This is a genomic window from Chryseobacterium endalhagicum, assembly GCF_016745235.1.
GTDB classification, from domain to species: Bacteria; Bacteroidota; Bacteroidia; order Flavobacteriales; family Weeksellaceae; genus Chryseobacterium; species Chryseobacterium endalhagicum.
Map to the genome: position 1 here is coordinate 1 of NZ_JAELVM010000003.1, position 115,343 is coordinate 115,343.

Below are 115,343 nucleotides of genomic sequence, written 5' to 3' on the forward strand. Positions count from 1 at the left end.
TCCTTTAAAATTAAGGTAAACAAAGGCGTTTCACTTATTTACGAAATACAAAGATTTAAAATGCACAACGAGTAACTGCTTAATCAAATTTTACAGTAAATATTTAATATTAATTACTGAAAAAACAAAATGGATTCTTGAATAATCAGTACGGACGGATAAGATATTTTGTTTTACTTTTTAAATGAAATGCCTTTGTTTATCTTATTATAAGATTTTATTCTAAAAACTTTGTTTAGCCTTGCGATTATTAAACACAAGGAAAGACAAAGAAATGATTTTAATTCCTTTAAAATTAAGGTAAACAAAGGCGTTTCACTTATTTACGAAATACAAGGGTTTAAAATAAACAACGAGTAATTGCTACATCAAATTTTACAGTAAATGTTTAATATTAGCGTCCAGCAGTAACTTCCAGCTTCCCTCTTCCTTCTTCCATCCTCTGCTCTTATTTCATCAATGTTTTAAACCACAGATAAATATCCATATCATTTGGAATATTGAGCTTTTTCCGGAGACGGTATTTTTTCGTCTGAACGGTTCTTACTGAGGTGAAAGTATATTCCGCAATATCTTTGGTGGAGAAATTCAGGTACAGGTAAGCACAGAAACGGATTTCCGAGCTTTTAAAGTTTTCTATTTCAAGGAGCTTTTCGGAAAAGCCGGGACAGTAATCATTAAATCTGGTGAGAAATTCGGGGTTATTTTCTTTGGCCAGCATAATGACCTGCTCAAAAAGATCGTTGTCCTGTCCTGCAATGATCTCAGGAGAAACACTGATGTTTTCTGTTTTTTCTTTTTTAAAGTAAAAGAAGTACAGAGCAATACAGATGATAGCCACCAAAAGACCTGCACAGATATAAATTAAAGTACTTCTTTCCTCTTTTTTGTTCGCTTCATCCCCGGCCTTCCTTTTATCGAGAATATCCTTTTGTACTTTATTCTGGGCTTCATTAAATTGTTTCACCGTCAGTAATTCCCTGGAATAGTATGCCGCACTGTCCTTCTCACCCATTTTTTCATAAAGGCTGATCAGATCTGTGATCACTGCTTCCCGATTGTTTTGGCTTTTGTAATGGTACACGGATATATTTTTGCAGATAAGCAGGTGATGCTGTGCTTTTTTGTAATCTCCGGCCTGCATATAATACTTTCCGGCATATAAGGAAGTAATATATTGAATCCCTTTCTCCTGGATATCTTTTGTCTCACGCAGGGCTTCTTCAATATAGATTTTGGCAGAATCCATCTTTCCGGCTTCAAGATACATGCCTGCGAGATAAGCAATAGGTTTATAGCTGTTGCTTATTTTATTCATGTTTTTTCTGATATCGGGATCCTGCTTTTCTCTGAATTCTTTTGCTTTCAGATAAGCATTTTTATAGGCTTTTAATGCTTTTTTCTTATCATTCATCTCATTATAGATTCCGGCATACTGCCAGTCCAGGAGATATTCAAAATAAGGGTTGTCTTTTATCCTGCCTCTTGCCTCATCCAGCATTTTAAGGGAGGTCACTCTTTCTCCTAATTTCTGATACAAAAGGGAACGGATGGTGTAAAAATAAAAGACCGCTTCAAGATCGGTATCGGAAGTGATAAGATTTTTCTTTTCAACAAGGTCTGTATAATAAAATGCCTTTTTAATATCATTGTTCTTGTTGTAAATATTGGCTATTTTAAGATACCCGAATGTTTCACAGTTGTTGTACCCGGACTGATGGCAAATGGAAATAATACTGTCAATTTTTTTAATTTCCCGGTCGCCCGCTGTAGTAAATTCTACATCAAAAATGACGTTTTTATAATTTTCTTCGGTAAGTTTCTGCGAAAAGGAATACGATAGAAAAAAGAGAAATAAACACGAAAATAATATTTTAGCCATACTGTTTTTTTAGTACTCCTCAATCTGCGATGCAGGGCTGCTCCTTGCGGTATAATATAGGTACGCATTAGATACTACTCTTTACTTATCAGTGTTTTAAATGGATTCCGGAAAGAAAATAATGGTTACCTTCGGGAAAGTTTTTTTAAACAAACACTACCTCAGCAATTCAGAAATCAAGTTTTTTTTATGACTGCAAATATATTTCAATATTCATTATAATTCACTAATCATTATATTATTTTTATATAAATAACTATTCTTATCATTTAAAAAAATTACTTTATGGCAAAAAACTACTTCTTATTTTACCCGAATTGTTCATTACCCGTTTTCAGGATCTGAAACTTATCTTTTCCTTTGAAAATGATCAACCCTTTATATTTCATACCTGTTATTTTATAATCCTGTAGTCCTGTTTTTATGGGCTACAGGTTTTAACGTATCAAAAAAAATTTAATCCTCATGACCACTATATTTACCCGAATTCTACTTCTTTTTCTGATCAATTTTTCTGTTTTGCTTTTTTCTCAGACTGATCAGGTTTTATTTATCGGCAACAGCATGACCTATTTCAATGATATGCCTGTCCTTTTCAAAGACCTGGCGGCTTCAAAAGGAAAAACTGTTGAAGTGACCTCCCATACCGTAGGAGGCGCAGGATTTGTGAATCACGTCAACGACAATGCATTGTATCAGACTATCCGCGCTAAAAATTACAAATATGTGGTGATGCAGCCCGGAACCGGTGAATCTGCCGGCCATACTCATGCTGTTTCTCTAACCGCTGAAAGAGGCCGTAAACTGAGAGATTCCATCCGGAAATACAGTCCATGTTCCAAAATATTCCTGTACGAGATTCCGTATGGTGTTCCTTCTCAAACGGAATACAATACCTATTTCAATTTTCAGAAAATCATTAAGGATTCTATCACGAAGATGTCGAATCTTATGCATGTAGAGATGATCCCTGCCGGAGAATCTGCAAGAGCACATTATACTGCAACCCAGGATCTTGCGCTGCATGGTTCCTATAATGATGTTCATCCCGGCCCTCAGGGAAGTTATCTTGTGGCAGCCTCCGTATATGCGGCACTTTTTCAGGACAGAATTTTCCCTTCCACATTCTACAGCGGGATGACACAAAACAAAGCAGAATATTACCAGCAGCTGGCAGACGGGACATTTTTCATGAACCCTGCGCAATGGAATTCGAATGTTTTTCATCTGCATGCCGGTTTCAGTGTAAGCGGCGGTGCACAGAACATCTCTTTCTCCAATCTTTCAACCAACTATGACACCGTGTTATGGAATTTTGGAGACGGAACAACCTCAACTTCTGTGAATCCCACACATCTTTATGCTGCGGCAGGAACCTACACGGTATCGCTTACGGTAACCAGAAATTCATGTTCTGAAACGGTTACAAAGACGATTAACAGTAATCAGCTGGCAGTTTCTGAGTATGCTATAAGAAGTTTCCAGTTTTATCCTAATCCGGTTTCTGATACAGGTTTCCTGAAAGCCGGAAAAATCATAAAAGCAGTTGAAATTTACAGTATTGATGGCAGAAAAATTCAGGCCTTACCTTTCTCAAAAGCATACGATGCTAAAATTGATTTCACGACCTATTCCAAAGGAGTTTATATGGTGAATGTACAGTTTGAAGACGGCAGTTTTGAAAACCTGAAAATAGTAAAAGAATAAACCTGAAGTATCCGTTCAGTTTACAGAATCAAAAGACTTTGCATAGCCAAAGTCTTTTTTATTTAACCTGAGTTTGATATAAGACATTTTCTGCAATAGGGTCAGGAAGTTTGAAGCAGGAAGATGGAGGTTATTGAAGTCAAAAGGAAGAAATGCCGGGGTTTTATTATTTTTCAATCCGCTTCAACAAATTTAAAGACAGCTGTTGAATATTTTGTCTGGTAGTAACTTCCAGCCTCCCGCTTCCTGCTTCCAGCCTTTTAGTCTTATTTTTTATCCTGAATTCAGGTTTATTTAAATTAATTAGTATTTTTATTCTATTCAAAAAAAGGCCTCATAGTTCAATGGATAGAATAAAAGTTTCCTAAACTTTAGATCCAGGTTCGATCCCTGGTGGGGCTACCAAACAGATAATTCATAAGAAAAGATACCGATCATCTTAAGAGATTATTTGTATCCCATTCATTAAAAAAGGAAGCTTCTCTCTGATATTACAAAAATTTTTTTTTCCATTTTGCTATTGTGTTCCGACTCACTTTAAAATGACTTGCCAATTGACTATTGTTGAATTGTTTCTTTTTCTGATAATCCAAAATTTCCAGAATATCGGATTTGTTATAGGACCGGTGTTTCCGGTTTTCAGATTCTGTTTCTTTGTCAGGGATTCCAAAGATTTTTTTGTTCAGTTCAATAATATCGATAGCGGACAGGTATTGCTTTTCTAACAAATTTCTGCATTCTTCTTTCTTTTGAGGAAACTTATTTTGCAGAATATCCGTGTAAATGGCATGGTAATTAATAATTGATTTTCCCATAGTATTTTCTGATTTTTATTTTACAAGTCATATCATCTTTGAAGCGTACAAGCAAAAACGTTTTCGACATCGTTTCAAATACTCACTGATCAAATGTTCAGGTTTTTGTATTTTTTTATCCATTTGTATAATGTTGTTTTAGGAATTCTGTATCGTTCCATTACCTGCATTTTTGTCATTTTTCCTGTTTCTATCTGTTCTAATATAAAATTGATAACTTCTTTGGTGTAGATATTTTTTCGAAATTGAGGCAGTATTGTCTTTTTATCTACCCGTATTTCCTTTACTGATGATGAAGCGTACAGTATCAGATGCTGAGTGTAAAGCCTGAAGAAATCATATTCCAAAAGCTTGCTCCATTTCAGCAGGATATCGGTAGGAAGACTTTCTTTGAGATACATTTCACAGATTTCCTGATCTGTATCCTGAAAAAATTTACGGATGCGGGATAGCTCTATTTTACTTTCTGAAACCCGTTTTTCAATCATCTGCCCTATGTGAATATTTTTGAAGTTCATTTGTGTGTTTTTTGCATTTTCAATAACCTGCGTGTATCTTTAATACACGCAGACTAATCATCATTTATAAATTTAGAACCGTTTTATGGTTTTCTGTTCTGTTAAAAAGAGCCAGCCTTTTCATTCCGGCTTTGTGAGTGTTTATCATCATTCCGAGCGCGGGTTTCGAGATTTCATCTGTGCTTTTCACCTGTGGTAAAACCCTTGATTTATCTGGAGATTCCAGAATAAGAACACATTCTAAGGAAGCTGCATTTGCATAGATTGTATCCAAATCTCAACCCCAGTACTTTAATTATTTTCTTTCAGATATCCGGTAATTGTCATTCCGCCTATTCCCCAGCTGGCATTATTGGCAACTGTGGGTGAAGCTGAAAACATATTAAAACGGGCCTGAAGTTCTAAACTTTCGGTAAAGCCATTTAGTTTGTAAGTAATCAGCATGTCTGCATTGGTATTGTTAACAATAGTTTCTGAGAACTTTCCTGTTGCTGTTATGATGCTATATGACGTAGACGGATTGGTGGGTGAATCATCTGTTACGGCAATAAATTTTCTTGATCCAAGCGCCTGTTCTACATTATTTTTGTAGATAATAATCCCATAATACCCGGTTCCTTTTCCGCTGGGTGTACCTACCGGTACATTATAATCCAGTAATATGGTTGCGGTAGAATTGGGAGGAACGGTAATGGTTTTGGAAATTCCCAAATCTATATTTTTTTGTATTGCCATGGTTAATGGAGCATTTACCGGTGCAGTGGCAAATATGGTTTCAAGAAAGTACATGGAATAATCACTGGTCTGTGTAGCAAGTCCTACCCAAACGGTACCGTTAAAATAATAATAGCCACTTTGTTTTACATAAATTGTTTGTCCTGATCCTGATGGATCGGGCGTAGTCACATACACAATAGCGCCTTGTTGTGCAGCTGTATAGGTTTTAGCCTTAAGCTGCGCCCCTGTAATACGCGGAGGGATAATACCATCCATATCTACCGTTGAACCCGGTTTTCCGGTCACATCTAATGTTGCCTGAGGGGTTTTGGTTCCAATACCCGTATTGGACTGTGCGTAAAGTTGTGAATATCCCGAGAATATAATCATTAAAAAAGGTAAATACAAACGTCCTGCTGTACTCCTATTTCTTGTCATTTTTTGCATATCTATGTTTAGATTAAAAGTTATTGTTATTGCAGCGTTATATTTTTTATATCGCTTAAAATTGAGTGTATGTATGTTTTTTGGGGGAGAAATCTGTTTAATTATCCAAATCAAGATAGACTGCCACGTCCATGACACTTCCCCCAACAATATTTTCCAATGACATTGAATTAAAAGTAATACTTCCTCTTATTTTTTCTGTAAACGCGGTGGCAGAATACGTTATAACTAACGGGGAATTTGCAGTGTTTACAACGGTTTCTGCAAATTTACCTACTCCACTAAAGAAAGTAGATTGTCCAAAATAAACTCCATTTATGAAAGTATACCTTCTTGATCCTGCAGTCATTTCCACATCATTTTTTTTGAAATTTATCCCAATAAAACCACGGAAAATTGCCGCTCTGGACATGATAGGAATATTGTAGTTTACCAGTATTTTTGCTGTCGTTTTAGGCGGAATAATAACTGTTTTTTTTAAACCCAGATCTATATTATTAATATTTCCATTCTGGTTGGAAGAGGTTACAGCTATCTGATTTAGATTAATCACTGATTCTGCAGAATACAAAATAAAATCAGAAGCAGCGCCGTAAGACAGTTTTCTTGAGATCTTTTTCCATATTGTTCCATTAAATATATAATGCCCCATTGCAGTTACCATTATGGTTTGCCCTGATGGAGCAGAATCTGGAGCGGTAACAAAAACGATGGCGCCTCTTTGTGCAGAAGTATAGGTTTTGGACCTGAGCTGCGCGCCCGTAATACGTGGAGGTATCATACCGTCCATGGCGGTGGCAAGTCCCGGGTTTCCGGTAATATCTAATGTTGCCTGAGGACTTTTGGTACCCACACCCGTTGCCTGCGCATAGTTTTTGGCACTGCCCAGTACTAGGACAGCCAGTAAGCCCTTCAACCCAATTCTTTTTATCGTTTTGATGCTTTTTTCCTCGAAAATTTCAATTTGTCCCATCTTTTAATGTTTTTTTAGATGATCAACCAGATTTTCTAATTTCTGAATGCGCTCAAGCAGTTCCTGATTTCCTTTTTTTAATTCTTTTACCTCATTATTTTTTAATTCAATCTGTTTTTGCTGATTGATGACGTGCAGGTAAAGCTCTTCTACTTTTTCAAGTGTTTGCACGGACAGTTCGGAAAGATTAAAAACAAAGTCTCCGTTTTCGTTTTTATTCAGGTTTTTAATGCCGGTTACTCCCGGAAGGTGTTTGTGTTCGCTGATGAATTGTTCTACTTCATGCAAGGACTTAAAAGAATAATCTTTTTTTAATTCTGAAAAGCCATTCATATATTCTTCGAACACATAATCAGGATATAAGGAGTTGGCTGTTGTAATAGTCCCGTTTACATATAACGCTGCGGTGGCATCAGCACCAGTTAATGCGGTAGTCACTGCTCTGCCTATCGCTACTTTACCTGTTTGGTAAATATTTTGCGTATTGTCTGTTGCAGGGTTGGTTGAATTCTGTATTTTCCATGGTTCAGACGAAGCAGCTAAAACTGATTGATTTAACCATACCGGAGCATTATTTGCCCCAGTAACCAGGACTTGATTGGGACCTGTTGAATTTGCCAGATCAATGGGTAATATAGTTCCGTTTGCTATTTTATTAGTAGTAACGGCTTCATCTTTTATATCAGCTGATACTGCTGTAAGGGTAGCACCAACGCCATTGGTAATAAGCAGATCTGTGGAAGTTAAATTCTTTCCTATTGTTTTTAAGTCATCATCATTTGTCAGGCGCATCCATTTATTGTTAAGCCAGTAATAATAACCCGGAGTTACACTTCCTGCCACTGTATTGGTGTTATAAACCAATAAGCTGTTTACATTACCTTTTGTAATTGTTGTAGCGTCGGTTATTGAATTTAATGCCACTCGGGGAATCAATATCCCTTTATCAGTACCATAAATTTCCAACATTGTTGAAGTATTGGGCTGGGCGATTCCTATACCTACCTGCGAATATGCCGCAACGCTGATAAATAATGAAATTAACCCGAGAATAATGCTGTTTTTTTTCATAAAATGTTTTTAAATATAAATTTTAGAGCCAGGCTTATCATTTGACAGAATAGTTGTCTCTTTATTTCTTTGTGCAAAATTATCCTACCCGTTTTAGATGAGAAATAGTGGAAATCCATCATTTTTCAGGCTTAAAAAAGCGCAGATACTATTTATATTTTATGGCTATTGAATTGTATAAAGTTGTATCGGGAATGATAAAAATTTTTCATTATGCCAGCTGCATGGTAAGCAAAGAATAAATTATAATCCCTTTAAGTAATATATTAGACCAAGATGAAAGAGTATTTTCACAGTAAAAAAACCAGAAATCATAGTTATAAAATTGATTATTTCTAATTTTATATTTAACTTTAGAATTTCAGCCAAGTACTGAATTGATTTAAATAACACAATAATGGAAATACTAAAATCCACCAATCCTTATCAATTTATTGATCCAAAAAGAGCTGTTTTCCCTAAAGAATATGGTATTGACGATCTGCATGTATTTTTCCCTTTTATAGAGAGTATTAATACATTTGCCATAGGTCAGTTTTTCTGGTATATTTCAGATAATAAAGATTCTAAAGTACATATGGTCAGCAATAATGTAGAATCACTTACTCCTTTTACCAAAGAGCAATGGCTTTCGGCTTCAGGCAACTTTTTTATCGATTTATTTCACCCTCATGATCAGCAATATCTGTTAAGAGCATTTGCTTATTCTGCAAGCGTACTTTTAAATACTGACGAAATAAACCGCAATAGTCTGACATTTAATTTCTACGGAAGAATGTTGAATGAAAAAAAGGAATACCGCTGGATCATGCTGACTGCGCCCCATAATCTTATCAACTCTTATAATGAAGTAGAAATGTCATTACTTGTTATTTATGATTTATCCCATTTAAAAATCAGCAGCATGCCTGTGCTTTCCATAATGAATTTCAATAATAAGGAAATTCAATACTTTAAGCATGCTGATCAGCAAATGTTGGAAATACATCCTGAATTACCACAGCTTACCAAGCGCGAAAAAGAAATATTAATATTGATAGCAAAAGGCTATAATACTCCTGAAATTGCTAAAATACTTTTTATATCATACAGCACTGTGGAAAATCACAAAAGCAACCTTAGACGTAAAACAAATACAAAAACGGCAGCAGAACTAATTGCTTTTACGATAAAATATAATCTGATTTTTGTTTAGTAAACATCATCCATTGGGGCTATTTTCATCTGAAAAAAGATTGAACTTTCAACCTTAAGAAGTCAATGAAGTTTTCGGCTTTTAAAACTGCGCTTTAATGCCCAATACAAAATTTCTTTTTGCAGCAGGATTATAATACCGGTTTCCAAAGGCATTGATATCAAAGCCTGATACATAATCCTCATTGTAAAGATTCTGAATCTGCAGATATAGGTTCAGTCTTGTTTTATCAACATCAACCGGAAACCTGAACTGGATATTTCCGATCAGAGATGGATCGGACCAGACAGAATTGGCATCATTTAAAGGGATTTTTGAAGTATAGAAATGAGAATAGTCAACAGACAGCTTTTTGAAAAAAGTAAAATTCACTAAGCTGTTAAGCGTTGTTCCGGGAACTCCAGTCAGATCATTCCCGGAGAAATCATTTTCATTCTGCCGGTAGTTTTGGAATTTAAATTTGTAAAAAGCCCCTGAAAACCGGAATTTTATTTTGCTGAAAAAGTTATTTTTCAAATCAAATTCATTCGTTTCCAGAAGAACTTCCAACCCTTTCTGAACTGTTTCGCCTGCATTGACAAAATATTCCTGTCCGGAGTCATTTTGCCTTCTCACAATGGCATCTTTCATCCGGAAATCAAAATAACTCCCTTCTATAAAAATATAATTTCCGAACTGTTTTCTAATGCCTGCTTCTTTATTCCACCCAAATTCAGGACCCAGGTTACGGTTAAATTCCTGGGTGGACGACCGTATTTCTTCATTGGTGGGAGCAGAATTGCCCTTCCCGATCTTTCCTCTGACTGAAAAACCTTTTGCCAAAACGTAAGTCAGTCCAAAGTTTGGAAGCCATTGGTTTTTAAACACTACTCTGCCGCTCTCTGACTGTGGATAAACCCGATCCCACTGATATGAATTTGAATTAAGACTGATCGAAATATCCGTAAAAAGTTGAGTATTAATATTTAATTTCTGTGACAGAAAATAGAAACCTGAAGTATTTTTTATCCGGTCAAAATTTTGAGGACTGCCTGCATATCCCTTGTTGTTATCATAGTTTTTCACCAATATATCATTGATACCACCCTCAAAGCCAAACCGGTAAGCTAAGGAAATCTTATCCCAGTTTTTCTTATAATTCAAATGGGTCCGTAATGCCAGATTCTTTTCAAAACGGTTCTCAAAATTGGTAATAAACGGATTCTGAAAGTCAACGTATGAACCCTGAACCAAAATAAAATGGGAAAACTCCCGGTTAAAATGATATTCATTTGAAAGTCCTGCTAAAACCATTTTATTGCGGATTCCTGCATTTTGCTCTAGGGCACCAGGCAGCGCAGCAGTTCGCGGCCTTGCCTGTTTTCTATCAGCCTGCATTTGTTCAAAAGTCAATCCGCCGGGTGTCTGATAGTCCAGATCAGTATACATGACCATAGCCGTGAGTAATCCTTTTTCTGAATACTGAAAATGATCTTTGATAAAGACCTGCTTCCGCTGTATTTCAGACTGCTGTCTGTAAGAATCTGTCTGATAATAATTCTGAAAGATTTCCACGAAATGTTTCCCGATCTGTTTTGACACATCAAAACTCTGATTAAAAGTCCCATAACTCCCTATGGAAAGATGGGCAGAAAGGTTTTCCGAATCTTTGGTTTTAAGAAGAACAGTACCACCCGTCACGGCTCCGTAGTCACCGCTTTCCGGTCCTTTATAAATTTCCATCCGGTCGATCAGTTCAGGAGAAATCACATTGAAATAAGTATTTCCCGAAGCATCCGATACAATAAAATCATCCAGATAAACTTTTACATTGCGAACGCCAAAAGGCGATCTCAACGTGCTTCCGCGAAGGGATAGCCTGTAACTTCCGGGAGAGCGCTCTTCCATCCTTACACCTGCTGTCTGATTTATAGATTCCAGCATTCGTTCGGGTGTATTCTGATTGATAAGATTTTCAGAGACCACGGAAACAGATTTTGTGGAAGCAATAAAGTTTGCCGGTTTTTTGTAAGCATCTATCTTAATTTCTGCTATAAAGGTTGCTGAATCTCCCTTTTGAGAAAATAAAACTGAGGAACAACATGCAGAGAGGAAAAGATAGATTTTTTTCATTAAATAACAGCAAGCAAAAATTGTTCTTTTTATTTCTATTTCAGGTTGTTGGATTGATTTTTTTTGAATGCACATTGTAAAGCTTTCTATTTTTATCAAAATTGCAGCTGAAAACAGTGAAAAAATTTCATATAAAAACAAGAATTTCAGAATTTTATACTAGAATTTAAAAAATTAAATTCTCCTCAAACGATTATAAATACAAGGATAGTAACGCATCCTCACATAAAATATCAAACATATGTGAAATAAGTTAGATTATGTTAAATAATTTTCTAAATTAGTAGGACAAACTAAAACCATAAACATCAAATTACAACTATGAAAAATTTGTTCCCCTCAGGAATTGGAAAGTAATTCTGCTTTAATTCCCAAACACTATTCCTTTACAGGATAGCTGTCAATTTACGCAAAAAACCAGTCTCCCATTTAATACCATCCGTCTTCCCATTAATGAGCAGATGATTAGCTTGGGATTAAACGGTCACGAAATTTTTTCCGGATGACTGGTTATACGATCTATCAAAAGGATACAATATAAGTTGAGCTCTTTTTTGCAGAGGCACTCCTCTATTAAGCTGCTTTTAATTTTATTACATCTTTTACAGGCTGTATGTGGCCCGCTTCATCATGTCCGGTCCGGGCCAGTTTTTACAGATACCCTTTTCCCTATGTGAAATTAAAACCATACCCATGAACACACTTGAACTCCTTAATAACCAATTTAAGTATCCTTTCCCAACCTTAAAGAACCCCAATGCAGATCAGCTGCAGGAAATCACCGAAAACCTGTGGATAGACGGAGAATACCTTTGGCTTTATGAAAATAATCCCGATCTGCGGAAAAAGTATAAAAAAACCAAAACAGCTCACATTGCGGCTCAATGGTTTCCTACAGCTCCGGTGGAACGTTTTAAGCCCATCTGCAGATTAATGCTCTGGACTTTATATAATGATGATCTTTATGAAGAAAGTGAACCTCAGGATATTGAATATGTACGGTCGCAGTCCATTGCCATACTGAATGGTGAAATCAGTGCTGCGGAATCAACTATACCTTTAGGAGCCATGCTGAACTCGTTAAGACAGGAACTGCTTCAATTTATTCCCGAGGAATCTGTTTTCCGTTTCAGCCAGATGATCAACAGATATTTTATCGGGCTGGAAACGGAACTGAAGTATAAGAAAAATAAAACCTATCCAACCATTACGGAATGCATTGCTTTAAGGGAAGATTCTATCTGCCTGTATCCTTTTCTTCAGCTTACGGAAGTGGAAACCGGCGTTGTCCTGCCTCCGGAAATCCATGAACATCCTGTAATCTGCCGTCTTCAGGCGCTGGCCTGTCATCTGGTCACTTATTTCAATGAAGTACAGTCGGTTGCGAAAGATGAAGCCACAGGAAGTATTTACTACAATATCGTGAAAGTAATTCAGAACGAGCATCAGATTTCTCTGGAAGAAGCATGTCTTGAGGATTTGCGTCTGCATAATGAAGACCTGAAAGAATTCGTAGCACTACAGGCCTCACTCCCCGATTTCGGGATCTGGCAGGAAGCGGTTGTCAACTGGGTACACTACATGAGTATGGTCCTCAGCGGCTGGAAAAATATTTCTACAAAGCTGGCGCGCTACAATGCTATGGAATTTCCCAATGCTGCTGAGCTCCGGGAAAAACTGAATCAAATATAAAAGGATTTATCACTACAAAAAACTTAAATATTAAACCATATGAGACCAGAAGACTATCATTCAAAAGATTATCTGCCGCTCGGCCATTATCCCTGGCCTGACCTTATCAACCCACATGCTGAACAGATGGGAAAAGATATGGATGGCTGGATTGATAACGACTACACATTCCTGACTGAAAAACAGCGCACCATCTATAAGAAAATGAGACTGCATATGTGTACAGCGCGTATGTGGCCAGATCTGACTTATGAACAGAGCATTCCCTGCAACAGATTTATGCTCCAGTATGTTGCGCTTGATGATCAGGTGGAAAATTCGTCGCTGGAGGAAATCCAGCAGTTACGGATTCGCTGTGTGGATATTCTCAAAGGGGCTGAACCCAGAGCGGATGAAAATGCACTTTATCAGCATATGGCCCTGATCCGGGATGAATTCCGTGCTTTGATGCCGGACATGTGGGTTGAACGTTTTATCTATTATTTCTATCAATCTTTCAGATATGGAATTGAATTGGAATATCCTTATAAAATAGCACAGCGTCCGCCTTCCCTTACCCTTTTCAAAACGATCCGTGAGTATTCTGTTCTGATGCGCCCTTATCTGATCTTTGGGGAAATTGAATCGGGCCTGGTGCTTCCTGAACCTATTTTTGAGCATATTGTCGTACAGAAAATGATTTCCCATATGACCCTGGTTGTTGCGTGGCAAAATGATATTCATTCTCTGCCAAAAGAAATGGCAAAGGGAACTGAAGTTTTTAACCTGGTTTTTGTATTGCAGCAGGAATATAATCTTTCGCTGGAGGATGCGTGTTCGCAGGCATTCCGGATCCATAATGAAGAACTGGCCAAGCTACTCGCCCTGCATGCTGAATACCGGGAATTCGGCGAATATCAGGAGCATGTAGACCGATTCGTATATTATGCAGGAGTGGGACTTCAGGGCGTGAATTCTTTTTATCTGGAAACCGAAAGGTACCGGCACGGAGGTGTTGGTTTTGCCTGGCCGGAAATGAATAAATAATATATGAATTCAAGAGTCTGATTATGAATTTAAAAAATGTTTCTTTTTGACAATATTTATGACCCTATGGAATAGTCATTGTTCAATTGATTTTATTAAATCCTGATTTCCTGGAAAAATTTAGTCTATTTGTTTAAATTTACCATCCTATTATAATCAGATTGATAAAAAAATCAGAACATGGAATTTTCACCCTTCAACAATGTCATTAAGCTGTGTCTTCAGGGAATGAGCCTGGAAGAAAACAACAAGCCGGACGAGGCAGCCGGGCTGTTTATGCAGGCCTGGGAAGAAGCAACAAATGATCACGAAAAATTTCTTGCTGCCCATTATGTTTCCCGGCACCAAAAAACGGTTTCTGAAAAATTAAAATGGCTCGAAACCGCTTTGGAAAATGCCTTGAAGATCAATGATGATACTGTAAAGAGTGCCCTGCCTTCTCTGTATGCCAACATCGCCCAATGCTATGAAGATTCTGGTAATGCGGAAAAGGCAAAAGAAAATTCTGAATTGGCATTAGAGTTAAAGAACAACCCTTCAGATAAAGGGCCTTTTTATCATGGTACGAAAGCAGATCTGCAGGTTGGCGATGTACTTACGGCGGGCGGAAATTCCAATTATAAGTCTGAATTCAAAATGAATCATATTTATTTTACGGCGCTGGTGAATGGTGCCGGACTTGCCGCTGCACTGGCAAAAGGCGATGGAAAGGAGCGTGTATATATTGTAGAGCCAACAGGAAATTATGAAAATGATCCTAATCTGACCGATAAAAAATTCCCGGGTAACCCTACCCGATCCTACCGCTCCGAATCCCCTTTAAAAATCATTGGGGAAGCAGCAGAATGGGTTCGTCCAGGAACGGAAGAGCTTCAGAAATTCCGTGAAAAGCTGGAGGATTCTAAAGGAGAAATTATAAATTAGTTAAATCATTAAATCCGGTTAAAGTTTTAAGATAAATTTAGGGGAATTATGATCAACGATTATAAGAAATACGATCTGTTTGGAAAGCCATTGATACAAAAGCTTGCGCTTACCTCACCATTCAGGTATGATTTTCCTGTTGCCGAGCAGGCCTGTTTTCTGTATGTTTTACAAGGTGAATTCCGATATAAAGCGGATAACGTGGAGGAAAATATTCCTGCGAACTATTCTTTATTTCTGAACTGCATTACCGCGGGAAAGCAGATCCATCATGCCCATTCTGACAGTACATGTGAGATCGTCATCGTTACTTTCTATCCGGATATTCTGAAGAAAATTTATGACCGGGAGCTGCCTGTATTGCTTCAGCCCCCTAAAAATACCATTTCAAACCAGTCCAATGAAAAAATAAACAACGATTTTCTCATTCAAAAGTATATTGAAGGCTTATTGTTTTACTTTGAAAATCCATCTTTGGTGAATGAAGATATCCTGGTTCTGAAATTGAAAGAAATTATCCTGCTGCTGTCCCAAACACAAAATGCGGAAGCGGTACAACTCATCCTGTCGCAGCTTTTTTCTCCTGCTGCTTATACTTTTAAACAGATCATTGAAGCCAATCTTTTTTCCCAGTTAAGCCTTGAACAGCTGGCAGAGCAAAGTCATTTAAGTCTTTCTTCCTTCAAAAGAGAGTTTGCTAAATTATACAATGATACGCCAGCCAATTATATTAAAAATAAAAAGCTGGAAAAAGCCGCCGAACTTTTACTGGTTTCCGACCAGCGGATCACTGAAATTGCCTTCCATTGCGGCTTCAATGACCTTGCTAATTTTACCAGAAGTTTCAGCGATAAATACCGCCGTACTCCCAGAGAATACCGTCAGAAATTAAGAAACAAGTAACGTTTTATACTTATTTAAAGCGATTAAAAGCTACTTCTTTCATGGACGAGAATACCAAATAATTGAACTGATTCACAAAGTTAATCCCTTCTTTCTGTTGCAATTTTGCACTGTTCCTTCAGGAGATTCATATTTCCGCACAGGGAACAACGGATTATTTAACCTAAAAAATTATAATGATGGGATTATCAAGCTTAGGAATTTTTCACACTATTATCGGCATCGCGGCGCTTGCGGGTGCATTGGCAGGTTTTATCAGATATGGTAAAATCAATTTGGGAACTGTATCGGGGAAACTCTATTTTTACGGTACACTTGTAACTTCATTAACATCACTGGGAATCTCAAAGCATGGAGGATTCAATCCGGGGCACGTTTTTTCCCTGTTTATCATTCTTTTGGTCGGCCTGGCCTATTTTCTCTATGCAAGAAAGAAAGGAAACACAAAAGCCCGGTATTTTGAGAACTTTTTGCTGTCTTTCAGCTTTTTTCTGTCGCTGGTGCCTACCGTCAATGAAACATTTACCCGCGTTCCCATAGGACATCCGCTGGCTACAGGGATCAATGATCCGGTTATCGGCCAAACCCTGCTGGTTTTATTTATTCTTTTTATCGCAGGCTCTGTTTTTCAATTCATCAGCCAGAAGAGAGTGAAAAGTGAAGAGTGAAAATTTGAAAATATGACGGATCGTTGAATTTAACAGTCGGGGATCAACTGATTAAAAGATCTCTTTTACTTATTTCTATGGCTTTTTCACTTACAGGGTGAAAGCAGACATCTACTAGATATTCATAAACACTTATGAAGTTTTTATTGATTGCTGTGGTTATTATAAGCTACATTTAAATCACCAACAAGTGCAGAATCACCTGTACAGTATTAATAATAATCAAATAAAAGAAAGTTATGAAAAATCTAGTAATTATTTTAGGAGTAGCATTGACGACCAGCTTCACTACTTCTTCAAAAAGTGTCAACTTAAATACTGAAATTACAGCCCCAACTGTAAAACCGCTAATAGATTATACCTATTACAAAGTAACCCGTAAAACAGGTGTAGCTCCCCGTAATGCGGCGGAAGCAGATGAGTTGGCAGGTATGCCGGCTACTGCATACTTAGGGACCAGCGCCTGCCGTTCATGGTGGCTCAACAAACCTGTGGTAGCCGGACCGGGAGCTGTTACCTGGTCTTATTATTATTCTGCCAATGGAACCGTTACTACTTCAAGTATGTATTTTCTGATCGCCTGTCCTTTTTAAGACTCTCTTTAACTAAAAAATAAAGTATGAAAAGCTTAAAAAAACTAAACAGAAAAGAACTCAGAACAGTGCTTGGAGGGCATACCTGTGTTCCCTTCTATCCTCATCATGTGGTTTGGAACGGAACTCATGCATGTTGTTCTGTAGTTCCGGCGGGAGGAAATCCTTGTCCGTATATTCACAATTGTCTTGTTTCCGTAAACACCTGTGAATCGGGAGGTCCATTCTAATAAAGAATATCTTACATAAAAAATCCGGAGGTTCATGATCTGATGAATTTCCGGATTATTTTTTTAATTTGAAATGGTTCAGGTATTTTCCTTCCTGTCATGATCAGCGTCTACATGAAGTTCAATATTGATGGTAGTTCCTTCTCCTATGGCAGATACAATTTCCATACTTCCTTTCAGATATTCCACCCTGTTTTTAATATTGGTGAAACCTATCCCGGGACTCTGATCGAGAAGAGAAACATCAAATCCTTTTCCGTCATCTTCCACTGTAATGTAAAATATATTTTGGTTCTGGCTGCACTGGAGCATAATATTCGAGGGGTGTCCATGCCGTATTGCATTGGCAAGCAGTTCCTGAACGATCCGGTAAATGTGCATCTGAGTCGCATCGGGAATAGTCTTCGTAATATCAATGGACTGGAAATCTATGATTGTTTCATCACTCTGCAGCAATTCGCAGAGATCCCTTAAAGAGGTTTCCAGCCCGATCTTCAGGAGACTTTCAGGCATCATATTCCTTGCTATACGTCTCAATTCAACCACTGATTCATCAAGTCTGCTGATCACAGTCGTCAGGTTATGATATTCTGTTTTCTGCTGCTGGGTAAGGTTCATTTTGATTCCGGCAAGCATTCCGCCCAGACCGTCGTGGAGGTCGCGCCCGATACGCTGACGTTCACGCTCTTCTGCGTCAAGCATTTCCTGTACAAGCTTCAGATGGTGCTGGTGCTCGATTTCATTCAGATGCTGCTGGTGGTTGATCTCTTTCTGTACGGATAGTTTTTTTGCACTTTTATAATAGAATGCTAAAAAAAAGAGCCCGGTCAGCAATGCTGCTCCTGTAATTCCCAAAATCCAGCTTGTCAGTTTCTGATTTTTATTTTTAAGTTCCTGCTGCTTTTTGCCCGCCTGAAGCTGTACAATGGTTTTTTCTTTTTCAGAATTTTTGAATTTGGCTTCTATTGCTAAAATATCTTTGTCCAGCTGAGCCTGATACAGACTGTCTGAAAAACTGATGTATTTTTTCTGCCATTCATAGGCTTCATCATTTTTGTTTAATGCATGAGAAATACGGGCCATCTGCTCATAGACTTCTTTCCGGCTATCAAAATTAGCCATGTATTCTGCATTATTTACAAGTCTGTGCAGGATCTTTTCCGCCGGTTTATATTGCTTTGCCTTGAAAAGAATTTCAAACTGGTTTCTGAGCAAATTATTTTCCAGATAGGTATCCTGAATCTCTTTTGCATATTTTATTCCCTTTTCACAATTCAGAAAAGCGGTTTCATACTGCCCCTTTTTTTCAAAATAACTTCCGGCTGCTTTATAATAATCCGCATAATCTGCCGGGTTTGGGTTTTTATCAAGTATTTTTACCGCCTCATCCAGTCTTGTTTTGGCTTCAGGCAGCTGATCATTCATTACAAATGCATCCGCAGAATAAATATAAGCCCTGAGGAGGGTATTTCTTTTGGAAGAAAGGCTGCTTTTCATCAGGATGACTTTCGAGAAATATTCTTCTGCCTTTTCCAGCTGATTGGCGTTCATAAGGAGAATTCCTACCTGTGAATAGAACATGGCCAAAGATTCTTTCTTCCCGTTTTTCTTTGTATAAGGAATTACTTTGTTTACAATGATATCAAGGGCCTTTTTTTCGTCATTGGCATTTTGGGCACTGATGGCTTCACTGTACCAGGATTTTGCCAGTACGTTATAAACATCCTTCGTATGGTATATGGAAAGTAAAGAATCTGCTTTTTGAAGGGCTTTCCTCGCTTTAACAGGATCATGATCCAGATAGACATCAATAACAGAGCTGTAATATATCCCCAGTAAAAAACGGTTATTTTTAAAGTAGGACCTTCCCTGCACGAGGTATTTCTCAGCTTTTTTAAAATCTTTTAAAGACCAGTAATGCGCCAGATGGAAAGAAACTCTTGCTTTTACACTGTCGTTCCTGCTGGTTTTCAGAATTGTATAAAGGCTGTCATGAAGAGCTTTCTGATCAAAGAATTCCTGAGCTTTAACCGGATGTACAGCTGCTGACATTATAGCAAGAAAACCAATAATTCTTAACGATAATACAGTGGCCCGTTGTATAAGTTTGGGTATCATTTTCTTATCAGTTTATAGAGTGTGAAGATAGAGATAATTAAAACGGAAGAGCCCCCGGAAAAACCCGGAGACTCATTTCCTATAAAAAACCACTTACCGAAAGCGTATATGATGAATCTGAAAATTTACTGTCCCCGGAATGAAGTGTTGACCCGTTCATTTCACTCCGGCTCCACAATCATGTTATAGTTTTTGGGCTTTCAGATGTTTAAGCGGCTTTTTTCTATGAAAAGTAAAAAATATGTTATTCTTTTATCAGCTTTTTTGAAACGGTATTTCCATTTTTCAGCTCTCCTTTTAGAATATATACTCCTTTGGGAAGTTTTGAAATGTCAATCTTTTTCATATCCGATGTTTTTAAAACAGATTTTCCGTCTAAAGAAGTAATCATGATATTTTTAATTTCCTCATCCGATTTCAGGTGAATGATATCTGAACCCGGATTGGGATACAAAGAAATATCAGTCTTGCTTTTCGCAGTTTCAGAAGTGGATAATGCTCCCGGAACCAGATAAGAAATTGTTTTGGTGATATTCGTAGTTCCGTTAATGGTAAATGTATTGATTCCAAAAGACAATACCGTTCCCGAAGCCTGGCTGATCCATTGATAGGATTCATTGGTATAAGACATCGGTGGGAGTCCCGGGCTGGTTTGAGTGGCTGTTCTCATTCTTTTTACCCTCAAAACATTGTTGTACGTTCCTGTAGGCGTAATCACGGTGCCATAGCCGTCTGCAAGGAAAGACTGCTGCCCTGCTTCACTGCTATTCATCGTGGCTGAAACCGTATTGAACTGATAGGTTTCATCAAACTGCTGCAGATAGGTGACCGGAAATTTAAAATTAATCAAAGGATCCGTATACGTTATCGTTCCATCTCCCAAAGCCGGACCGAAATAAGTTCCTATCATGGTAGCTTCCGTATCGCTTATAATATTGAAATCATACGTATCGGCAGCAATTGGGTTGGTGATTCTGTTCGCTGTCGGGAATCTGAAGCAGTTGGTCTGCCCGGGACATGCATTGGTATTTGCTGTAATCGGAGTATCTCCAGTGTACGCAGAAAAATCCCAGGTGATATTAGCGCCTGCAGATCCTGCAGTAATGGCTGTAGTTGATACATCTCCGGACCGGAATGTAATGGGGACATTGATCCTGTCCACCCCGGACCGCGTTACCGTAGGCTGGGCATAGGCCATGATTCCTACGGTAAGGGATAAGAGAAAATTAAGCTTTTTCATATTTTATTCAGGTTTGGTGAAGTGATGGTATAGGGAGTGTTTTTTTATTACAAATGTATTCCCAAGCCTGTATTTCATCAATACTTAAAAAAATGTATTTTTTTCTACCTATAATTAGGTATTTCAGAACAGATAGCAAATCATTATTTTGAGAGAGTGCGGTTCAAAACAAAATAACCGGCTGATGATGCCGGGTATGTACTGTCTGTTTATTTTAACCCGAGTTCGGGATAAGGGATCTCCAATTATATAATAGGTCAGGAAGTCTGAAGCCCGAAGAGGGAAGTTATTGAATTCCAAAGGAGAAATACACCATTATTTTATTAATTTTTTAACCTGCTTCAACGAATGTAAAGACAGCTGTTTAATATTATAGTCTACAAGTAACTTCCAGCCTCTATCTTCCAGCTTCCTGCCCCTTTAACCTCAGCTTCTTATCCTGAACTCAGTTTATTTTATCTTAATTGAATGACTGTCTGTAGCTCAAAGGGGTTTTATCCGTTTTCTTTTTAAACAGTTTATTAAAAGACTGCGGATGTTCAAAACCTAAGGCATAGGCTACTTCCGAAACTGAAAAGCTGGTAGCGGTAAGATATTCCTTTGCCTTTTCGATCAGCTTTTCATGAATGTGCTGCTGGGCATTCTGTCCGGTAAGATTCCGGAGCATATCACTCAGGTAATGCGGGGACAGATGAAGTTCAGAAGCAAGGAATTCCACCGTAGGAATACCATTGTTAAGGCTCTGCTGCTGGTTAAAATAATCTTCGAGAACCGTTTCCATTTTGGACAATAAGTCGCTGTTCACCGCTTTTCTGGTGATGAACTGTCTTTTATAAAAACGGTTGCTGTAATTCAGCAGAACTTCGATATAAGAAATAATGACGTCCTGGCTTACCTCATCTATAGCCGTATTCAGCTCATTATTGATCTGATCCAGCAGTCCTGTGATCACTTTTTTTTCCTGATCAGACAGATGCAGGGCTTCATTGGTATCATAGGAAAAGAAACCGAATTTCCTGATGGTTTTCGCTAAAGGATAAGTCCTTAAAAAATCAGGATGTACCAGCAATGTGTACCCGCAGTATTCAGCATCCACATCTGTTGAGAGGATCTGTCCCGGGGAGGTAAACATCATGCCGCCTTCATTAAAATCATAATATCCCTGTCCGTAGCCTATTTTACCGTGCTCGGAATATTTGTACGAAATTTTATAAAAATCCATCAGAAAGCTTCTTTTGATATACTCTTTATTGACAACCATTTTCGTATTGTCTACAAGACTTACCAGCGGGTGAAGCGGTTTGGGAAGCTGCAGCATATGGTGCAGCTCCGATATGGACGAAATTTTCAGCGGTGTATTATCTTTCTTTTCCATGATATAAATGTATTAAAAACATTTCTGTTTTTTTGATGAAGTGATTAAAGTTAAGATTAATAAGGATGGAGGATGGATGATGGGGGCCGGAAGTTACTGTTGGACGCAAATATTAAACAGTTACTTTCAATTTGATGAAGCAAATTTAGGCTTCTATAGCTTCTTACTTGTTGATGTAATTATAAAAAACAGCTGGAACCCACGTCAATTCATCGCAGCCTGAAAGAGAACCTCCATCTTCCCTCTTCCTGCTTCCATCCTCTTCACCTTAATTTTTTTATACCTAACTCCTAGATAAACTGTTTTCCAAACTGTTCTCTGAAAAGCTCATCGCCCTGTTCAAGACGTTGGGCGTATAAAGCTTTTGCATCTTCACCGGCTACGTATCTCAACTGTTTTTTGCCGTCTGTAGCAGCTTCATAAACCACCTCAGCAATCTGCATCGGTTCTGATGCCGCCGCCATCATTCCTTCCATATTCGAAAATAAGGAATTGGTCATGTCTTCATATGCCGGACTTGTGGCAGAGTCCAGGGAACGGCTTACGAAATCGGTTTTAATTCCTCCCGGAGAAACCGTTTTAATATCCACTCCTAATGAGTTCAGCTCGTACGCTAAACTTTCGCTCCAGCCTTCCAGCGCCCATTTTGTCGCATGATAAGTAGATCCCAAAGGAAAAGCAATCAATCCTCCGATGGATGTGGTAGAAATAAACATTCCGCTCTTTTTCTCTCTGAAATATGGGATAAATGCCTGGGTTACACGGATCACGCCCAAAAGATTGGTATCCAGCTGTTTCAGGATCTGTTCATCCGTCAAAGCTTCCAAAGGACCGATAAGTCCATATCCTGCATTATTAAAAACCACATCTATGGAGCTCAGTTCGAGAGCTTTATTAACCGTTGATCTTATCTGCTCCAGATTCGTCACATCCAAAGGAAGCAGGGTGACATTGTCCAAACCGGAAAGTTCTGTATCTGCGTCCGGGTTTCTCATGGTAGCAATTACATTCCATCCTCTGCTTTGAAATAACTGGGCAGCCGCTTTTCCTAAACCTGTTGAAGCGCCTGTTATAAAAATTGTTTTCATTTTTTTCTGTATTTAAATTAACAAGACAAAGGTCAGCAATAGAAAAAAAGCCGGAGTTGCCAAATTGGATGAAGATGTATCCAAAATGGAGCAAGTCGTTTATTGTGTATAATTGATCTGAATTTTCAGTTCCAACTTAAAATTACAGTGCGTGCGAAAGGATTTCAGCAGAACATGAAGAATAGGAAGCCGCCACAGGTCTGAGAAAAAATCATATTTCTGCAGCTCACCCCTTAAAATAATCCTGATCTCTACCGTCCCTGTATTCTTCTACGAATTCTGCTTAAAGACTCCGGCTGGATACCTAAGTAGCTGGCTATATGTTTTTGTGGAAGCAGCTGAAGAATTTTAGGATTTTCTTCCAGTAACTGATGGTATCGCCGCTCAGGGGATAAGCAGAGTAAGCCTTCAATCCTTTTTTTGGCCTGAAGATAAGCGGTTTCCGTAATCTTTCTTCCGAATTCCTGCCAGTACGGATCTTTATGATACAGGCTTTGCAGATGCTCCCTGTCCAGAAGAAACATTTCTGAATCCTCAACGGCTTTGATATTTATTTCAGACTGCCCGCCGGATAAAATACTGTCGTAATCTGTGACCAGACCGTTTTCATGGTAAAAATTAACGTTAATCTCTTTCCCGTTGCTCTGATAATAAAAGCTGCGCATCACTCCGCTCTTCAAAAATCCCAGATAGCGGCAGTATTCTCCTTTCCTCAAAAAGAATGATGCTTTTTTGAACATTACTTTCTTTAAATAACCCCGCAGTTCTGCATAATGTTCTTCATCCACTAAAAATAATGAGCCGTTGGTTAAATATTCTTCAGTGATGCTTTTCATAGGATAAAAGGGATGTTTAGGTTTTATTTTCCGGATATTCAGGACAGCAGAAATGGTATTATGAAGAGTCTTTTTTATACCATCAAGAAGAAGGAAGCCGGTTTTAGCTCCCTTCCGTTGTAAAATATAATTTGTTAAAATGTTGTACCATTGAACTGATTATTAATCACATATATAGTTTTGCTTTTTTAAATAAAATGCCTTTGTTTATCTTTATTAAAACTGTTTTATTTCAAAAAAAGCTTTGTCTAACCTTGCGATTATTAAACACAAAGAAAGACAAGAATTTGTTTTTCACTTATTTCTGAAATACAGGGTATCAAAATGAACAACAGATTTTTGTTAATGAATTACCCTCATCCCAATCCGTATGCTCACCCACTAAAAAAATCCTGACATGATCCGTACCGCTTCCTCCATATTTTTTTCGGATACAGAGCCGAAGCTTACCAGGAAACCTTCCCCTTCATCAAAATTATAATAGTCGGACCCCATCAATACGGGTTTTATGCCTTTGGCAATAATTTCTTCTTTTAAATAGCTGTTATAGCTTTCTCTTAACGGTTCTACCAGCGTAATCCAATAGCTCAGGCCAAGCTCAGGTTTTATAAACGTAATTTTATCTTTAAGGTATTTATTCAGTAGTTCTTCGAAAAAATCTCTTTTGTATTTATAGAATGGGACCGATTTCTTCAGATGTTTGGTATAGGTTCCATCATCAATTAAATTGAAAAAAGCACGCTCCATAATAGGATCACCATTCACATCTATGATATTTTTAAGGGCATTGATTTTTTTTATCATCTCCTGATCTCCTGCCACATACCCGATATTTAAAAAAGGACTTACCGAGGCACTGAAAGAGCCTATATAGATGTAGTTTTTAAGCCTTTCATCACTGCATAATGGCAGCAGCCGGTTTTCACTGTAATTAATATCAATACAGTAATCATATTCTATCACATAAAAATTGAATTTATTGGACAGATCAATCAGGGCACGCCGTCTTGATTCGCTCAGCACTGCTGTGGTCGGAAACTGGGAATTAGGCGTTATAAAAACAGCTTTTATCTTCTTTCCGGCATTGATAAACTTTTGAACCTCGTCAATAATGATTCCTTCCGTATCTATTGACGCGTACAGAACTGTCGCTCCGGCATGTTCAAAGGTATCCCAGGCAGATCTGTATCCCGGATGCTCTACAATAACGCAGTCGCCACTTTCCAGCAGACACTGCGAGATCAGAAAAAAGGCCATTTGCCCGTCCCTGGTAATGCATATATTATTTTCATCGCCTATAATCCTCCGCTGATGATTGAGCATCTGCGACAGAGCCATACGGAGTTTGATGTATCCTGCCGGATCGTTAAAAATATGAATCTTATGCTTTCGGATGCTTTTCATCACCAGTTTATACTCGCGCATAATATCTGCCATAGGTGAGAAACTGATATCCGGAAGTCCCTGGTCAAAAACTATTTTGTTCACAGAAGCTCTCATTCTGCCAAAATCCGGAGAGGGGGTTACTTTCCTGTTTTCAGGCGTATGAGAAGATACAAATGTTCCGGTTCTTGGTTTAGACATCACCCAGCCTTCATATTCCAGCTGGGTATAAGCTTCGATCACTGTATTTCTGTTGACCTTCAGCATATCCGCCAGTTTTCTGGTTCCGGGCAGAACATTTCCCTGCTTCAGTTTACCGGAATGTATTGCATCTATAATGGTTTCAACAATCTGTTTATAAATGGGGAGCTGAAAATATTTTTCTTCAATTTTCAGATTAAGATTCCAGGGTCGTAACATTATTTCTATAGACTGTTTTTATTAAAATCTTTTTTACAATGATCAGTTTATGATAAGAATGCAGCTGTGATGTAATTAAAATAACTTCATGGTCCTTCTTCCTCCTCTTTTTTGGACTAAATTGTAAAAGACGGTAAAGCAATAATCATAATTTTACCAATGTCTACCTGAGCTTTTATTAAATCAATCCAAAAACATATTCTCAAAGAAAAAGAATTTTAAGACCTTCCCACTGGTCCAGTTTTAATATTTATTACAGACCAGTCTATCTTAAACATAAACCAATATCAACTGAATAACGTGTATTTTTCAAAATATTATCTGCTTTCAAAAAAAACAAGAAACTGGACCAGACAAAAATATTGAGAAATTATGATATTCGCTATAATAAATCACTCAATAATGATTAATAATTTATTGCTGTCATTTATACTAATTCATCAAAAATACAGACCAACTTAAAAAGTAAACTTATGAAAAAAATGATCTTTTCAGTACTGGCAGCATCATTGTCACTGATGTCATGTCAAAACACAGAAGAAGCTTTAGAAGCAGCCCCGGACAGCAGAGCGCTGACTGCGGAACAGATGGCTTCAAAATCCAACTTTTTCCCTGCTGTAGGTACGGCAAATGAGCAATACGGAAAAATGGGACCTTATCAGGTAAGTACAGATGCCGTTTTGGGAGATTGCGGGGGCCTCGGTGGTATCGCCATAGACATCCTGCAGTCTATAAATGTACTGGACCAAACTATTCAATGTACCAATAATCTGCCTTATGGAAACGGTTCGCCCATCAGTACCTCGGTATATTACCCATCCAACATCGCTGATTTGGGTAAACTGCCGGTTGTGAACTTTGTTGGCGGTATATTGTCCAATGAAGGAAATTATGCTCAGATGCTGAAATTATGGGCCAGTCATGGCTTTATAGTAGTGGTTTCTTCAGATTTCATCAATACCCTGCCGGAAATGCATCTTCTGGGTGCGTTTAAAGCCTCACAGCTTAATAAGGATACCCAATCTCCATTGTACGGGAAAATTGATATGTCTAAGATGATTTTAGCGGGACATTCCGCAGGAGGAGGAGCTTCAATTTTAACGTCGAGTATTTCCGAGAATAAAATGAAACTGATTGATCCGGACCTGAAAGTAGTGGGATCTCTTCCTATAGAGCCCGGACCTCTTGCGGTAAGCTTTACCGTAAAGGCTCCTACTCTTATCTTAACCGGCAGACTGGATGTTGTGGTAATGCCATGGTATACGAAGATTCATCAAAATGGTATTTTCAATCCATCCCCAGCATGGGCGGCTACCGCTACTACCGCGACCCACTTCAGTCCAACGATGGAAATTTCCAAAAATGAATTTGCCGGAATCAGTGTTGCCTGGTTAAAATACACAGGGTATAATGATGCTGACGCAAAAACTTATTTTGTGGGCCCTAATTATAAATTGAAGGCAGATCCGCAATTCCTGCAAGGGCTTCATCCTTACAGAGTGGTAAGAAACCAGGCGGCAAACAATCTTCAATAAATGGCCAGATCATCTTAAAAAACAACAAATGCTTTATCATAGGAAGGATAAAACAGGCTGATTCTTCCTAAATTTATGAGGCCGTCTCAAAAGTGAGGCGGTCTTTTTTTGTGATTTAGCGCAAAAAAAATAAATTATTTATGTTGTTAAGGCTTAAATCAAAGGTTCTCTGCTTCTGGCAATGACAGCAGTACTCAATTTTATCGGAGATAAAATCTTTGCGCCTTATAACATGTTATTGTCATAAAATTTGCGTCTTTGCGCTATTCCAACTATAAAAATAGAAGTTTTTTGCTTGTTTCTTGTTTTGTTGGGTAATCGCAATGGCGCAAGGGGTTTTATGCTTTGTGAATATTTAAGACGCAAGAAAATCAAAGATTTTCAGCTAGAAAATGTAATCCCCGAATCTTTTTGGATTCGGGGATTATTCTTGGGAAGCTTTTTAAACAGCCTATTTTTTCTTAATAAGAAATTGAAGTAAGAACCTTATGGTCAGCCTTCTTTTCCTTAGATATTGTATTAAAATTTATAAACAATTGAATTGATGTTCATTCCGGCACCAACTGATGCAAACAGAACCACATCTCCTTCTTTTATTTCATGGGAAGAAAGTTCTCCATCCAGAATCATCGTCAGAAGCGTTGGAATGGTAGCCACACTGCTGTTTCCTAATTTCGCAATAACCATCGGCATAATGTTTTCCGGCATAGGAAGATCATACAGCTGATAGAAACGCTTTACAATTGCTTCATCCATTTTTTCGTTGGCCTGGTGGATAATAATTTTGTCAAGCTGATTGATAGAATATCCGCTGGAATCCAGACATTTTTTCATCGCATCCGCTACATTCACAAGGGCAAATTCATAGATTTTTCGCCCGTCCATTTTAATGTATTTCGTATCCGGACAGCAGTCGTTATTGTATGATTTTCCAAAAAACAGAAAATCTTTTTCCGTTAAAGTATAAGACGCTGAGAGATGCGACTGTATACCGCTTTCATCTTCACTGGTTTCCAGAATAGCTGCTCCTGCCCCATCTGCATAGATCATACTGTCTCTGTCATGGATATCTACTACCCTTGAAAGTGTTTCCGCTCCAATGACCAGGCATCTTTTTGCGATCCCTGCCTTAATGAAAGCATTGGCCTGTATCATTCCTTCAATCCAGCCCGGACAGCCGAACAGGACGTCATACGCCACACAGAAATTATTTTTGATTTTTAAAAGGTGTTTTACCCTTGAAGCAAGACTTGGTACGGTGTCCGACTGAACGGTACCAAAACGAACATCACCAAAATTGTGGGCAAATATGATGTAATCCAGTGTTTCAGGATCTATTTTAGAATTTTCTATGGCTTTTTGGGCCGCAATGAGTCCCAAATCTGAGGTTACCTGATGCTCAGATGCATATCTTCTTTCTTCTATACCAGTAATTTCCTTTAGCTTTCTGGCAATAATATCATTCGCTTCCTTTAATGACTCTCCGTTTTTATTAATAAAATGATGCTGGTCAAAAAATAAATTTGTAATTGTTTCCGGCGGAATATAATTGCCGACTCCTATAATCTTGCTTGTCATTAAAAAAAATATATAATTTTCTTAAATTCATTTCGTTTTTTTTATGAATTTAAATCTTGTACAATAATAACGATAAAATATCTATTAATCGTATGATAAATTATAATTGAATCTTAATATTGGTATTCAAAGCATACAACAGCCTTTATGACATCCAGATATATCATGAGTTTTTACTTCACCCATACTCCCTATTTTGCCATCCTTTTTCGTAAATTCGCATGCTTATGGCGGCATATATTCTTGAAAACACCAGTATTCATCTACTTTCCGTGTATGATCTTCTAAAACATACATCCGGCAGTGCGTTTCTGGAGGTCAGAGATTTCCGTGAAATTTTTCCAGTTGCCCTTGAAAATAATATTGGAATTTTCACCAAAAAATCGCCTCTTAAGGATTTTCCGGAAGTTTCGGTAATCCAGATCGGCAGCTCAGTGATCACCAGTTGCAGCTGCGACAGTTCCAAAGACAAGCTTTGTGAGCATCAGACTGAAATTATACACTGTATTTTAGAAGAAAAAAAATTCAGGACCTTTTTTGATCCGTTCCTCCGTAAGAAGCTGTTGATAGCAAAAGCTAAAAATTATGGCTTAGAAAACGAACCGGATCTGGATGTCTATTTCGAACTGGAATATACTGAGGGTAAAATTGAAGTCAGACCAAAGATTAAGGAAATGCTGTCTATGGATGAGGATACTTTTAAACAGCAGCTCATTCCACAACGTTCCTCTGCTATCCATGAACTGGCTTTACAGGATAGTGGAAAAAGAAAAATACTGGTCATTGGAAAGCACCGCTATTACAACCATCTCACCTTTTCACTGATGGAATCTGAAACCACACAGTCAGGAAAGGTTAAAAACCCGGTAAATCCGGTCGATGCCATGCAGCTGATCTGGAAGGCCGAAGAGCCGCAGCACATTAAATTTTACACCGCTGTTTCTGCGTTTCAGAACAATTACAATGAAGATTATAATCCGGCAGAACTGGAAGCGCTGAAGCTCATCGTACAGAATCCGCTTGAACTGGATACTTTTTACCATGACCGTGACCTGTCGGAAACCGTTTCAGCAAAGTCTCTGATTCCGGTAAACCTTGAAGTTTTGAAAGCAGAGATCCAGCTCAGTGTATTTAAAAAGGAACCGTTTTATGAAGTAACGGGTGAACTGGAATTCAATGATATTTCAGTTCCTTTTAAAAATGTAACCATCAGGAATGAATACTTTGTCTACAGCCGGAATACATTCAGTTTTGTAGATGATCCGGATATCCTGAGAGTTATTAAATTTTTCAAAGCGAACAATGAAATCCTGCTCGTTCATTCCTCAAAATACGAAGCATTTATGCTGAATGTCCTCTCTTCGATTGAGGAACGCATTCACATCAATTACAGCTACATACAACCTGCAACGCCAGTACAGCTTGAAGAGAAGGATTCCCGGAATGAACGGATCATTTATCTACGCCAGCAGGGAAATTATATCGCCTTAACTCCGGTCATGAAGTATGGTCAGCCGGAAGTCGCGGTCTACTCCAGAAAGCAGCTTTTTGGAACAGATCAGAACGGAAATGTATTTAAAATTAACAGGAGCGATGCTGAAGAAGCCCGTTTTACTTCGCTCATTATGAAACAGCATCCGGATTTTGAAGCGCAGATGGACGGATATGATTATTTTTACCTTCATAAAGATAAATTTCTGGAAGATAACTGGTTCCTTCATGCTTTTGAGGTTTGGAGAAATGAGGGTGTGACCATTCTCGGGTTCAATGAGCTGAAAAACACTAAGATCAATTCATACAAGGCAAAGATCAACATTCAGATTACCAGCGGACTGGATTGGTTCAATGCTAAACTGAAGGTAAGTTTCGGGCAGAAAGATGCTGCCCTGAAACAGCTCCACCGGGCGATCCGCAACAGAAGTAAATTTGTCCTGCTTGATGACGGTACAACAGGCCTTCTTCCTGAGGAATGGATTGATAAAATGCAGGAATTTTTCCGGATCGGGGAAATAGATGCTGAAGATCTTAAGATTCCAAAGATTAATTTCACTGAAATATCTTCCCTGTTTGAGAAGGATATTCTAAATCAGGAAGTACAGGAAGAGCTTTCTACTTATTCAATTCAATTTTCATCGGTTAAAAATATTCCTCAGATTAATATTCCTGAAGGATTAAATGCTGTTCTGAGAGATTATCAGCATGACGGACTGAACTGGCTGAACTTTCTGGACAGCTTCAATTTCGGAGGATGTCTTGCGGATGATATGGGGCTTGGAAAAACACTTCAGGTGATTGCATTCATCCTTTCTCAGCGGGAAAAACGCGGGCACACGACCAATCTGGTGGTGGTTCCTACTTCCCTGATTTTCAACTGGCAGGAGGAAATTGCAAAGTTCGCTCCTTCGGTAAAAGTAATGGTTCATTATGGAGCGGACCGATTAAAAGCTACAGAACATTTTGCTGATTATGAAGTGATTCTTACCAGCTACGGAATGCTGCTTTCGGATATCCGTTTCCTGAAAAATTTCTGCTTTAATTATGTTTTTCTTGATGAATCCCAAACGATTAAGAATCCGAATTCGGAAAGGTATAAAGCGGCAAGACTACTGCAGTCGAGAAACAGGATCGTTCTTACCGGAACTCCTATTGAAAACAATACGTTTGACCTGTACAGCCAGCTTTCTTTTGCATGTCCGGGACTTTTGGGAAGCAAGCAGTATTTTAAAGACATTTATGCGGTTCCGATTGATAAATTCGAGTATGGAAAACGTGCTCAGGAACTTCAGCAGAAGATCAAGCCTTTCATTCTCCGCAGAACAAAGAAGCAGGTTGCCAAAGAACTTCCTGAAAAAACAGAAATGGTGATTTACTGTGAAATGAATGCTGAGCAGCGTAAAATCTATGATGCTTATGAAAAAGAGCTCCGCGAATTTATAGCAGCCAATGACGATGATGATCTGAACAAAAACAGTATGCATGTTCTGACCGGGCTCACAAGGCTCAGACAGATCTGTAATTCCCCGCTGCTGTTAAAAGAAGGCTATTCCGGTGAGCATGCGGTGAAGATAGATATATTAATGGAACAGATCCAGAGTAAATCTAAAGATCATAAGATTCTAGTATTCTCACAATTTGTAGAGATGCTGGATTTACTTAAAGCTGAACTTGAAGATCAAAACATTCCGTTTGAATACCTTACGGGACAGACTAAAAACAGGACTAAAGCTGTTAATAATTTCCAGGAAAATGAAGAAGTACGGGTATTTCTTATCAGTTTAAAAGCCGGAGGAGTAGGCCTTAATCTTACCCAGGCGGATTATATTTACCTTGTAGATCCGTGGTGGAATCCTGCAGCGGAAAATCAGGCCATTGACCGGAGCTACCGTATCGGGCAGACGAAAAATGTGATCGCGGTACGGCTGATCTGCTCGGATACCGTTGAAGAGAAGATTTTAAGCCTTCAGAAAAGGAAAAATGAACTCGCCCAAAACCTGCTTCAAACAGAAGGAACCGGAATCCAGAAGCTTTCAAGAAATGATCTGCTCGAGATTTTAGACTCTAAATAATAATAGAGGTTTCGGGCGGGCCTCCGGCCCGCCCGAAACCTTTCCTATCATTAAAGGTTTAGATTTGTATCTGCCAATAGCTGCTTTGCTCTATTTTTCTTCCGAGATTGCCGACAAAAGGAAGCTTTTTATTAAACAGGAAAAGAATTTAGATAAGACAATGTCTCAAAAGTGAGTTTGCTGTTTTTGAATAATTTTCAACGCAAAGTTCCATTAACAAATGATTTGATTTAAGGAAAGCAAAGAATTCTGACTTCGTCAGTGATTAAGCGTAAATAAAACAGCCGCTTGGTCAAATCAATCGAAGATTGATTCATCTTTGCAACCTCAAATATACAGTTTCAACAATAAAGCTGTGCGTCTGAATAAATCCTTCTGTATTTTTACACATATCCTCTTGATCAAAAAAAGAAAACCGACAGAAAATCTGCCGGTTTAAAAAACAAAAATTGATATGGATATGATTAGATAAGTGTTTCTATTTTTTTATGACTTTTTCAATCACCGTGTTTTTATCTTTGCTGTAGATCTTAATCAGATAGGTTCCGGCTGTAAGGCTTTCCATGCTGATCGTGCTGGAAGTTCCCTCCAGAAGCTTCTGTCCTGTCAGATTATACACTTCATATTTTTCAAGTCCCGCCTCCGTTTTCACGGTTACAGAACCTGAAGTAGGATTCGGATATATTTTCCCGGCCGTCTTTTTTGAAACCTCCGATGTGGCCAGGTTTGTGGCCAGTATATTTAAAGTATAATCTTCCGTCTGCCCTGCTCTTAAACCACTGTCACAAGCTGTATTAATGGAATTGGCAGCATTGGGATCCGAATACGCAGCAATATTGGTATTTTTAAGAACCCTCATTCTTGTAGCCCCGGCTGTTGTATTGGCCGGAACTGCGATGCTCCCGTTTATGGTAAAAGCATTGAAAGGATTCGCTGCAGCCAGTCTTCCGATATAAAAGCTTTCTCCAGCATCATCAAAATTACCGTTCCTGTTAAAATCAATGAACACAACAACATCACTTGGAAATGTACTGGAAGGCCCTTTTACAGAGATTGGATAGGTATTTCCAGCCTGCAGTTCGGTTGACTTTGAAGTAAAATCTTCATAAGCCTGTGCCGCTCCGGTTTGGGCAGTTGATGTATTATTGATCGTTCCAAAACTGACATTCGTGATCATATTGCTATCCGCTCCATATTGAAATGCCGGACTGCAATATTGTGCATTCATTCCCGCATAAAGCACGATGGCAGAAAGAGTAGATAATTTCTTCATGTATTTCTTAATTTTCTTGAGACAAATTTATATTTATTTAGAATTAATAAAAATAATAAACGAATGACATTTGTCACCTTTTGCAGAATAATGTAAAAATCAGGGTAATAATTTATGTTTAAAAGTCCAATAAAATTACTTCAAATAAAAATAAAGCACTAACAATCAGCTTATTAAACTTAAAAAAAACCGTAAACTAAGGAGTACTTTATCTTGTAGAAATTTAACTGTAAAATACATTTAAGGAAATAAAACAATGGAATAATCAGCAAAAACATTGTTTTGAACAAAAAAATAATCTGAAAATACAATTGAGATTACTACAATCTGCAGATGAAATTTTCTGATATCAATTTTTAATCAATTAAGCTCTGGAAAGCTGATCCAGTTTTTTTAACAATGTAGGCATCCGGTAGTTTCCATGCATCTGCTCCACTTTGGGAAGGATTTCATCTACATCTGCTCCTTTTGCGGTAAGAAACAACGGCGTTTTACTTTCGCCGCGCAAAACATTTCTTCTCTGGGAATCCGGTGATGTAAATTCATTTTTTGCAATGCCGGCAATGACATACTTCCGGCCTAAGGCTTCGTAAAGATAACCGCCAAGACCAATTTTTCCGTCATTGTCTAGAGTGACATAGCCATCCACGATAATAATATCCCCATCTTTTAATTCAATTTTCTTCAATAAGCTTAGAATGCAGGGAAGTTCTCTTTTGTAAAAGGCTCCACTCTCATAATCTGAAGAAACTTCTGTTTTTTCTGTAAAAATCTCAGATTCATGTTCTGAGTTCCAATCCTGAAATGCTATACATACCGTATTCGCGTGGTCATCATAATAATATGTATCAAAAGCGTAAATCATATTCTTTCTATTCATTAAAAAAATTCACCGAAATGCCACAAAATCCCCGACGGATCATGTACAAAGCATTCCTTTCCCCACTCCATGGTTCTCACCGGACTTAGCCGTACACCTTCATATTTTTCAGTAAGATTCAATGTCTGAAGTTCTTGCCAGAAATCTTCCGTATCATCTACTTCCATAAAGATCATCGTATTGTCTACCCAGTCTTTTGCATAATAATCCTGAAGATAGAATCCGGTTTCCTGCCTTTTAAACAGGGATAATTTAGGCTCAAGAACGACTTCTTCAAACCCGAGATCTCTGTAAAAGCTCCGGCTTATCTCAAAATTTGCAGCCCCGATAAACGGTCTGATGGATTTTACCCCTTGTTTCATGATTTTCTGTTTTTCCAGTTATTATATGTCATTTCAAACTTGATTTCCTTTCCGTACATTCCTGTTTCTTTCCAGCCGGATTTTCTGTAGAACGTTTCAGCTCTTGTGCCGGGCGATGTTCCCAGCCAGACCGTTTCCGGAGTCTGTTCAAAATACCAGTCCAGCATGATGTCGTGAAGTTTTCTTCCGATTCCCAGATTTTCAAAGTCAGGATGCAGAAAAAGTGCCCAGATATTATTTTCTTTCAGATCTGCAATGGAGAAACCTACAATCCGGGATTCCATTTCAGCGACCCAGCCTTTTCCTCTTTTAAATAAGAATTCTTCACAGTCTGCATCCGTTACCAATCCGGGATCGGAAAGGGTATTTTCTTTAACAGAGTTTCTTACACTTTGGATTTGTGGAATGTCTTCCAGCCTTGCCTCACGAATGATTAGGTTCATTGATATTTGTTTTTTAATTATAAAACGGGCAAAAGCCCGTCCTATTCAATATTGTATGTTGGTCAGCGCAAAGACGCAATTTACTTTAAAAATGTTCCGTTTTTATGGCTCAAGGATTTTATCTCCGCTAAAATTTAATGCTTATAAAATCTATCGGTAATAATTTGTTTAAAAATCATTGAGCTTCCTATATCTTAAAAAAGTTCATCTGCTATTGATGTCTTTGCGCTGATTCAACATTTGTATTATTTTTTATCTACAACAATTCTTTCTGCTCTGTTCGCAATCTCCCAGGCCGTAGCAAACACAAGCTGTGTTCTTTTCTCCAGCAAAGCATAGTCAATTTTCTCAGGATCATCAGTCGGTTTGTGATAATCTTCGTGAATACCATCAAAGAAAAAGGCTACCGGAACATTATTTTTAGCAAAATTATAGTGGTCTGAACGGTAATACAGCTGTTCCGGATCAGCCGGATCATCATATTTATAATTCAGTTCCAGATTATTCGTCTTTTTATTGGCTTCTTCATTGATGACTTTAAGCTGGGAGCTCAACATCTCAGAACCGATGACATAAACATACTGCTTTCCTCTGTTTTCAGCATCATCACGGCCAATCATATCAATGTTAAGGTCTACCACTGTATTCGCCAATGGAAATACCGGATTGCTGGTGTAATAATCCGAACCGAACAAACCGTGCTCCTCTCCCGTTACATGCAGGAAAAGAATGGATCTTTTAGGCCCTTTTCCAGCCTTTTTAGCCTCCTGGAAAGCTTTTGCAATCTGCATAACAGCTACAGTTCCGCTTCCATCATCATCAGCACCATTATAAACCACTCCGTTTTGTGTGCCTACATGGTCATAATGGGCAGAGATCACCACTATTTCTTCAGGTTTTTCACTTCCTTCTATGAACGCAAGAATATTCTCGGAATCAGGAAGATTTCCACCGCCTCTTTTCTTCATAAATTCCGCGGGAACCTTTTGATAATAGGATCCTAATGCTTTGGGAGGAGTAATTCCAAGGCTTTTGTAATAATTAATCATATACTCACCTGCTTTTTTCTGGCCCGGACTTCCCGTATCTCTTCCCCCCATTTCATCAGAAGCAATTACATATAAGTTCTTCTTTAATTCATCTGCCTTAATGGTCTTATATGCAGCGTGAAATGCTTTATCAGCTTTGGGTACCGATGAAGTCTGGGCAGCAACTCCTTCCGAAGTTTTAGCTGTTCCGCAGCTGACCACCAGAGCCAGCCCCAGAAGCGGGATAAGTATTTTTTTCATATGACAATAATTTGCTTAAAAATAACAAATTTTATTTAATCTTCAACGGATGTGTATTTTTCTTATATTTGATTTAAATGCAACACAGATGGAAAAAATTTACGGATTTACACACTACTCCTTTTTCACACAAATGTCTGAACTTGCGGCCAAACATAACAGCTATGATCTGTCTCTCGGGCTGCCTGATTTTGATATTGACGACCGTCTGAAATTATTTTTAATAGAAGCTGCCGCCCACCAATGTCATCAGTATGAGCCTCTTGCAGGAAATCCGCTGCTGATCAGGAACATCATTACATTCAATGCCAACCGGGCCAACAGCATTCATTTGAAGGAAAATGAGGTGACCGTTATTCCATGTGCAACTTTTGCTTTACATACCGCCCTTAAATCTATTCTCAATCAGGGAGATGAAGTGATTATCATCCAGCCGTCCTATTATACCTATGGGCCTTCGGTAGTTTTAAATAATGGTGTTCCGGTTTATTATGATCTTGACAATGATTTCACCATAAACTGGGAAAAATTTCAAAAATGCATTTCTGAAAAAACAAAAGCTATTATTGTAAATTCACCACAAAACCCAACCGGAACCATCTGGAAACAAAGTGACTGGAACCAGCTGTATGAGCTGATCAAACATCAGGAAATCTACCTGATCTCAGAGGAAATCTATGATACTTACTGCTACGACGGGCTTGAACACTACAGTTCTTTCCTTCATCCGGAACTCAAAAACAGAACTTTCTGTATTTTTTCTTTTGGAAAAATGTTTCATACTTCCGGCTGGAAAGTAAGCTATCTGCTTGCTTCAGAAGATCTGACCGCTAAATTCAGATGCCATCAGCAGTATATTTCCTACAGTACCAATGCTCCCGCTCAATATGCCGTTGCCAAATATCTGGAAGTCTTTGATTCTTCTGAAAATAAGCACATTATGCAGCGTAAAAGGGATATATTCAATGAAATGATTGCTTTCACGCCTTTGGAAGCGGCAAAAAAAGCAGAGGGAAGTGTTTTTCAGATCGTTAATTTCAGGAATGTTTCTAAAACAATGACGGATGTAGAATTCTCCAAATGGCTGACGGTTGAGAAAAAAACGGCTTGTCTTCCGCTTTCTGCATTTTATAATTCAAGACAGAACTCAGATTATGTGCGGTTCAGTTTTGCGAAAAAAGATGAAGTGATTATTCAGGCTTTGGAGCATTTACAGAAAAATCTTTAAGCCATCTCCTTTTAACATCCCTCAAAACATCTGTGCAAATCTGTGTCATCTGTGGTTAAAGATTAAAATGAAGTTTTTTCTCACGCCGATTTAGCAGATACTGAAAAATTATTCTTCTATTTTTTGACCGTATTTTTTTGCCCACAGATGACACGGATTTGCAGAGATGATTGTGTTTTATTCTTTCGTTAAACTATAATCAATAAAAAAGCACCGCTTGTGAACGGTGCTTTAGATATTTTTTGTATGATTTTAAAGAGCAAGAACTCTTACATCAATTCTTCTGTTTTTTGCTTTACACTCATCTGTGTCATTGGCTTCACAAACGGGATGCTGAGAACCGTAGCCTTCTGCTTCTACCCTGTCTGATGAAATTCCTAACTCCAGAAGTTTCAGTTTTGCAGTCTGAGCTCTCAGGTTTGACAGTTTCAGATTACTTTCTTCATTTCCGGTGTTATCTGTGTAGCCTCCTAATTTCACTTTCAGATCAGGATAAGCGTTTAAAATTTCAGCAAGGTTATTGAGCTGTGCATCGGAACCTGCTTTTAAATCGCTTGAACCTGTTTCAAAGTAGAGATTTTCCAGGGTATACCAGTTATTAGGATCTATTACTGTCTGATCTTTTCCTTTTACGGAATTGTACAGCTGGAATAGTCTGCTTCCTTCTCCTAACGTGATTATTTTCTCGCCATCCAGCTTAATCTCCTGAATAGTTCCTGTTTCGTAAACAAAATCTCCGTTTTCATTAAGATGTCCCTTAATTTCCATTGAAGAAACTGGCGTGGTTTTGATATCTGTACCTACTGTATGCAGACCAATTCCTGCAACTCTTGTAAGATTTTCCAGTTTGGCTTTTCGGTTAGCTTCAATTTTATCTTTGTGCAGAACGGCCAGTGTTGGGGCAATAACCAATGAAACAATAGACATTAATTTAATCAGAATGTTCATTGACGGTCCTGAAGTATCTTTAAACGGATCTCCCACAGTATCACCTGTTACGGAAGCTTTATGCGGTTCTGAACCTTTATAATAAGTCTGGCCGTTGATATCCACTCCTTTTTCAAATGACTTCTTAGCATTATCCCAGGCGCCGCCGGCATTATTCTGGAACATTCCCATAAGAACACCGCTTACTGTGGCTCCTGCTAAGAATCCTCCCAAAACTTCAGGTCCGAAGATAAATCCAACCAATAAAGGTGAAATAATAGCAATAGCTCCGGGAAGCATCATTTTTCTGATGGAAGCATCTGTAGAAATAGCTACACATTTTTCGTATTCAGGCTGTGCTGTTCCTTCCAGAATTCCCGGAATTTCACGGAACTGTCTTCTTACTTCCTCTACCATAGCCATCGCTGCCTGTCCTACGGCTGTAATAGCCAATGATGAGAAGATAAACGGGATCATTCCTCCTACAAACAGTCCTGCCAGAACATCTGCTCTGTAGATATCAATTCCATCAATTCCTGCAATGCCTACAAAAGCGGCGAATAGGGCTAAAGCTGTCAGTGCAGCAGAAGCAATCGCAAACCCTTTTCCGGTAGCTGCTGTGGTATTTCCTACGGCATCCAGAATATCTGTTCTCTCACGGACTTCTTTCGGAAGCTCGCTCATTTCTGCAATTCCTCCGGCATTGTCAGCAATAGGCCCGAAAGCATCAATCGCAAGCTGCATGGCAGTGGTAGCCATCATTCCGGCTGCTGCAATCGCTACTCCGTAAAGTCCTGCACACAGATAAGACCCGTAAATACCTCCTGCCAATACAATAATCGGAAGGAGTGTAGATTCCATACCGACAGCAAGTCCGCCGATAATATTGGTGGCATGCCCTGTGGAAGACTGTCTCACAATACTGGAAACCGGTCTTTTACCCATGGCCGTATAATATTCTGTAATGATACTCATTAAAGTACCCACTACAAGTCCTACCATAATAGCGCCGAAAACGCCCATTTTCGTAAATTCATGTCCTCTGAGGGTCATTTTTTCGGGAAGAAGATAAGTCACCAGAAAATAAGAAGATATCGCGGTGATCACAATACTTCCCCAGTTTCCTAAGTTCAGTGCATTCTGTACGCTGGAAGTGGATGAACCTTCATTGTCATTGATTCTTACAAATAAAGTTCCTATCATGGAGAAAATAATCCCTGTTCCTGCAATAAGCATTGGCAAAAGAATAGGGGCAAATCCTCCGAAAGCGTCATCGGACATAGTTTCCCTTCCCAAAACCATTGTTGCGAGTACCGTGGCCACATAAGACCCGAAAAGGTCGGCTCCCATTCCGGCCACATCTCCTACGTTGTCGCCCACGTTATCAGCAATCGTTGCCGGATTCCTCGGATCATCTTCAGGAATTCCTGCTTCTACTTTTCCTACAAGGTCAGCCCCTACATCTGCAGCTTTGGTATAAATCCCGCCACCAACTCTTGCAAAAAGGGCAATGGATTCTGCCCCCAGAGAAAACCCTGTAAGGATTTCAATGGTTCTTTCCATCTCATGAGAGTCCACCGCAGCATCAGGTGCGAAAATCTGTTTAATGATCAGAAAAAGAGCTCCCAGACCAAGAACAGCCAGTCCCGCAACCCCCATTCCCATGACAGAACCTCCGGTAAAGGAAACTTTCAATGCTTTGGAGAGTGAAGTTTTGGCGGCTTCCGCCGTTCTTACATTCGCTTTTGTAGCGATTTTCATTCCGATAAATCCTGCCAGTGCAGAAAATACGGCCCCCATGGCAAAAGCCAGTCCAATACTCCAGTGAGAATTGGCATTGCTGGAGCCCATCACCGCCAGCAGTATAGATACTACAATGACGAAATAGGTTAAAATCTTGTATTCGGCCTTTAGAAAAGCCATTGCACCGTCAGCGATGTGTCCGCTGATCGTTTTCATTTTTTCATTTCCGGCATTCTGCTTACTTACCCAATTACTTTGAAGAAATGTGTAAAGCAAGGCAATAACACCAAAAATTGGTACTAACACAAATAGATCCATAGTTTAATATTTTTTTGGTAATAGAAAATTAAATATAATAAATAATTGTTACTAAAGCGTTAAAAAATTTGAGAGTTTACAGCTGATATATCACATGAAAAAATTAAAACATCAGCTAGCAAGCGTTAAACCGGAAATAAAAGGTGCTTAATTTTAAAAACAAAAAAGGATAAACAAAATTGTCTATCCTTTTATTATCATTACATCAGGGAATATTATCCTCCGAATTTTTCTGCATAATCTTTTTGAGAAGCTTTGATCACTTTTTTAGCGTGCTCAGCTCCGTAAACCTCATGAATTCTACATTTAGCAGGCTCATCCGGTAGGTTTTTATACGTTAAGAAGTAGTGCATCAGTCTTTTTACTTCTGCTTCAGGAAGTTCTGAAATATCTCTGAAATGTCCGAAAGCGTGGTCACCAATCATTACGGCAACAATTTTATCATCAGCTTCGCCTCCATCAATCATTTTGAATCCTCCGATTGGAATAGCTTCCATTAGCAATCCTCCTGAATGGATGTTGTGAGAGCTCAGTACACAGATATCAAGCGGGTCATGATCTCCTTCCGTCACATCATCAGCTCCGGCTTCTATAGCCAGTTTCATCACTTCATTGTGGCAGTATGTTCTAGGTACAAATCCGTATAAAGCGGGAATGATATTGGAGAATTTCTGAGGCCTGTCTACCTTTAAAAATCCTGTTTCTTTATCTACTTCATATTTAATAGTATCTGAAGGAACGATTTCCACAAATACGTTTACAACATTTGGCGCATCTTCTCCTGCTGAAATCCCATGCCACGGATGTGCTTTAAAATTTGGAATCATTATTTATCTGTTATTTTTTTAAGTTATAATTAAAATTTCTCTTCTAAGGTCTTCTATTGTGGCCGCGATGTAATCATCTCCGTCCATATAGTTCATGATAAAAATAGTTTTGAACTCTTCAAGATCTGCATTTCCATTCAGCCCGTCGTAGGTTTTGTGAAGTAAATCTATCAAAGCATTTTTAGAATCTACGATATTCTTCCATGAACTTTTCGTAACATACAGCTGCTGTGAAGAATTGTATTCAAACTCATCATTGATGGTTTTTTCGGTAAGAAAGATAAATTCATGCACTGCCAGGCCTTTATCAAACTTCTGAATAATGTTTGAGGGTTTAATTCTTTCCAGAAAAAGAGTCATCCTTTCATAGGAATGGGCTTTGTTTTCTGAATTTGATTTTACAGAAAGCAGCTTGATCTCCTGATTCTTAAGGGTAATATATGAGTGTACAAATTGTCTCAGCAAAACCAGGAAAGGAATTGCGATAATCAATGCAAAAGCATACGGTAGATATCCTGAAAAACTCGTCATCATTTTAGACCGCAAAATTACTAATTATTTTCCGGCTTCTAAAGAGTTTTTAAATATATTGATCTTTGAATTCTGAATATAGATCAGGGACAGGATAATGATCAGATAAAAACCAATCATCATTCTGTTGGCCAGGCTTGGAAAAACCAAAAATCTGAGAAATACGGAGATATAAATCGCTGCAAAAAACAGGCACTGTGCCCAGCTTTTTTTACTGTGCCATGAAAATTTATTCGCCAGAATAATAACGATAAACAGCAGCAAAAGAGAAAAATAAGATCCGTTGAACTCCAGCAGCATTGACTTTTTAAGATACTTTACATAATCAGAAAAGACAAAAGGATCGGGATCTGATATCGGGTAAATCTGCACCTTAGTAAACTGGTTCATAAATAAAGTAGACCACGAGATCTGGTTGAAATACTGAATAAGAAAGAAGGCAAGAAAAATATACCCATAAGAGAAAAACAGCTTTGAAGCCTTGATTTCAAGTATATTTCTGTTAAAATAGGCCACTATATACAGAAATGAATACAGGATAAAATATTCCGGCCGTGTTAAAACACAAAGCATTGCAAAAATAGTGGCTGGCAGATGTTTCTTTCTGACGATAAAAGTATATAAGCTCAATAACAACAACAAACACGACAAACTGTCTGCGGACGCATGTCTGCTCGCTTCCAGAAGCGGTTTGAACAGAGAAATTATTACAGTGATGATTAATGCTAAAGGATAATTCTTCAGGATTCGGATGAGATAACAGAATACAAGAACTAAAATAAGGACATAAGAAAGTATAGACGTTAAAAATACGGATGTAGTTAAATTGAAACCTGATTTAAAGAACATCAGATTGACAAAATTATAAAAAGGTTTTACAGAAAACAGCTGCAGTTCTTCCCCGTAGGCCTTTGGATTTTCTGACAGAACCTTATAATAAGTATTCTCTCCTACTGCAATTTCCTCATCCTGAGGGGTAATTCCGAAAAGTTTGGGATTTGTATCTTTTAGTTCTGTGTATACTTTTTTGTGAATTTCCTCTATTTTCATCTCAGGATACTCAGCTTTATAGATGAGCCCCGCATACGCTTCAAGATCTACATTATAATACTGATGGGTGTACAGATAGTACGACATCAGGCATAGGTAAATGGAAAATATAAAAACAAGAAGTCGGTCAGTTTTTTTCATCTGTGCTTTATTCACTAAAGATTACAAAAGTAAAAAAACTATCCTATCAGCTGGTATTATTCAAATATTTTTATTCTCTTTACCATATTGAATACCGTCTGAAATTAGAGTTCAAACAGCGCAGGCCTCTGCGTTACTTCATGATAGCATACACTTTCTTCGTCAAAAAAGTGATAAACGAGGCTTTTCCGTGTTTTGTTTTTATCCGTATGAGGCTCGCCTCCATGAAGGATATTGGCGTGCCATATTAACATATCCCCTTTTTTGGCTCTGAAAATTTCTTTTTTCAAACCAAGTTCCTTGACTTTATTCTCTAAAAACTCTTCATATGCCTTATAGCTTTTTTTCCCAAGCCGGATAGCGTCTCCTTCATTGTCATAATCGGAATTGAGAAAATACGGCAGTTTATGGCTTTTCGGGATATAATGCAGTGCCCCATTAGTTTCATCCACATCTTCCAGAGCGATCCAGACTCCCAGAAGCCCGCCAAGAGGATAAGTCGTCATATGAATGCTGTCTGAATGCGTTTTCTGCTGGCTCCCGTTAATGAAATTGATACTCTGGAAAAGTTTGGCTTTGCCGTCCAGAAGTACAGAAAGAAAATCCAGCAGGTTTTTATTATTTCCAATATTTTTAATGATCTCAGAGTGATGGATGGCAAACATTAGCTTTCCGCCGTAAATAAACTTCAGCGTTCCGTTTTCCATCAGTTTATCGATCTCGGTATTGATTTTATCCGCATCATCTGTACTGATGAAGTTCCGCAAGATCATATATCCGTTATCGTCATATTGCAGAGCACTTTCTTTATTTTCAGCAGAAAGCCCTTTAAAAAATGATGTATTAACAAGCTTGTCCTGTTCTATTGCCCTTTCCGCAGCAAGAAGGTGAGAAAAATCCGCACTGGAAATACTGGAAAAATAGTTCTTGTTGATACCATATTTCTTGTATAAAGGAATATTATGCTGCAGTTTTTTCTTATTGAAGAAATTATAAATAATATAGGGCAGTTTATAGTATCGGATCTGCTTTAACATAGCTGAGTGATTAGTAATAAATACTTTATAAAGGTAGCGAATTATATTTAATTAAAACCATTCTAAATAACAATTTCCACATGATAATTACCCTAATATTTTTCCTCTCGCAAAAAATGAGGCGTAGTCTTTAATCAATGTTTTTATAGAATTTTCTACTACAGCATATGGTTTTAATTCCGGCCTGAAACCTCTGAAAAATTCTTCGATGCTGGGAAGATTTCCCCCTTCAAAATCAAAGATACAAGTCTCTATATTTTCTTTAATGACCTGATCAATAAGTGTGGAAGCACCTGCCATTTTAATGTATTTTTTATCATTAAAAGTCCCCAGAAGCGCAATCGTATCAAAATCTGAATACGTGGCGATCATATTCGTTATTTCATGGTGATAATAAAAGGCTGAAAATTTTAAATATTTTAGTGCATAAAATGTTTCCAGGGTTTTCAGCAAAGTTCCCGTATCGTTTTCTTTATCCAGCCCTACTACATTGTTTTTTATAAACCGTTCAGCTTCCTGATAGCTTATTTCCCTGATCTCTGAATTTTCGGCTACTTCATCATCCAATCGCAGTTTTCTCTTTCTTTTCGGTGAATATTTAGCAAAAACTTTTGAATAATCGCCAGGATATAAAAGGAAATTCTTTTTTGTTTTTAATTCTGAATCAAATTGGTTGGTTTCATTAAAATAATAGGCCCTGATCAGATAATTCTTACTCAAAAATTTCAGAAACTTTTCATTGGTCTTTTTATCATCTTTTGCCGAAAATACGCCAAGTTGCTGGCATATCAGAGGGTTATGTACAATTTTTATCCTGTTCTTATAGATAAACGGAACCGGCATCACGGCCTCATAATCATTCCTGACTAAAATATCCCATTGCTTATTCGTTGTGACGTCCAGAAAAGTTTTTGATGCTGAATATTTCCTTTGCTCCGAGTTTTCAAGACATTGAGTATATTTTTCAAAATCAATCTCGTTATATTTCAATCGTCTAATCATAATAATCCTTCATCTGAAAAACTAAGATAAGTATCTTGGGTAATGATAATATGGTCTAAAAGCTGGATGCTTAATGTTGTTCCGGCTTCTTTTATTTTGTGGGTAATGCTGATGTCTTCTTTACTGGGCTTCAGACTTCCTGAAGGGTGATTGTGTGCAATAATAATACCTGTAGAAAAATGATCCAGGGCAGTCTTAAATAGAATCCTCACATCTACCACGGATTGGCTTATTCCGCCTTGGGTAAGTTGCGAGATATGGATTACTTTATTGCTTTGGTTTAGAAATATAGCCCAGAATTCTTCAGTCCTTAGGTCTGATAACTGGTTTTTAAGAATAAGATACGCATCATCACTATTGGAAATAACCGCTCTGCTGGGAATTTCCTGAACCGCTCTTCTTTTCCCGATTTCTAATGCCGCAATAATAGAAAGGGCTTTTACTTCCCCAATTCCTTTAAATTTCATAAGGTCTTTACTTGAAAGAATGCTGAGCTGGTGCCAGTTATTATGTACGGATGCCATGATCTTTCTGGCCAGTTCCAATGCACTTTCATCCTTACTTCCGCTTCCCATAATGATCGCCAGAAGTTCGGAATTAGAAAGTGAATTCTTGCCTTTCAGCAAAAACTTTTCTCTGGGTCTGTCATCTTCGGCAAGGAATTTTATGGTCATGATTCTGAAGTTTTGAGTTAAAATTACATTATGAATTAATAAAATGCATAAAGTATCACCGGCTTTTTAGAGGTATCAAGATATTTTGCCGTTTCAGTGAGTGCATTCTTCGAAAGCATCGGGCATCCTAAACTCAAACAGGCCGGGCTTTGAGATTCCTGATCAGGAACACATCCCAAAGAATGCAGTACGATAGCCCGCTGCATGGCATTGCTGTTGGTAGAATCCAATCCGTTCAAACGGTAAGCTTTTCCAAATTTACCGGTATAGCTCTGCAAAACTTCATATTTCCCAAGCGAAGACTGGTAAGAGCCTTCCGTATTACTGAATCTTAAAGATCCGGAATTTCTGATTTCAGAACCTGAACCATGGGAAACAACTGCTTTCTGCAATATCTTATTACTTTTCAAATCCAGGATAAAATATCTGTAATTTCCTGAATATGTTTTAAAGTTAATAAAAATAGCAATATCCTGATTATAATCTTTCCCTTTCAAAAACTCCTTAACCTCCAACACCTTTTCTGCCGGAAGAATACCGGAACTCTTATTTTCCTGAGACTCAAATTTCGGGCAGGAAATAATAAAAAGGAACAGGAAAATAAAGTTTTTCATCAGGGTAAGGGAGTTTATTCTATGATCATTCCATCTTTCATAATCAGTTTTCGGTCTGTAATTTCGGCAAGATTGGGGTTATGGGTTACAATCACAAAGGTCTGGTTATATTTATCTCTCAGATCAAAAAACAGCCTGTGAAGATCATCCGCATTTTTGGAATCCAGGTTTCCGGTAGGCTCATCTGCAAAAATAATTTTGGGAGAATTGATCAGGGCTCTGGCTACAGCCACCCTTTGCGCTTCTCCTCCTGATAACTGATTAGGTTTGTGATGCAGTCTCTGTTCTATTTTAAGATCTTCAAACAGGGCATACGCCTTTTCCATAGCTTCTTTTTCATTGGCACCGCCAATTTTTGTAGGAAGCAGTACATTTTCTAAAGCGGTGAATTCCGGAAGGAGCTGGTGAAACTGAAATACAAAACCTATATTCTGGTTTCTGAATTTGGAAAGCTGTTTATCATTCATATTAATGAAAGATTCACCTGCAATGCTGATTTCCGTGTTATACTTATTGGAATTGCTCGGAAGATCCAGAGTGCCTAAAATCTGAAGTAAGGTAGACTTCCCTGCTCCCGATTCTCCTACAATAGAAACCACCTCGCCCATTTTGATATGGATATCAACGCCCTTCAGTACTTCTAAATTCCCATAAGATTTATGGATATTACTCGCTTTAATCATAATTCAAAAATACTAATTACCTCAATAAAAACATAATTATTTCCCCACTAAAACACCTTAATTTACACTTTAAAATTTAAAGTATAATCCGATAAAAATAACAAAAAAACCTCTCGAAGTGAGAGGTTTTAGTATTTTACTATCTGGCCTGTTACAGTAACAGGGTTAAAGGACTTTCCAGATATGTTTTTAAAGTCTGTAAGAACTGAGCTCCCGTAGCACCGTCCACCACTCTGTGGTCACACGCTAATGAAAGCTTCATAATATTTCCTACTACGATCTGACCGTCTTTAACAATCGGTTTTTCAATGATTGCTCCTACTGAAAGGATGGCAGAATTCGGCTGGTTGATAATACTTGTAAATGTTTCGATACCGAACATTCCCAGGTTGGAGATAGAGAATGTAGATCCTTCCATTTCATTGGCTTTAAGACCTTTACTCTTAGCTCTGGAAGCCATATCTTTTACAGCAGCAGAGATCTGGGTATAGTTCATCTGGTCTGTATTTTTAAGTACAGGAACCACCAATCCGTCCGGAATAGCTACAGCCACACCCACATTGATATTTCCTCTGTGGATGATTTTGTCACCTGCCCAGCTTGAATTCACCTGAGGATGCTTTCTTAAAGCAACAGCCGTCGCCTTAATAATCATATCATTGAAAGAGATCTTGGTATCCGGTAAAGAATTGATTTCTTTTCTTGCCTCAATAGCTTTATCCATATTGATCTCAACCATCAGATAATAGTGTGGCGCAGAGAATTTACTTTCAGCAAGACGTTTTGCTATAATATTTCTTACCTGAGAGTTTGGAGTCTCTGTATCTTCACCCTGAACAAAGCTTAATGCCACCTGTGCTGCTGCCGGAGCAGAAACAGAAGGCTGAGCCTGTGCCTGGGAAGATGGCTGATAATTTTCAATATCTTTCTTAACGATTCTTCCGTTTTCTCCTGAACCGTTCACACTGTTAATGTCAACCCCTTTGTCCTGAGCCATTTTCTTAGCCAGCGGAGAGATCGCTACTCTATCTGAAGATGAAGAACTTACAGCTGCAGGAGCTGCTTTTTCTTCTGCCTTAGCTTCAGTTTTTTGTTCAGCAGGTTTTTCAGATGTTTGGGCAGCTGTTTTTGGAGCGCCTACAGCAGAAACATCAGTTCCTGCAGGGCCGATAATGGCCAGTACTGAATCTACCGGAGCGGCACCGCCTTCTTCTACACCCTGCTTCAATAATACCCCGTTAAATTCAGATTCAAAATCCTGAACTGCTTTATCTGTTTCAATTTCAGCAAGAAGATCTCCTTCTTTCACTGTATCGCCTACATTTTTATGCCATTTCGCTACTTTCCCTTCCGTCATCGTGTCGGAAAGTCTCGGCATTGTAATAATTTCCACGCCTGCAGGAATTTCTGCAGTAGTCTGCTCAACACTGGTTGAGCTATTTTCTGTTTTCGACTCTTCTTCTGATTTTTTCTCATCGGAACCAGCTGCAGCAGGAGCAGAAGCTCCACCCGTTAGTCCTGAAATATCTTCCCCTTCATTTCCAATAATTGCCAAAACAGAATCTACAGCAGCAGCAGCGCTTTCTTCTACTCCAATATATAAAAGAGTTCCGTTTATTTCAGATTCGAAATCCTGTACAGCTTTATCTGTTTCAATTTCGGCTAAAATATCTCCTTCCTTTACTTTATCTCCTACTTTTTTATGCCATTTTGCCACTTTACCTTCCGTCATAGTATCCGAAAGGCGGGGCATCGTAATTACTTCTGCCATAATTTTTTTAATATAATTTAATTAATGCGATCATGTGGTGATGTGATGATTTGATAATTATACTATTACCACATCAGCATATCATCTTATCAGCAAATTATTTAGTTTTCTAATTGATCTAAGAATGGATAGTTTTCCTGAGCATAAACATATTCATAGATTTTCTCCTGATCCGGATATGGAGAATTTTCCATAAATTCAATACACTCCTCCACAAAATCTCTTGACTTATTGTCAATGGTTTCCAATTCTGCTTCAGTAGCCCATCCGTTTTCAAGAATTCTGTGCTTCACAAGTTCCATAGGGTCATCATTCTTATGAATCGCTACTTCTTCCTTGCTTCTGTAAGGCTCAGCATCAGACATAGAATGTCCTCTGTAACGGTATGTTCTTGCTTCAATAAATGTAGGTCCATCTCCTCTTCTTGCTCTTTCAATAGCTTCGTAAGCAGCTTCAGCCACTTTCTCAGGATCCATTGCATCTACAGCAAGACAAGGCATTTCATAACCTAAACCTAATTTATAGATATCTTCGTGGTTGGCTGTTCTTTTTACAGAAGTTCCCATCGCGTATTGGTTGTTTTCAACCACAAATACTACAGGAAGTTTCCAGTTCATCGCCATATTGAATGTTTCGTGAAGCGATCCCTGTCTTGCTGCCCCGTCTCCGAAGAAGCAGATATTTACCGCCTTTCTGTCAAAATACTTATCTGCAAAAGCAATTCCGGCTCCCAAAGGAATCTGTCCTCCTACGATACCGTGCCCGCCATAGAAACGGTGCTCTTTGCTGAAAATGTGCATAGAACCACCCATACCTCCAGACGTTCCAGTGGCTTTACCACAAAGTTCAGCCATGATTCTTTTCGGATCTACTCCCATCGCCATTGGATGGATGTGGCATCTGTAAGCAGTAATCATACTGTCCTTCGTTAAATCCATTGCATGCGTGAAGCCGGCAGGGATAGCTTCCTGACCGTTATACAAATGTAAAAAACCTCTGATCTTTTGTTTTAGATAAAGAGAACGGCATTTGTCTTCAAACCTTCTCCACATAGTCATATCTTCATACCACTTCAGGTATACCTCTTTAGAAAATTCTTTCATGTGCTAGCTCTTGCTTTTTTATGATGAATATTTGAGCAAAATTATAAAAAAAACTTTGTTTTTATCGTATACATACTAATTGTTTTTTTGCTTATAGTGTTATATTTGAATTTTAAATTTGAACATGGAAGTAAAACAGCCTTCACTACTGCATAAAATATCGAAAATCATTTCAGATTTTTTCAATCCGCTGGTTTCTTTATTTATTTTCTTCATCTATATGAGTGTAAGGGAATACTCATTGAAAGAATCTATTCTTTATTTCGCTCCTATCCTATTAATGATCATCATTCCCGTTGTAATCTGGCTGATCTGGAATGTGAAGACCGGAAGATATACCAATATGGATGTCTCAGACCGGGTTCAGAGAAAAACTCTTTATATTTTTATCGCTGCCTGTGTGGTCACTTATCTTATCTTCAATTATTTCAGAAACGGATATATTGATCTTGTGATGCTTTTTATTCTGATCCTGATTTTCACCATGCAGATCAGCAATTTTTTCATCAAAAGTTCTATGCATACAGCCTTTAATGTATTTGTAGCCGCTTTATTTTTCACACTGGACTGGAAAGCCGGGCTGGTATGGCTGGGGGTGGCTGCTTTGGTAGGAATTACCCGGATTATTTTAAAAAGACATACCGTTAAAGAAGTATTTATGGGCGCAGGAATAGCATTTATGGTATCTTTTATCTATCTTTATTGCAATATACAATTTCAACATTAAGAACATTCTATGAAAATAAATCATCTTACCGCTGCTGAGGAGAACTTTATGAAGCTGTTTTGGAAGCTTGAATCTTTCTATCTTAAAGATATCATGGAGCAGCATCCAGAACCGAAGCCGCACCAGAACACCGTTTCCACTTACTTAAAAATATTAGTGGAAAAAGGCTATATCACTACTCAAAAGGAAGGAAGAATCTTTAAATATACCGTTGTGGTCCCTTTGGAAGAATACAGAAAATTCCTGTTAAAAGAACTTGCCCATAATTTCTTCAATGATTCCGGGAAGGATATTCTGGAATTTTTATTCAACGAAAAATTGATTACCCAGGATGACCTGAAGAATTATTTTGACCTTAAAATTGAAATCGTTCCTGCCAAAATTGAAGAACCAAAATTCGAATATGCGGAAGAGGTCTTAAATCCCAAAAAAGTTAAAAAGGGCAAAGCAAAAGATAAGGATAAGGACAAAAAGAAGAAAAAGAAAAAAGAATAAACACACCATACGCAGATCATGAAAACGAAATTCCACGAAATATCCGGAAAAGCCCAGGATGTGATCCTCCGCTACCCGATGGTGCTACTCATGGCTCTCCTCTCTTCTATTGGAGCCATCTGTATATTAGACAGTAAATATGACCATGATTTTGTATTTACCTATGCCAAATTCACCATCTGCTGCTGTCTCGGGATTTCATTGATGTTTGCTTTAAAAATACTTTCCCAACGGATCGGAAAAAGGCTGCTCCTTGAATTATTGGGAACCGCCTTTCTGATTGGGTTTTATTTTGTATTACCTGAAAAAGAAAGGGATTTTACAGAGGTTAATGGTTTCATTATTGCGATCACCCTTTTGCTTTCCCACTTACTGGTTTCTTTTGCTGCCTTCCTGAAAAAAAATAAAGAACTTAATTTCTGGCAGTATAACAAGAATCTTTTCGTAAATATATTCCTCACGGCCGTATTCACAGGAGTTCTTACCGGAGGTGTGGAGCTGGCGATCCTGGCTGTTGATAAATTATTCGATTTTAATTTCAATGACAAACTTTACGCTGATACCTTTTATGTACTGGCTATTTTCGGGAGCTGTTTTATTTTCCTTCTTTTTAATGAAACCGGCCTGGATTATCTTGAAAAAGACGGTACTTATCCTGTGATCTTAAAGTTTTTCACTCAGTTTGTACTGATCCCGCTGCTTTTTATTTACCTGATCATCCTTTATATTTATTCATTTAAAATAGTTATCAACTGGGAACTTCCAAGAGGATGGGTATCTTATCTGGTGCTTGCCTACAGTATTGTGGGAATTCTTGCCCTACTGCTTGTCTATCCGCTGAAAGAGGAAAAAGCAAAATCCTGGGTTAAGGTATTTTCAAAGCTGTTTTACTATACCATCATCCCTTTAATAGTCTTATTATTCACAGCCATCTTTACGCGTATCCTGGAATATGGTTATACGGAACCGCGGTATTTCGTACTGCTGTTGGCTTTATGGCTGCTGAGTGTGGTGGTTTATTTTGTATTCAATAAAAAAGCGAGTATCAAATTCATTCCGGTAAGCTTATTTATCTTTGGAGCTTTTTCTCTGATTTTCCCTTATCTGAATGCATTCAGTGTGGCTAAAAGAAGCCAGAAAAATGAACTCGTAAAGTTATTGGAAGACAACAGGCTTTTAGTAAACAACAAAATAGATTTCCAGCAGAAAGTATCAGATACACTGGTTACTGAGATTTCAAATAAATTTGAATTTTTAGCTGAAAGAAAAGAGAAAGAGTTTTTATTGAATCTCGTTAAAGGCAAAACCCGTGATCTCTTAGCAGGAAATTTTCAACAACGGTATCCATGGGTAATCAGCAATACATTAAGAGAAGCTTTTACCAAGGTACAAAAGACCTCCTCCACAGGATCAACGGAAAGGCTTATTCTTGAATCTGAAACGAATCTAACCAATATTCAGGGATATCAGTATTTAACCAGATTTAATGGCTACAATCAGGAATCAGTCAATATCAATGGAGATACCCTTCGGATCAATACCCAGGCAGAAACCAATAATCAAAGGGCAACGAAAATTACCCTCAATTCAAAACAAACAATAGATTTCAGCCAGGCCATAACCAGATTATTTGAAAACAATGATAACAAAGGAGAAATTGTAAAACAGAAAGAATTCTCGGTAGAAAGCGATCTTGGAAAATACCATCTTAAAATAGTATTCCCAATCATCACCCGGGATAAAACTTTAGATCATAAAAAATACAATATCTACTACGACAATGCTATTCTCCTGATCAAAGAAAAATAAATAAAAAAGCGGCTTTTAGCCGTTTTTTTTATGATGAACTTCATCAAAATAGTATCATGCATTTCCACGCAATTTTTTTTTTATCAAACCTTTCTTATTATAAAGAAGAGGAAAGATGGAGCTACTCTGTGATTAAGTGTCTGAATATACGTTCGCTTAATCCAATCAACTTGTTGATTCTTTCTTTGCCTTCTTAAACTATGCAGGAATAAGATTGAACTTTGCATTAAAGAACTTCACTCCTTAATCTGTAATCATTATGAAAGCTAATTTTTAACAATTTGAATATTTTGTTCGAAATTTTTCATGACCTGTTGACAAGACAGATCGGATTATAGAATTCTGGTATAATATTATAAAAAAAGCGGCTTAAAAGCCGCTTCTTTTATTTAGTCTTTAACAATCTTAAATGATTCATCTTTTCCTTCAGATTTTATCCTCAGCAGATAAACTCCTTTTTTCAGATCAGACACATTCACTTGTTTGGTATCCTTTTCCAGTGTTTTGATCAGCTGTCCTGTAAGTGAGAAGATCTCAATACTTCTGATTTTTTTATCCGTACTGATGTTCAGAACATCTTTTACAGGATTCGGGTAAACTTTAACCCCTGCATTTCTGGTAACATCATCCACTCCTAAAGCAGATGCATCTGATACAGATACATTATCTACGTTGATCCCTCTGGCCCAGTTAGACGTTCCTTCAAACGCAATATAATAATTGGCAGATTTGTTCGGAAGAGGAATAGTAACATCCAGCCACGCTGTGTTTTCTGTGGTATAAGAGCTTCCTATCTGCGTCCATGCATCACCGCTATTGGCTTTGTAAAAAATTCTTAGTTCATCAATATCTCCCGACCAATTCACATTAGCCAGACTGAATTTCAGCTGAGGCGTAGCCAGTCCGGAAATATTTAAAGGAGCAGATACAAGCTTAGCTTTATTTCCGGTAGTAGTAGTTCTGAATTCTGCCATTCTTGGTGCAGATTTCGGTGTCACTGTGTTATTTCCATTGGCAGTTACATAGGTCCATACAGCAGTTCCTCCACCGGTAACAGCTTCGTTACTCCAGCAGGAAGGAATAGTGGCAGTATCGAAATTCTGCGTATACGGAAATGATGCAACAGCCGCACAGCTCGTTGTAAAGGCTTTTACAGACGTCCAGGCACTGAAACCGTTCGCTCCGCAATTCGATCTTACATAGAACTGATAAGCAGTAGCCGGTGAAAGTCCCGGAATCATGGCAGATGCTGTTCCGCTTGTCATAACCGTACCTGTACCCTGAGTAAATCCTGTAGGTCCATATTCTATCTGATAGGTGGCTCCGGCGGTTGGTGATGCCGTCCAGCTTACATTCGCTGAATTGGAGGCCGTAGAATTGACAAGAACAGTAGACGGAACATCACAGGCAGGAATAGCTCCATTGAATACATCATCAATATCAAAAAAGAACATATCCGTAGTCGTGGAATGGAAGCTTACATAAATAGTCTGGCCTACATAAGCAGAAAGATCATACGAAAATCTGTAGAAATTGGTTCCGCTTGCAGGCGCCACACTGGCTGCCAGTGTATTCGTAAAAGCTGCAGCTGTAGGTGTGGTGGTAGATACTTTCAAACTGATGGTTTCAGGATAAAGCGGATCACGGCTTCGGGCGAAGAAAGACAGAAAATCACTAACGCCGGCAGTCACCGTAATCGCCGGAGTGACCAGATGGTCATTGTGAGCCTGGGAACTGTAGCCTATGGACATTGTATTGGTCCCGCTATACGCTGTGGCAGTACCTCCGGTGTAGTTCACAACAGACCAGGTGTTGGTATCTCCACTGTTCAGAACTGTCCAGCCGGCCGGAACAGTTGTACCTGCATCAAAATTTTGGAAAAACTGGGCATTGGCAATGATTGGAATTGCGAATAATGCCAAAAGTAATTTTTTTCTCATGTTATCATTTTTTTTAGTTCAACGTTAACTTACGAATATATAATGAGTTAACAAAATAAAAATTTAAAAAAATCACAAAAGAAAGAATTTAATGAAACTAACTCAACAGAGAAATTGTTTAAAAAAAGCGAATGAATACTACATAAAAAATCCTGTTTTTAAAATAAGTCAGATGTTTTCCAACTCATTTTAAAAACAGGATATAATAAGGTATAAAAAAAGCGGCTTAAAAGCCGCTTCATATTTTTACCAACGGTTTCCGCCGCCGTTACCACGGTTGTTACCACCGCCGTATCCGCCACCGTTACCACGGTTGTTTCCTCCGTAACCTCCACCTCTGTTGTTATCAAAGCTTCTTCTAGGTTTTTCTTCTCTAGGCTTAGCTTCTGATACGTTAAGAGTTTTTCCGTTGAATTCTTTCTGATTAAGAGCTTCAACAGCTTGCTTTCCTTCTTCATCACCCATTTCTACAAAACCGAAACCTCTTGAACGGCCAGTTTCTCTGTCTGTAACAATTTTAGCTGATGATACATCACCAAATTCTGCGAATAGATCATGCAACTCATATTCTTTAGTTGCGTAATTGATGTTTGAAACAAAAATGTTCATTTTGAATAAAATTAAAAAATTAATAAAAATTTGGTATATAAAAGAAAAACAACATAAATTAATGAACAAATATTGATTCCAAATATAAACGTATGCAAGATACAATTAAAAAATTTAAATCAAAGTTTTTTTTGAAGTATTTGTCACCCGATCATGATTTTAGGTTAAAAATTTATCGAAAAACAATAAATAAACATTGAAAATCAATTAATTTTTATCTAAATTTGATAAAAGTTAAAATTAGTTAACATAATAATATACTCTATCTTAGTATATCAAACACTATCTGCATAGCCCTGAAATGCCAGCCTTGCGGTACTTCGAAACTTAATAAATGATATATAATAAGGATACGTCCGTTTTGAAACTGAAAAATTTAAACCTTTTTAATTGATATGATACATACTACCAATTACATCAACACCTTTATTGAAATAGCCGAAGACTGCCCGGTATCCCAAGCGGAAACACCTCCTGAAAAAACAATAAAGACTTTAGCGCTTCTTCAGTATGAACAAATTTTGAAGAACCCTTATCAATATACCTCTGATGATATTATATTTGAATGCTATGCCTTGAAAAATGATATTTCAAACGATGAAAGGAAGGAAACCAGAATCCTGTTTTTCTCTAAAGGCCAGCCCTGTCTGAGATCCTCCTCTTTGGCTAAGCGTTACGGTTTCGGGATTCATCACAATGAAGAAGGGAAAGTGGCTATTTTTCCTGTTGAGAGCAAGGAGTATCAAAAATTTTTAACTGATCCTACGATAAAAAAGGTAAAAGCCATGCGCTCCAAGAAAATATGATTGAGAAAATGAATCATTTCCTTAAGATCAGTAAATACACTTTCCTTGATAAACCCAGTTTTTAACACTAAATTTGTGAAGCAAATTATTAAAACATGAACTATCATACGAGAAAATGGGTAAAACCCGAAGACCTGAATCCTAACCACTCACTTTTCGGAGGCAGACTATTACAGTGGATTGATGAAGAAGCTGCCCTTTATGCCATCATCCAGCTGGAAAACACCAAAGTCGTAACGAAATTTATTTCAGAGATCAATTTTGTAAGTTCGGCCAAGCAGGGCGACATTATAGAAATAGGTATTGAGGCTACCCATTTCGGTTCATCATCTGTTACCCTGAAATGCGACGTACGAAACAAAATGACCCACCAAACCATCATTACAGTGGATAAAATTGTCATGGTAAACCTGGACAGTGATGGTAATCCTGCACCCCACGGAAAAACGAAGATCGAATTTGTAAAAGACAGACTGAGCAAATAATGAAAGTTTTCATCAAAAATATGGTATGCAACCGCTGCATTGCCGCAGTCGAAAAGATATTCGGCGAGGCCGATATCGCGATACATTCCGTTACGTTAGGAGAAGTGCAGACAGAAACCGATATTCCGACAGAAAAAATGCAGATTCTGGAAGAAAACCTCCTCGCAACAGGCTTTGAAAGGATTAAAGATTCGGCTCATCAGCTTGTGGACAAAATCAAAAATATCATCATCATCAAAATCAGTGAACTGGATATTGATGAAGACTTTCTTCTTTCTGAATATTTAAGTTCAAAAATTCACAAAGACTACAGTTCACTTTCCAAAACCTTTTCACAGAACGAAAACATCACCCTTGAACAGTTTTTTATCCTTCACAAAATTGAAAAAGTAAAGGAACTTCTTCTGTACAACGAATTCACCCTTACAGAAATCGCCGGAAAACTCGGTTACAAAAGCGTTCAGCACCTTTCCTCACAATTCAGAAATATTACCGGATTTACGCCTACGGAATTCAAGAAACTGAAGGATCATCAGAGGAAAACGCTGGATAGTTTTTGAGTTGGAGAGTTTTAGAGTGAGAGAGTTGGAGGGTTTTAGAGTTGGAGCGCAAACGTGTTTTTAAGTTACTCTACTATGATAATACAGCATCGAAAGTTCCCATTCTCAAACACTCCAATTGATTTGATATACCCTCTTCCATTCTCCAACCCTCCCACTCTCAAACTCTCTCACTCTAAAACCCTCCCACCCTAAACCCTCCAACTCTCCGACCCTCAAACTCTCAAACCCAATCCCGGCAAAATTCTATAACTATTATCCTTAAATTTATAACAGCCTTCTCCATACATTTTGGACATTTGTACTATAAATTCAAGGATCATGAACAGACAATATAATATACTCGGAATGACGTGCTCCGGATGTCAGAAAAAAATTTCTGAAAAACTCAACAGTGTTGAGGGAGTAACGGCCGATGTCAATCTGGAAACCCATACGGCAACTATCACTTCTGATAAGGAAATCGAACTTTCAGTTTTAAATAATGCTTTAGGAGATAAATACAGACTGGAAGACCCTAAGAAACCCGAAACTGCATTTGTAAAACCTCAGGACAGGGTTTCACCATCTTCGGTCTATTACTGCCCAATGGAATGTGAAGGTGACAAAGTATATTTTAAACAGGGCGAAAGATGTCCGGTTTGTAAGATGTATCTGGTTCCCATAGAGGAAAAACATGCCAAAGATCCCCATCATAAACCAACGTACTCTTCTTCAAACCTACCTGCTACCTTCAAGGACAGCATTGGAAAATTTTATTGCCCGATGTTCTGCGAAGGAGATAAGGTTTATAATGAAAAAGGGGATTGCCCGGTTTGCCATATGCATCTGGAAGAAATCACGGAAGAGCTTGTGAAAAACGGATCTTCTCACGGTCACCAACACTCCCACTCCCATTCTCATTCACACCATCATGATCACAGCCATCATCATGAAGCCCCGAAAGTCACAGATGATATGGCCGGAAAACACTACTGCCCGATGTATTGCGAAGGCGACAAAACCTACGATTCCAATGTAGGCTGCCCGGTATGCGGAATGGATCTGGTAAAATATCCCGAAAAGAAAACAGCCAAATATACCTGTCCCATGCATCCGGAAATCATCCGTGATGAACCCGGAGACTGCCCGATCTGCGGTATGGACCTCGTTAGAATGCCCGACAGCGGAGAAGATGAAGAAGACGAAACCTACAATATCTTAAAAAGGAAATTCCTGATCTCTCTTGCCTTTACGGTTCCGGTTTTTATCCTTTCAATGGGTGGAATGTTTATCAATTTCCCGTTTTCCCATAAGATCCAGGGCTTTATAGAACTTGCTCTTACGATTCCTGTGATGTTTTATTCAGGATGGTTTCTGCTGAAAAGGGGCTGGGTTTCATTCAAAACATGGAATTTAAATATGTTCAGTCTGATTGCCCTGGGCGTTGCTGCTGCATTTATCTTCAGTATAACAGCTTTGGCTTTCCCTGACGTCATTCCTCATGAAATCAGAGGACACAATCATGAAATTCCGCTTTATTTTGAGGCAGTCTGTGTGATTCTGACGCTCGTAATTCTGGGACAGCTTATGGAAGCAGCCGCTCATAAAAAAACGGGAAATGCAATTAAAGAACTGATGAATCTTTCACCGGACGAAGCCAATCTGATCGTCAACGGGGAAGAAAAAAAGGTACTTCTTTCCCAGGTGAAAATCGGAGATTTATTAAAAGTAAAACCGGGTGAAAAAATCCCTGTAGACGGAAAGATCACGGAAGGAAATTCTCTGGTGGACGAAAGTATGATCACCGGTGAACCTGTACCGGTAGAGAAAAGCATTGATGATAAAGTTTCTTCGGGAACCATCAACGGAAATAAGGTATTTATCATGAAAGCTGAAAAAGTAGGTGATGAAACCCTGCTTTCCCAGATCATAAAAATGGTGAATGAAGCCAGCCGAAGCAGAGCTCCGATCCAGAAACTGACAGACAAAGTTTCAAAAGTTTTTGTACCGGTAGTGATTCTTATTGCTGTTCTTACCTTTGTTTTATGGCAGTTTTTCGGGCCGGAAGGGAAAAGAAGCCTGTTTGCTTTTGTGAATGCTGTTGCTGTTTTAATTGTAGCCTGTCCATGTGCTCTCGGTCTTGCAACACCGATGTCTTTAATGGTGGGAATCGGGAAAGGCGCCAAAAGCGGGATCCTGATTAAAAACGCAGAAGCCCTGGAACAGATGAATAAAGTGAATGTTCTGATCACAGATAAAACAGGAACCTTAACCGAAGGAAAGCCTTCTGTAGAGTATATTGAAACTTCAGGAAGCGGAGACAAAAAGGAGATTTTAAAGCTGGCTTTTTCCTTGAATCAAAACTCAGAGCATCCGCTTTCGAATGCAGTGATCAGAAAAGCAAAAGAAGAAAATCTAACGTCAGAAAAGGTAGATCAGTTTGAAAATATATCCGGAAAAGGAGTTCAGGGGAAAATCAACGGAAAAACCGTGTATCTGGGCAATGAAAGCCTTCTGACCGCCAGTAATCTTTCCATTCCCAACGAATTAAAAGAAAAAGCGACTCAAGTACAGTCAAAGGCGCATACCATATCCTATATTGCACAGGATCAGACTGTTTTAGGCTTTATCAGCTTTACGGATAAAATTAAACAAACCTCTAAAAAAGCCGTTCAGCGTCTTATGAATGAAGGGGTTGATGTAATCATGATGACCGGAGATAATGAGCATACGGCAAAAGCTGTAGCTGATGAACTGGGAATCAGACATTACAAAGCAGGCTGTCTTCCTGAAGACAAGCTGAATGAAGTAAAAAAACTGCAGAAAGAAGGTAAAATTGTTGCCATGACCGGGGACGGGATCAACGACTCCCCTGCTCTCGCACAGTCTAACGTGGGAATCGCCATGGGAACCGGAACTGATGTCGCCATTGAAAGTGCGGAAATCACACTATTGAAAGGTGATATTTTAGGCGTGGCCAAAGCTAAATTATTAAGTGAAAAGCTTCTTAAAAACATCAAAGAAAACCTGTTTTTTGCATTCATCTATAATGTATTGGGTATTCCGGTTGCGGCAGGATTATTGTATCCTTTCTTCGGAATCCTCCTGTCACCTATGATTGCAGCAGCGGCGATGAGTGTCAGCTCACTCTCTGTCATTCTGAATTCATTACGCTTAAACGCTGTAGATCTGGATGCGGATGTAAAATAAAAACATGAAAAAAGGAAGTCTTTACATTGGATGTTCGGGGTTTTATAATAACGACTGGAAAGGGTCGCTTTATCCTGAGAATGCCCAAAGTAAAGACTTTCTTACTTTATATTCAAAGGCTTTCAATGCGGTGGAGATCAATTCTACGTTTTACCGGAAGCCTACCGCAAAAACACTTTTAAAATGGCATGATGAAACACCGGACAACTTTAAGTTCTTCATCAAAATTCCTAAAGCCATTACCCATGAAAAACGCCTGAAAGATGCTCAGGAAGATATTTCAGCATTCTGTACTCATATTCAGGACCATTTGAAAGAAAAACTTTCAGGATTTCTGTATCAGTTTCCGCCTTCGTTCAAAAATTCACAGGAAAATATTGATCTTATCCTGGCCAATCTGGATTTCAATTACTTAAATGTGATTGAATTCCGTCATGAATCCTGGTGGACAGAAGAGGTTTTCAATATTTTAAAAGAAAAAAACATTGTCTTTTCCGGAGTCAGTTTTCCCGGAAATCTTTCTGAAGAAATGATCATCAATCATCCGGACATCTTATATTACAGACTTCACGGAAAGCCCGTTCTTTATAAATCTGAATACAGTGAGGACTTTCTTAATGCATTGGCAGAAAAAATTAAACATTCCGGAAGAAAATCATTTATATTTTTCAATAATACGTGGGGAACTGCTGCTGTTAAAAATGCTCTTTATTTAAAAGAAATTTTGGAATAGATTGCTATTTTCCCTTAAAGCATCCACCATTATAGAAATTCTCTTATTGAAAACTTCCCTATTCTCTACAAACAAATTCATGCAAATAAAATAATTCCCGGAAAAAGGAAAAACACAATAACTTCAATAAAAATAGAGAAAAGCTATTGTTTCCGCATTTATAAATGTTAAAACAAAAGAATAAGAATGCATAATCCGAAAAGCATTCGAAAACACAAAAATCCATTAATAATAAAGACCTTAAAATAAAATTAAAAAGTAAAATTTTTACTGAGACTGGCATATAATTTGTTAACATTTTGGAAGTTATTTTAACAATTTTTAACGATTTAAACTCCATTATCTTTATGAAAAACATTTTTGGGGAAAAGTCAATAAATAAGACTTTTCTTGGGATGACTGCATTGATGAGTGCGGCCTCAATTATCTTCAACAGCTGCAATGGCAAAGCTGACGTGAAAGAGCTTGAAAAAAGAGCTCCACAGGAACATCCCACCGTACAGACGGTCCCCAAAATAGATGATGAGCAGGTAGAATCGGATAAAAGAATTATATATCTTACTTTTGATGACGGCCCTAACCAGGGAACGGAAAACCTTCTTAAAATCCTGAACAAAAGAAATGTGTGCGCTACGGCTTTCCTTGTTGGAAAACATGCTTACGGAAGCAAGAAACAGAAAGATGATCTGGTCCTTCTAAAGAGCAATCCGCTTATTGAGCTGGCCAATCACAGTTTCAGTCATGCACATAACAAATACACGGATTTTTATAAAAACGCAGATGCCGTAGTCCACGACTTCGATATTGCCAAAGACAGCCTGAAACTTTCGGATAAAATAGCCAGAACTCCCGGAAGAAATATCTGGAGACTGAATAACATCACCGTTACTGATATTAAGAGCTCTACCGATGCTGCCAACGGTCTTCAAAAAGCAGGCTATAAAGTAATCGGATGGGATCTTGAATGGAGACCTTCTCAAAAAATGACTTTAAAAGGAAGCCACGAAGCGATGATCAAAAAAGTAGACAGCATCTTCCTGAACGATCTGGAAAAAACATCAAGACACCTTGTTTTCCTTACCCATGATCAATATCTGAGAGACGCCGACTCTATCAACGAGCTGGATCTGTTCATTGAAAAGCTTCAGAAAAGCAACAAGTTTGTTTTTAGGAAGATCTCGCAATACCCGAAGATCAATGATATACTTAACTAATGTAACAATCTAATAGTGTAACAGTGTAACAATTTATCAAATCAACTTAAGCAGTACGATGCATTAACCTGCAACCATCAACCTTAAACCTCGAACCTCAAACAATTTTACACATTCATTAGTTTTTTGCTTTTAAAATTCAGAAATTTGCATTTATGGATATTAAAGAAAATTATACAGCGATAAAAAATCAGCTTCCGGCCGATGTTCAGCTTGTGGCGGTTTCCAAAACGCATCCGGTTGAGGCTGTGCAGGAGGTTTATGATCTGGGGCAAAAAGTTTTTGGTGAAAATAAAGTTCAGGAGCTTATGGAGAAGCACCCTCTCCTGCCTCAGGATATCCAGTGGCACCTGATCGGACATCTGCAGACGAATAAAGTAAAGTATATTGCTCCGTTCATTGATACCATTCAAAGTGTGGATTCAGAAAAACTGCTTGCCGAGATCAGTAAGGAAGCCGGAAAATGCAGCAGAACGGTCAAAGTTCTTTTGCAGGTGAAAATTGCTGCTGAAGAAAGCAAGTTCGGACTTGAAATTCAGGATGCAAAAACATTGTTCCAGCAATATATAGATGGAGAGTTTCCGAATGTTGAGATTAAAGGACTCATGGGAATGGCAACATTTACGGATGATGAAGACCAGATAAAAAGAGAATTTTTAATATTAAAACAGCTTTTTGATGAATTAAATCAGTTAAAAAGCTTAGAAACCTTATCGATGGGAATGAGTGATGATTTCCCCACAGCCATTGAATGCGGTGCCAATTCTGTGAGGGTTGGATCCGCTATTTTCGGCAGGAGAGATTACTCAAAATAGTATATTTAGGTATGGTTTTTGCTAATAATTGAATCAAAAAATCTAAATTTGCAACTATGCAAAAAATCCTTATTGTAGAAGACGAAAAAGCAATCTCGGGAGTATTACACAGTATTCTTTCTGATGAACTTACCGATTACGAATTTGTTATCGCTGAAGATGGCCTTGAAGGCTACAAACAGATAGAAAAAGAAGATTTCGCACTGGTGATCTCTGATATCAAGATGCCAAAACTTTCAGGAACTGAACTTTTGAAACAAAGCATGATTCTGAAACCGGAAAGTACATTCATCATGATTTCAGGGCACGCGGATATTGATTCTGCTGTTTCCTGTCTGAAAGAGGGTGCATACGATTTTATTTCCAAACCTATCGACATCAACAGACTGATTACAAGCGTAAAGAATGCTTTGGCCAAAGAAAGTCTGAAAAAGGAAAACAAAAATCTCCAAACTGAAAACAAGACCTTAAAAAGAAAGGTCAACAAAAAATACCAGATGATCGGTGATTCTCCTGCATTGAAAAAAATTCAGGATATGATCGAAAAAGTAGCAGCTTCTGATGCCCGGGTTTTGATTACAGGACCCAATGGTGCCGGAAAAGAATTGGTAGCCCATGCCATCCACAACCAAAGTGAGCGTGCAAGAGGTCCAATGATTGAAGTAAACTGTGCGGCTATTCCATCTGAGCTTATTGAATCTGAACTTTTCGGACACGTAAAGGGTTCTTTTACCGGTGCTATTAAAGACAAGCAAGGGAAATTTGAGCAGGCTAACGGAGGTACGATCTTTTTGGATGAGATTGGTGATATGAGTCTTATTGCTCAGGCTAAGGTATTGAGAGCATTGCAGGAAAGCAAAGTTTCTCCGGTGGGAAGCGATAAGGAAATAAAAGTTGATGTAAGAGTTATTGCAGCAACGAATAAAAATATGCAGAAGGAAATTGAAGAAGGAAAATTCAGGGAAGACCTTTACCACAGGCTTTCTGTGATTGAAATCTATGTTCCGCCGTTGGATGACAGAAAAGAAGATATCAGATTATTAGTTGAGCATTTTTCCGGTATGATTGCCGATGAACATGGTACTGCCATGAAGAAATTCGATGATAAAGCGATTGACTCGCTTAAATCGCTTTCATGGACGGGAAATATCAGAGAACTGAGAAATGTTGTGGAAAGATTAATTATTCTGGGCGGAAACACTGTTTCTGAAGAGGATGTTGCAAGTTTTGTAAGGAAATAATTTAATTAAACATTAAATATATTATAAAAATTTGCAGTAGCCTTACTGCAAATTTTTTTTTTGGACTATTTTAAGTATTAAACTATATGAATCATAAAATACTATGAACTTTTTAAACAAAAATTATACGAAAGAATGCCTAACACTGGCTCTCCCTGTCATGTTGACACAGGTGGGGCAGGTCTCAGTGAATTTGTTCGACAATATTATTGTCGGAAAACTTTTAGGCGCAGATGCACTGGCTTCCGTTTCATTGGGAAATGCGGTGTTTTTCTCGGTGTTTGTATTGGCACTGGGATTTTCATTTGCTATTCCGCCGCTGGTTTCTGAGGCGCATTCCAAGCAGGACCACGGAACAATTAATTCCGTTTTCAGCCACGGATTTGTGATCAATATGGCGGTAGGAATTATTTTAATGGCGGTTTTACTTCTGGGTATGCCGCTGCTCTATCATTCCGGCCAGCCTGAGAAAATTATTCCCAATACGGTAGATTTCCTGGGTATCATGGCGATCAGTATGATCCCGTTCATGGCTTTTCAGACGCTTCGTGAAGTGTCCGAAGGTCTTTCCTATACGATAGGGGTTACCAAAGCAACGATTATCGCCAATATCATCAATATTGTACTGAACTATGTTTTCATCAAAGGTCTCTGGATCTTCCCGGAGATGGGTGTAAAAGGGTCAGCTTTAGCCACATTGATCTCCAGAATATTCATGGTGGTATTCCTTTATGTGGTATTGGTGAAAGAGAAAAAGACAAGAAGATATATCAAAGACTTCTCACTGAAAATTCAGGATTTCTCAAAAAGCATGTTTGATAAGATGGTGAAACTGGGACTTCCTACCGCTTTACAGATGTTCTTTGAGGTAACCGCTTTTGCGGGTGCTGCATTTATCTGCGGACTGATTTCAGCCCATGATATCGCTTCGCACCAGATCGCACTGAGTATGGCTTCATTTACCTTCAATTTATGTGTAGGATTCAGTGTGGCGTCTACCGTAATGATCGGAAGAAAACTGGGTGAGCAGAATTTTGTTGAATTAAGAAAAGTCGGGATCAATAACCTGAAAATCGCCTTTATTTTCATGTGTATCTGCGGATTGGTCTTTGTTCTGGGAAGAAACATTCTGCCTACATTCTTTACTAAAAAAGAGGAAGTTGAAGTGATTACACTGGCTTCAAAATTAATGATTATCGCCGCTCTCTTCCAGCTATCAGACGGCATCCAGGTGACTGCATTAGGAATGCTGAGAGGCCTGCAGGATGTAAAGATCCCATCAATTTATACCTTTATTGCTTACTGGGTCATTACGATTCCTTTGGGATATTTCCTGTGTGTTACTTTAAAAATGGGAGCATTCGGAATGTGGATCGCTTTAGGACTTGGACTGACGGTTTCTGCCGTTTTCCTGGTGAAACGATTTTTAAATATGTCTGCAAAGAGAATTAAGCAGAAGTACAAACAGAATGTAGCAATAGATCAACTGGGAGATTAAAGCTCCGCTATTGATTATATTTAAAAGCAAAAGACTGTCTCAGAAGTGAGGCGGTCTTTTTTGTAATTTAAGCAAAAAATTCAAAATTATTTATGTTTGTTAAGGCGTAAGAAAGTTAAAGATTTTCAGCTAGAGAAATAGTGAAATTGCTTCGTCTTTTTTTTGCTTGTTTTTATACTTTGTTGGACAATCGCTAAGGCGCAAGGTTTCTTGAAGCCTTGTTAATATTTAAGACGCAAGAAAATCGAAGATTTTCAGCAAGGGATGTGAAATTCCTTCCCCGCTTTCCTACTCGCGATGACGGCGGTATTCAATTTTATCGGAGATAAAATCTTTGCGCCTTATACCATGTTTTTGTCATGAAATTTGCGTCTTTGCGCATTACCAACAGGCAACCCGATTTTTGTTTATTATATTTTACTATTTTTGGCCCCGCTATTCAACAGTACCAATAAACCATGAAGAAAATTATTCTCCTGCTCGCGCTTTATGCAGGTTCATTTTATTATTCACAAACGAACAGATTTGTTTATGAACTTCAATACCGGAAAGACGGTTCGGAAGATTACAGAAAGAATCTTATGAATCTGGATATCAGTCCGAAATCTGTCAAGTTTTATGATAAAACATTTGCAGACTATGATTCGATCAATAAAAATGCAAACAGAGCTGTTTCCCGGTACAGCACCAAAACCGACCAGGTGATCGAAAGAGCCCCCAATTCATTTAAAAACAAATGGTACAGGGACTTCTTTGAATATTTTGTGGTGAATACCCATGACGAAATGACCTGGAAGCTGCTTCAGGAAACCCAGGAATATAACGGCTACAAACTTCAAAAAGCCACTACCGATTTCGGAGGCAGAACCTGGAATGCATGGTTTTGTAATGAAGTGAATATTAAAGAAGGCCCCTATAAATTCAGAGGACTTCCCGGCCTGATCTTTATTCTGGAAGACACCGATAAAAACTTCATCTATAAACTGATCAGCAATAAAAAACTGGCTACGGAATATGATACCAAAGAGTTTGTGGAAACCCATTACGGAAAACCTGCTATTCCTATTTCCAATGAGAAGTTCAATACATACATCGAAGAATTTTACGAAAACCCGACAAGGACGTTAGCCGAAAGTATAAAAAACGGTCAGAAAACCTCTTTTAAGAATGAAACCATTGAAACGATTGAAGAACTCAACAAAAAGAAAGTGATGCTTCAGAACGGAATAAAAAGCCGTTACATCTATATTGAAAGAGATAAAGAACCTGCTTTTAAAACTAAATAATTACTGACTTTCGCGAAGCCTCCGGCTTCGCGAAAGTCGTTTATATATTATCAAATTATCCGACTCTTCTCCCCAATATCTTCAAACTCCTTTCAACCCCATCCAAAACAGCAACATCAGGCAGCGTTCCCCAGTCTTCAAACCCAAAATACCTGAACAGCTTCAGACTGGGTTCATTATGAAGGAAAATAAGGGCTACGAGATTGATCACACCAAATTTTCCGGCATTATCAATACAATACTGCAGAATTGTTTTGCCATACCCTTTTCCTCTGCAACTGGCATCCAGATAAATGCTGATCTCCACAGTCCCGCTGTATGCAGGTCTTTCATGGAACGAGCTGAAACTCACCCACCCTATGATTTGATGATCATCCTCAACAATCCACAAAGGCCTGGTTTCAGGATGATGTTCTTCAAACCATTGTATCCGGCTTTCTACAGACACATTTTCAGTATCTGCAGTCACCAGCCTCGAAGGGATGGTAGAATTATAGATCTCAACTATTTTTTCCAAATCTTTCAGATCAGCATTCCTGAATTGTAATTCCATTTTAACAGATTCAATTTTATTTCGTGCAAAAATACGGAGGATAAAGTTTTTGTGAGTAGAAATTCAGTCAATAATTGTAAATAATGTGAGGAAGAGAAGCTGGAAGAGGGAGGATGGAAGTTACTATCAGACGATATTATTAAACAGCTCCCTTTAAATTTGTTGAAACAGATTAAACAAAATTAATAAAAACCATACTGCATTTCTACCTTTGGACCTCAATAACTTCCCTCTTCCATCCTCCCTCTTCCCTACTTTATTTTATTTATCCAAATTCTTCAAAGTCCTGTTCAGGCTTCTCACCGTAATTCCCAGATAAGCGGCCATATCTTCTTTTGAGATTTCAATTTCCTGCTGTGCCTGAAGTTCAAGAAGCTGGCCTAAAGTATGTTCTGCCGCATACAGCTGCTGGTAAGATGCTCTTTTGGAGGTATTGACAATACGTTCTGCAAAGACATCCAGCAAAAGGTTATTCAAAGAAAGATCATTTTCAATCAGGGATTTGAAATAGGGTATCGATACCGCATACACAGTGACATCCGTTACCGTTTCTATGCTGCACAAACATGGAATATTCCGGATCAGTTCAATTTCTCCTGTAATTTCTCCTTTTCCAAGGAATTCAACTATAAATTCCTTCTCATTTTCTTCAACGAAAAAACATTTGGTGATTCCTTCTTTGATCAGCATTATTTTGGAAGGCGTTTCATTTTGGGTCAATATTCTTTCTCCCGCAGAGAATGATTTTATGATAATATCTTCCTTACGCTCCTGTTTCCCGTAAAGATCTTCCATATAATTTAAAAATAACTGATTGGTCCGTAACATAGCTTATCCGGGACAAATGTCCTTTTCTGATTGAATTTTTATGCTGAATTTTGCAGAAAGAAAATTACAAAACTAAAATGAATAATCACATAACCACCATCGCCTTTGATGCAGATGATACCCTTTGGATCAATGAACCTTATTTCCAGGAAGCAGAAAAAGAATTCTGTATGCTTCTGGAGGACTATCTGCCGCAGCATTCCGTATCCCAGGAATTATTTAAAACCGAAATGCAGAACCTCCCTCTGTACGGATATGGGGTAAAAGGTTTTATGCTCTGCATGATCGAAACGGTGAGCAAGGTTTCAGGCGGAACAGCATCCATGCAGGTGATCAACAGAACCCTTGAGATCGGACAAAAAATGCTTCAGGAGCCCATAGAGCTGCTGGAAGGCGTTACGGAAACACTGGAAGCTTTAAAAGGAAAATACCGTTTAGTGGTCGCAACAAAAGGAGATCTTCTGGACCAGGAACGCAAGCTTAAAAATTCCGGACTGCAGGAATACTTTCATCATATTGAAATTATGAGCGATAAAAAAGAAAGTGATTATCAGAAACTGCTGAAACATCTGGATTGCAGGCCGGAAAACTTTCTGATGCTGGGAAATTCAATAAAATCAGATATTCTGCCGGTACTGGAAATCGGAGGTTCTGCCGCTCACATTCCTTATCACATAACCTGGAGCCATGAACAACATGAACATCATCTGGAACATGATAACTTTATGGAACTGAAAAGTATTAATGAAGTGTTGAAGTATTTGTAAAGCGAACATTCACTTGGAATCCTATCAATCCTGAAACATAAAAAAAGCCCGTTCCAATCATGAACGGGCTTTCTCTCAAATTATTTTATTTCTTTAAGCACTTCTCAAGGAACTGATCCTGCTCCCATAAAAGGTGAAGAATATTTTCTTTAGCTGCATAGCCGTGGGATTCTTTTGGAAGAAGAACCATTTTCACAGGAGCTCCCAGATTTTTCAAAGCCTGGAAATATCTTTCCGTCTGTAAAGTAAACGTTCCCGGATTGTTATCTGCATCACCGTGAATCAAAAGCAATGGCGTTTTCATTTTGTCTGCATTCATGAATGGCGACATTGTGTTGTAGATCTCCGGAACATCCCAGTAGTTTCTCTGCTCACTCTGGAATCCGAATGGAGTCAGAGTTCTGTTGTACGCTCCACTTCTGGCGATACCACAGGCATAATCTTTAGAATGAGTCAGAAGGTTAGCGGTCATAAAAGCGCCATAGGAATGTCCTCCTACAGCCACTTTAGTTCTGTCGATATACCCCAGCTGATCTACAGCATCTATAGCCGCTTTTCCATTCGCTACCAATTGCGGAATAAAGGTATCATTCGGTTCTGTTTTTCCTTCCCCGATAATTGGGAACGAAGCATCATCCAGTACAGCATAGCCTTTTGTTGTCCAGTACACGAAAGATCCGTAGTACGGGAATGTAAAATCGTTTGGATTCTGGGTATTCTGCCCTGCTGTGTTTTTATCTTTATATTCTGTAGGATATGCCCAGATCAGCAACGGAAGTTTTTCCTTCTTAGCTTTTCTGTCATAATTAGCAGGCAGATAAAGAGTTCCCGTCAAAGTAACTCCGTCATTTCTTTTGTACGTGATTACTTCTTTGTATACATCTTTAATGCTTTCAAAAGGATTGGCGAAATTGGTTACCGCTTCCGCTTTATTAGATTTAATATTCTTTTTAAAATAGTTCGGATACAGGCTTGGAGACTGCTGTGTCGTAAGAATTTCCCCTTTTGAAGGATTAAGGATATCTATGATTTCTTCTTTACCGTTCTTAATGTTGGAAGTATAGAGCCTTTTCTTCTTAAGTGATTTCACATCCATTTCATCAATAAAAGGATGCTGTCCGTCTTTGGTAAATCCGTCTCCGATCAGATAGGTTTTTCCTCCTTTCATATCAATGACGTATCTTCCGTACTGGTTTTTTGTCGTGGTGAAATTTCCGGGATCACTGTAAACATCCTGATAATTCCTGTCATCGAAAACTTTAGATTCTCCGTTATTAAGATCTACCAGATAAGATTTTGTATTCCTTGTATCATACCAGCCTTCAGAAACTACGGCATAATGATCGTTGGTCCAGCTTACGCCTTCATATCTCTGTTTTGTTTTGAAGAAAGATTTCGGAGCCGCTGTGAACGGAGCTTCCCACGTAAAAATCTCATCCCTGTTATCTACGGTTTTAGACTGGTCTCCTCCATCCAGAGCTTCGGCATATACCAAGGTAGCAGAAGCATCACTTCTCCATGTCATACTTCTTTTTCCGGTTCTTACAGATGAAAATCCTTTAGGCATGATCTCATTCAAAGGAACTTCATTAACCGTTTTCACTGCATTTCCTTTCATGTCGTATACAACCGTTGTTGATGGAAAACGGCTTAGCGGAACGATATAGGAAAACGGCTTTTTGATCACTGTGGTCATCAGGTAATTTCCGTCAGGAGAAAAGCTTAAGCCGGCATACATATCCTGATCTTTCACTTTCTTAAGGTTTCCGGCTAAATCTGCATTATAAATTTCAGAAGCAGTAAGAACCTCAAAGTTTTTTTCATCCTGAGGATTTTTCAGAAGATCCTGATACGTTCTGTTCTGGGAAACTTTACCGTCAGCGGTTGAAACAATCGGTCCTGTCGGAAGATCCTTGCTTGCATCTATCAGAGCAGGTCTGTTTTGCGGAAGCGTCCTGATCAGGAAACTCTGAGAATCATTATACCATGAGTAAGGCATCCCTAAATTGGCATTCAGATTATCAGCTGTAATTTTTTTGGCAGCAGCAGTTTCCATATCCACTACCCAAAGTTCAACTCCTTTAGCGGTTGTATTGGTAAATGCCAGTTTCTTTTCATCCGGTGAAAAAGACATATAAGTAATTTTCGGATTGGCAGGCAGGTTTTTCACCTGAGTCTCATTCTTATCATTGATCTTTCTGATCTTGATATTGTTTGAATAGGTAACGCTGCTTGAAATATTGGTAACCGGATTGATTCTTAGCCCGCCAAGCTTCATTTCCTGCTGGCTGAGATCTTCCAGGGTTTTATAGGTAGGACGATAAGTAAAAACCACCCAATCTTTTTTGCTGTTCATCAGAACACTTGGAGGTCTTTCATAATCTGCAAGTTTTAAGATTTCGGCAGAAGGTTTTTGATATGTAATATTTTCCTGGGCCTCATAGAAATTGAGAAAAGCCAAAAGGCAGATGGTCAGTTTTATCTTCATATAAATTCATTTTTACGAATTTAGTGAATTTTAAGAAACCAAAAGTGTATTTTTTGAAACGTTGTTGCAAAAACCGATTTGTTTATGAAAATCCAGAACTGGAGGACTGTTTTGTTTTTATCGTCAATAAACTATGCAGAGCTGATATCGGGGATGATGATACCCGTGTCAAGGTTTGAACCTTGACACGGGTGCCAAAAACAAATTTCAAGCTTTGTCTTCCGGTTAGGATAAGACAAAAAAAACATACAAAATCCGCATCACAAAATGAAGCGGATTTTGTATGTTAAGCTGTTAAATTAAGGAATTACAAAAAATTCTTTTTAGAAGATCTATTTTATTTTCATGAGAAACAAAAAGGTTGTTTCACAATGAAACAACCTTTTAATATTTTATCTGAACCAGACTACCAGTCTGAAGCTCTTTTTCTTTTTTCTATCATGTGATCTACCGAAATCTTTCCGGCCCCTACAGCCATCAGAAGAAGATACACACACAGGTAAATGAGACTCATTTCTTTCTTCTCAAAAGGATCTGCACCGTGAACCATAAAAGCGGCCACCACCATTGTGAAGATCAGAAAACCAAGCGAAACTCTCGTGAAAAGCCCTAATATGAGAAGTATTGAACACGCAAATTCAGCAATCACCGTAAGAACCAGAGTCACCAAAGGACCCAATCCTATAAAGTCATAAAATTCAATTTTACCGCCTGCCAAAAGCATCTGAAGCTTTGGAAAACCATGAGAAAGCATCGCAAAACCGATAAACACTCTCACTGCAAATAAAATAATATCTTTAGGTAGTGAGCTGGAATTTGACTGGAAGTAGTTCATTTACTAAAAATTTAGACTAAAGATAATAAAAATCTTTTAATAGAACGGAATTCCGGCCGTTTTAGTTTATCGGTAACCAAAATTTTTCAAATCCCTGTCGTTTTTACGCCAGTCCTTTTTCACTTTTACAAAAAGATTAAGGTGAATTTTCTTGGAAAAGAATTTTTCCAGATCCAGTCTCGCTTCAGTCCCTACTTTTTTAATAGCCTCTCCTTTATGTCCGATAATAATTCCCTTTTGGGTATCTCTTTCTACATAAATAATAGAATCAATGAAAATAATTCCCTCTTTTTCTTTAAACTGCTCGGTAACCACCTCTACAGAATAAGGAATTTCCTTATCATAATTTAAAAGGATTTTTTCACGGATCGCCTCGTTAACGAAAAATCTTTCCGGCTTATCGGTATACTGTTCTTTGTCATAATAAGGAGGATTCTCCGGTAACAAAGATCTTAATTTAGGCAGAATAATATCAGTGTTAAAGGCATTCAGGGCAGAAATAGGAAGAATTTCCGCTTTCGGAATCCTGTTGTGCCAGTCGTCTACCAGTTTTTCAAGCCCTTCCTGAGTGGTCTGATCTACTTTGTTCAGCAGAAGCAGTACCGGAACGGGAATTTTATTCAGCTTTTCAATTAAAAATTCTGAAGGTTCGGCTTTGTCTGTTACATCTACAATGAATAAAAAAACATCCGCATCCTGTAAAGAATCCTTTACAAAATCCATCATTTTTTCCTGAAGGCCATATTTGGCGTCTAAAACTCCGGGTGTATCTGAAAATACGATCTGTAAATCCTCTTCATTATAAATTCCAAAAATCCTGTGGCGTGTGGTCTGTGCCTTTTGCGTTACGATAGCCAGTTTCTCCCCCATTAATTGGTTTAATAAGGTAGATTTTCCGGCATTCGGCTTTCCGACTATATTTACGAATCCTGCTTTGTGCATATATTATTTTTTAGGTTCAATATTGAACCGGGCTGCAAAGTTAGTGAAAACAAAATTTAATTGGGTTTTGTTTCCATGAAAAGTAAGTGCAGCCTTTGAAAAAGTAATATATTTATGGCAAAATTCATCTGTGACCAAAGCGGAAAAACATTTACAACGCTGTTTGTAAATATTTTCTACAGATCAAATTTATATTGTATACCTTAAAACTTGACAGCAAAAGAATTCATGGAGATAGACCAGATCCTCGACCGCATTTATGTTCTTCCGGAAGCTTCCAGAAATGCTTTAAAACAGCACATTACAGAAGTTTCCCATCCCAAATCTTTCTGTCTGATGGAAGCAGATAAAATCATTCCCTATATTTATTTTATCAGGAAAGGTATTGTACGCGCCTACGCCTCCACTGCTGAGAATGATATCACATTCTGGTTTGGAAGCGAGGGACAAACGGCACTTTCCATGAAAAGCTATGTGGAAAATAAGCCCGGCTATGAAAGCATCGAACTTCTTGAAGACTGTGATCTTTATGTACTGGAAACCGAAAATCTAAAAAAGCTTTTTGAAGATGATATTCATATCGCCAACTGGGGGCGGAAATTTGCAGAAAAAGAATTGGTAAAAACAGAAGAACTGATTATCTCAAGACAGTTCAAAACCTCTCTGGAACGCTATAAAGACCTTATGACCAACAATCCGGATCTTCTTAAAAGAGTACAGCTGGGCCATATTGCTTCTTATCTTGGAATTACGCAGGTGAGCCTGAGCAGGATCCGGGCGGAGATTAAGTAGTTCGGGGTGCGAGTTTCGTGATGTGTGTTCCGGGATTTCCTGATGCGGTGTTAATGATTTTGAGGTTCGAGGTTTCGGAGTGAGGGATGGAGATTAGGATTTCATTTCATTTTTTAACAATTGTTAAATTTTTTGAGGTTTTAAATGTGGAAATTTGCAGGAGAGAAAATCAAAAAAAATGAATTGGATTATTTTAATCATCGCCGGAATATTTGAGGTTGCTTTTGCATCCTGTTTGGGAAAAGCCAAGGAATCTTCAGGATCTGAGATGTATTTCTGGTACGCCGGATTTCTGGTGACCTGTACAATCAGTATGGTACTGCTGATCAAAGCTACACAAACCCTTCCTATTGGGACAGCTTATGCAGTCTGGACGGGAATAGGCGCAGTAGGAACAGCGCTTATGGGAATTTTCTTTTTTAAAGATCCTGTAAGTTTCTGGAGGATATTTTTCCTGATGACCTTAATTGGTTCTGTAGTAGGATTGAAATCTGTTTCCCACTAAAATCTGATACAACTTCTATCTATATTAAATAAACCCGTCCTCAAATGTGAAGGCGGGTTTATTGTTTTATTTTTTGAAAACTACAGGTAAGATCTCGTTCTCTCTTAACCCGTATTTTTGGATTTCTTCTTCCGAAAAATTCCGGGAATAGAAGTTCGGTTCTGTTTCAAAACCGGCTTTTCTTAAGCGGTCGAAATAGTCCATTCCGTACCAGCGGACGTGATCGTACTGCCCGAAATGTTTCTGGCGTTCTTTAGGATCTGTGATGGAAAAATCTTCGTAGGTTTTCTCCAAAGAATTTCTCATCGGAACCTGAAAGATTCCCCAGCCTCCCGGCCTCATTACCCTGTACAGCTCACTGATCGCCTTTGCATCGTCTTGTATATGTTCCAGAACATGGTTACAAAAGATGATATCAAAACTCTCATCGGCAAAAGGCAGATCAAGAATATCCGCTTTTACGTCTACGATGGGAGAAAAGAGATCCGCTGATATGTAATCCAGGTTTCTCATCATCTTGAATTTCCTCAAAAACTCCTGTTCGGGAGCGATATGCAGAACCTTGGCATTCTTAATGAAAAAATCGGTCTCATTCTGAAGATACAGCCACATCTGGCGGTGTCTTTCAAGGCTTAATGTTCCCGGTGACAATGCATTTTCGCGTTGTTTTCCGTAACCATAAGGAAGGAATTTCCGGTAAGATTTTCCGTCAATAGGATCAAAGAACTTATCCCCCTTGAACAACTGATAGATCAAAGGTCTGGCCCAGATACTCATTTTGATCAGCATCGGGCGGGGTAAAGTATTGAGTAAAAGTTTGGTTACTTTCTTCATTAAAAATCCAGTTGGAATGGCTTTTCTTCATCACTTACGATGCCCAAAGCTTCATAAACATATTTAAATGTAGAAAGCAGTACCGGCTTACCATTGATCACGGCTACATCATGCTCAAAATGCGCAGAAGGCAGGTTATCCAGAGTGGTTACCGTCCAGCCGTCGTTATGGAATTTTACTTTTTCCGTACCCAGATTCACCATCGGTTCAATAGCGATGGCCAAACCGTCTTTAATGACTTTTCCGCTTCCCTGTTTTCCGTAATTCGGAACCTGTGGATCTTCATGCATCTTTCTTCCCAAACCATGTCCTACAAGCTCTTTTACAACACCGTAACCTTCTTTTTCACAATGGGTCTGGATCGCATGAGAGATATCTCCTATTCTCTTGCCTCTCATACACTGCGCAATTCCTTTGTAAAGGGATTCTTTGGTTACCTGCAATAATTTTTTAACCTCAGGTTTTACTTCCCCGATTTCAAATGTATAGGCATGATCTCCTACAAAACCATTCAGGATCACTCCACAGTCTACGGAAAGAACATCTCCTTCTTTTATAATATCATTATTGGGAAAACCGTGTACTACCTGGTCATTCGGGGAAATACACAAAGAATTCGGGAAACCGCCATACCCCAGAAAAGCAGGTTCTGCACCATGATCTTTAATGAAATCGTGGGCAAGCTTATCAAGGTATAATGTATTGATTCCCGGTTTTATTTCTTTTGCGAGCATTCCCAGTGTTTTGGAAACCAGATGCGCACTCTCCTTCATCAGGCGGAGTTCCTCTATTGTTTTTAATTGAATCATTCTTATTTAGATGTTAGATATTAGATGTCAGATATTAGACTTAATGCTTCATGTATATTATTATCTGAAAATTTAAATCATCTGAGTCTCTATATTTTTCCGGTAAATTTTTAAAACTAATTTCTAATCTCTAGTTTCTAGCTTCTGTTTTAAATTTCTACCAAAAAAGTCCTTTTTTCTTTTCTTTTTTAAGTTTGGAGTAGGCCAGAACTTCTTTTCCTTCTACACGGAATTCTATTCTTTCCTGGATGATATTGTAGATTTCGCCCCATCCCGGAAAACCGCCCAGGTTCCTGTCATCAATGAACCAGTCTGCATCCAGTTTTCTGGATTGGTTTTCGGAATCAAAAACTTCTCCTTCAAAGCTTGAATTCACGGCATAAAATTCAATACCGTTTTGTCTGCAGAATTCTACTGCTTCATCCAAAGTTTTTCCATGTCTATATGTCCAGAGGATCAGTCTGTATCCTTCTGCCTGAAGTCTTTTTAATGTTTCGAAAGCGAAAATTTTTGCTTTACCAATTGCCGGATATGCATCATCCACGATAGTTCCGTCAAAATCAACAGCAATTTTTTTATTATTTAACATTTTGTTGTTTTTTTAGCTTTGCAAAGATAAGAAATAAAAAGAGTGCCAAAAAACGATGGCACTCTTAAGTTTTATAATTATGGTCTGTAAGACTAACTTTTCACCCAATTGAACTGGAACTGAAGGTCCGGCGTTGAGATCCTGTCTGTAATTTTCTGAAGTCTTGCAGGAAGTTTCATCAGATATTCCTGAGCTTTTTCGGCTTTTTCATTAAGACCTTTTACATGCTCAATCTTCCATTCATCCAATAAATCTTTCATGATATTGATATAATCCTGACCGGTGTATACCATACATCTTTGTGCTGCATCTGAGAAATGTCCCCAAAGTTCACCCGCTTTCTGACCGGATTGTCTCATCATGTGAGCAGGCATTACGATCTTCTTACGCATCATATCTTCAAATGCAAGGATCATTTCTGAAGGATCTATTTCAAGAATTTTAGCCACGAAATGTTTGTATGCTTTTGCGTGTCTTGCTTCATCTGCTGCAATCACCCCACACATTTTCGCCAGTTTTCCGTTTCCAGACTGCTTGGCCAGTGTACCTACTCTTCTGTGAGATATATTGGTTGCAGTTTCCTGAAAGCTTGTGTATACGAAGTTTCTATACGGGTCCATGCTTGTTCCCAAATCAAAACCGTCATTGATCAGGTATTGAGTGGTAACTTCCACTTCTCTCATATTTACTCTTCCGCACAGATAAAGGTATTTGCTCAAAAGATCTCCGTGTCTGTTTTCTTCAGCAGTCCAGGCTCTTACCCAGTTTGCCCAGCCGATTTCTTTCTGCTCCTGATCTACTCCATCTACTCCCATCAGCCATGATTCATAAGATGGTAACGCCTCTTCTGTGATACAGTCTCCGATAAGAGTTACAAACAGGTCGTACGGCATTTCGCGTGCAAACGTCTGAATTTCTTCCAGATCATATTTAAAATCAGCACTTGAAGGATCCGGAAGGTAGTCGGAAGGCTGCCAGATTTTTTCAATTGGCGTTAAAAATTTATCGAGAAAAGAACCGACTTCCTTTTCCAATATTCCCATTACTTCTTTCCTAACAAGCTTTTGATACATCTTACTATATAGATTTTAATTTGCAAAGATATGATTTATTTATTATTTACCGCATAATAACATATGCGTCTCATACAATGTCTGACATAAATCATACAAAAATGCCGCCAATAATATGATAACGGCATTTTTCTGACAATATTATTGAATTTTTAACTTACTAAAATATCACCTGTCATAATTTCAGGAATATCCACGCCCATTACTTTCAGAATGGTTGGAGCCACATCGCCCAGTTTTCCGGGTTTTAAATTCCAGGTATGGTCTTTATCCATCACAATAAACGGAACAAGGTTCGTGGAGTGCTGGGTATTCGGGGTACCATCCGGATTGATCATTACATCTGAGTTTCCGTGGTCGGCCAAAATGAATACTGCATAACCGTTTTCATACGCTGCCGCGGCTACTTTTTCAATGCATTGATCAACTGTTTCTGCGGCTTTTACTGCAGCTTCAAAAACACCTGTGTGGCCTACCATATCTGTATTGGCGAAATTCAGACATACAAAATCCGCAGTCCCGTTTTCCAGTTCAGGAATAATGGCATTGGTAATTTCATAAGCAGACATTTCAGGTTTCAGATCATAGGTAGGAACATCTTTCGGGCTCGGACAAAGCAGTCTTCTTTCTCCGATGAATTCCTCTTCTCTTCCTCCTGAAAAAAAGAAGGTAACGTGAGGATATTTTTCTGTTTCAGCAATTCTGATCTGCGTTTTACCATTTCTTTCAAGGATTTCTCCCATGGTTTCTTTCAATACCTCTTCATCAAACACAACCTGTACATTCTGGTAGGTTTTGTCGTAATTTGTTAAAGTGATATAATAAAGGTTCAGCTTACGCATAAAAAAATCAGGGAAATCTTTCTGGGAAAGCACTTCCGTAATCTCGCGTCCTCTGTCTGTACGGAAATTGAAACAGATAACCACATCGTCATCTATGATTTTAGCAACCGGAACTACATTTCCTGTGGCTGTGGTATTGACAAGGATAATTGGCTTTAAAAATTCATCCGTTACATTATTATCGTAAGAAGACTTAATGGCTGCCAGGGCATCTGTTGTCTGCAGCCCCACTCCTTCTACCATGGCATCATAGGCCAGTTTTACACGCTCCCATCTTTTGTCACGGTCCATGGCGTAATATCTTCCGATCACCGTGGCCAGTTTTCCAACGGTAGACGCCATATGATCCTGAAGCTCTTCTATAAAGCCTAGTCCGGAATGCGGATCGCAGTCTCTTCCATCTGTAAATGCGTGGACAAAAACGTTTTCGTGCAGTCCGAATTCATGGGCAGCCGTCAGTAATCCTTTTAAGTGGTTGATATGTGAATGTACTCCACCATTTGAAACAAGTCCGATAAAGTGAAGTTTTTTGTTTTCTCTTTTAGCATATTCGAAAGCATCCTGAATGATCTGCTGCTGTCCCAATGTTCCGTTCTCAACGGCCATATTGAGCTTTACAAGGTTCTGATAAACCACTCTTCCTGCTCCTAAATTCATATGTCCCACTTCGGAATTCCCCATTTGTCCTGCAGGAAGTCCCACAGCCAGGCCGCTGGCTTCAAGGGTGGTATGTGGAAATTTTTGATAACAGCTGTCTATAAATGGAGTGTTTGCTTTGTCTAAGGCAGAAACTTCAGGATTCGTTCCCAGTCCCCATCCGTCAAGGATTGCTAGTATTGCTTTTTTTGACATTTTGTATAACTTTTGTTACACAAATTTACCTAATTTCCGATGAATGGAAGAATTTGGAGGGTTTATTTTGAAAACACCGGTCTAAAAATAATATATCCATTGGGCTGTAGGAATATATGATGATGGTATTTTTTTTCTCCCGCAGATTTCGCTGATTGCACAGATTTTTAAATTTATTTGGTTCAAATGATTGTGGGTTTATTTGTGGAAATTATTTGTAATGCCGGAGTTAAGTATTGTTTTTATTTTTTTAACCGCAGATTACGCAGGTTTTCACAGAGGATTGGGTTTTATCTGATCTGAATAATTGTGGGTTATTTTGTGGAAATTGTTTGTAACGCTGGAGCTAAGTTCTGTTTTTTTAACCGCAGATTACGCAGGTTTTCACAGATGATTGGGTTTTATCTGATGTGAATGAGTGGTGCTATTTATGAAAAATTATTTGTGATATTTGTGTTTAAACATTTAATTTTGCTTTATGGATTTACGAGATCAGCTAAAGAACCTTTTTCCTGAACATGAAGAGCAGGATTTTGAGATGCCTAAGGAAGAATTTAAGCAGCAGGAACCTCTGGTGTGCAAATTTGAGAAGAAAGGCAGAAACGGTAAGCCGGTAACGATTGTTGAAGGCTGGGAAGGCAGTGAGGAAGATTTAAAGAAAATTTCCAAAAAAATAAAAACCACCTTGGGAATAGGCGGTTCAGAGAAAGATGGAACGATCATTATTCAGGGCGATAATCGTGATAAGATAATGAATATCCTTAAAGAAATGGGATATAAAACCAAAAGAGTCGGCGGATAGATCTAGAAATAAATCTGAGTGTCCGGCATCAGGTTTTTCAATCGTTCAATCTTTGTTTTTTCTATAGGATTTCCGGTCAGGATCAGGGTTTTCAGCTTTTTCAGCTGCCCCATCTCTACAGGAATGTCTTTCAGGTTATTATGTGCCAGATTCATGCTGACTATATTTTTCAGTCCCTTTATTCCAGGGGAAATTTCTTCAATATGATTGTTGCTTACATTCAAAAATTCAAGGTTTTGAGCCTTAAAAAGGTTTTCGGGAAGTTTAACAATAGCATTCTGCTGCAATTCCAGGTATTTAATCTTTTTTGGAAATGACAGGTTTCCGAGATCATTGATCTGGTTTTCAGATAAGTTCAGAAATTTTAAATTTTTAATTTTGTTTAAACGGTCCGCAATGCTGCTGATCTGATTCCCCTGGAGATTAATTTCCTCCAAAGCAGGGATTTCCATCAACGCTTCGGGGAAGACATTGAGGTTATTGGCGTCAAAATGAACGGCCTTTAAGTTTTGAAGCTTTGCCACATTCGGATTAATGCTTGTCAAACCATTAAGATTCATGGAAAACGTATTGAGTTTACTAAGCTTTCCAATGTCGTCCGGAATATATTTGATACTGTTTTCATTAACATTCAAAATTTCAAGCCCGGTCAAAGCAAAAATCTCCTGATCCATTTTCTCAAGCTTATTTCCCATGATATTCAGGAAAAATAAAGACTCGAGTTTTGAGATCTGAGGAGGAAGGTTAAAAAGCCCTTTTTCCCTAAAGCTCATGCTATAGACAGGTTTCTTACTGTTCAATGCCTCATCAATACTTGTAAATGTGGGATATTTTACAGGATCAATCTGTGCCTTTGCCTGACAGATAGAGAGAATGGAAATGAATAGAAGAAGTTTTTTCATAGAGATAAATTTCGGGCGGCGGCTCCGCCGCCGCCCGAAACAGTATTATTAATTACTTTTTTAATAATTTCACAGTTTTCTGGAAACCGCCTTCTGCTTCAATATTCAGAACCAGAATACGTGACGCTTCAAGCTGATTCGTAAAATCAAGATCCAATGATCTGTTTATGCCACTGAACTTCTTCGTGTAAACAATCTTACCATCCATGCTGTAAGCCGTTACTGAGATATCTTTCAATCCCTTAGGTGAATTGATTTTTACAATCCCTGAAGTAGGATTCGGAGCTACATCCACCGTATTTTCTGCATTTTGGGTATCAATTGTTCCCAATGCACCGGAAGTTCCTAAGTTTTGCTTTAAAGCAATAACAATGGTTGCGGATTTTCCTCTGTAATCGATGGTGTTTCCTGTAGCATCTACGTCTGTAGAGATTGTAGAATCCGGATGCTGGATCGAGAAGAAACCGAATTTGTGGTCAGGAGTAAACGTCAATCCTGTAGGCTCTGATCCTGCAGGCATGGAAGCAAAAAGTCTCACTTTAGGATTTGCCTGTGTATGATCCGGAGCAATAACCCAGATATAATTTTTTCCTCCGTCCTGAAGTACCCAAAGGTTTCCAAGTTCGTCGAAAGTAAGGTTGTCATTTCCATCTCCCCAGGCTTCCGTTTTCATTCCCTGCGGCGTGTTGAAAGAATACGTTGTAGAAGAACCTCCTACAAAAGTTTCTACCTGAGAAGCGGTAGTTCCGTTATCCTGAAGACGGTACACTTTGTCCAATCCTTTTGCTGTAAAGTAGATCTTTCCGTCTAAAGGACTGATGTCAACATCTTCTACTCCATTAAATCTTGTTCCTCCCAATGACTGGGCAAGAGCGGTTGTATTGTTCTGGTCTGCCTTTACTTTATTAGGCACCTGAACCCACGTTGCTGTAGTTCCTACAGGATCTCCTGAAGCAGTTAATCCCTGGTCAAGTTTTAAGACATATAAGTTTCCTGAAGAAAGATTATTAGGTGTATCCATCACATATTTGTAAACCATGTGAGTTCCACCGTCTTCTCCGTAATAAGCTGTAGTTCCTGCATTATTTACCACTACATTTTCATGGTTCATAATACCCATCTGCCACAGTTTCCCTTTGGATCCGTCTGTATTTTTAGAAACAACCTGTGCAGTAGCCGGATCAATTTCCACTAACCATCCGTAATCTTTATAACCGTCGCTGTTCACATCATTGGAAGTCACAGATTCTTCAGCTGTAACAACTGTTCCCCAAGGAGTAACCCCTCCTGAACAGTTTCTGATTGTCTGAACCAGGCTCGGATCTGAAAAACTTACCGCTCTGGATCTTGTCAGCTGCCAAAGTTTTGTTGCTGAATTATAATTAATCTCAGCCATTGTAACTCCTCCAGGATTCGTTTCGTGGTTTACAGAAAGGTATCCGTTTGTGCTGCTTGCGGATTTGGCTACATAAGCAGTAAAATCATTCTGACCGCCTACCATTCCGCCTCCTTCAGTGTAGTTATCTCCTTCTTTTAAGATAAGCTGGTATTTATGTTCAGCAGGAATAATCAGTTTATTGGTTTGTGCGGTTGGAACAATTGATGTAAAACAGCTGATATGCGTTCCTGTGCATCCCGGATTAACGACTACCGGTGTTGTTGTTTTCAGATAAGCATCAATTCTAAGGTCAGAACTGGTTGTAGATCTGTTGTGAAGCTCTACAGAAATCCTGTTCGTTCCGTTGATAAATTTAGATTTTGGAATAGAGAAGATATTATATACACTTTCTGCCGCACCATCTATTGTTGTACTTGAAAAAGTATTAAAAGTGATAGTCCCTGCAGGCATATTGTCTCTTACCACTTCTACTCCGTTCAGGTATACCACAATTCCGTCATCTCTCATTACCCCCAGCTCCATATTATCTGAAAGTGTGGACAGATCTACTGTGAAATCTTTAGCGAAATAAGCCGCGGTAAGACCTGTGCTGATCGTAGTGGTTACCGGATCTCCATATCCAAGAGGTCCGTTTCCAACCGTCCAGGTTGAAATATCAAAGGTTTGGCCTTTCCATGCATCCGCCAGGGCCTGGTTATTATCTTTATAGCTCCAGGAAGAGTTTTTGTTGAATAAAAAAGTCTGTGCCTGTACACTAAAACCGGCAACCATAGCCAGTGCCGCAATTGTAAGTAATTTTTTCCTCATTTTTTCTTGATTTATTAGACTCTGCAAAACTATTTTTTTAACGCGGCACCGCTGTTAATAGGACTTTAAATAAAGTTCTCGGAATATTAATTAATTTAGAACCTAATGTTAAGGGAATTAAATAATTGTTAATTCGAGTTGCGGGTTTTCGGGATTCGGGTTTTTAAGGTTGCGGTTTTTTAAGTTGCGAGTTGCGGGTTGTTGGTTGCTAGTTGCGGGTTGCGGGTTTTCAAAGTACAGGAATTTGGGTTGCGTTCTGGGATTGGATCAATAATATTATACACTCCACATTCATCACTTAGCATTTTATTCAATACCTGCTTCAGTTCCTGCTCCTGCATTTGGTACTTTCAACTCTCAAACACGAAGCTGGCAACCCGAAACTCGCAACTCGCAACTTAAAAACCCTAACCCACACTATTTCGCCTTCCCCGTATCCGTCAGAGCATTCAAAAATGCAATTACCTGCTGAATCTCCGTTTTTGTAAGGTCCAGTTTGTCCGGTGGCAAAGTTTGGTTTTTCATTTTTAAGCCTAGTCCTTCTCCTCCGCCTTCATTGTAGAAATCCATCACTTCTTCCAGAGTATTGAAAGCACCATTGTGGAAATAAGGTTTCGTAAGGGCAATATTTCGTACGGTAACGGTTTTAAAGGAATAATCGTAGATCCAGGATTTTTCTTTTTTCACAGGACTGTTTCCTCTTCCCAGATCAGCATCCAGCTCAACGGGAAGCTGAGTGACAGGTTTTGTAGTAATTCCTAAAACTTCAGATTCATTTTCATTAAAAAACGGCGGTACAAGCCCTGAAAAATGGGGCGCAAAATGACAGGTAGCACAATTGGCCTTGCCCATGAAGAGATTATATCCTTTTTTAACCTCATCAGAAACCTCTTTTTCATTTCTCATAAAACGGTCAAAATCACTGTCGAAAGAATATAAGGACGCCACATAAGAACTTAATGCTTTGGAGAAATTCTCCTTGCTTATTTCGCCATTTTTAAAAGCAGCGCGAAAAGCTTTTTTATATTCAGGTTTTGTTTTTAATTTTTTGATAATATCCTCATAGCTGGTATTGAACTCATCATCGTTGTAGATCACATGTTCAGCCTGCTGTTCAAGGTAAAAAGCCCTTAGATCATAGAAAAATCTTTTGGCAAAAACGGCATTGTATAAAGACGGAGAGTTCCTTAAAACGGTTTTTCCTTCCACATTGCTCTGGGATTTTACTTTAAGGTCTGTAAAAGCATTTTCCGGAAGATGGCAGACTGCACAGCTCATTTTACCGTTCTGGCTCAGATTCTGGTCGTAGAAAATAGATTTTCCTAAATTTCGCAGATCCTGACTGTCTTCCGAAGACTTCAGCAACGTATAAAAATAAGGATCCAGAAAATCGCTGCTGAAAAGATTTTTATTCTTTACGTTCCAGCCTGAAAATTCTTTGAGATCATCTTCTCTTCCGTCCCATTTTCCCAGCTCTTCATAAAGGGGCTGGATATATTTTTTGTAAAATTCAATCCTGTCAAAAGTTTCAAAATACTTGTTCTGAGCAAGATAACTAATTCCTTCGGTAAGAATCTGATCTGCTTTCTGAATATTGTAATTTTTAAAATAAGCATCGTCGTTGATGTATTTTTTAATTCCGGTGAATGCATGGCCGGCTTCTTCGGAAATATTCAGGGAACCGGGTGTATCAAAGCCAGTAACGCCAAGTGTATAAATTCGTATCAGTTCTACTCTTAATGGCAGGGTCTTATTGTTTCCACGGCTTAATCCGTTTTTCACAGCGCTCAGATAAAAACTTGAATAGGAATTGTACAGGAAGTCCGTAATGGTTTTGATCTTTTCCTTCTCATCTGCCGCCTCATCAGAAAATATCAGTTCATCCAGAACCTGAAGTCCTTCCGGAGGCAGCGTATAGGCGGAAGTTCCCGCAGCTTCAATATGGAAAAGCGGTGCCGCATTAAGGTGTGTTTTTGTAAATTCCGGATAGTGATAGGCAATATAAAATTCGATTTCTTTGAATGAATTTCTGGTACTGCTCAACGAATTTCTAAGTTCTTCAATAGAAATCTGATCTTCTGAGAATTGGTACACATCTGATTTTAGCTGATCAAGCTTGTTTTTAAAATCGGACAACCCTTTATTCACAAAGGTATTATCGTTTTCTCTACCCTTATCAACCGGGTTAAAAGACATGACAGCAAAACCTATCAACACAATCACAGCTAGCAGCGGATACAATCTCATGAATTTTTAGCGGCAAAAGTACCGTTCCGATGTTATGCTAATCTTAATTGCAGATTAATAAATGTTTAATTAAAGACAGAAGCCTGAAAATGGAGGTTATTATCAGACATTTGGCTATTCTTCCGGGTTCAATGGCTCCTTTCTCCTTCTTTCCGCTTTCATCCATAAAAAATAGAGATGTCTTACTTACTTCAGATTAAATATTTTTATTAATTTTAAACCCCGAAATCAAATTCATTATACTTAAAGCCTGCAAAATTTCCATAGGCCGGCAAAAAATGATGACGAAAGATATTAGGGAGAGGATTTAAACATTATTTCATCAAAATAAAAACAAAATATTATTATGAAAACAAAAGTACTATTCGCTGTTGCGGCGAGTTTTCTTTCCATCTGTACATTTTCGCAGAAAAAGAAAAACAAAGAAATGGCCGTTTACGCAGAGAAGAAAGGTAACGACTACTACCTGATCCGTCTGGAAGAGGACAAACCGATTCCCAATGTTTATGTATTTTCGAACGGGGTGACAAAACCCTACAAAAACTATACGGACCTTAAAGACATCGTGATGGACTTTCCCGGAATGATGGAATCCAATAACTCAACCAAGGAAGAAATGGTTTCTGTGATGAAAAAGGGAGATAAATTCTACGAAATCACCACTCAGCGCAAGGATCCGAAAAACTTTGAGAAAACCGTAGTCACAGTTTATGAAGTTTTTCAGGGACAGAAAAGGATTGTGGAGGAATATGATACCATCTACGATCTTGCCGGATCTCCTTACAAAGACGCTATTTTCATTGATTAAAAAAACAAAAAATATACATTATGCTAAATAAACTTGCTGCTTCAGAACTGGTTCTGAATGATGACGGAAGTGTGTACCACTTAAATCTTTTACCTGAAGATATTGCTGATAAGATCATCCTTGTGGGAGATCCTGACAGAGTAGCAAAAGTTTCGAAATATTTTGACAAAGTAGAGATCAAAAAAAACAAAAGAGAGTTCTACACGCATACAGGAACGCTTCGCGGGGAAAGAATCACCGTAATGTCTACCGGAATCGGGACTGAAAACATCGATATCGTGATGAACGAGCTTGATGCTTTGGTGAATATTGATCTTAAAAACAAAGAATTCAAAACGGAGCACAAAGCCCTTGAACTTTTCCGTATGGGAACGTGCGGAAGTGTAAATCCGGATGTACAGGTTGATAATATGCTGGTAACCCAAAACGTAGTAGGTCTTGACGGGCTGATGCATTTCTATCAGGATTATCATTTTGAAAATGAGTTTTCCAGAAGCTTTATGGAAAAATTTCCGTATGAAAAGATCAAGCCGATGCTTTATTTCTCGGATTGGGCAGAGGAAATGGGAGATTATTATAAAGATGCAAAATACCACGGAAATACAGCTACTTTCCCGGGATTCTATGCACCTCAGGGAAGACAGCTCCGTTTAAAAGCTGTTGATGATAAATTCTTGGAAACCTTGAATGATCTTGGCGTAACCAATTTTGAGATGGAAACTTCAGCGATTTATGCCCTTTCAAAATTATTAGGTCACAAAGCCATTACAGTGAATAACGTTATCGCCAACAGAAGACGTGGAGAATTCTCTGCAGATCATCACGCTTCCGAAAAGAACCTGATTGATTGGGTACTGGAGAGAATTATCAAATAGAAATATTTCAGGTTTTAATCCTTGAAATCCAAACCTTATAGCTTTTAAAAATCGATAAGGTTTAGCTTAAAATACAGCAAGATCTGCTTAATTTGCTCAATCTGCGGGAGAAAAACCACTCGCAGACTGAACAGATCAGGCAGATTTTTTATTTCATCTAAGTTTTTAAGGCTAAAGAAGTATTTCAGTGAAATGCTCTCGGATCTGGATATTCAAACACAAAATCCAGTTCTGATATCAATTTTGAAGACAGTATTATTTTCCCTTCACCAATCATATCTTCCGGCGCTGCTAAATTGTTCTGAGCATTGATCACCTGAGCTTTTGAGGGATGAAGTGGTGCTGATACATTGTACAGTTTTCCTTCTGATCTTTTTTCAATCATTTTTTCAATCACATGACAAATATCTGCGTAATGAATATGGTTGACCGGAGCCTGCAGATTTGAAACATTGTAGTTTTTAAGCAGCCTGTTATCTCCCATTAATCCAGCTAACCTGAGAACATTAACCTGCGGATATGTATTACTGATTAATCTTTCTCCCTGAACGCTTTCAACAGAAAGGCTTTCTTCGTTATATTCTCCCGGACTGTCAGGATAAACGCCTGTAGAGCTCATTACAAACATTTGTCCTTTAAAATCACCTACAAAAGCCAGCAGATGCTGTATCCTGTTATAAAGTGAGCTTGCACAGCAGCTTTTCCCGGAAAGCGGAATGGTAATAATAACAGCATCCAATTCAGGAATTTCTTTCCATTGCTGTATTTTTTCTTCCAGCTGATAATCCGGAAAACTTGCCACATAAGCGTTGAATCCTTTGGAAGTAAGCTCTTCCGCTTTTTCCTTCGTGGTTGCAGTAGTATAGATTTCATATCGGTCTGACAGAGAAGCTGCAATCCTTGATCCCAGCCAGCCACAGCCTATAATTCCAATTTTTTTCATAAATTTTTCATGTCAATCTTCTGTCTCCGACTTTTGCTACGGAGAAGATGTAAAAGATTTTCAGCAAAATTAAACCAATTTATAGGGTAAACAATTTTTTCACTTCATTGTAGCTTTAAAAAAATAAATTATACCCATCAGTCCAAAAAAGTATCTGAAATGCCCGTCATACTTCTTTAGTACAAGATATTATTCACTTATCCTTTTTGTCTCATTTTGAACCTAACACTTGTTAGTAGTAGAATTACGACAAAAAGAAAAATACCATGCCAATTTCATCCAATTTGAAGCATTGATTCTTATATTTGTTTCACATCCATGTGATTTTAAAACAAGAAATTACATCCTGTAAATCAGAATATTAAATTTATAAAAACTAAATATTAACCCTATTTTAAAACATAAATAAAAACGGACCCGCCCCATATTCATCAAGTGAAAACAGAACGATAAATTCCTCACAAAAGATGCAATTCCATTATTAAAGCAGACCCTTTTTTCATCTGTTGTGAGTGATAAGAAAGACCTCAGGCAGCACTGTCCGTCAGTCTGCAATTGATATACTCAAATCCAGAAAAAAATATGTTATGTTCCAAGATAGTGAATCATCAAAAAAAACAGGCCCAAAATCCAAAAAGGACCTGGGCAAATTACAGCCTGCAGGTATAAATCCAGCAAACGAAGCTGTAAAAAAAGCAGACAGCAAAATTCAAAAGACAGCGCAGACAGCCGGGCAGGCTCTCTCCTATTCCAATACTTTCCTGAATCAGGCTTCACAACCCAATACGCCTTTGATAAATAAAGGCAAAATCTGGTCGGACCAGCCTACTTCTAAAATACATAATGCCCGTTCTATTCCCACAAGTGAACTTTTGGGAATCAATCGTGTGATTAAACTTGATATCGTTATTGAAGGTAAAGTCATTAAACATTTCAAGCATTTCAAACTGACCCAAAGTGCCGTTAAGCATCATGAATTTGATCTTACGCTTGCCCATGATACTTTGGGCGATGCAGAAAACCACAACCTTGAACAGGCCCAGAACTTCCTCGGTAAGAGGCTTACGGTAGTTTTTAAATACAAAGATGTAGAGGAAAGCCCGGAGAGAAATTTTATAGGCGTCATCACAGAAGTAGGATTCAGCCAGGAAAAAGGCAGTCTCGGAAACATTGTTCTTACAGGATACAGCCCTACCGTACTGCTGGATGCAGCACCTCACATTCAAAGTTTCGGAGGAGCACAGGAGATCAGCCTGAACAGTATTGCAGATTCTATCATCAAAGAAGGTTTAGGCTCAAGTAAATTTGATTTCAGGGTAGATTCCCAGCACGGAAATGTTTCCTACAGCTCCCAATATGAAGAAACCCATTACAATTACCTTGCACGAATGGCAGAAGCTTATGGCGAACAGTTTTACTATGATGGTGAAGTCCTTCATTTTGGAAAATTGCCTCCACAGGAAAAACCCGTTCAGCTGATTTACGGAAGCAGTGTTCACGATATTAAAGTTAAAATGAAAGCCCAGCATGTGAACCCTACTTTTTACGGGTACAACAGCAGTAAAAATGAAAAGCTCACTACAGGAAGTTCAAAAATAACCCATCAATCAGATATTGCTAAACGTGCCTATGAAATATCACAAAAAACCTTCACCACACCCTCGCTGAGAGTTGCCCCGATTAAAGCATCTTCTTTTATGGATATTGATGCTTCACAAAAGGGAACAGCAGGAAGCAAGGCGGTCAATGTTTTTATCACTTCAGGAAGTACAAGCGTTCCGTTTTTATACCCCGGATGCCCGGCAGATGTAGAAATGCGGAAAGCGGATACGAACCAGACGGCTTATTTTACCAAGCTGATGATTACAGAAGTTACCCATGAAGTGGATGCAAGAGGTTATTACAGTGGAAATTTTGAAGCTATAGCAGCAGATACCGGCTTTATTCCCCGTCCTGAATTTGAAATCCCAAAAGCGGATCCTCAGTTTGCAAAAGTGATTTCCAATACAGATCCTTTAAACCAAGGAAGAGTGCAGGTACAGTTTGACTGGCAAAACGGACCGGATACCACAGAGTTTATCCGGGTCATGTCTCCAGATGCCGGAAGCAGTGATAAGGTAAGCAAAAACCGCGGTTTCATGTCTGTACCGGAAGTGGGTGACCAAATTGTCGTAAATTTCGTCCATCAGCATCCTGACCGTCCTTTCGTCATGGGAGGCCTTTTCCATGGCAGCATAGGAGCAGGCGGAGGAGCGGGAAACAACGTCATGAGCTTCAGTGGAAGAAGCGGAGCAGAATTAAAATATGATAATGGTGCGGGTTCTATGAATCTTAAAGACCAGGGCGGAGCAAATATGCTGTTTGACGGGGCCGGAAATGCAGCGACCAATGCTGCAGTTTCCAAAACAATCAATGTAGGAAAAGGAGGTGAAAGCCTTCTGAAAATGGACAATGCAGGAAACATCTCTCTGACATGCAATACCAATATTACGCTCACGACCGGCAAAAGTTCGATAACAATGAAATCCGACGGAACTATTCTTATAAGTGGAAAAGTAATCGGAATCGGAGGTTCCGAGGGCGTTGGAGTTAAAGGAGGTAAAGCCGTGGAAATTAATTCTCCTAAAAATCATATCGGTGGAGAAACAAAATTAGATGGTGGCGATGTATTTATAAACTAAGCATATGGGAGCAGAAATTATTACAGAAAAAGATTTCTGGATTTGCTCTGAGGGGGCAGTGCCTACCACATTTCAAGGAACCAGAAAAAGCAATAAAACCATTGACGGTAAAGTATATATTACCGTAGAAGATACAAGTACTGCACTTTGGATCGATTTTGGCTGCAAAAAATACATGCTGCTGATGGCTATTATTGCTGCCCTGGCAGTAGTAGTGGCAGTTGCTGTAGGTGTTCTTACAGTAGCAACTGGCGGAATGGGTCTTGTGCTTTTAGGAGCAGTAGCCGGACTTGTCGGCGGGGTAATCGGAGCTGTGGTAGGAGGACTTTTATGCGGGCATAAAATGGGGCCTGCCAGAAAATGGCTTGGAAGTAAATCTAATTTTATTTCTACCGGTACCGAAACCATTACCGGCATTCACCAAATGGAATGTAAAGCCGGAGGACTTATTCAGTTTGCCCCCAATATCAAAAACTGGCTGGATGCTTTCGGGTATGCTGCGGTGAGCTATGGGGCAAAATTAACAGAATGCTTCCTTACCGGAGCTCTTATAGGAACAGGAGGCCAATTAGCCGGAGTTGGAGCAGTGACAGGTTCAGCTACCGCTACAACCAGCACACTGGCGGGAAGACTGGGTTTAGGAAGAGGTCTTTCTGTTTTAAGCAGAGTTACATCTTCCGGTGGTACGCTGGGTACCGGAGTCAATTTTTCCCGGGCAGCTATGGTTTGGGCCAGACCTACCGGAATGAGTATTTTGAGAAACCTGGGTGCCTCGTTCGGGATAGGAGGAGGAAGTATTGGGGCCGTGCTGCTTGGAGGCAGAGTTACACACGGAGCAGAATCGGCGTGGCATGATTACGCTTTGGGAGAAGAAGATTCTTCTGCGTTATTAGATAGTGCAGCCAAAGGAGCATTACCGGAATATGAATTCGGAAGCAGGATTTCAGAAAAAGGAATCAGCGGACTGCGTTTGTCCGATGCCATGCTTTTACTGTACGGACTGAATTTCAAAGCTCTCCCGAAAGGTATGGCGATGAGTCCAAACGGAAAGCCTTATTATACACGAAACAATCCGTGGGGAGTAAGAGCAGGTACTCCCGTGCCCAATGAAGCGAATCCATTTTTTAAACCTCCTTCGGGCAGGGCTTATGAAGATGGGCGACCACGTTTCAGAAATGAAGCAGAATTAAATGAGCAGATTTATGAGAATGCAAAAGGACCTACTGGAAAAGTTTATGATCCTACTCCCAATGGTAAAGAAATAGTTTGGAGACCAGGGGAACCTTTAAAAGGAAACTGGCACAAAGGCCACAGACCAGGATATGAATACAGACATTTAGTTAAAGCATTAAGAGAAGGCCGAATTACAGAGGAAGAATTTCTTAACTATTATAATGATCCTCAGTATTACAGACCTGAAACACCAGAGACAAGCAGCTCCCACTCTCATGAATCAGAAACCTCGCTATACCCTTTTGATCAATAATTTTAATTATATAAAAATCAATCATCAATAGATATTTGGAAATTAAACCCATCTTAAGCTATGAGTATTCACAAAGCAGCCATAAAAGAAGATCCGACAGAGTTGATAGAAATACTGGATCGAAATAAAGAAATTATAAATGAACCAGAGAAAGGCATGTTGCACACAGCACTCATGCTGGCGGTTAAAATGGAACGTGTAGAATCTGTACAACTTCTGCTCGATTATGGAGCCGATCCTAATTTACAGAATATTGAGGGCAGAACAGCTTTACATTTACTTCCGGAAAAGCAGCCCATTGCATGGACCAGTGTTGATCATAAAGTAAAAATTGCAGAACTCCTACTTCAAAATGGAGCTGACCTCACCATTACAGATCAATTTGGAGGACAACCCTTATGGTATGCTGTATTTTATGTAAAAAAAACAGAAGACATTGATTTAGTTAAAACCTATTTAAAATATGGGGCAGATCCAAATTACAATAATAACGGACAAAGTGCTCTTGACTTTGCGAAAAAAATAGAATACGTGCCATTAATTGAAGCTCTGGAGAACCCATAATAAACTATTCCAATTTTAACATTTAATAACCATTCATTTTTCAACAATAATATGGAGATAAGAAAAATATTACACAGTGAATCAAAAGGTCATAATGCCTCTCTTCTTAATTACGATGAAGCAGTAGCATTATTCAAAAGCCTGGACTGGACTGATGACTATACTTTTTATAATCAGGAATTTGGCAGTTCCTATTTGCAGCTAAAAACATTAAGTCCCAATGAAGTATTTGACAACAAAGACATCAAGGTAGAAATATTACTGGATGAAAATATTATTGAATTTGCGGTAACTAAAGTCACCAGGGAGGAAGCCGTGGAATTAATACATTATTATTTTGAACATGATGAGATTGGTAATATTGATTCATACAGTACAGAATATATTTAAGAGAACAAACTATGCTAGATAATAAAGTTATCATTATTGAACCGTTCAACGAACAATTTGAATTAGTCATTGATACAAATTCCAAACTGATCGACAATCATATGGTTTCAAGAACCATTATGAGGTATGATTTTACGGTGATCCGTTGTAATGAAAATGAAATAGAATGCAGAATTATTTTACTGGACCTGTTTCTGGATCAGTCCAATAATGATTTAGTTAAAGAAATTGCACAGGTTACAGCTGCATTTAACAGGATGTTTAATGAACTTCACCTGAAACTCTCACAGAAAGGACAGATTATTGAGGTTTTGAATATGGATCTTATCCTCTCTAAATGGGAACAGACAAAAGCAGAAATGACCGCCGCTGTCTCTAATAATGATGAATTGAAGAAGTTAATAGCCATTAATGATTCTCTATTTACCAACAAGGATAAGCTGGCACAAGCCATTCAAAACAGTGAATTTCTTCATATGTATTTTGGACAGATATTTGACGTCAGTTTTCCAAAAACCAAGAAAATAATAGGCGCCAATGTCCTTAACACAGCCAATCTGGAATGGAGCATGAATATTGAAGAACAGAAAACCTCCAGTCCAAATACGCTGAGTGTTCTGGTAAATACCTATCCCGTACTTCCGCTTTCAGAAGGATATCTGAATGCCGCCTATCATCAGTTTAAAGAACGGATTGATTTAGATGTACTCAATTTTAAAATGTTCCAGAGGGAAGAACGCCACTTTGAAAGAAGTACCGGAAAGCTGAAAGAATCTGTGGTGGAAAAAGTGGAAGAGATTGGCCATGAACAGGTTTATCAGAGGTTTACTTATAAAATGACAAGTGATACTGAGAAGAAAACCAGACCGCAGACTCAGAAAATTTCCTAAGCTCACTGAAACATAGAATTGATATTAAATTCCACTGATCCGCCCATCAATAAAGAACAAAATGAAACATGCTATTTCTAAAAACAGAACAACAGATTCTCCATCTAAAAACTGGAGCAGATCTTTCCGGATAGGAAAAAGGGCATTTACTTTTGGGATTTCAGAAGAAAAAGCAAACCTATCCTTTATTTTTGAGTATAAAACTGAAAAAGGGGAAATTATGCACATAAAAAGACATGTTTTTCAGCGCTTATTGTTGGAAAATAAGGTCCGGATAGCCCATTACTCGCAGCATAAAATCCTCAAAAAATTGTGAGAATCTTGCTTTCTTTTAAAACTCATTGATCATCACATAAAAGTGACCGGAATACAGGCTTGCCGTACTTCCTGAGACATTGGTAAGATTGATGGTAACACCTGAAGTGGAAGTCATCCTTGGATTGGAAATAGAGAAAGAAGTATTACCCGCAAAATCTCCGGCAGGAGAAACAACGATTGCTGCTCTTGTAGAACCGGGCTGTATATTGGCAGGAATTGAAATTTCCATAGTCACGGATTTTCCCGGCTCCAGGTTGTATACAGAAACTGAAGGCCATGCTTCAAAACTGATCTGATTTTTCTGTACGCTCCCCTTTTCACCCAGTTTATAAGATCCGTTTACATCCAGTTTGGCAGAAACATTCGGTGCTTCTGTCCCGATTCCGATATTGGCATTATTATTCCCGATTACAATGGCATTCGCCTGTGAAGTTGCTGCTCCATACCCTACTGCTGTGGAAAACTGACCCAATGCATTGGCCCCCGATCCTATAGCCGTTGAATTCTGGTTGTTGGTTAAAGCATTATATCCTATTGCTGTTTCGCTGTTAGAAGATGTTTTTGCATTGTACCCTGCAGCTACCGACTGAAATCCTGAAGCTATTGAGTTTTTCCCCAAGGCCGTTGCATCATTCGTTGTTGTTTTTGCATTATATCCTACTGCAATGGATTGAAAACCTGATGCTTCCGCATTATTTCCTATAGCTGTCGCTTCATTCACCGTTACTTTGGCATTAAATCCTACTGCCGTTGACTGATATCCGGATATTTTTGAATTCGCTCCCAATGCGACGGATTCATTGGCTGTAACGGAAGTATTGGTTCCAATGGCAATTCCCTGATAAGCACTGCTTGAATTTCCCAGAGCAATCCCGTTTTGAGCTGCATTAGCCGCCGTCCCGAAACTGATTGAATTATTCACTCCCAATCTTCCTACCGCGGTAGAATTTACTTTAAAAACAAGATCATCGGAAGTATTGGTTCCCAAAGAAAGATTCGTATTGGCCCCTCCAGAGTTACCGCTGTTTGTTGCAGAATTATTCCATACGGCCAATGGCGCAACACTTCCCCCGCTTGTTCCGTTTCCACTGCTTGCTGTAGTTACAGAAAGCATATTCCATTTCCCTTTATTCCAGTAATAAAAACCAGTCTCAGCTAAAGTTCCTGTGCCATTATTCCAGACCATTAGTCCTTCAGCCGCATTTTGAATCGTGGTCTGGTCTGTGGATGATGCCAGGGCAATGCTCGGGAGAAGCACTCCTTTGTTTTTAGAAGCCACCTGCAGCATAGCTGAGGGATCCGGCGAAGATATTCCAATCCCCACCTGTGCGTGAATAAAATTATTAAATAAGAAAATAGAAAGAAAAAGCTTAAGTCCGAAATTGCTATGCATCACCTGATTATTAATAGTGTATTTTTTGAGGCTGCAAATATACAAATATTTAACAAAACACCATATTTTTTATTAAAAGCATAAAATATACACTTATTAGTGATTAAATCGCCGTCTAATCACCATTAAATGAAACATTTTTATCTGAAAAAACACACGAAAAGCCTTTCAGAACGCTATCAATAGGTACTCCAAAATTCAAAACAAGTATATATGATTACATAATTTATAAAAAATATCACATAAAACTGAATAAAACAAAACGGATTACTTTCTGGTGAAACAGCTTTTTATATGATCATTCACCAGTCCGGTTGCCTGCATATGGGCATAAACTACGGTGGATCCCATAAATTTAAAGCCTCTTTTCTTAAGATCTGCTGCCAGGGCATCTGAAATTTCTGTAGTGGCCGGAACATCACCCAAGGTCTGGGGCTTATTATCTATCGGTTTTCCTTTTACAAAACCCCAGATATATGTAGAGAAGCTCCCAAACTCTTTCTGCACTTCCTGGAATTTCTGTGCGTTGTTTACTGTTGCTTTTACTTTAAGCCTGTTTCTGATAATTCCAGGGTCGTTCATAAGCCCCTCAATTTTATCATCAGTATACAGCGCAATTTTTTTATAATTAAAATCATCAAAGGCTTTTCTGAAGTTCTCTCTTTTGGAAAGGATGGTATACCAGCTCAGTCCGGCCTGAAAGCTTTCAAGAATAAGAAATTCAAAAATAGTCTCATCATCATATACAGGTCTTCCCCATTCTTCATCATGGTATTTTCTATAAAGGTCATCTTTTTCGCACCAGCCGCAGCGTATTTTTTCCATGGCAATACATTTTATATTAAAGGTACCACGATTTAGAAAAGTATAACAAAAGATTAAGAAAAGTTTAACAGGAGCCTGTAATTTTAGGAATGGTTCTTGTTTAATTACTGGTACAACACAATAAAATATTACATTATGAACAATTCAGAATACAACAAAGCGGAAGATGCAGTAAACAACACAGAGAACTCTTTAAAAAATGCAGCAGACAATGCAAAATGGAAAATAGAGGATCTGGCCCAAAAAGCAAAGGACTACATCAACGAGAAAAGGGATAATGACCAGGAGGCAAATCAGGAAGACTGGTTTGAAAAGGTAAAAAACAACGCTTCTGACGCCTGGGATGATATTAAAGATAAGGCGAATGAAGCCTGGGAAAAAACCAAAGATGCAGCGGAAGATGTAAAGGCAGAATGGAATAAGAAAACCAATTAAAATTTCAGTCGTATAAATATTTTCAAGAAAATGGAGTCTTAAATCAATAAGGCTCCATTTTTATGATGTCCCAAACGCAAATTATTGCTACATTTGTATTTAAATAAACATTAAAAAATTATGTCATACGGTTTACTTAAAGGCAAAAAGGGAATTATTTTTGGAGCCCTTAATGAGCAATCAATCGCATGGAAAGTTGCAGAAAGATGTCATGAGGAAGGTGCTGAATTTATCTTATCAAATGCCCCTATTGCTTTGAGAATGGGAGAACTTAATGGTTTAGCAGAAAAAACAGGTTCTGAGGTGATCGCTGCAGATGCTACCTCTATTGAAGATCTTGAAAAACTTTTTGATGCCGCTGTTGCAAAATTTGGAAAAATCGACTTTATCCTTCACTCTATCGGAATGTCTATCAACGTTAGAAAAGGGAAACATTATACAGAAATGAATTATGACTGGTTGGAAAAAGGTTGGGATATTTCAGCTGTTTCTTTCCATAAAGTAATGCGTGTGGCCTGGGAAAAAGACTGTATGAATGAGTGGGGAAGCATTTTGGCGCTTACTTATATTGCCGCTCAGAGAACGTTCCCTGATTATAATGATATGTCTGATAACAAAGCTTATCTGGAAAGCATCGCAAGAACTTTCGGAAACTACTGGGGAGAAAGAAAAGTACGTGTAAACACGGTTTCCCAGTCTCCAACAATGACCACTGCAGGAAGCGGTGTGAAAGGTTTCGGAGGATTCCTGGGTTATGCTGAAGATATGTCTCCGCTTGGAAATGCTACAGCTTTAGAGTGTGCAGACTACTGCGTTACTCTTTTCTCTGATCTTACCAAGAAAGTAACAATGCAGAATCTTTTCCATGACGGTGGATTCAGCAGTTCAGGAGTTACTCAGAAAGTAATCGGTAAATATGATGTTGAATAACAGCATTTAAAATATTGCAAAAATAAACCGGCGGCCTCTTTGCGGCCGCCGGTTCTATAAAAAAAAGTCAATATGAAGTTTAGATGTTGTAAGGAAGTTCGATGGAAGTTTTTGAAGTCAAAAAAACAATGATAACCCGGTTTTATTATTCTAAGGACTGTTTTTCATATTATAACTGACAGTAACTTCCCGCTTCTCTCAATAATTTAATCCTATAAAATCACCGTCTGAATTGAATGGGCCGGCGCAGATAATTTAGCAGACATTCCTTCAATCCATAAATTGGTTTCGATATCATTTTCAGAATCATTCATAATTACGGTAACCAGCTGACCGTTTTCATTCATGAAGGTTGTGGATGTCAAAGCTGCTCTGTTGGAAGAGGTTCCTATCCTTTGTGCATTCGGTTTAATGAATTTTGAAACGTGGCCTACATAATAATATTCGTAGGTATAATGCACTTCTCCGGTTTTGGTATCTGCAATAATGGGTGCAAAGCAAAAATTCCCTACGTGGTTGGGTCCTCCGGTCTCGTCCAATAGTACATTCCAGTCTGTCCATAAAGCAGTTCCTTTATTGAAATCATTCAGCATATTTCTACCGTAAAGCTCTCCTAAGCTGACATCATAAATTCCTGACATTTTGAACTGCTCTTTACACCCTTCGGTAAAGGCAAGGAACTTATCGGGGAAAGCTTTCTGTGTTTCTGATAAATTATCGAAAAGCTGGGTTTTATTATTCCAGGTTTCATACCAGTGATAGCCGATTCCGTGGGCATATTTTGACGTTTCCGGATCACTTAATGTAGTCGTTGCTCTCTGATAGATCAGATCTCTGTTGTGATCCCAGATCATTACTTTTTTGTCTTTGTAACCGTTTTTCCAAAGGGTTGGACCTAAATTATTCTTAAGAAACTCTCCTTCTTCCTCTGCGGAATAAATACAGGATTCCCAGGTTTGTGTGGCCATAGGCTCATTCTGTACGGTCAGTCCCCAGATGTTGATGCCTCTTTTTTCATACTCTTTGATGAATCTGATATAATAATCTGCCCAGGTTTGGTAATACTGGTTTTCCAGCCTTCCTCCTTTATACAGGCTTTTATTTGATTTCATCCATGCCGGAGGACTCCAGGGGGAAAAATAGAAGGTAAAATCTTTCCCGATGGCTTTCTGAGCTTCTTTGATCATGGGAATCTTATACTTTTCGTCGTGGGCAATATTGAAAGTCTTTAAAGCTGTATCATTATCTTCCACATAAGTATAGGAATCGCTGGAGAAATCGCAGGAATTCATATTGGTACGGACTACCGTGTAACCCAGCCCGTTTTTTCCAAAGTAAGCCTCAAGGATTTCTTTTTGTTTATCCTTCGGCATTTTATAGAAGGTTTCAGCAGAAGCATCGGTGATGGCCCCGCCTATTCCAATCAGCTTCTGGTATTTAAAATCCGGATCCACGAAGATACAGGCATCCGTTTCTTTCGGCTGTCCGAATTTCTCAAACTTAACCGTTCCTTTATCAACCATTTTTTCGTTGGTTTTGGAATGGGTAAGAATCACTTTTCCGGTTTTTCCTGCATTTTTTTTCCAGTAGTTCTGTGCATTGGCATTCAAAAACACGCCTACCGTCAGACAACTCACAATTAGTTTTTTCATAATTTTTTCTTTCTGTTTTTGGACGAAACCGTCCTCTCTTCATTATTTATTTTGATAAACCCTTACATAATCTATATAATACTTCTGCGGAAAAACAGCATCATCTATTCCTTCTTTTCCGCCCCAAAAACCACCTACCGCCAGATTTAAAATAATAAAATAAGGCTGGTCAAAAGGCCATGATTCATAGGTTTTCTCTTTATTTTCATAAGTAAAAAACTTCAGCCCGTCAATATAGACATCAATTTTCTCCGGTGTCCAGTCAGCTTTGTACACATGGAATTTTTCACTCACATCTTTCACGATCAGCGTATCCGTTTTCTGGGTTCCCTGAATATGATTGTATTTTTTGGTGTGAACGGAAGCATGTACATATCCCTGATTAAAACCCACATGCTCCATGATATCCAGTTCGCCGTCATCCGGCCATTCTTTCATATTTTCACTCATCATCCAGATAGCGGGCCAGGTTCCACGGCCTTTAGGAAGCTTCGCCCTGACTTCAACGGTTCCATACTGAAAAGAAAATTTTCCTCTGGTTAAAAGTCTTGCAGAAGTGTATTTATTCTCTTCCCAGTTTTCTTTTTTCGCTTCAATGACCAGATTTCCATTTTCCATTCTGGCATTCTCCAATCTGTTCTCTGTATAAAACTGAGCTTCGTTGTTGCCATAACCGCCTCCGCCTACATCATAGTTCCATTTTTTTGAATCAGGAAGTCCGGTGCCGTTAAATTCGTCACTCCAGATCAGCTTTTTTCCAGAAATCTGTTGGTTTGAAGCACAGTTTATCACAGAAAAGGCTAGAATTCCTGCGGTACAGAGTTGGGTAATATGTAGGAATCTGATTTTCATGAATGATAGTTTATGATTAGGTTTTGGCTAAAGCCGTTTTATTTTTTGGTTTACATGGAGTTGGGCTAAAAAGCCCAACCCTATTGAATGGTTTTGTTTTTTGTTTTGACCGGGCTAAAGCCCGGCTCTATTGAATATTTTCGTGTTCTATTCAATTCTGAGCTTTGAATCATGTTTAATCTTATTGTTCAAAGTTTTGTTTTTTTGTTTCGGGCTGGGCTAAAGCCCAGCCCGAAACATTTTTTACTTCGTCCAGGTAATTCTTTTCGTCTGTACATCCTGGGAATTGGTTCCGATCATAATGTCAAAATCCCCGCTTTCCCAGTCGAAATTCAGTTCATCGTCGAAGAATTTCAGGTCTTCGGGAGTCAGTTTAAAATCTACCTTTCTGCTTTCTCCTTTTTTGATCAATATTTTCTGGAAACCTTTCAGCTCCTTTACAGGTCTTACTACTTTTCCGAAAAGATCTCTGATATACAGCTGAACGACTTCCTCACCGTCATATTTTCCGGTATTGGAAACCGTCACACTGATATTTAAAGTCTGATTTCCTTTAAGATTTGACGAACTTAATGCCATATCAGAATATTTAAAATCTGTATAGCTCAGTCCATAGCCAAACGGAAACTTCGGATCATTGTCTAAATCAATATAGGCGGAAACATAATTTCTGTCGGTATTGTTTTTTGCAGGTCTTCCCGTATTGTAATGATTGTAATAAACCGGGATCTGGCCTTCCGTTCTTGGAAAGGTCATCGGAAGCTTTCCACCCGGATTTACAGCTCCGAAGAGAACATCGGCAATAGAATTTCCGGCTTCGGTTCCCAGCCACCAGTTATACGTTATGGCAGGAATATGTTCTGCTGCCCAGTTAAAAATCAGAGGTCTTCCGGCGTTGACCATTAAAATGATTGGTTTTCCGGTCCTGGCAATTTCTTTCAGCAGATCTTCCTGTACGCCTGAGAAACCGATACTGCTTCGGCTTTTAGCTTCACCACTCATGGCATGGCCTTCTCCCAAAGTCATAATCACAACATCTGCTTTTTTGGCGGTTTCTACAGCCTCTGCAAACATAGATCTGTCCTGATCGTCTACGTTGCAGCCTTTTGCATATAATAAAGTTGAATTTTTATCCAGCTGATTCTTAATTCCGTCGAACTGGGAAACAATTCTCTGGTTATCATCTTTAAAAGCAATAGACCAGAAACCATGATTAGCAACAGTTTCCTTTCCGAAAGGCCCGATCAGAGCAACTGTCTTTACTGTTTTCGAAAGTGGAAGAATATTCCCCTGGTTTTTAAGAAGGACAATACTTTTAGAACCGAATTCTCTTCCGAATTTCCTGTTTTCCTGGTTATCGGTCTGTTCTTTCTGTCTTTTTTCGTTACTGAACCGGTAAGGATCATCGAAGAGTCCCATTTCGAATTTCTTTGCTAAGATTCTTCCTGCTGCATCATCCACGAATTTTACATCTACTTTTCCTTCTTTAACCAATTTAGGCAGCTCAGCCATATAAACACGGCTCTCCATATCCATATCACTTCCTCCTAAAACGGCCTTTTCAGCGGCTTCGTTAGCATCTTTGGCATAACCGTGAGGAATCATTTCTCCTATACTTCCCCAGTCTGAAACCACAAAACCTTTATAGTTCCATTTTCCTTTCAGCAGGTCTCTCTGAATATATTGACTGGCAGTTGCCGGAATTCCGTTGATGTCATTGAATGAGTTCATGAATGTGGCCACTCCCGCTTCAGCTGCTGCTTTAAACGGAGGCAGATACGTTTCATTCAGCTGCCTGAGGCTCATATCTACAGAATTGTAATCTCTTCCGCCTACAGCCGCTCCGTAAGCCGCAAAATGCTTGGCACAGGCCATCACCGCATCCAGACTCCCTAAACCTTTCCCCTGAAATCCTTTAATTCTTGCCAGACCAATCTGTGTTCCCAGATAAGTATCTTCACCGGAACCTTCCATTACTCTGCCCCATCTAGGATCCCTGGCAATGTCTACCATTGGCGCAAATGTCCAGTGGATCCCGTATGCAGAAGCTTCTGTAGCAGCAATTCTTTCTGATTTTTCTATCATTCCGAGATCCCAGCTTGCTGCCTGGCCTAAATTGACAGGAAAGGTAGTCCGGTAGCCATGAATGACATCCTGCCCAAACAGCAATGGAATTTTCAGCCTTGACTGCTGGGCCAGTTTCTGGAAAGCTTTAGTCTCATCTGCACCTGCCACATTCAGCATGGAGCCTACTTTTCCTTTTTTTATTTCTTCTAAAACAGCTGCAGAATTGGATTTCTGAGGTCCCGTTGCATATTCAAACCCGCTGTACTGGACCATCTGTCCTACTTTTTCTTCCAATGTCATTTTAGAAAGCAGTTCTGCCACTTTCTGATCAACGGTTTTTTGTCCATAGACATGGGTACTTAATGCTGCAATGGCAAGTAAGAAATAAGCTCTTTTCATGATATAAAATTAAAAAACATAAGTTGCCGCCGAATTTCCTGAAAGAATTACGGGAGCAGTCTTACCGTTATATTTGATATTAAAACTTTCTTCGGAACTGTTTCCGTTCTGAACAATCAATACTGTTTTCCCTGATGGGGTTTTAAATGCTACCGTAGACAGGCTTTCTGTCTGTGAGGAAGCAATTCGCTGTGAACCTGCAGGAACAAATCTGGAAGCATGTGCAATGATATAATAGGAAACATTTCTGGTAAAATTTTCACTGTCCGAAACTGTTATTGCTCCTTTACATTCCGTACATCCGCCATCTGTATGCGGCTTGTACTGAGGATCATTCGCTACATTCCATTCCAAAGCAATTTTGCTCCAGTTTCTCATGGAACCAATGACTACGTTTTTAACGTGCCAGTTCAGATCTTCGTTAAAAGTACCTTTGGCTCCCGTCCACTGCTCGGTAAAATACAAATTTTTATCGGGAAATGCGTTGTGCACCGTGCTTAAAGCTGAAATATCACCTTCATACAAATGGAATGCTGAACCGTCTATATATTGATAAGCTTCCGGATCTTTCAGAATATCAAGGGCATATTCAGGTTTATTGCAGTTATGATCATAGACTACAATTTTTGTTTTAATTTGATGAGCTTTAAAAACAGGACCCAAATGGCCTTTGATAAAATCTCTCTGCTGTTCGGACAGCATCAGTAAACTTGGGTTGTTTCCGGGATGAAGCGGTTCATTCTGAGGCGTGATGGCATCGATGGTAATTCCTTCTTTTTTCATGCCCAGAATGTATTTTGCAAAATACTCAGCATAGACCTTATAAAACTCAGGTTTTAAGCTTCCTCCTTTTGATTTTCCGTTGTCTTTCATCCAAACCGGAGGCGACCATGGCGCAGCTATGATTTTAATTTCAGGATTGATCGTTAAAATCTCTTTTAACATTGCAATCAGATCTTTGTCTTTCGCAAGACTGAATTTTGAAAGCGCAGGATCTGTCTGTCCTTCCGGAAGATCATCATAGGAAAATACTTCACCGTCAAGATCGGAAGCTCCGATACTCAACCGCAGATAGCTGATGGAAATGGAGTTCTTATCATGTCCAAAAAGTTCGTTCAACAAAGCTTTTCTCCTGGCAGGTGAAAGACGGTTGATTACCTCAACACTGCCTCCCGTGAGCGTATAGCCAAAACCGTCAACATATTGAAACTTTTGAGTGTCATCAATTTCAATATTCTGCCAGCTATTGGAATCTGTTGTAAATCTCACAGGCGTCTGAGGTTGTAATTTTATACTTTCATTGCCTTTCGTCAGCCAATATTGAACATGATTTCCATTATCAGTACCCACAGAGGCGCACGATAAAGGAAAAAGTACCACGCCGCAAAGCAGCGCGGTACCTTTAAAAAAGAAACTATATAAACTGTGAAACTTCATAGGTTAATAGAAAGGATTTTGATGCATGGCTGTGTTCGGTAATTCATTGAACGGAATTGGTAAAATTTCGTTTTTACCGCTTGTAAATCCTTTGAAAGCAAGTTTCGCCGGTGCATCGCCCCATCTTACAAGGTCAAACCATCTGTGTCCTTCTCCGGCAAGCTCTCTCCTTCTTTCATCTTTAATAGCCTGTAGAGAAACAGGAACTGGAGTTAAGCCTACTCTTGCTCTTACAGCATCCAATAAAGCCTGCGCTCTTCCCCCGCTTCCTCCTAAAGCTTCTGCTTCCATCAGATAAGTGTCTGCCAGTCTTATGGCAACATAATTTTGTCTGAAATTCAGTTCTGCCGGTCCTGGAAGTGAGCTTTTTAAGTCATTGGTAGGTAAATATTTTTTTAAGAAATAACCGGTATCTGCATACGCGGGACTGTAAGTAATTTTACCGTCTGTCACCAATTGTTTTGCATTGAAAACAGTGACATCCAATCTTGGATCTCCCTGCATGAAATTGACCAGATCATTTGTAACCGTGTTAAATGCCCATCCTGAATAGACATCCGGTGCATTATTATTCGGGACATTTGCTAAAGAATAAGAACGTGGTCCCACCATCACGTTGATTGAATTACCTTCGTCTTTCCCTTGTCCCCAAAAACCCCAATCAGAATTTCCTTTGTTGGTATGCATTACTTCCAGGATGGATTCTGTGGAAAATTTGTATGGATCTGCTGTTTCAGGGCCTACTTTAAACAGATCTGCATAGTTGGCTACAAGCTTGTACCCATATTGGCTGGTTCCTCCGGGAGTACCGTTCACCTGAGCAAACTGCTCTGCTGCCTGTGGCATTTTTTTATCATAGAGATAAATTTTCCCCAGTATAGCTCTGGCTGTTCCCTGTGTAATTCTGCCTTTGTCATTACCGCTGGCCGTCATCATTAAATCCGGAATTGAAACAACAATATCATTTTCTATCTGCTGATACACTTCAGCAGGTTTTGCCTGTGGTATATTCCAGTAATCCTCCCCAAACTGAATGGTTTTGAGAACCAGCGGAATATTGCCAAACATTCTTACCAATTCAAAATAGTACAGGGAGCGCAATACTCTGGCCTCGGCAATATATCTTTTTTTAATATCCTCACTCATGGTAGCGCCCGGAACTCTTTCGATTAAGAGGTTGGCCCGTGCAATCCCCTGATAATAATCTTTCCAGTAACTCGCAGGCATGGTATTGGGATTAATGGTAAAATTATTCATACCCTGAATTCCTGCTCCGTCATTGGAGTTTCCACCACCGGAAAAGAAATCATCAGATCCTGCATTAAAAAAAGTAACCGTATTCTCGAATCCTCCTGAATATTTTCTTAAAAGATCATAGACGGAAACCAATGCACTGAAAGACTGCTGCTCATTCTGAAAATACAGATCAGTATTAAAAGAACCTGAATTCTTTACATCATCCAGATATGAATCGCTACAGGAAATATTGCTGAAACTCATGCCTGTAAGAAATGTAATAGCCAGGCCTTTATATAAAAAATTCTTATTTTTCATTTTGTTCATTATTAAAATTGGATATTAGCACCTAATAAAAATGTTCTGGCTTGCGGATAGTAAGCTCTGTCCACCCCTATGATATCTTGCTCGGAATTGTTTCTTCCTGCAATTTCCGGATCGTAGCCTGTATATTTTGTGAAAGTAAAGACATTTTCTCCGGTTACATACAGTCTTACCTTGCTCATTCCAAAACGGCTGGTAACATCCTGAGGAAGCGTATAGCCCAGCTGGATGATTTTCAAACGGACATAATCTCCTTTCTGAAGATAATAATTGGACATCCTGGAATAGTTGAGGTTCGTATCACTTCGGGTAATTCTCGGGTTATCATTGGTAGAACCTTCCCCTGTCCATCGGTCTAAGACTCTTGTCTGGTAATTGGCATCAAGCATGTCCAGTCTTCTCAGCCCCTGGAAAATCTTGTTTCCGGCCTGCCCCTGGGCAAACATCATAAAATCGAAATTCTTATAATTTAAATTGACGGTCAGTCCGAAAGTATATTTCGGAATAGAGCTTCCTAAATTTACTTTGTCATTGTCATCAATTTTACCGTCGCCGTTGTTATCCTGCCAGATAAAATCTCCCGGTTTCGCATTGGGCAATAGTTTGGTTCCATTGGCATTCACATAGGAATCTACCTGTGCCTGATTCTGGAAAACACCTCCATATGTGAATCCGTAGAATGATCCGTAAGGCTGTCCTACTGCCACTCTGGATACCGCTCCCATCGTTTGGAAAGAAGCAAGGTTGAAATAATCTATATCATCTTCCAATCGTAAAACTTTGTTTTTAATAGTCGCAAAGTTCCCGTTTACTGATATGGTGAAATCTTCCCAGTTCTTTTTGTACCCTAACTCAAGTTCCAAACCTGTGTTTTCCATATCCCCAACGTTTGCCCAGGGTAAATTAGGAACCCCTACATAACCCGGGATATTCACCTGTCTCAGGATATCAGATGTTTTCTTTCTGTACCAGTCTGCTGTAAGCGTGAAGTTATTGAAAAGTTTTAAATCCGCAGCAATATTCAGCTGGCTGGTTTCTTCCCACTTCAGGTTCGGGTTTTCCAGTGTGCTTGGCGCATATCCAATGATGATATTATTTCCTGCAGTGGTATAATTACTTCCGGAAACCATGAAACTTGCAAATCTGAAATTCTCCATTTCATCATTTCCTAAAACTCCGTAACCTCCTCTTAATTTCAAATTATTAATTACTTTGTTTTCAGGCCAGAAATTTTCTTTATGAACATTCCATCCTAAAGACATCGCAGGAAAAGTTCCCCAGTGCTCTTTCGTGGCAAATTTTGAAGAACCGTCTCTACGAATGGTTCCGGTAAATAAATATTTATCTGCATAATCGTAAATGATCCTTCCAAAATAAGACGCTTTTCGGGTCTGAATTCCATCCCACCCGGTAGCTGTAATGTCGTCCTGAGGAATATTAAAGTTGAAAGAAGCATCCTGCCAGTTATCAACAGGAAGATTGGTATAGGTAAGACTTGCACCCCCGGAAATATTATACCGGTAAACACCTTGTCCTATCAATACACTTAAATTATGATCGCCGAATTTATTCTGATAGGTCAGCGTATTTTCCATGCTCCATTCGAATTTATTTTCGTCTACCTTATTCAGGCTGTTAAAGCTTGTGTTGCTAAAATTGGGACTTAAATAATATTTCGGGGCAAAAGTACGGCTTCCCCAATACGATTTCTTACCGTTCAAACTTGTTTTGAAGGTAAAACTTTTAAGGAACTTAAGCTCAGCAAAAACATTTCCTACAAAGTCATCCGACCAGCTGTAATTTCCCTGCTGGATATGGCGGAAGGCTCTTGGATTGGTCATTTCCTGATTCACATAACGGGAAATTCCATACGGATTGCCATTTTCGTCACGAATAATATATGGGTTGGTATAGCCGCTTGGATCCACCATAGACCAGTCTGTAACCACTACCGGAGTGGTAGGATCTAAATTAACCGCTGAAGCTAGCGGACCTCCGAATTCCTCGTTGGCACTGATTCCCTGGGATTTCGTATGGGTATAGGCAAAGGTTTGTCCTAAGGTTAGAAAATCTGTTACCTTATGGGTGGAGTTAAACCTTGCATTGATTCTTTTATAGTAAGAAATATCACTCATTACAATACCCGTCTGATCAAAATATCCAAATGATGTATAGTAGGTAGATTTTTCATTACCCCCAGTGATACTTACTTCATGAGAAGATTTTTCGCCCGTTCCGAAGATCGCATCCTGCCAGTTTGTCCCTCTTCCAAATGATTCCGGGTTGGCGTATCTGGGTGCTTGCCCGTCATTGACAAAGCCTTCATTAATGATCTTTGCATATTGGGTGGCATCTAAAAGATCTAATTTTTTAGACGTGTTTGAAAAACCATAAAAACCGTTGTAAGAAAGGCTGAGTTTTCCTTTTTTCCCTTTTTTCGTAGTAACCAGAATAACTCCTTTTGCAGCAGAAACCCCATAGATTGCGGATGAGGCTCCATCCTTCAATACTTCCATGCTTTCTATATCAGACTGATTCAGCCATCCGATATTATCTACCACAATCCCATCTACTACCCATAAAGGGCTGTTGCTCCCTGCTCCAAAACTGGTAATTCCCCTTACCCTTACTGTGGCAGCAGCACCAGGCTGCCCGGAATTCGTCACTACAGAAACACCGGCTGCCCTTCCCTGCAATACCTGCTCAGGCTTACCTGCCGGAATGTTTTCGATGTCGCTTGCTTTAATACTGGCAATAGCTCCGGTAACATTACTCTTTTTCTGGGTTCCGTAACCAATTACGATAACCTCGTCTATTTTATTCTCTTTGGGGATCGTGTCCTTGACGCTGGTCTGTGCACTGAAATTCGCTGTAAAATACAGCACCGCAACCAATCCCAGGCTTCTTGATATTCTTTGATTCATATACAGTTAGTTTTTTAATTCTCAAATTGAGACAATAAAAATATATTTTTTTTTAATTAATTAACATTGTATTCACAATTATTTTAATTTTTCGTTTATTTTTGGGAGTTTAAAGCCCTAAATCTGCTTCATAATTCTTAAAAAAATTATAAAAAAACAATAAAAACAATCCCCAAAATGACAGCCAAGCTTTCGAAGATCTCCCTTCCGTTAAAACTCACTTTCCTTATTTTCTCAATGGTCTTAAACTGCATGGGCATTGTCATCCTTCAGCTTTCGGAAGCAAAAATCACCTATGAAAAGTTAGGTTTTCTGGAATCTTTCAAAGATCTTCCGATCGCTTTTATATCACTTTTTGCTGTGAATTTTATAAGCAGAACCGGTACAAAAACAGCGTTGATTTCTGCTCTGGTTATTGTCGGGATCTGTTCGTGTCTTCTTCCTTTTGTAGAAGATTTCTGGTTTTATAAGGTTTGGTTTGCGATTATCGGGACCTGCTTTGCGGTAGGCAAAATCTGTGTTTTTGGAATTATCCGGAATAATATCTCTGATGAAAAATCACTTGCCAAAATGATGAACAGTGTAGAAGCTTCATTTATGGTGGGAATTTTTGTGGTCAATACAGGTTTCGGATGGCTAATCTCAAGCCGTTATTCTGAATTCTGGAAATTCGGGTTCCTTTCCATTTCAGTACTTTGTGCCATAACTATTTATCTTTTTTCCAGGTTGAATATTTCGGAAGCGAAAAAAACAGAAAACAAAAGTCTTATTTCAGAATTGTCAGCATTTACTGCCCCTGCAACGATCGCATTTCTGGCTGTCATTTTCTTTATTGTCTTTGTAGAACAGGGATTCAATTCATGGCTGCCTTCATTTTATAAAAACCATCTGAATGTCAATTCATTTTTCGCCCTTCAGGCCACTTCTTTCCTGGCTCTTTTTTCCTACGCCGGAAGAACGGCCACGGCCAATATCATCCACAGATTTTCACTTTCAAAATATTATATTCTATGTATTTCATTAATTATAGCGCTGCTCCTGATTATTTTAGGAATTCAGTACTTTGATTCTGTAAATTCAAACCTGATCCTGTTTTTATTTCCTGTGGTCGGTCTTTTTCTATCTCCGCTCTACCCTGTTATCAATTCAAAAATGATTGCGAAGATTGATAAGGAAAAAATTAACCTGTTTACATCCCTAATTGTGATTTTTTCATCTTTAGGCAGCTCTGTGAGTTCTATTATCATGGCTTTATTGTTCGGAAAACAGCTGTTAAACTACTATCCGCTGTACATATTACTCGCTGTTTCTGTGCTTTTTACAGTGAGTTTAATATATTTTAGGCTTGCAGGAAAGAAATTATAGAAAATAATTTTATTTTTACTCCCATGAAAATCAAGGACACCAAAAACAAAGAAACCCTTCAGGAACTTATTGATACAAAAGATTTTGTAGCACATGTATCTGTTGACTGTACCATATTTGGTTTTCACAATAATATTCTGAAGGTTCTTCTTTTAAAATACCATGATCTGGATTTGTGGTCTCTTCCGGGAGGTTTTGTTTTCAATGATGAAGACCTTCGTGAAGCCGCTGCCAGAGTTTTGTATGAGAGAACGCACCTGAAGGATCTTTTTTTAAAACAATTTCACACCTTCGGGAGAATAGACCGAACGGAGAATAATGTACACCAGATCCTTCTGAATAATAAAGGCATTGAAGTTCCCAAAGACCACTGGATCTTTCAGAGATTCATTACCGTAGGGTACTGCAGCCTGATCGATTTTTCTATTGCCAATACCTTTCCTGATGCCTTCAATGAAAGCTGTGAATGGTTTGAAGTGAATAAATTACCCAAAATGGCATTTGATCACGACAGGGTTATAGAAACCGGCCTTGAATACCTGCGTATGAATATTAATACCGAGGTAGCCGCCAGCAATCTTCTTCCTGAAAAATTTACCATGAAAGATCTTCAGTCCTTATATGAAACCATTTTAGGACAGAAATTCAGAAGAAATAATTTCCAGCGTAAAATTTTAAGCTTAAATATTCTGGACAGGCTGGAAAAGCTGTATGACGGTTCTGCCAACAAAGCTCCGTATCTGTACAAGTTCAAAAGCAAGGTCCACAATGCTGCCAATCAGTATCCTATCTCCAATGATGAGGAATCCTAACGCATTGTATTTTCTTTTGAAACCTTGTAAATATTAATGTATCTCATTGAAAATCAAAGACCATAAAGATTTTCAAAAAAATTTTTCAAACCCCCTGAAAAGTCTTACTTTTAAACAAATCAAAAAAATCATGTCATATTATCCTCTTACAAGCATTCCAGACTACTACGGAATTGATGCTTTACTTACTGAAGAACACAAACTTATCCGTCAATCGGTGAGAGATTGGGTGGAAAGTTTTGTAATGCCGCAGATTGATCAGGCCGCACAAAATCATACAGACATTCCTAACTTAATGAAGGAATTAGGGAAAATTGGAGCATTAGGTCCATATATTCCTGTTGAGTATGGCGGTTCAGGATTGGATCAGATTTCTTACGGTTTGATTATGCTGGAACTGGAAAGAGGAGATTCTGCGGTGCGTTCTGCTGCTTCGGTACAGAGCTCGCTGGTGATGTTCCCGATCAATGAATTTGGTTCGGAGGAGCAGAAGAAAAAATATCTTCCTCACCTTGCTTCAGGAGAAATGATTGGTTCTTTTGGATTAACGGAGCCTAACCACGGCTCAGATCCGGGTTCTATGGAAACGTATTTCAAAGATATGGGCGACCATTATCTTCTGAACGGTGCCAAAATGTGGATCACAAATTCCCCGCTTTGCGATATTGCTGTAGTATGGGCTAAAAATGAAGAAGGAAAAGTACAGGGACTGATCGTTGAAAGAGGAATGGAAGGCTTCACGACTCCTGAAACGCACAACAAATGGAGCTTAAGAGCTTCCAAAACCGGAGAATTGGTATTCAATGATGTAAAAGTTCCTAAAGAAAATTTACTTCCTGGTGTAACCGGATTGAAAGGGCCTTTATCTTGTCTGAATTCAGCGAGATACGGAATTTCATGGGGTGTAATCGGTGCAGCGATTGACTGCCACTGTACAGCCGTTCAGTATGCTAAAGAGAGAAAACAGTTCGGTAAGCCAATCGGTTCTTTCCAGCTTCAGCAGAAAAAATTAGCCGAATTCTTAACGGAAATTACAAAGGCACAGTTATTATGTCTTCAGTTAGGAAATCTTAAAAACGCCCACAAAGCGACTCCTGCGCAGATCTCAATGGCAAAGCGTAACAACGTGAAAATGGCTATTGACATCGCAAGAGAATCAAGACAGATCCTTGGAGGTATGGGAATCATGGGTGAATTCCCAATGATGAGACACGCTGCCAACCTTGAATCTGTGATCACGTATGAGGGTACTCATGATGTACATTTACTGATCACCGGTTTGGATATTACAGGAATCAATGCTTTTTAAGTAAAGCTGAAATATACAAAACAGGAGGCCGTCTCAAAAGTGAGGCGGTCATTTTTTTGAATAATTTCAACGCATAGTTTCATGCTATATCTCCTGATTTCAAGCTAAGCAAAGAGGTGCGGCTGCACCACTGAATAAACGGACGTTTTATCCACACGCTTCATGGAATCAATTTCAATTGATTCTCTAATTTGCATTCCTGAAATATAAAGTATGATCTTCAAACTTTGCGTTTAATAAAATTACTCCTTTTGCCGGAAACCAGTCTTAAAGAATAAACAACAAAAATAATCCCCGAAACTTTTGGATTCGGGGATTGCTTCTTGAAAGTTTTTTTAGGCAGACTCTTTATTTTACTCACTTTGCCGGGAACTTATATTCAGTGAATAATTGTTGATGTATTAATGTTTTAAATATTTTATTAAAAAATATTAATTTAAACACATTAAAAAATATTGATATGAGAAAATTATCCACATTTTTATTAGGTTTAACGGCTCCATTCTTTTTTGCCCAGCAGGCAGGAGATCTTGTCAGTGTTGAGCAAAAACTTGATCTGACCCCACAGGGAGTTGTCAATTTCATCGCCAATAATCTTGGCAGTCAGGATGCCCCTGATTTTGCCAGCTATCTCAATAGCTTCAATGTAGGTCTTAAAGGATACAAAATCACTTATTACACCAAAAACGAAAAAAATGTCCTGGTTAAAGCCACCGGACTTCTGATGTACCCTAACGTTAATTTTAAGCTATCAACGGTTGTATCTGACCACGGAACTACAGATAGCAGGGATAATGTTCCTTCCAACCTTAAAGGTACCTTAACCGCCGGATTTGTAGTGGAACTCTCCTACGTTCTCAACGGTTATATTCTGATGGCTCCTGACTATGTAGGGATGGGAAGCGGAGACGGCGTTCACCCTTATGTAGATGCTGCTACCGAGGCCGGCGCTACGATAGATTTCGTGACTGCGGCCAATAAAGTTCTGGCTCAAAAGGGAATCAAACGCTACGACGAATATTTCCTCGCAGGCTACTCACAAGGCGCACATGCTGCTATGGCTACTCTGAAGAGCCTGAACACTTCCAATCCTACGAACCTGAAGTTCAAATATGCCTATATGGGAGACGGACCTTACGATTTTTCAGGCGTAACGTTAAACAAAGGGGTTCTGGAGAAAGATATTTATCCGTTCACCTCGTTCCTGGCCAATGTTGTTCATTCCTGCAATAATATGGGCTATAAAAGCTACACCAACGATATTTCAGAGGTGATTTCTCCTGAATATCTTGACAAATACAATTACCATGTGGTTCAGGATAACGGAGGTCTTCTTTGGGGTCCTGTGATCTGGAGAAAGCTTTTCACACAGAATTTCATCAACGAAACCACCAACAATCTTAACAGTAAGTTCAGACAATGCTTAAAACCTAAAGATGTATATAACTGGTACAACAAAACACCGATGACGTTAGGACATTCTACAGTGGATCTGGCTATTCCGCCTGAAAATACTTCCAAAACAATCGATGTGCAGCGTGGCTATTATGCCTGGTGGGATCTGAACAAATACAAGCTGGATTCTTTCTATTGGGGACCTTTGGGACATGTAGGCGGGATTCTTCCTTTCACTCTGGCTTCGAA

The 115,343-nt window shown here is 38.7% G+C and carries 97 protein-coding genes, 1 tRNA gene and 1 pseudogene (1 of these 99 running past the window's edge); 44 read left to right on the forward strand and 55 right to left on the reverse strand.

The window, feature by feature from the left end:
• Positions 1–448: 448 nt before the first annotated feature.
• The gene (locus JET18_RS15775; RefSeq protein WP_202092596.1) at positions 449–1,882 is read right to left on the reverse strand and encodes a tetratricopeptide repeat protein; all 1,434 of its coding nucleotides are present in this window, start codon (positions 1,880–1,882) and stop codon (positions 449–451) included.
• 465 nt (positions 1,883–2,347) lie between these two features.
• Here JET18_RS15775 and JET18_RS15780 point away from each other — a divergent pair, with 465 nt between their 5' ends.
• The gene (locus JET18_RS15780; protein ID WP_202092598.1) at positions 2,348–3,589 is read left to right on the forward strand and encodes a PKD domain-containing protein; all 1,242 of its coding nucleotides are present in this window, start codon (positions 2,348–2,350) and stop codon (positions 3,587–3,589) included.
• Between the two features lie 15 nt (positions 3,590–3,604).
• Here the strand turns inward: JET18_RS15780 and JET18_RS15785 are convergent, their stop codons facing one another.
• A complete protein-coding gene (locus tag JET18_RS15785; RefSeq protein WP_202092599.1) occupies positions 3,605–3,766 on the reverse strand; it encodes a hypothetical protein in 162 nt (53 codons plus the stop codon).
• A gap of 153 nt (positions 3,767–3,919) precedes the next feature.
• Between JET18_RS15785 and JET18_RS15790 the strand changes: the two genes are divergently transcribed.
• Positions 3,920–3,994: transfer RNA gene (locus JET18_RS15790), tRNA-Arg, on the forward strand.
• A gap of 86 nt (positions 3,995–4,080) precedes the next feature.
• On the opposite strand, the gene JET18_RS15795 is transcribed toward JET18_RS15790, so the two are convergent.
• From JET18_RS15795 to JET18_RS15815, 5 genes are all read right to left on the reverse strand, one after another.
• Positions 4,081–4,404 (reverse strand): helix-turn-helix domain-containing protein, encoded by a 324-nt coding sequence (locus JET18_RS15795; RefSeq protein ID WP_202092600.1) that lies wholly within the window; start codon positions 4,402–4,404, stop codon positions 4,081–4,083.
• A gap of 89 nt (positions 4,405–4,493) precedes the next feature.
• Positions 4,494–4,922 (reverse strand): transposase, encoded by a 429-nt coding sequence (locus tag JET18_RS15800; RefSeq protein WP_202092601.1) that lies wholly within the window; start codon positions 4,920–4,922, stop codon positions 4,494–4,496.
• Between the two features lie 291 nt (positions 4,923–5,213).
• Complete coding sequence (locus JET18_RS15805; protein ID WP_202092602.1) at positions 5,214–6,077, reverse strand: hypothetical protein; 864 nt, start codon at positions 6,075–6,077, stop codon at positions 5,214–5,216.
• 106 nt (positions 6,078–6,183) lie between these two features.
• Positions 6,184–7,059: a hypothetical protein gene (locus JET18_RS15810; protein ID WP_202092603.1), complete on the reverse strand. Its 876-nt coding sequence runs from the start codon at positions 7,057–7,059 to the stop codon at positions 6,184–6,186.
• 3 nt (positions 7,060–7,062) lie between these two features.
• A complete protein-coding gene (locus JET18_RS15815; RefSeq protein WP_202092604.1) occupies positions 7,063–8,130 on the reverse strand; it encodes a DUF4200 domain-containing protein in 1,068 nt (355 codons plus the stop codon).
• Positions 8,131–8,527: 397 nt separating this feature from the next.
• Between JET18_RS15815 and JET18_RS21970 the strand changes: the two genes are divergently transcribed.
• Complete coding sequence (locus JET18_RS21970; protein WP_202092605.1) at positions 8,528–9,325, forward strand: helix-turn-helix transcriptional regulator; 798 nt, start codon at positions 8,528–8,530, stop codon at positions 9,323–9,325.
• 81 nt (positions 9,326–9,406) lie between these two features.
• Here JET18_RS21970 and JET18_RS15825 read toward each other — a convergent pair whose 3' ends face one another.
• Entirely contained in the window at positions 9,407–11,437 is a 2,031-nt protein-coding gene (locus JET18_RS15825; RefSeq protein WP_202092607.1) for a TonB-dependent receptor, read from the reverse strand.
• 693 nt (positions 11,438–12,130) lie between these two features.
• Between JET18_RS15825 and JET18_RS15830 the strand changes: the two genes are divergently transcribed.
• The 8 genes and pseudogenes from JET18_RS15830 (at position 12,131) to JET18_RS15860 (ending at position 17,473) form a co-directional block, all read left to right on the forward strand.
• Positions 12,131–13,129, forward strand: a complete 999-nt coding sequence (locus tag JET18_RS15830) for a terpene synthase family protein (protein ID WP_202092609.1) — start codon at positions 12,131–12,133, stop codon at positions 13,127–13,129.
• A gap of 39 nt (positions 13,130–13,168) precedes the next feature.
• Positions 13,169–14,155, forward strand: coding sequence for a terpene synthase family protein (locus JET18_RS15835; RefSeq protein ID WP_202092611.1), 987 nt, complete (start codon positions 13,169–13,171; stop codon positions 14,153–14,155).
• Positions 14,156–14,431: 276 nt separating this feature from the next.
• Positions 14,432–14,677: pseudogene (locus JET18_RS21975) on the forward strand (NAD(+)--rifampin ADP-ribosyltransferase); the annotation flags it as partial.
• The gene (gene arr, locus JET18_RS21980) at positions 14,666–15,079 is read left to right on the forward strand and encodes an NAD(+)--rifampin ADP-ribosyltransferase (RefSeq protein ID WP_394369525.1); all 414 of its coding nucleotides are present in this window, start codon (positions 14,666–14,668) and stop codon (positions 15,077–15,079) included. The pseudogene JET18_RS21975 and the gene arr, both read left to right, overlap by 12 nt.
• Positions 15,080–15,127: 48 nt before the next feature.
• Positions 15,128–15,982, forward strand: a complete 855-nt coding sequence (locus JET18_RS15845; protein ID WP_202092616.1) for a helix-turn-helix domain-containing protein — start codon at positions 15,128–15,130, stop codon at positions 15,980–15,982.
• 176 nt (positions 15,983–16,158) lie between these two features.
• Positions 16,159–16,650, forward strand: a complete 492-nt coding sequence (locus JET18_RS15850; protein WP_228728573.1) for a hypothetical protein — start codon at positions 16,159–16,161, stop codon at positions 16,648–16,650.
• Between the two features lie 239 nt (positions 16,651–16,889).
• Positions 16,890–17,243 carry a hypothetical protein gene (locus JET18_RS15855; RefSeq protein WP_202092618.1) on the forward strand — a complete coding sequence of 118 codons (354 nt, stop codon included), beginning with the start codon at positions 16,890–16,892 and terminating at the stop codon, positions 17,241–17,243.
• A 26-nt stretch (positions 17,244–17,269) separates the two neighbouring features.
• Complete coding sequence (locus JET18_RS15860; RefSeq protein ID WP_202092620.1) at positions 17,270–17,473, forward strand: bacteriocin-like protein; 204 nt, start codon at positions 17,270–17,272, stop codon at positions 17,471–17,473.
• A 78-nt stretch (positions 17,474–17,551) separates the two neighbouring features.
• Here JET18_RS15860 and JET18_RS15865 read toward each other — a convergent pair whose 3' ends face one another.
• The 6 genes from JET18_RS15865 to JET18_RS15890 all read right to left on the reverse strand — a co-directional run bounded on the left by JET18_RS15865 (position 17,552) and on the right by JET18_RS15890 (position 25,933).
• On the reverse strand, positions 17,552–19,591 hold the full coding sequence (locus JET18_RS15865; RefSeq protein WP_202092622.1) for a tetratricopeptide repeat-containing sensor histidine kinase: 2,040 nt from the start codon (positions 19,589–19,591) through the stop codon (positions 17,552–17,554).
• Between the two features lie 244 nt (positions 19,592–19,835).
• Positions 19,836–20,831, reverse strand: a complete 996-nt coding sequence (locus JET18_RS15870; protein ID WP_202092624.1) for a T9SS type A sorting domain-containing protein — start codon at positions 20,829–20,831, stop codon at positions 19,836–19,838.
• A gap of 460 nt (positions 20,832–21,291) precedes the next feature.
• Positions 21,292–22,206, reverse strand: a complete 915-nt coding sequence (locus tag JET18_RS15875) for a helix-turn-helix domain-containing protein (RefSeq protein ID WP_202092626.1) — start codon at positions 22,204–22,206, stop codon at positions 21,292–21,294.
• Positions 22,207–22,496: 290 nt separating this feature from the next.
• Positions 22,497–23,294 carry an SDR family oxidoreductase gene (locus JET18_RS15880; RefSeq protein WP_202092628.1) on the reverse strand — a complete coding sequence of 266 codons (798 nt, stop codon included), beginning with the start codon at positions 23,292–23,294 and terminating at the stop codon, positions 22,497–22,499.
• A gap of 251 nt (positions 23,295–23,545) precedes the next feature.
• A complete protein-coding gene (locus tag JET18_RS15885; protein WP_202092630.1) occupies positions 23,546–24,130 on the reverse strand; it encodes a Crp/Fnr family transcriptional regulator in 585 nt (194 codons plus the stop codon).
• A 381-nt stretch (positions 24,131–24,511) separates the two neighbouring features.
• Positions 24,512–25,933 (reverse strand): aminotransferase-like domain-containing protein, encoded by a 1,422-nt coding sequence (locus tag JET18_RS15890; RefSeq protein ID WP_202092632.1) that lies wholly within the window; start codon positions 25,931–25,933, stop codon positions 24,512–24,514.
• Positions 25,934–26,406: 473 nt separating this feature from the next.
• Here JET18_RS15890 and JET18_RS15895 point away from each other — a divergent pair, with 473 nt between their 5' ends.
• Positions 26,407–27,468 carry a poly(ethylene terephthalate) hydrolase family protein gene (locus JET18_RS15895; RefSeq protein WP_202092634.1) on the forward strand — a complete coding sequence of 354 codons (1,062 nt, stop codon included), beginning with the start codon at positions 26,407–26,409 and terminating at the stop codon, positions 27,466–27,468.
• Between the two features lie 519 nt (positions 27,469–27,987).
• Here JET18_RS15895 and JET18_RS15900 read toward each other — a convergent pair.
• Positions 27,988–29,046, reverse strand: coding sequence for a 3-oxoacyl-ACP synthase III family protein (locus tag JET18_RS15900; protein WP_202092636.1), 1,059 nt, complete (start codon positions 29,044–29,046; stop codon positions 27,988–27,990).
• 227 nt (positions 29,047–29,273) lie between these two features.
• On the opposite strand from JET18_RS15900, the gene JET18_RS15905 reads away from it, so the two are divergent.
• Entirely contained in the window at positions 29,274–32,612 is a 3,339-nt protein-coding gene (locus tag JET18_RS15905) for a DEAD/DEAH box helicase (RefSeq protein ID WP_202092637.1), read from the forward strand.
• A 478-nt stretch (positions 32,613–33,090) separates the two neighbouring features.
• Here the strand turns inward: JET18_RS15905 and JET18_RS15910 are convergent, their stop codons facing one another.
• The 5 genes from JET18_RS15910 to JET18_RS15930 all read right to left on the reverse strand — a co-directional run bounded on the left by JET18_RS15910 (position 33,091) and on the right by JET18_RS15930 (position 36,859).
• Entirely contained in the window at positions 33,091–33,885 is a 795-nt protein-coding gene (locus JET18_RS15910) for a GEVED domain-containing protein (RefSeq protein WP_202092638.1), read from the reverse strand.
• A 364-nt stretch (positions 33,886–34,249) separates the two neighbouring features.
• Positions 34,250–34,765, reverse strand: coding sequence for an endonuclease V (locus JET18_RS15915; protein ID WP_317193268.1), 516 nt, complete (start codon positions 34,763–34,765; stop codon positions 34,250–34,252).
• Positions 34,765–35,127 (reverse strand): VOC family protein, encoded by a 363-nt coding sequence (locus JET18_RS15920; RefSeq protein WP_202092639.1) that lies wholly within the window; start codon positions 35,125–35,127, stop codon positions 34,765–34,767. The genes JET18_RS15915 and JET18_RS15920 overlap by 1 nt, the downstream gene beginning before the upstream one ends.
• A complete protein-coding gene (locus JET18_RS15925) occupies positions 35,124–35,570 on the reverse strand; it encodes a GNAT family N-acetyltransferase (RefSeq protein WP_202092641.1) in 447 nt (148 codons plus the stop codon). Before JET18_RS15925 ends, JET18_RS15920 begins: the two co-directional genes overlap by 4 nt.
• A 245-nt stretch (positions 35,571–35,815) precedes the next feature.
• Positions 35,816–36,859: a M28 family metallopeptidase gene (locus JET18_RS15930; RefSeq protein ID WP_202092643.1), complete on the reverse strand. Its 1,044-nt coding sequence runs from the start codon at positions 36,857–36,859 to the stop codon at positions 35,816–35,818.
• An 88-nt stretch (positions 36,860–36,947) separates the two neighbouring features.
• On the opposite strand from JET18_RS15930, the gene JET18_RS15935 reads away from it, so the two are divergent.
• Positions 36,948–38,087, forward strand: coding sequence for an aminotransferase class I/II-fold pyridoxal phosphate-dependent enzyme (locus tag JET18_RS15935; protein WP_202092644.1), 1,140 nt, complete (start codon positions 36,948–36,950; stop codon positions 38,085–38,087).
• A 252-nt stretch (positions 38,088–38,339) separates the two neighbouring features.
• Here the strand turns inward: JET18_RS15935 and JET18_RS15940 are convergent, their stop codons facing one another.
• The 11 genes from JET18_RS15940 to pdhA form a co-directional block, all read right to left on the reverse strand.
• Entirely contained in the window at positions 38,340–41,075 is a 2,736-nt protein-coding gene (locus JET18_RS15940) for a sodium-translocating pyrophosphatase (RefSeq protein ID WP_202092647.1), read from the reverse strand.
• A gap of 215 nt (positions 41,076–41,290) precedes the next feature.
• Complete coding sequence (locus tag JET18_RS15945; RefSeq protein ID WP_202092648.1) at positions 41,291–41,902, reverse strand: inorganic pyrophosphatase; 612 nt, start codon at positions 41,900–41,902, stop codon at positions 41,291–41,293.
• Between the two features lie 18 nt (positions 41,903–41,920).
• A complete protein-coding gene (locus JET18_RS15950; protein ID WP_202094330.1) occupies positions 41,921–42,433 on the reverse strand; it encodes a DUF7935 family protein in 513 nt (170 codons plus the stop codon).
• 24 nt (positions 42,434–42,457) lie between these two features.
• Positions 42,458–43,624, reverse strand: a complete 1,167-nt coding sequence (locus JET18_RS15955; RefSeq protein ID WP_202092650.1) for a hypothetical protein — start codon at positions 43,622–43,624, stop codon at positions 42,458–42,460.
• 104 nt (positions 43,625–43,728) lie between these two features.
• Positions 43,729–44,661: a phytanoyl-CoA dioxygenase family protein gene (locus tag JET18_RS15960; protein WP_202092651.1), complete on the reverse strand. Its 933-nt coding sequence runs from the start codon at positions 44,659–44,661 to the stop codon at positions 43,729–43,731.
• 87 nt (positions 44,662–44,748) lie between these two features.
• On the reverse strand, positions 44,749–45,663 hold the full coding sequence (locus JET18_RS15965; protein WP_202092652.1) for a hypothetical protein: 915 nt from the start codon (positions 45,661–45,663) through the stop codon (positions 44,749–44,751).
• Positions 45,660–46,337: a RadC family protein gene (gene radC, locus JET18_RS15970; RefSeq protein ID WP_202092653.1), complete on the reverse strand. Its 678-nt coding sequence runs from the start codon at positions 46,335–46,337 to the stop codon at positions 45,660–45,662. Before radC ends, JET18_RS15965 begins: the two co-directional genes overlap by 4 nt.
• Positions 46,338–46,372: 35 nt before the next feature.
• Positions 46,373–46,951: a murein L,D-transpeptidase catalytic domain-containing protein gene (locus JET18_RS15975; RefSeq protein ID WP_202092654.1), complete on the reverse strand. Its 579-nt coding sequence runs from the start codon at positions 46,949–46,951 to the stop codon at positions 46,373–46,375.
• Between the two features lie 14 nt (positions 46,952–46,965).
• Entirely contained in the window at positions 46,966–47,634 is a 669-nt protein-coding gene (locus JET18_RS15980) for an ABC transporter ATP-binding protein (protein WP_202092656.1), read from the reverse strand.
• Between the two features lie 151 nt (positions 47,635–47,785).
• Positions 47,786–49,405, reverse strand: a complete 1,620-nt coding sequence (locus JET18_RS15985; protein WP_202092658.1) for a pyruvate dehydrogenase complex dihydrolipoamide acetyltransferase — start codon at positions 49,403–49,405, stop codon at positions 47,786–47,788.
• Between the two features lie 101 nt (positions 49,406–49,506).
• A complete protein-coding gene (gene pdhA, locus JET18_RS15990) occupies positions 49,507–50,508 on the reverse strand; it encodes a pyruvate dehydrogenase (acetyl-transferring) E1 component subunit alpha (protein WP_202092660.1) in 1,002 nt (333 codons plus the stop codon).
• Positions 50,509–50,632: 124 nt separating this feature from the next.
• Here pdhA and JET18_RS15995 point away from each other — a divergent pair, with 124 nt between their 5' ends.
• Genes JET18_RS15995 through JET18_RS16005 form a run of 3 tightly spaced genes read left to right on the forward strand, consistent with a single transcriptional unit; the run spans position 50,633 to position 53,539 of the window.
• Positions 50,633–51,235: a phosphatase PAP2 family protein gene (locus JET18_RS15995; RefSeq protein ID WP_202092661.1), complete on the forward strand. Its 603-nt coding sequence runs from the start codon at positions 50,633–50,635 to the stop codon at positions 51,233–51,235.
• A 9-nt stretch (positions 51,236–51,244) separates the two neighbouring features.
• A complete protein-coding gene (locus JET18_RS16000; RefSeq protein ID WP_202092662.1) occupies positions 51,245–51,730 on the forward strand; it encodes a BlaI/MecI/CopY family transcriptional regulator in 486 nt (161 codons plus the stop codon).
• Positions 51,731–51,748: 18 nt separating this feature from the next.
• The gene (locus tag JET18_RS16005; protein ID WP_202092663.1) at positions 51,749–53,539 is read left to right on the forward strand and encodes a DUF4153 domain-containing protein; all 1,791 of its coding nucleotides are present in this window, start codon (positions 51,749–51,751) and stop codon (positions 53,537–53,539) included.
• Positions 53,540–53,928: 389 nt separating this feature from the next.
• On the opposite strand, the gene JET18_RS16010 is transcribed toward JET18_RS16005, so the two are convergent.
• Both JET18_RS16010 and JET18_RS16015 read right to left on the reverse strand, forming a co-directional pair.
• Positions 53,929–55,479 (reverse strand): T9SS-dependent choice-of-anchor J family protein, encoded by a 1,551-nt coding sequence (locus JET18_RS16010; protein ID WP_202092664.1) that lies wholly within the window; start codon positions 55,477–55,479, stop codon positions 53,929–53,931.
• 246 nt (positions 55,480–55,725) lie between these two features.
• Positions 55,726–56,088, reverse strand: a complete 363-nt coding sequence (locus JET18_RS16015; RefSeq protein WP_202092666.1) for an RNA recognition motif domain-containing protein — start codon at positions 56,086–56,088, stop codon at positions 55,726–55,728.
• Positions 56,089–56,483: 395 nt separating this feature from the next.
• On the opposite strand from JET18_RS16015, the gene JET18_RS16020 reads away from it, so the two are divergent.
• The 10 genes from JET18_RS16020 (at position 56,484) to JET18_RS16065 (ending at position 67,918) form a co-directional block, all read left to right on the forward strand.
• Positions 56,484–56,894, forward strand: a complete 411-nt coding sequence (locus JET18_RS16020; RefSeq protein ID WP_202092668.1) for a DUF6157 family protein — start codon at positions 56,484–56,486, stop codon at positions 56,892–56,894.
• A 95-nt stretch (positions 56,895–56,989) separates the two neighbouring features.
• Entirely contained in the window at positions 56,990–57,379 is a 390-nt protein-coding gene (locus JET18_RS16025; RefSeq protein ID WP_202092670.1) for an acyl-CoA thioesterase, read from the forward strand.
• Entirely contained in the window at positions 57,379–57,939 is a 561-nt protein-coding gene (locus JET18_RS16030; RefSeq protein ID WP_202092673.1) for a helix-turn-helix domain-containing protein, read from the forward strand. Before JET18_RS16025 ends, JET18_RS16030 begins: the two co-directional genes overlap by 1 nt.
• 321 nt (positions 57,940–58,260) lie before the next feature.
• Positions 58,261–61,131, forward strand: a complete 2,871-nt coding sequence (locus JET18_RS16035) for a heavy metal translocating P-type ATPase (protein WP_202092675.1) — start codon at positions 58,261–58,263, stop codon at positions 61,129–61,131.
• 4 nt (positions 61,132–61,135) lie between these two features.
• Positions 61,136–61,864 (forward strand): DUF72 domain-containing protein, encoded by a 729-nt coding sequence (locus JET18_RS16040; RefSeq protein ID WP_202092677.1) that lies wholly within the window; start codon positions 61,136–61,138, stop codon positions 61,862–61,864.
• A gap of 347 nt (positions 61,865–62,211) precedes the next feature.
• Positions 62,212–63,078, forward strand: a complete 867-nt coding sequence (locus tag JET18_RS16045) for a polysaccharide deacetylase family protein (RefSeq protein WP_202092679.1) — start codon at positions 62,212–62,214, stop codon at positions 63,076–63,078.
• Between the two features lie 155 nt (positions 63,079–63,233).
• Entirely contained in the window at positions 63,234–63,893 is a 660-nt protein-coding gene (locus tag JET18_RS16050) for a YggS family pyridoxal phosphate-dependent enzyme (protein ID WP_202092681.1), read from the forward strand.
• Between the two features lie 56 nt (positions 63,894–63,949).
• Positions 63,950–65,134: a sigma-54-dependent transcriptional regulator gene (locus JET18_RS16055; RefSeq protein WP_202092683.1), complete on the forward strand. Its 1,185-nt coding sequence runs from the start codon at positions 63,950–63,952 to the stop codon at positions 65,132–65,134.
• Positions 65,135–65,237: 103 nt separating this feature from the next.
• Entirely contained in the window at positions 65,238–66,632 is a 1,395-nt protein-coding gene (locus tag JET18_RS16060; protein WP_202092685.1) for an MATE family efflux transporter, read from the forward strand.
• 458 nt (positions 66,633–67,090) lie between these two features.
• Positions 67,091–67,918 carry a GLPGLI family protein gene (locus tag JET18_RS16065; RefSeq protein ID WP_202092687.1) on the forward strand — a complete coding sequence of 276 codons (828 nt, stop codon included), beginning with the start codon at positions 67,091–67,093 and terminating at the stop codon, positions 67,916–67,918.
• Between the two features lie 55 nt (positions 67,919–67,973).
• Here the strand turns inward: JET18_RS16065 and JET18_RS16070 are convergent, their stop codons facing one another.
• Both JET18_RS16070 and JET18_RS16075 read right to left on the reverse strand, forming a co-directional pair.
• Positions 67,974–68,471: a GNAT family N-acetyltransferase gene (locus JET18_RS16070; RefSeq protein ID WP_202092689.1), complete on the reverse strand. Its 498-nt coding sequence runs from the start codon at positions 68,469–68,471 to the stop codon at positions 67,974–67,976.
• Positions 68,472–68,732: 261 nt separating this feature from the next.
• The gene (locus tag JET18_RS16075) at positions 68,733–69,299 is read right to left on the reverse strand and encodes a Crp/Fnr family transcriptional regulator (RefSeq protein ID WP_202092691.1); all 567 of its coding nucleotides are present in this window, start codon (positions 69,297–69,299) and stop codon (positions 68,733–68,735) included.
• 77 nt (positions 69,300–69,376) lie between these two features.
• Between JET18_RS16075 and JET18_RS16080 the strand changes: the two genes are divergently transcribed.
• A complete protein-coding gene (locus JET18_RS16080; protein WP_202092693.1) occupies positions 69,377–70,066 on the forward strand; it encodes an HAD family hydrolase in 690 nt (229 codons plus the stop codon).
• Between the two features lie 85 nt (positions 70,067–70,151).
• Here JET18_RS16080 and JET18_RS16085 read toward each other — a convergent pair whose 3' ends face one another.
• From JET18_RS16085 to era, 3 genes are all read right to left on the reverse strand, one after another.
• Positions 70,152–72,554: a S9 family peptidase gene (locus tag JET18_RS16085; protein WP_202092695.1), complete on the reverse strand. Its 2,403-nt coding sequence runs from the start codon at positions 72,552–72,554 to the stop codon at positions 70,152–70,154.
• 406 nt (positions 72,555–72,960) lie between these two features.
• Positions 72,961–73,389, reverse strand: coding sequence for a DoxX family protein (locus JET18_RS16090; RefSeq protein WP_202092697.1), 429 nt, complete (start codon positions 73,387–73,389; stop codon positions 72,961–72,963).
• 66 nt (positions 73,390–73,455) lie between these two features.
• On the reverse strand, positions 73,456–74,331 hold the full coding sequence (gene era, locus JET18_RS16095) for a GTPase Era (protein ID WP_202092699.1): 876 nt from the start codon (positions 74,329–74,331) through the stop codon (positions 73,456–73,458).
• A 228-nt stretch (positions 74,332–74,559) separates the two neighbouring features.
• On the opposite strand from era, the gene JET18_RS16100 reads away from it, so the two are divergent.
• Positions 74,560–75,123 carry a Crp/Fnr family transcriptional regulator gene (locus tag JET18_RS16100; RefSeq protein ID WP_202094332.1) on the forward strand — a complete coding sequence of 188 codons (564 nt, stop codon included), beginning with the start codon at positions 74,560–74,562 and terminating at the stop codon, positions 75,121–75,123.
• A 178-nt stretch (positions 75,124–75,301) separates the two neighbouring features.
• A complete protein-coding gene (locus JET18_RS16105) occupies positions 75,302–75,628 on the forward strand; it encodes a DMT family transporter (RefSeq protein ID WP_202092701.1) in 327 nt (108 codons plus the stop codon).
• Positions 75,629–75,694: 66 nt separating this feature from the next.
• Here the strand turns inward: JET18_RS16105 and JET18_RS16110 are convergent, their stop codons facing one another.
• The 5 genes from JET18_RS16110 to gpmI all read right to left on the reverse strand — a co-directional run bounded on the left by JET18_RS16110 (position 75,695) and on the right by gpmI (position 80,627).
• Positions 75,695–76,462, reverse strand: coding sequence for a class I SAM-dependent methyltransferase (locus JET18_RS16110; protein WP_202092703.1), 768 nt, complete (start codon positions 76,460–76,462; stop codon positions 75,695–75,697).
• Positions 76,462–77,271 carry a type I methionyl aminopeptidase gene (map, locus tag JET18_RS16115; protein ID WP_202092706.1) on the reverse strand — a complete coding sequence of 270 codons (810 nt, stop codon included), beginning with the start codon at positions 77,269–77,271 and terminating at the stop codon, positions 76,462–76,464. The genes JET18_RS16110 and map overlap by 1 nt, the downstream gene beginning before the upstream one ends.
• Before the next feature lie 157 nt (positions 77,272–77,428).
• Positions 77,429–77,860: a BT0820 family HAD-type phosphatase gene (locus tag JET18_RS16120; RefSeq protein ID WP_202092707.1), complete on the reverse strand. Its 432-nt coding sequence runs from the start codon at positions 77,858–77,860 to the stop codon at positions 77,429–77,431.
• A gap of 92 nt (positions 77,861–77,952) precedes the next feature.
• Positions 77,953–78,933 (reverse strand): acyl-ACP desaturase, encoded by a 981-nt coding sequence (locus JET18_RS16125; protein WP_202092709.1) that lies wholly within the window; start codon positions 78,931–78,933, stop codon positions 77,953–77,955.
• A 152-nt stretch (positions 78,934–79,085) separates the two neighbouring features.
• On the reverse strand, positions 79,086–80,627 hold the full coding sequence (gene gpmI / locus JET18_RS16130) for a 2,3-bisphosphoglycerate-independent phosphoglycerate mutase (protein WP_202092711.1): 1,542 nt from the start codon (positions 80,625–80,627) through the stop codon (positions 79,086–79,088).
• A 478-nt stretch (positions 80,628–81,105) separates the two neighbouring features.
• On the opposite strand from gpmI, the gene JET18_RS16135 reads away from it, so the two are divergent.
• The gene (locus JET18_RS16135) at positions 81,106–81,429 is read left to right on the forward strand and encodes a translation initiation factor (RefSeq protein ID WP_040999102.1); all 324 of its coding nucleotides are present in this window, start codon (positions 81,106–81,108) and stop codon (positions 81,427–81,429) included.
• Between the two features lie 2 nt (positions 81,430–81,431).
• Here JET18_RS16135 and JET18_RS16140 read toward each other — a convergent pair whose 3' ends face one another.
• From JET18_RS16140 to JET18_RS16150, 3 genes are all read right to left on the reverse strand, one after another.
• Entirely contained in the window at positions 81,432–82,331 is a 900-nt protein-coding gene (locus tag JET18_RS16140) for a leucine-rich repeat domain-containing protein (RefSeq protein ID WP_202092713.1), read from the reverse strand.
• 52 nt (positions 82,332–82,383) lie between these two features.
• Entirely contained in the window at positions 82,384–84,537 is a 2,154-nt protein-coding gene (locus tag JET18_RS16145) for an alkaline phosphatase PhoX (protein ID WP_202092715.1), read from the reverse strand.
• Between the two features lie 417 nt (positions 84,538–84,954).
• Complete coding sequence (locus JET18_RS16150; protein WP_202092718.1) at positions 84,955–86,784, reverse strand: cytochrome-c peroxidase; 1,830 nt, start codon at positions 86,782–86,784, stop codon at positions 84,955–84,957.
• Positions 86,785–87,130: 346 nt separating this feature from the next.
• Here JET18_RS16150 and JET18_RS16155 point away from each other — a divergent pair, with 346 nt between their 5' ends.
• Entirely contained in the window at positions 87,131–87,592 is a 462-nt protein-coding gene (locus tag JET18_RS16155) for a hypothetical protein (RefSeq protein ID WP_202092720.1), read from the forward strand.
• Between the two features lie 20 nt (positions 87,593–87,612).
• On the forward strand, positions 87,613–88,467 hold the full coding sequence (locus tag JET18_RS16160; protein ID WP_202092723.1) for a nucleoside phosphorylase: 855 nt from the start codon (positions 87,613–87,615) through the stop codon (positions 88,465–88,467).
• Positions 88,468–88,651: 184 nt separating this feature from the next.
• Here the strand turns inward: JET18_RS16160 and JET18_RS16165 are convergent, their stop codons facing one another.
• Positions 88,652–89,410 carry a Rossmann-fold NAD(P)-binding domain-containing protein gene (locus JET18_RS16165; RefSeq protein ID WP_202092724.1) on the reverse strand — a complete coding sequence of 253 codons (759 nt, stop codon included), beginning with the start codon at positions 89,408–89,410 and terminating at the stop codon, positions 88,652–88,654.
• Between the two features lie 587 nt (positions 89,411–89,997).
• On the opposite strand from JET18_RS16165, the gene JET18_RS16170 reads away from it, so the two are divergent.
• From JET18_RS16170 to JET18_RS16190, 5 genes are read left to right on the forward strand one after another with little or no spacing between them, the layout of a single operon-like run.
• On the forward strand, positions 89,998–92,091 hold the full coding sequence (locus JET18_RS16170; RefSeq protein ID WP_202092727.1) for a type VI secretion system Vgr family protein: 2,094 nt from the start codon (positions 89,998–90,000) through the stop codon (positions 92,089–92,091).
• A gap of 4 nt (positions 92,092–92,095) precedes the next feature.
• Positions 92,096–93,577, forward strand: a complete 1,482-nt coding sequence (locus JET18_RS16175) for an HNH/ENDO VII family nuclease (protein WP_202092729.1) — start codon at positions 92,096–92,098, stop codon at positions 93,575–93,577.
• 60 nt (positions 93,578–93,637) lie between these two features.
• Positions 93,638–94,141: an ankyrin repeat domain-containing protein gene (locus tag JET18_RS16180; RefSeq protein WP_202092730.1), complete on the forward strand. Its 504-nt coding sequence runs from the start codon at positions 93,638–93,640 to the stop codon at positions 94,139–94,141.
• Positions 94,142–94,192: 51 nt separating this feature from the next.
• Entirely contained in the window at positions 94,193–94,531 is a 339-nt protein-coding gene (locus JET18_RS16185; RefSeq protein WP_202092731.1) for a hypothetical protein, read from the forward strand.
• Between the two features lie 11 nt (positions 94,532–94,542).
• The gene (locus JET18_RS16190; RefSeq protein WP_202092732.1) at positions 94,543–95,421 is read left to right on the forward strand and encodes a hypothetical protein; all 879 of its coding nucleotides are present in this window, start codon (positions 94,543–94,545) and stop codon (positions 95,419–95,421) included.
• 331 nt (positions 95,422–95,752) lie between these two features.
• On the opposite strand, the gene JET18_RS16195 is transcribed toward JET18_RS16190, so the two are convergent.
• Entirely contained in the window at positions 95,753–97,132 is a 1,380-nt protein-coding gene (locus JET18_RS16195) for a hypothetical protein (protein WP_202092733.1), read from the reverse strand.
• A gap of 267 nt (positions 97,133–97,399) precedes the next feature.
• The gene (locus JET18_RS16200; RefSeq protein WP_202092734.1) at positions 97,400–97,957 is read right to left on the reverse strand and encodes a DNA-3-methyladenine glycosylase I; all 558 of its coding nucleotides are present in this window, start codon (positions 97,955–97,957) and stop codon (positions 97,400–97,402) included.
• Between the two features lie 135 nt (positions 97,958–98,092).
• Here JET18_RS16200 and JET18_RS16205 point away from each other — a divergent pair, with 135 nt between their 5' ends.
• Complete coding sequence (locus JET18_RS16205; protein ID WP_202092735.1) at positions 98,093–98,392, forward strand: hypothetical protein; 300 nt, start codon at positions 98,093–98,095, stop codon at positions 98,390–98,392.
• Positions 98,393–98,512: 120 nt separating this feature from the next.
• Complete coding sequence (locus JET18_RS16210; RefSeq protein WP_123940030.1) at positions 98,513–99,322, forward strand: enoyl-ACP reductase FabI; 810 nt, start codon at positions 98,513–98,515, stop codon at positions 99,320–99,322.
• Between the two features lie 212 nt (positions 99,323–99,534).
• On the opposite strand, the gene JET18_RS16215 is transcribed toward JET18_RS16210, so the two are convergent.
• From JET18_RS16215 to JET18_RS16240, 6 genes are all read right to left on the reverse strand, one after another.
• Positions 99,535–100,974 carry a glycoside hydrolase family 30 protein gene (locus JET18_RS16215; RefSeq protein WP_202092737.1) on the reverse strand — a complete coding sequence of 480 codons (1,440 nt, stop codon included), beginning with the start codon at positions 100,972–100,974 and terminating at the stop codon, positions 99,535–99,537.
• Positions 100,975–101,016: 42 nt separating this feature from the next.
• On the reverse strand, positions 101,017–101,826 hold the full coding sequence (locus tag JET18_RS16220) for a glycoside hydrolase family 16 protein (protein WP_202092739.1): 810 nt from the start codon (positions 101,824–101,826) through the stop codon (positions 101,017–101,019).
• 243 nt (positions 101,827–102,069) lie between these two features.
• Positions 102,070–104,292 (reverse strand): glycoside hydrolase family 3 N-terminal domain-containing protein, encoded by a 2,223-nt coding sequence (locus JET18_RS16225; protein WP_202092741.1) that lies wholly within the window; start codon positions 104,290–104,292, stop codon positions 102,070–102,072.
• 9 nt (positions 104,293–104,301) lie between these two features.
• Entirely contained in the window at positions 104,302–105,729 is a 1,428-nt protein-coding gene (locus tag JET18_RS16230) for a glycoside hydrolase family 30 protein (RefSeq protein WP_202092743.1), read from the reverse strand.
• A gap of 3 nt (positions 105,730–105,732) precedes the next feature.
• Positions 105,733–107,283: a RagB/SusD family nutrient uptake outer membrane protein gene (locus tag JET18_RS16235; protein ID WP_202092745.1), complete on the reverse strand. Its 1,551-nt coding sequence runs from the start codon at positions 107,281–107,283 to the stop codon at positions 105,733–105,735.
• 11 nt (positions 107,284–107,294) lie between these two features.
• On the reverse strand, positions 107,295–110,213 hold the full coding sequence (locus tag JET18_RS16240) for a SusC/RagA family TonB-linked outer membrane protein (RefSeq protein WP_202092747.1): 2,919 nt from the start codon (positions 110,211–110,213) through the stop codon (positions 107,295–107,297).
• A gap of 177 nt (positions 110,214–110,390) precedes the next feature.
• Here JET18_RS16240 and JET18_RS16245 point away from each other — a divergent pair, with 177 nt between their 5' ends.
• The 4 genes from JET18_RS16245 to JET18_RS16260 all read left to right on the forward strand — a co-directional run.
• Positions 110,391–111,578 carry an MFS transporter gene (locus tag JET18_RS16245; RefSeq protein ID WP_228728574.1) on the forward strand — a complete coding sequence of 396 codons (1,188 nt, stop codon included), beginning with the start codon at positions 110,391–110,393 and terminating at the stop codon, positions 111,576–111,578.
• Between the two features lie 23 nt (positions 111,579–111,601).
• A complete protein-coding gene (locus JET18_RS16250) occupies positions 111,602–112,390 on the forward strand; it encodes an NUDIX hydrolase (RefSeq protein ID WP_202092749.1) in 789 nt (262 codons plus the stop codon).
• A 130-nt stretch (positions 112,391–112,520) separates the two neighbouring features.
• Entirely contained in the window at positions 112,521–113,699 is a 1,179-nt protein-coding gene (locus tag JET18_RS16255; RefSeq protein ID WP_202092752.1) for an acyl-CoA dehydrogenase family protein, read from the forward strand.
• Positions 113,700–114,159: 460 nt separating this feature from the next.
• Positions 114,160–115,343, forward strand: the 5' portion of a protein-coding gene (locus JET18_RS16260) for a T9SS type A sorting domain-containing protein (protein WP_202092754.1). It continues 763 nt past the right edge of the window; the window shows 1,184 of its 1,947 coding nt (coding positions 1–1,184); it begins with the start codon at positions 114,160–114,162; its stop codon lies off the right edge, out of view.

What these genes read in the sequence shown, in the direction of transcription:
- JET18_RS15775 (WP_202092596.1), bottom strand. Translation starts at nt 1,882, where the DNA reads ATGGCTAAAATATTATTTTCGTGTTTATTTCTCTTTTTTCTATCGTAT.
- JET18_RS15780 (WP_202092598.1), top strand. Translation starts at nt 2,348, where the DNA reads ATGACCACTATATTTACCCGAATTCTACTTCTTTTTCTGATCAATTTT.
- JET18_RS15795 (WP_202092600.1), bottom strand. Translation starts at nt 4,404, where the DNA reads ATGGGAAAATCAATTATTAATTACCATGCCATTTACACGGATATTCTG.
- JET18_RS15800 (WP_202092601.1), bottom strand. Translation starts at nt 4,922, where the DNA reads ATGAACTTCAAAAATATTCACATAGGGCAGATGATTGAAAAACGGGTT.
- JET18_RS15805 (WP_202092602.1), bottom strand. Translation starts at nt 6,077, where the DNA reads ATGACAAGAAATAGGAGTACAGCAGGACGTTTGTATTTACCTTTTTTA.
- JET18_RS15810 (WP_202092603.1), bottom strand. Translation starts at nt 7,059, where the DNA reads ATGGGACAAATTGAAATTTTCGAGGAAAAAAGCATCAAAACGATAAAA.
- JET18_RS15815 (WP_202092604.1), bottom strand. Translation starts at nt 8,130, where the DNA reads ATGAAAAAAAACAGCATTATTCTCGGGTTAATTTCATTATTTATCAGC.
- JET18_RS21970 (WP_202092605.1), top strand. Translation starts at nt 8,528, where the DNA reads ATGGAAATACTAAAATCCACCAATCCTTATCAATTTATTGATCCAAAA.
- JET18_RS15825 (WP_202092607.1), bottom strand. Translation starts at nt 11,437, where the DNA reads ATGAAAAAAATCTATCTTTTCCTCTCTGCATGTTGTTCCTCAGTTTTA.
- JET18_RS15830 (WP_202092609.1), top strand. Translation starts at nt 12,131, where the DNA reads ATGAACACACTTGAACTCCTTAATAACCAATTTAAGTATCCTTTCCCA.
- JET18_RS15835 (WP_202092611.1), top strand. Translation starts at nt 13,169, where the DNA reads ATGAGACCAGAAGACTATCATTCAAAAGATTATCTGCCGCTCGGCCAT.
- JET18_RS15845 (WP_202092616.1), top strand. Translation starts at nt 15,128, where the DNA reads ATGATCAACGATTATAAGAAATACGATCTGTTTGGAAAGCCATTGATA.
- JET18_RS15850 (WP_228728573.1), top strand. Translation starts at nt 16,159, where the DNA reads ATGATGGGATTATCAAGCTTAGGAATTTTTCACACTATTATCGGCATC.
- JET18_RS15855 (WP_202092618.1), top strand. Translation starts at nt 16,890, where the DNA reads ATGAAAAATCTAGTAATTATTTTAGGAGTAGCATTGACGACCAGCTTC.
- JET18_RS15860 (WP_202092620.1), top strand. Translation starts at nt 17,270, where the DNA reads ATGAAAAGCTTAAAAAAACTAAACAGAAAAGAACTCAGAACAGTGCTT.
- JET18_RS15865 (WP_202092622.1), bottom strand. Translation starts at nt 19,591, where the DNA reads ATGATACCCAAACTTATACAACGGGCCACTGTATTATCGTTAAGAATT.
- JET18_RS15870 (WP_202092624.1), bottom strand. Translation starts at nt 20,831, where the DNA reads ATGAAAAAGCTTAATTTTCTCTTATCCCTTACCGTAGGAATCATGGCC.
- JET18_RS15875 (WP_202092626.1), bottom strand. Translation starts at nt 22,206, where the DNA reads ATGGAAAAGAAAGATAATACACCGCTGAAAATTTCGTCCATATCGGAG.
- JET18_RS15880 (WP_202092628.1), bottom strand. Translation starts at nt 23,294, where the DNA reads ATGAAAACAATTTTTATAACAGGCGCTTCAACAGGTTTAGGAAAAGCG.
- JET18_RS15885 (WP_202092630.1), bottom strand. Translation starts at nt 24,130, where the DNA reads ATGAAAAGCATCACTGAAGAATATTTAACCAACGGCTCATTATTTTTA.
- JET18_RS15890 (WP_202092632.1), bottom strand. Translation starts at nt 25,933, where the DNA reads ATGTTACGACCCTGGAATCTTAATCTGAAAATTGAAGAAAAATATTTT.
- JET18_RS15895 (WP_202092634.1), top strand. Translation starts at nt 26,407, where the DNA reads ATGAAAAAAATGATCTTTTCAGTACTGGCAGCATCATTGTCACTGATG.
- JET18_RS15900 (WP_202092636.1), bottom strand. Translation starts at nt 29,046, where the DNA reads ATGACAAGCAAGATTATAGGAGTCGGCAATTATATTCCGCCGGAAACA.
- JET18_RS15905 (WP_202092637.1), top strand. Translation starts at nt 29,274, where the DNA reads ATGGCGGCATATATTCTTGAAAACACCAGTATTCATCTACTTTCCGTG.
- JET18_RS15910 (WP_202092638.1), bottom strand. Translation starts at nt 33,885, where the DNA reads ATGAAGAAATTATCTACTCTTTCTGCCATCGTGCTTTATGCGGGAATG.
- JET18_RS15915 (WP_317193268.1), bottom strand. Translation starts at nt 34,765, where the DNA reads ATGAATAGAAAGAATATGATTTACGCTTTTGATACATATTATTATGAT.
- JET18_RS15920 (WP_202092639.1), bottom strand. Translation starts at nt 35,127, where the DNA reads ATGAAACAAGGGGTAAAATCCATCAGACCGTTTATCGGGGCTGCAAAT.
- JET18_RS15925 (WP_202092641.1), bottom strand. Translation starts at nt 35,570, where the DNA reads ATGAACCTAATCATTCGTGAGGCAAGGCTGGAAGACATTCCACAAATC.
- JET18_RS15930 (WP_202092643.1), bottom strand. Translation starts at nt 36,859, where the DNA reads ATGAAAAAAATACTTATCCCGCTTCTGGGGCTGGCTCTGGTGGTCAGC.
- JET18_RS15935 (WP_202092644.1), top strand. Translation starts at nt 36,948, where the DNA reads ATGGAAAAAATTTACGGATTTACACACTACTCCTTTTTCACACAAATG.
- JET18_RS15940 (WP_202092647.1), bottom strand. Translation starts at nt 41,075, where the DNA reads ATGGATCTATTTGTGTTAGTACCAATTTTTGGTGTTATTGCCTTGCTT.
- JET18_RS15945 (WP_202092648.1), bottom strand. Translation starts at nt 41,902, where the DNA reads ATGATTCCAAATTTTAAAGCACATCCGTGGCATGGGATTTCAGCAGGA.
- JET18_RS15950 (WP_202094330.1), bottom strand. Translation starts at nt 42,433, where the DNA reads ATGACGAGTTTTTCAGGATATCTACCGTATGCTTTTGCATTGATTATC.
- JET18_RS15955 (WP_202092650.1), bottom strand. Translation starts at nt 43,624, where the DNA reads ATGAAAAAAACTGACCGACTTCTTGTTTTTATATTTTCCATTTACCTA.
- JET18_RS15960 (WP_202092651.1), bottom strand. Translation starts at nt 44,661, where the DNA reads ATGTTAAAGCAGATCCGATACTATAAACTGCCCTATATTATTTATAAT.
- JET18_RS15965 (WP_202092652.1), bottom strand. Translation starts at nt 45,663, where the DNA reads ATGATTAGACGATTGAAATATAACGAGATTGATTTTGAAAAATATACT.
- radC (WP_202092653.1), bottom strand. Translation starts at nt 46,337, where the DNA reads ATGACCATAAAATTCCTTGCCGAAGATGACAGACCCAGAGAAAAGTTT.
- JET18_RS15975 (WP_202092654.1), bottom strand. Translation starts at nt 46,951, where the DNA reads ATGAAAAACTTTATTTTCCTGTTCCTTTTTATTATTTCCTGCCCGAAA.
- JET18_RS15980 (WP_202092656.1), bottom strand. Translation starts at nt 47,634, where the DNA reads ATGATTAAAGCGAGTAATATCCATAAATCTTATGGGAATTTAGAAGTA.
- JET18_RS15985 (WP_202092658.1), bottom strand. Translation starts at nt 49,405, where the DNA reads ATGGCAGAAGTAATTACGATGCCCCGCCTTTCGGATACTATGACGGAA.
- pdhA (WP_202092660.1), bottom strand. Translation starts at nt 50,508, where the DNA reads ATGAAAGAATTTTCTAAAGAGGTATACCTGAAGTGGTATGAAGATATG.
- JET18_RS15995 (WP_202092661.1), top strand. Translation starts at nt 50,633, where the DNA reads ATGGAAGTAAAACAGCCTTCACTACTGCATAAAATATCGAAAATCATT.
- JET18_RS16000 (WP_202092662.1), top strand. Translation starts at nt 51,245, where the DNA reads ATGAAAATAAATCATCTTACCGCTGCTGAGGAGAACTTTATGAAGCTG.
- JET18_RS16005 (WP_202092663.1), top strand. Translation starts at nt 51,749, where the DNA reads ATGAAAACGAAATTCCACGAAATATCCGGAAAAGCCCAGGATGTGATC.
- JET18_RS16010 (WP_202092664.1), bottom strand. Translation starts at nt 55,479, where the DNA reads ATGAGAAAAAAATTACTTTTGGCATTATTCGCAATTCCAATCATTGCC.
- JET18_RS16015 (WP_202092666.1), bottom strand. Translation starts at nt 56,088, where the DNA reads ATGAACATTTTTGTTTCAAACATCAATTACGCAACTAAAGAATATGAG.
- JET18_RS16020 (WP_202092668.1), top strand. Translation starts at nt 56,484, where the DNA reads ATGATACATACTACCAATTACATCAACACCTTTATTGAAATAGCCGAA.
- JET18_RS16025 (WP_202092670.1), top strand. Translation starts at nt 56,990, where the DNA reads ATGAACTATCATACGAGAAAATGGGTAAAACCCGAAGACCTGAATCCT.
- JET18_RS16030 (WP_202092673.1), top strand. Translation starts at nt 57,379, where the DNA reads ATGAAAGTTTTCATCAAAAATATGGTATGCAACCGCTGCATTGCCGCA.
- JET18_RS16035 (WP_202092675.1), top strand. Translation starts at nt 58,261, where the DNA reads ATGAACAGACAATATAATATACTCGGAATGACGTGCTCCGGATGTCAG.
- JET18_RS16040 (WP_202092677.1), top strand. Translation starts at nt 61,136, where the DNA reads ATGAAAAAAGGAAGTCTTTACATTGGATGTTCGGGGTTTTATAATAAC.
- JET18_RS16045 (WP_202092679.1), top strand. Translation starts at nt 62,212, where the DNA reads ATGAAAAACATTTTTGGGGAAAAGTCAATAAATAAGACTTTTCTTGGG.
- JET18_RS16050 (WP_202092681.1), top strand. Translation starts at nt 63,234, where the DNA reads ATGGATATTAAAGAAAATTATACAGCGATAAAAAATCAGCTTCCGGCC.
- JET18_RS16055 (WP_202092683.1), top strand. Translation starts at nt 63,950, where the DNA reads ATGCAAAAAATCCTTATTGTAGAAGACGAAAAAGCAATCTCGGGAGTA.
- JET18_RS16060 (WP_202092685.1), top strand. Translation starts at nt 65,238, where the DNA reads ATGAACTTTTTAAACAAAAATTATACGAAAGAATGCCTAACACTGGCT.
- JET18_RS16065 (WP_202092687.1), top strand. Translation starts at nt 67,091, where the DNA reads ATGAAGAAAATTATTCTCCTGCTCGCGCTTTATGCAGGTTCATTTTAT.
- JET18_RS16070 (WP_202092689.1), bottom strand. Translation starts at nt 68,471, where the DNA reads ATGGAATTACAATTCAGGAATGCTGATCTGAAAGATTTGGAAAAAATA.
- JET18_RS16075 (WP_202092691.1), bottom strand. Translation starts at nt 69,299, where the DNA reads ATGTTACGGACCAATCAGTTATTTTTAAATTATATGGAAGATCTTTAC.
- JET18_RS16080 (WP_202092693.1), top strand. Translation starts at nt 69,377, where the DNA reads ATGAATAATCACATAACCACCATCGCCTTTGATGCAGATGATACCCTT.
- JET18_RS16085 (WP_202092695.1), bottom strand. Translation starts at nt 72,554, where the DNA reads ATGAAGATAAAACTGACCATCTGCCTTTTGGCTTTTCTCAATTTCTAT.
- JET18_RS16090 (WP_202092697.1), bottom strand. Translation starts at nt 73,389, where the DNA reads ATGAACTACTTCCAGTCAAATTCCAGCTCACTACCTAAAGATATTATT.
- era (WP_202092699.1), bottom strand. Translation starts at nt 74,331, where the DNA reads ATGCACAAAGCAGGATTCGTAAATATAGTCGGAAAGCCGAATGCCGGA.
- JET18_RS16100 (WP_202094332.1), top strand. Translation starts at nt 74,560, where the DNA reads ATGGAGATAGACCAGATCCTCGACCGCATTTATGTTCTTCCGGAAGCT.
- JET18_RS16105 (WP_202092701.1), top strand. Translation starts at nt 75,302, where the DNA reads ATGAATTGGATTATTTTAATCATCGCCGGAATATTTGAGGTTGCTTTT.
- JET18_RS16110 (WP_202092703.1), bottom strand. Translation starts at nt 76,462, where the DNA reads ATGAAGAAAGTAACCAAACTTTTACTCAATACTTTACCCCGCCCGATG.
- map (WP_202092706.1), bottom strand. Translation starts at nt 77,271, where the DNA reads ATGATTCAATTAAAAACAATAGAGGAACTCCGCCTGATGAAGGAGAGT.
- JET18_RS16120 (WP_202092707.1), bottom strand. Translation starts at nt 77,860, where the DNA reads ATGTTAAATAATAAAAAAATTGCTGTTGATTTTGACGGAACTATCGTG.
- JET18_RS16125 (WP_202092709.1), bottom strand. Translation starts at nt 78,933, where the DNA reads ATGTATCAAAAGCTTGTTAGGAAAGAAGTAATGGGAATATTGGAAAAG.
- gpmI (WP_202092711.1), bottom strand. Translation starts at nt 80,627, where the DNA reads ATGTCAAAAAAAGCAATACTAGCAATCCTTGACGGATGGGGACTGGGA.
- JET18_RS16135 (WP_040999102.1), top strand. Translation starts at nt 81,106, where the DNA reads ATGGATTTACGAGATCAGCTAAAGAACCTTTTTCCTGAACATGAAGAG.
- JET18_RS16140 (WP_202092713.1), bottom strand. Translation starts at nt 82,331, where the DNA reads ATGAAAAAACTTCTTCTATTCATTTCCATTCTCTCTATCTGTCAGGCA.
- JET18_RS16145 (WP_202092715.1), bottom strand. Translation starts at nt 84,537, where the DNA reads ATGAGGAAAAAATTACTTACAATTGCGGCACTGGCTATGGTTGCCGGT.
- JET18_RS16150 (WP_202092718.1), bottom strand. Translation starts at nt 86,784, where the DNA reads ATGAGATTGTATCCGCTGCTAGCTGTGATTGTGTTGATAGGTTTTGCT.
- JET18_RS16155 (WP_202092720.1), top strand. Translation starts at nt 87,131, where the DNA reads ATGAAAACAAAAGTACTATTCGCTGTTGCGGCGAGTTTTCTTTCCATC.
- JET18_RS16160 (WP_202092723.1), top strand. Translation starts at nt 87,613, where the DNA reads ATGCTAAATAAACTTGCTGCTTCAGAACTGGTTCTGAATGATGACGGA.
- JET18_RS16165 (WP_202092724.1), bottom strand. Translation starts at nt 89,410, where the DNA reads ATGAAAAAAATTGGAATTATAGGCTGTGGCTGGCTGGGATCAAGGATT.
- JET18_RS16170 (WP_202092727.1), top strand. Translation starts at nt 89,998, where the DNA reads ATGTTCCAAGATAGTGAATCATCAAAAAAAACAGGCCCAAAATCCAAA.
- JET18_RS16175 (WP_202092729.1), top strand. Translation starts at nt 92,096, where the DNA reads ATGGGAGCAGAAATTATTACAGAAAAAGATTTCTGGATTTGCTCTGAG.
- JET18_RS16180 (WP_202092730.1), top strand. Translation starts at nt 93,638, where the DNA reads ATGAGTATTCACAAAGCAGCCATAAAAGAAGATCCGACAGAGTTGATA.
- JET18_RS16185 (WP_202092731.1), top strand. Translation starts at nt 94,193, where the DNA reads ATGGAGATAAGAAAAATATTACACAGTGAATCAAAAGGTCATAATGCC.
- JET18_RS16190 (WP_202092732.1), top strand. Translation starts at nt 94,543, where the DNA reads ATGCTAGATAATAAAGTTATCATTATTGAACCGTTCAACGAACAATTT.
- JET18_RS16195 (WP_202092733.1), bottom strand. Translation starts at nt 97,132, where the DNA reads ATGCATAGCAATTTCGGACTTAAGCTTTTTCTTTCTATTTTCTTATTT.
- JET18_RS16200 (WP_202092734.1), bottom strand. Translation starts at nt 97,957, where the DNA reads ATGGAAAAAATACGCTGCGGCTGGTGCGAAAAAGATGACCTTTATAGA.
- JET18_RS16205 (WP_202092735.1), top strand. Translation starts at nt 98,093, where the DNA reads ATGAACAATTCAGAATACAACAAAGCGGAAGATGCAGTAAACAACACA.
- JET18_RS16210 (WP_123940030.1), top strand. Translation starts at nt 98,513, where the DNA reads ATGTCATACGGTTTACTTAAAGGCAAAAAGGGAATTATTTTTGGAGCC.
- JET18_RS16215 (WP_202092737.1), bottom strand. Translation starts at nt 100,974, where the DNA reads ATGAAAAAACTAATTGTGAGTTGTCTGACGGTAGGCGTGTTTTTGAAT.
- JET18_RS16220 (WP_202092739.1), bottom strand. Translation starts at nt 101,826, where the DNA reads ATGAAAATCAGATTCCTACATATTACCCAACTCTGTACCGCAGGAATT.
- JET18_RS16225 (WP_202092741.1), bottom strand. Translation starts at nt 104,292, where the DNA reads ATGAAAAGAGCTTATTTCTTACTTGCCATTGCAGCATTAAGTACCCAT.
- JET18_RS16230 (WP_202092743.1), bottom strand. Translation starts at nt 105,729, where the DNA reads ATGAAGTTTCACAGTTTATATAGTTTCTTTTTTAAAGGTACCGCGCTG.
- JET18_RS16235 (WP_202092745.1), bottom strand. Translation starts at nt 107,283, where the DNA reads ATGAAAAATAAGAATTTTTTATATAAAGGCCTGGCTATTACATTTCTT.
- JET18_RS16240 (WP_202092747.1), bottom strand. Translation starts at nt 110,213, where the DNA reads ATGAATCAAAGAATATCAAGAAGCCTGGGATTGGTTGCGGTGCTGTAT.
- JET18_RS16245 (WP_228728574.1), top strand. Translation starts at nt 110,391, where the DNA reads ATGACAGCCAAGCTTTCGAAGATCTCCCTTCCGTTAAAACTCACTTTC.
- JET18_RS16250 (WP_202092749.1), top strand. Translation starts at nt 111,602, where the DNA reads ATGAAAATCAAGGACACCAAAAACAAAGAAACCCTTCAGGAACTTATT.
- JET18_RS16255 (WP_202092752.1), top strand. Translation starts at nt 112,521, where the DNA reads ATGTCATATTATCCTCTTACAAGCATTCCAGACTACTACGGAATTGAT.